General features: G+C 61.5%; 76 protein-coding genes, 1 tRNA gene, 1 rRNA gene and 4 pseudogenes. 49 read left to right on the top strand and 33 right to left on the bottom strand.

Going from position 1 to position 93,526, the window contains the following annotated elements; translation table 11 throughout:
- Both rrf and C7I85_RS24735 read left to right on the top strand, forming a co-directional pair.
- Positions 1–110 (top strand): 5S ribosomal RNA (gene rrf, locus C7I85_RS24740); the annotation flags it as partial.
- A 132-nt stretch (positions 111–242) separates the two neighbouring features.
- A tRNA-Met gene (locus C7I85_RS24735) sits at positions 243–319 on the top strand.
- A 700-nt stretch (positions 320–1,019) separates the two neighbouring features.
- On the opposite strand, the gene C7I85_RS24725 is transcribed toward C7I85_RS24735, so the two are convergent.
- Together C7I85_RS24725 and C7I85_RS32350 are read right to left on the bottom strand one after the other, a co-directional pair.
- Positions 1,020–1,721, bottom strand: coding sequence for a gamma-glutamyl-gamma-aminobutyrate hydrolase family protein (locus tag C7I85_RS24725; protein ID WP_106726674.1), 702 nt, complete (start codon positions 1,719–1,721; stop codon positions 1,020–1,022).
- A 358-nt stretch (positions 1,722–2,079) separates the two neighbouring features.
- A pseudogene (locus C7I85_RS32350) lies at positions 2,080–2,232 on the bottom strand (IS3 family transposase); the annotation flags it as partial.
- 60 nt (positions 2,233–2,292) lie between these two features.
- On the opposite strand from C7I85_RS32350, the gene C7I85_RS24715 reads away from it, so the two are divergent.
- Positions 2,293–2,508, top strand: a complete 216-nt coding sequence (locus tag C7I85_RS24715) for a hypothetical protein (RefSeq protein WP_106726673.1) — start codon at positions 2,293–2,295, stop codon at positions 2,506–2,508.
- A 40-nt stretch (positions 2,509–2,548) separates the two neighbouring features.
- Here the strand turns inward: C7I85_RS24715 and C7I85_RS30670 are convergent, their stop codons facing one another.
- Entirely contained in the window at positions 2,549–3,145 is a 597-nt protein-coding gene (locus C7I85_RS30670) for a hypothetical protein (protein ID WP_146148948.1), read from the bottom strand.
- 553 nt (positions 3,146–3,698) lie between these two features.
- Here C7I85_RS30670 and C7I85_RS24705 point away from each other — a divergent pair.
- From C7I85_RS24705 to C7I85_RS24680, 6 genes are all read left to right on the top strand, one after another.
- On the top strand, positions 3,699–4,682 hold the full coding sequence (locus C7I85_RS24705; RefSeq protein WP_428832896.1) for a helix-turn-helix domain-containing protein: 984 nt from the start codon (positions 3,699–3,701) through the stop codon (positions 4,680–4,682).
- Positions 4,683–4,985: 303 nt separating this feature from the next.
- The gene (locus C7I85_RS24700; protein ID WP_106726670.1) at positions 4,986–6,488 is read left to right on the top strand and encodes an ABC transporter substrate-binding protein; all 1,503 of its coding nucleotides are present in this window, start codon (positions 4,986–4,988) and stop codon (positions 6,486–6,488) included.
- A gap of 28 nt (positions 6,489–6,516) precedes the next feature.
- The gene (locus tag C7I85_RS24695; RefSeq protein ID WP_106726669.1) at positions 6,517–7,524 is read left to right on the top strand and encodes an ABC transporter permease; all 1,008 of its coding nucleotides are present in this window, start codon (positions 6,517–6,519) and stop codon (positions 7,522–7,524) included.
- Positions 7,521–8,402, top strand: coding sequence for an ABC transporter permease (locus C7I85_RS24690; protein WP_210203077.1), 882 nt, complete (start codon positions 7,521–7,523; stop codon positions 8,400–8,402). Before C7I85_RS24695 ends, C7I85_RS24690 begins: the two co-directional genes overlap by 4 nt.
- Positions 8,403–8,417: 15 nt before the next feature.
- Positions 8,418–10,178, top strand: coding sequence for an ABC transporter ATP-binding protein (locus tag C7I85_RS24685; protein ID WP_210203076.1), 1,761 nt, complete (start codon positions 8,418–8,420; stop codon positions 10,176–10,178).
- A 61-nt stretch (positions 10,179–10,239) separates the two neighbouring features.
- A complete protein-coding gene (locus tag C7I85_RS24680) occupies positions 10,240–10,683 on the top strand; it encodes a hypothetical protein (protein WP_106726668.1) in 444 nt (147 codons plus the stop codon).
- Between the two features lie 79 nt (positions 10,684–10,762).
- Here the strand turns inward: C7I85_RS24680 and C7I85_RS24675 are convergent, their stop codons facing one another.
- Together C7I85_RS24675 and C7I85_RS24670 are read right to left on the bottom strand one after the other, a co-directional pair.
- The gene (locus C7I85_RS24675; protein WP_181257359.1) at positions 10,763–12,109 is read right to left on the bottom strand and encodes an aspartate aminotransferase family protein; all 1,347 of its coding nucleotides are present in this window, start codon (positions 12,107–12,109) and stop codon (positions 10,763–10,765) included.
- A gap of 84 nt (positions 12,110–12,193) precedes the next feature.
- Complete coding sequence (locus C7I85_RS24670; RefSeq protein WP_181257357.1) at positions 12,194–12,553, bottom strand: nuclear transport factor 2 family protein; 360 nt, start codon at positions 12,551–12,553, stop codon at positions 12,194–12,196.
- A gap of 113 nt (positions 12,554–12,666) precedes the next feature.
- On the opposite strand from C7I85_RS24670, the gene C7I85_RS24665 reads away from it, so the two are divergent.
- The 15 genes from C7I85_RS24665 to C7I85_RS24595 all read left to right on the top strand — a co-directional run bounded on the left by C7I85_RS24665 (position 12,667) and on the right by C7I85_RS24595 (position 29,936).
- Positions 12,667–13,584: a LysR family transcriptional regulator gene (locus C7I85_RS24665; RefSeq protein WP_106726665.1), complete on the top strand. Its 918-nt coding sequence runs from the start codon at positions 12,667–12,669 to the stop codon at positions 13,582–13,584.
- Positions 13,585–13,847: 263 nt separating this feature from the next.
- Positions 13,848–15,509 carry an amidohydrolase gene (locus tag C7I85_RS24660; RefSeq protein ID WP_106726664.1) on the top strand — a complete coding sequence of 554 codons (1,662 nt, stop codon included), beginning with the start codon at positions 13,848–13,850 and terminating at the stop codon, positions 15,507–15,509.
- Positions 15,510–15,566: 57 nt separating this feature from the next.
- Entirely contained in the window at positions 15,567–16,742 is a 1,176-nt protein-coding gene (locus C7I85_RS24655; protein ID WP_106726663.1) for an ABC transporter substrate-binding protein, read from the top strand.
- A 68-nt stretch (positions 16,743–16,810) separates the two neighbouring features.
- Positions 16,811–17,680 carry a branched-chain amino acid ABC transporter permease gene (locus C7I85_RS24650; RefSeq protein WP_106726662.1) on the top strand — a complete coding sequence of 290 codons (870 nt, stop codon included), beginning with the start codon at positions 16,811–16,813 and terminating at the stop codon, positions 17,678–17,680.
- Complete coding sequence (locus tag C7I85_RS24645) at positions 17,667–19,385, top strand: ABC transporter permease subunit (protein ID WP_106726661.1); 1,719 nt, start codon at positions 17,667–17,669, stop codon at positions 19,383–19,385. The genes C7I85_RS24650 and C7I85_RS24645 overlap by 14 nt, the downstream gene beginning before the upstream one ends.
- A complete protein-coding gene (locus C7I85_RS24640; RefSeq protein WP_106726660.1) occupies positions 19,382–20,086 on the top strand; it encodes an ABC transporter ATP-binding protein in 705 nt (234 codons plus the stop codon). The genes C7I85_RS24645 and C7I85_RS24640 overlap by 4 nt, the downstream gene beginning before the upstream one ends.
- A 94-nt stretch (positions 20,087–20,180) precedes the next feature.
- Positions 20,181–21,167: a helix-turn-helix domain-containing protein gene (locus C7I85_RS24635; protein ID WP_106726659.1), complete on the top strand. Its 987-nt coding sequence runs from the start codon at positions 20,181–20,183 to the stop codon at positions 21,165–21,167.
- Between the two features lie 114 nt (positions 21,168–21,281).
- Positions 21,282–22,688: an aldehyde dehydrogenase family protein gene (locus tag C7I85_RS24630; RefSeq protein WP_106726658.1), complete on the top strand. Its 1,407-nt coding sequence runs from the start codon at positions 21,282–21,284 to the stop codon at positions 22,686–22,688.
- 2 nt (positions 22,689–22,690) lie between these two features.
- Positions 22,691–24,286 carry a GMC family oxidoreductase gene (locus C7I85_RS24625; RefSeq protein ID WP_106726657.1) on the top strand — a complete coding sequence of 532 codons (1,596 nt, stop codon included), beginning with the start codon at positions 22,691–22,693 and terminating at the stop codon, positions 24,284–24,286.
- Positions 24,287–24,347: 61 nt separating this feature from the next.
- The gene (locus tag C7I85_RS24620; RefSeq protein WP_106726656.1) at positions 24,348–25,601 is read left to right on the top strand and encodes an ABC transporter substrate-binding protein; all 1,254 of its coding nucleotides are present in this window, start codon (positions 24,348–24,350) and stop codon (positions 25,599–25,601) included.
- A 71-nt stretch (positions 25,602–25,672) separates the two neighbouring features.
- A complete protein-coding gene (locus C7I85_RS24615; protein WP_106726655.1) occupies positions 25,673–26,539 on the top strand; it encodes a branched-chain amino acid ABC transporter permease in 867 nt (288 codons plus the stop codon).
- Positions 26,536–27,567 carry a branched-chain amino acid ABC transporter permease gene (locus C7I85_RS24610; RefSeq protein WP_106726654.1) on the top strand — a complete coding sequence of 344 codons (1,032 nt, stop codon included), beginning with the start codon at positions 26,536–26,538 and terminating at the stop codon, positions 27,565–27,567. Before C7I85_RS24615 ends, C7I85_RS24610 begins: the two co-directional genes overlap by 4 nt.
- Positions 27,564–28,268, top strand: coding sequence for an ABC transporter ATP-binding protein (locus C7I85_RS24605; protein ID WP_106726653.1), 705 nt, complete (start codon positions 27,564–27,566; stop codon positions 28,266–28,268). Before C7I85_RS24610 ends, C7I85_RS24605 begins: the two co-directional genes overlap by 4 nt.
- 1 nt (position 28,269) lies before the next feature.
- Positions 28,270–28,986 carry an ABC transporter ATP-binding protein gene (locus C7I85_RS24600; protein WP_106726652.1) on the top strand — a complete coding sequence of 239 codons (717 nt, stop codon included), beginning with the start codon at positions 28,270–28,272 and terminating at the stop codon, positions 28,984–28,986.
- Between the two features lie 14 nt (positions 28,987–29,000).
- Complete coding sequence (locus tag C7I85_RS24595; protein WP_106726651.1) at positions 29,001–29,936, top strand: AraC family transcriptional regulator; 936 nt, start codon at positions 29,001–29,003, stop codon at positions 29,934–29,936.
- A gap of 43 nt (positions 29,937–29,979) precedes the next feature.
- On the opposite strand, the gene C7I85_RS24590 is transcribed toward C7I85_RS24595, so the two are convergent.
- From C7I85_RS24590 to C7I85_RS24565, 8 genes are all read right to left on the bottom strand, one after another.
- The gene (locus C7I85_RS24590; RefSeq protein WP_106726650.1) at positions 29,980–30,369 is read right to left on the bottom strand and encodes a nuclear transport factor 2 family protein; all 390 of its coding nucleotides are present in this window, start codon (positions 30,367–30,369) and stop codon (positions 29,980–29,982) included.
- Between the two features lie 11 nt (positions 30,370–30,380).
- On the bottom strand, positions 30,381–31,160 hold the full coding sequence (locus tag C7I85_RS24585; RefSeq protein ID WP_106726649.1) for a MoaF C-terminal domain-containing protein: 780 nt from the start codon (positions 31,158–31,160) through the stop codon (positions 30,381–30,383).
- Positions 31,161–31,174: 14 nt separating this feature from the next.
- Positions 31,175–31,963, bottom strand: a complete 789-nt coding sequence (locus C7I85_RS24580) for an SDR family NAD(P)-dependent oxidoreductase (protein WP_106726648.1) — start codon at positions 31,961–31,963, stop codon at positions 31,175–31,177.
- Positions 31,964–32,142: 179 nt separating this feature from the next.
- Entirely contained in the window at positions 32,143–32,268 is a 126-nt protein-coding gene (locus C7I85_RS32080) for a P1 family peptidase (protein WP_280954420.1), read from the bottom strand.
- Positions 32,269–32,401: 133 nt separating this feature from the next.
- Positions 32,402–32,842: a hypothetical protein gene (locus tag C7I85_RS24575; RefSeq protein WP_146148947.1), complete on the bottom strand. Its 441-nt coding sequence runs from the start codon at positions 32,840–32,842 to the stop codon at positions 32,402–32,404.
- On the bottom strand, positions 32,787–33,425 hold the full coding sequence (locus C7I85_RS32180; RefSeq protein ID WP_342587320.1) for a hypothetical protein: 639 nt from the start codon (positions 33,423–33,425) through the stop codon (positions 32,787–32,789). Before C7I85_RS32180 ends, C7I85_RS24575 begins: the two co-directional genes overlap by 56 nt.
- 13 nt (positions 33,426–33,438) lie before the next feature.
- Entirely contained in the window at positions 33,439–33,897 is a 459-nt protein-coding gene (locus C7I85_RS32175; RefSeq protein WP_342587319.1) for a recombinase family protein, read from the bottom strand.
- Between the two features lie 103 nt (positions 33,898–34,000).
- Complete coding sequence (locus tag C7I85_RS24565; RefSeq protein WP_146148946.1) at positions 34,001–39,454, bottom strand: autotransporter domain-containing protein; 5,454 nt, start codon at positions 39,452–39,454, stop codon at positions 34,001–34,003.
- Between the two features lie 339 nt (positions 39,455–39,793).
- On the opposite strand from C7I85_RS24565, the gene C7I85_RS24560 reads away from it, so the two are divergent.
- Together C7I85_RS24560 and C7I85_RS24555 are read left to right on the top strand one after the other, a co-directional pair.
- Positions 39,794–40,468, top strand: coding sequence for a LuxR C-terminal-related transcriptional regulator (locus C7I85_RS24560; RefSeq protein ID WP_106726645.1), 675 nt, complete (start codon positions 39,794–39,796; stop codon positions 40,466–40,468).
- Positions 40,469–40,539: 71 nt separating this feature from the next.
- On the top strand, positions 40,540–42,333 hold the full coding sequence (locus C7I85_RS24555) for a sensor histidine kinase (RefSeq protein ID WP_106726644.1): 1,794 nt from the start codon (positions 40,540–40,542) through the stop codon (positions 42,331–42,333).
- Between the two features lie 297 nt (positions 42,334–42,630).
- On the opposite strand, the gene C7I85_RS24550 is transcribed toward C7I85_RS24555, so the two are convergent.
- The 4 genes from C7I85_RS24550 to C7I85_RS24535 all read right to left on the bottom strand — a co-directional run bounded on the left by C7I85_RS24550 (position 42,631) and on the right by C7I85_RS24535 (position 46,999).
- The gene (locus C7I85_RS24550; protein ID WP_106726643.1) at positions 42,631–43,752 is read right to left on the bottom strand and encodes an alpha-hydroxy acid oxidase; all 1,122 of its coding nucleotides are present in this window, start codon (positions 43,750–43,752) and stop codon (positions 42,631–42,633) included.
- 32 nt (positions 43,753–43,784) lie between these two features.
- Complete coding sequence (locus C7I85_RS24545; RefSeq protein WP_106726642.1) at positions 43,785–44,135, bottom strand: RidA family protein; 351 nt, start codon at positions 44,133–44,135, stop codon at positions 43,785–43,787.
- Positions 44,136–44,234: 99 nt separating this feature from the next.
- On the bottom strand, positions 44,235–45,344 hold the full coding sequence (locus C7I85_RS24540) for an NAD(P)/FAD-dependent oxidoreductase (RefSeq protein WP_106726641.1): 1,110 nt from the start codon (positions 45,342–45,344) through the stop codon (positions 44,235–44,237).
- Between the two features lie 47 nt (positions 45,345–45,391).
- Complete coding sequence (locus tag C7I85_RS24535) at positions 45,392–46,999, bottom strand: ABC transporter substrate-binding protein (protein ID WP_106726640.1); 1,608 nt, start codon at positions 46,997–46,999, stop codon at positions 45,392–45,394.
- A 153-nt stretch (positions 47,000–47,152) separates the two neighbouring features.
- Between C7I85_RS24535 and C7I85_RS24530 the strand changes: the two genes are divergently transcribed.
- Entirely contained in the window at positions 47,153–48,064 is a 912-nt protein-coding gene (locus tag C7I85_RS24530; RefSeq protein ID WP_106726639.1) for a LysR substrate-binding domain-containing protein, read from the top strand.
- A 644-nt stretch (positions 48,065–48,708) separates the two neighbouring features.
- Here C7I85_RS24530 and C7I85_RS32345 read toward each other — a convergent pair.
- The 7 genes and pseudogenes from C7I85_RS32345 to C7I85_RS24495 form a co-directional block, all read right to left on the bottom strand.
- Positions 48,709–49,291: pseudogene (locus tag C7I85_RS32345) on the bottom strand (ISL3 family transposase); the annotation flags it as partial.
- A gap of 48 nt (positions 49,292–49,339) precedes the next feature.
- Positions 49,340–50,854 (bottom strand): serine hydrolase domain-containing protein, encoded by a 1,515-nt coding sequence (locus C7I85_RS24520; RefSeq protein ID WP_106726638.1) that lies wholly within the window; start codon positions 50,852–50,854, stop codon positions 49,340–49,342.
- Positions 50,855–50,869: 15 nt separating this feature from the next.
- Entirely contained in the window at positions 50,870–51,610 is a 741-nt protein-coding gene (locus C7I85_RS24515; RefSeq protein WP_106726637.1) for an ABC transporter ATP-binding protein, read from the bottom strand.
- Positions 51,607–52,437, bottom strand: coding sequence for an ABC transporter ATP-binding protein (locus C7I85_RS24510; protein ID WP_106726636.1), 831 nt, complete (start codon positions 52,435–52,437; stop codon positions 51,607–51,609). The genes C7I85_RS24515 and C7I85_RS24510 overlap by 4 nt, the downstream gene beginning before the upstream one ends.
- A gap of 9 nt (positions 52,438–52,446) precedes the next feature.
- Entirely contained in the window at positions 52,447–53,349 is a 903-nt protein-coding gene (nikC, locus tag C7I85_RS24505) for a nickel transporter permease (RefSeq protein WP_106726635.1), read from the bottom strand.
- Positions 53,346–54,359, bottom strand: a complete 1,014-nt coding sequence (locus tag C7I85_RS24500) for an ABC transporter permease (RefSeq protein WP_106726634.1) — start codon at positions 54,357–54,359, stop codon at positions 53,346–53,348. The genes nikC and C7I85_RS24500 overlap by 4 nt, the downstream gene beginning before the upstream one ends.
- Positions 54,356–55,954 (bottom strand): ABC transporter substrate-binding protein, encoded by a 1,599-nt coding sequence (locus C7I85_RS24495; RefSeq protein ID WP_106726633.1) that lies wholly within the window; start codon positions 55,952–55,954, stop codon positions 54,356–54,358. The genes C7I85_RS24500 and C7I85_RS24495 overlap by 4 nt, the downstream gene beginning before the upstream one ends.
- Before the next feature lie 316 nt (positions 55,955–56,270).
- Here C7I85_RS24495 and C7I85_RS24490 point away from each other — a divergent pair, with 316 nt between their 5' ends.
- Entirely contained in the window at positions 56,271–57,311 is a 1,041-nt protein-coding gene (locus tag C7I85_RS24490; protein ID WP_106726632.1) for a dipeptidase, read from the top strand.
- A gap of 755 nt (positions 57,312–58,066) precedes the next feature.
- Here C7I85_RS24490 and C7I85_RS24485 read toward each other — a convergent pair.
- Complete coding sequence (locus C7I85_RS24485) at positions 58,067–59,098, bottom strand: LacI family DNA-binding transcriptional regulator (RefSeq protein WP_106726631.1); 1,032 nt, start codon at positions 59,096–59,098, stop codon at positions 58,067–58,069.
- A 456-nt stretch (positions 59,099–59,554) separates the two neighbouring features.
- On the opposite strand from C7I85_RS24485, the gene C7I85_RS24480 reads away from it, so the two are divergent.
- The 6 genes and pseudogenes from C7I85_RS24480 to C7I85_RS32340 form a co-directional block, all read left to right on the top strand.
- On the top strand, positions 59,555–60,457 hold the full coding sequence (locus C7I85_RS24480) for a substrate-binding domain-containing protein (RefSeq protein WP_106726630.1): 903 nt from the start codon (positions 59,555–59,557) through the stop codon (positions 60,455–60,457).
- 134 nt (positions 60,458–60,591) lie between these two features.
- On the top strand, positions 60,592–62,106 hold the full coding sequence (locus C7I85_RS24475) for a sugar ABC transporter ATP-binding protein (protein WP_106726629.1): 1,515 nt from the start codon (positions 60,592–60,594) through the stop codon (positions 62,104–62,106).
- Entirely contained in the window at positions 62,103–63,071 is a 969-nt protein-coding gene (locus C7I85_RS24470) for an ABC transporter permease (RefSeq protein ID WP_106726628.1), read from the top strand. The genes C7I85_RS24475 and C7I85_RS24470 overlap by 4 nt, the downstream gene beginning before the upstream one ends.
- A 16-nt stretch (positions 63,072–63,087) precedes the next feature.
- Positions 63,088–64,038, top strand: a complete 951-nt coding sequence (locus C7I85_RS24465) for a tagatose kinase (protein WP_106726627.1) — start codon at positions 63,088–63,090, stop codon at positions 64,036–64,038.
- Positions 64,035–65,321, top strand: coding sequence for a D-tagatose-bisphosphate aldolase, class II, non-catalytic subunit (locus C7I85_RS24460; RefSeq protein ID WP_106726626.1), 1,287 nt, complete (start codon positions 64,035–64,037; stop codon positions 65,319–65,321). Before C7I85_RS24465 ends, C7I85_RS24460 begins: the two co-directional genes overlap by 4 nt.
- A 16-nt stretch (positions 65,322–65,337) precedes the next feature.
- Positions 65,338–65,480, top strand: a pseudogene (locus C7I85_RS32340) (DDE-type integrase/transposase/recombinase); the annotation flags it as partial.
- Between the two features lie 429 nt (positions 65,481–65,909).
- Here C7I85_RS32340 and C7I85_RS24450 read toward each other — a convergent pair.
- The 5 genes from C7I85_RS24450 to C7I85_RS24430 form a co-directional block, all read right to left on the bottom strand.
- A complete protein-coding gene (locus C7I85_RS24450; RefSeq protein WP_106726625.1) occupies positions 65,910–66,689 on the bottom strand; it encodes an ABC transporter ATP-binding protein in 780 nt (259 codons plus the stop codon).
- Position 66,690: 1 nt separating this feature from the next.
- Positions 66,691–67,536, bottom strand: a complete 846-nt coding sequence (locus tag C7I85_RS24445; RefSeq protein ID WP_106726624.1) for an ABC transporter permease — start codon at positions 67,534–67,536, stop codon at positions 66,691–66,693.
- Positions 67,533–68,879: a histidinol dehydrogenase gene (hisD, locus tag C7I85_RS24440; protein ID WP_106726623.1), complete on the bottom strand. Its 1,347-nt coding sequence runs from the start codon at positions 68,877–68,879 to the stop codon at positions 67,533–67,535. Before hisD ends, C7I85_RS24445 begins: the two co-directional genes overlap by 4 nt.
- A gap of 299 nt (positions 68,880–69,178) precedes the next feature.
- Positions 69,179–70,183: an ABC transporter substrate-binding protein gene (locus tag C7I85_RS24435; protein ID WP_106726622.1), complete on the bottom strand. Its 1,005-nt coding sequence runs from the start codon at positions 70,181–70,183 to the stop codon at positions 69,179–69,181.
- 19 nt (positions 70,184–70,202) lie between these two features.
- The gene (locus C7I85_RS24430) at positions 70,203–72,263 is read right to left on the bottom strand and encodes a N,N-dimethylformamidase beta subunit family domain-containing protein (protein WP_245445091.1); all 2,061 of its coding nucleotides are present in this window, start codon (positions 72,261–72,263) and stop codon (positions 70,203–70,205) included.
- A 141-nt stretch (positions 72,264–72,404) separates the two neighbouring features.
- Between C7I85_RS24430 and C7I85_RS24425 the strand changes: the two genes are divergently transcribed.
- Entirely contained in the window at positions 72,405–73,211 is an 807-nt protein-coding gene (locus C7I85_RS24425; protein ID WP_245445090.1) for a helix-turn-helix transcriptional regulator, read from the top strand.
- A 204-nt stretch (positions 73,212–73,415) separates the two neighbouring features.
- On the opposite strand, the pseudogene C7I85_RS32170 reads toward C7I85_RS24425, so the two are convergent.
- A pseudogene (locus tag C7I85_RS32170) lies at positions 73,416–75,298 on the bottom strand (ABC transporter ATP-binding protein).
- 272 nt (positions 75,299–75,570) lie between these two features.
- Entirely contained in the window at positions 75,571–76,524 is a 954-nt protein-coding gene (locus tag C7I85_RS24415; RefSeq protein ID WP_245445088.1) for a LysR substrate-binding domain-containing protein, read from the bottom strand.
- 125 nt (positions 76,525–76,649) lie between these two features.
- On the opposite strand from C7I85_RS24415, the gene C7I85_RS31760 reads away from it, so the two are divergent.
- From C7I85_RS31760 to C7I85_RS24385, 7 genes are read left to right on the top strand one after another with little or no spacing between them, the layout of a single operon-like run.
- The gene (locus C7I85_RS31760) at positions 76,650–76,802 is read left to right on the top strand and encodes a hypothetical protein (protein WP_245445087.1); all 153 of its coding nucleotides are present in this window, start codon (positions 76,650–76,652) and stop codon (positions 76,800–76,802) included.
- Positions 76,786–78,576: an ABC transporter substrate-binding protein gene (locus C7I85_RS24410; protein WP_245445086.1), complete on the top strand. Its 1,791-nt coding sequence runs from the start codon at positions 76,786–76,788 to the stop codon at positions 78,574–78,576. Before C7I85_RS31760 ends, C7I85_RS24410 begins: the two co-directional genes overlap by 17 nt.
- A gap of 13 nt (positions 78,577–78,589) precedes the next feature.
- A complete protein-coding gene (locus C7I85_RS24405) occupies positions 78,590–79,687 on the top strand; it encodes an ABC transporter permease (RefSeq protein WP_245445085.1) in 1,098 nt (365 codons plus the stop codon).
- The gene (locus tag C7I85_RS24400; RefSeq protein WP_106726619.1) at positions 79,684–80,556 is read left to right on the top strand and encodes an ABC transporter permease; all 873 of its coding nucleotides are present in this window, start codon (positions 79,684–79,686) and stop codon (positions 80,554–80,556) included. Before C7I85_RS24405 ends, C7I85_RS24400 begins: the two co-directional genes overlap by 4 nt.
- A gap of 18 nt (positions 80,557–80,574) precedes the next feature.
- A complete protein-coding gene (locus tag C7I85_RS24395; RefSeq protein ID WP_106726618.1) occupies positions 80,575–82,245 on the top strand; it encodes a serine hydrolase domain-containing protein in 1,671 nt (556 codons plus the stop codon).
- Positions 82,246–82,262: 17 nt separating this feature from the next.
- A complete protein-coding gene (locus tag C7I85_RS24390; protein ID WP_106726617.1) occupies positions 82,263–83,357 on the top strand; it encodes an aminotransferase class I/II-fold pyridoxal phosphate-dependent enzyme in 1,095 nt (364 codons plus the stop codon).
- 19 nt (positions 83,358–83,376) lie between these two features.
- Positions 83,377–84,174, top strand: coding sequence for a M55 family metallopeptidase (locus C7I85_RS24385; RefSeq protein WP_106726616.1), 798 nt, complete (start codon positions 83,377–83,379; stop codon positions 84,172–84,174).
- Positions 84,175–84,249: 75 nt separating this feature from the next.
- Here the strand turns inward: C7I85_RS24385 and C7I85_RS24380 are convergent, their stop codons facing one another.
- Positions 84,250–85,230, bottom strand: a complete 981-nt coding sequence (locus C7I85_RS24380; protein ID WP_106726615.1) for a LysR family transcriptional regulator — start codon at positions 85,228–85,230, stop codon at positions 84,250–84,252.
- A gap of 131 nt (positions 85,231–85,361) precedes the next feature.
- Between C7I85_RS24380 and C7I85_RS24375 the strand changes: the two genes are divergently transcribed.
- The 7 genes from C7I85_RS24375 (at position 85,362) to C7I85_RS24345 (ending at position 93,295) form a co-directional block, all read left to right on the top strand.
- The gene (locus C7I85_RS24375; protein WP_106726614.1) at positions 85,362–86,273 is read left to right on the top strand and encodes a serine hydrolase; all 912 of its coding nucleotides are present in this window, start codon (positions 85,362–85,364) and stop codon (positions 86,271–86,273) included.
- Between the two features lie 34 nt (positions 86,274–86,307).
- Entirely contained in the window at positions 86,308–87,909 is a 1,602-nt protein-coding gene (locus C7I85_RS24370) for an ABC transporter substrate-binding protein (protein ID WP_245445084.1), read from the top strand.
- Between the two features lie 104 nt (positions 87,910–88,013).
- Positions 88,014–88,946 (top strand): ABC transporter permease, encoded by a 933-nt coding sequence (locus C7I85_RS24365; RefSeq protein WP_106726613.1) that lies wholly within the window; start codon positions 88,014–88,016, stop codon positions 88,944–88,946.
- Positions 88,947–88,953: 7 nt separating this feature from the next.
- Positions 88,954–89,772, top strand: a complete 819-nt coding sequence (locus C7I85_RS24360; protein WP_106726612.1) for an ABC transporter permease — start codon at positions 88,954–88,956, stop codon at positions 89,770–89,772.
- Positions 89,772–90,752, top strand: coding sequence for an ABC transporter ATP-binding protein (locus C7I85_RS24355; RefSeq protein WP_106726611.1), 981 nt, complete (start codon positions 89,772–89,774; stop codon positions 90,750–90,752). The genes C7I85_RS24360 and C7I85_RS24355 overlap by 1 nt, the downstream gene beginning before the upstream one ends.
- Positions 90,745–91,749, top strand: a complete 1,005-nt coding sequence (locus C7I85_RS24350; RefSeq protein WP_106726610.1) for an ABC transporter ATP-binding protein — start codon at positions 90,745–90,747, stop codon at positions 91,747–91,749. Before C7I85_RS24355 ends, C7I85_RS24350 begins: the two co-directional genes overlap by 8 nt.
- Before the next feature lies 1 nt (position 91,750).
- On the top strand, positions 91,751–93,295 hold the full coding sequence (locus C7I85_RS24345; protein WP_106726609.1) for a L,D-transpeptidase family protein: 1,545 nt from the start codon (positions 91,751–91,753) through the stop codon (positions 93,293–93,295).
- Positions 93,296–93,526: the final 231 nt, after the last annotated feature.

Below are 93,526 nucleotides of genomic sequence, written 5' to 3'. Positions count from 1 at the left end.
TGGTTATGGCGGAGCGGCTGCACCCGATCCCATTCCGAACTCGGCCGTGAAACGCTCCAGCGCTGATGGTACTTCGTCTCAAGACGCGGGAGAGTAAGTCGCTGCCAGGTCTGCCAAATGCATGTCAAATCTTCTCCAAACGACAAAAGGCCCGTGAAAGCGGGCCGGCCGGCCGCACCCCCGCCATAAAACGGGAGCGGCCATTTGCTTTGGCAGCAACCGGCCAAGGTCCAGCAAGTTGACGCGGGGTGGAGCAGCCCGGTAGCTCGTCAGGCTCATAACCTGAAGGTCGTTGGTTCAAATCCAACCCCCGCAACCAAACATTACGCTACAGCACGCTGTACTAGCCAAAGCTGCGATCCAGTGCGCCGAAACCCTACGATCAACGACTTCTAAATCACCGTCAGAAAACGGAAAGTCCAAAATCGACAGGTGCAAAGCGGCCAGCTGCGGCCTCAGCGACCGCTTCCTCCAGACCGATAAGCAGCTGGATTATCAGGCCATGAAAGCGCCAGTGAAGCACGTTCTGCAGGCGCGGCACGCTCCCGCTTGCATGCTTATGGGCCGCGCGGGCAACAACCTTTAGCATCGCGCGGTGCCGTCCAATTCTGGTTCCGATGCGGTGGACGTCCCCCAACGGCCCAGATTTGGTGGAGGTGATAAACACCACTAGAGGCGTCAATGGTGGACGCAAGGACAATTGGCGTTCATCTGGCGAAGAACGTGGCCCAGGTTAAAGCGGTCAATGCCTCGGGAGCGGTCCTGTGACGTAAGAGGTTGCGACAGCACCTGCTCCATGCATTCTTTAGCCTGATGTCGAGCGCGAGATCAACAGCCTTGCAGCGGGCGAGCATTTGGATCGCGTTGGAACAACAGCCAGCCGATTGCCATTGAGCTCGTCGAATGGCAGCGTACCGAACGAGGATAGCTATCCGAGCAAAGCGCCGGGACCGATCGCAAGCTTTCTCAACAACGACCGCGGCCGGCCCAACGATGAGAGTCGCTCCTGCACTGCGTCGCTACGGCCGCAGACTTGCTGCTTCCACGAATGCGTCAAAGATACGAGAGCCGGGGTGGGCCTCGGCGTCGAGTAGTTCCGGATGCCACTGTAGCCCCATGGCAAACGATTGCGAAGGTACTTCGATCGCTTCGACAACTCCATCTGACCCGCGGGCGGTAACAACCACGTTGCTGGATATCTCTACGATTGCCTCCCGATGAAAGGTGTTTACGCCGAATGTCTCAGCGTTAAAAATGTCAGCCATCCTTGTGCCAGCTTGGATGTGGACGTCGTGGAGTAGATTGCCCCGATCATGGTTGATCGCACCTGGCCACGAGGAATGCACATCAGAAACCATCCGGCAGCCGTTTAGGCATGCGAGCATTTGCATGCCGTTGCAGATCCCGAGTACGGGTTTGTTGCGTGCAAGAAACCCCTCCATCAGCGCCAGCTCGACAGAAAGACGGTCAGATGGCCGATATTTTGACCGATCACCTTCGACGTACCAATCCTTAGGAAAGTTTATACGCCCACCGACGCTCAAGAACCCATCGAATTCCTCGACCACTTGATCGACCAGCTCAGGCACATAGGGGATACCGAATGGGAAAGCCCCGGCACGGCTTACAGCAGTGAAGTAGCTCTTTGAGGTATCGTATCGGCTACCATCGTCACTGGTGTTTTCATCCATGATTACGGCGATTGTGGACTTACGCTTCATAGTGTTCCTACCTGGTTTTCTGAATCTTCCAAGCGCAAGTGCGCGAGTGAGAGCAACACGATAAAAGTTTGGGGAAGCCAAGGATCCTCACACGAAAGTTCGTGTGGATTGACCTGGCCCATGTCATTCGTCTGTATGGGGGACCGGAGACTTTTCCGCTGTGAGCCGCGCTAATGTAGTAAAGTGCTGCTTTGATGGACCGCGCTTGCGGCATGGTTCCATGCTGGCCCATCCAATCATCTGTCTTGCCGCAAGGACGAGTTTGGTTTGCCACGGTCGAGACAACTGGCTGGATATGGCGAAGGACGTATCAAGTCCATGCAGCCGATCGCAACGCCCTTGACGTTGCCCCCAAGTTTTATCCAGTTTTGAGTTCGCTCCAGCGGTTTTGGGTTGCTGCATTTGGGGCGGTAGCGGCGGGTTGCGGTGCGGAGCCATTTCGGCTGCGCAGCACTGCATCACGTCGCGGGTTGATGGTCTGAGCGAACTCGGCGGGTGTCAGCCAGCCGACCGCTAGTCAGACCTGCGAGCCCTGAAAAGGTATCTTTGGCAAGTGCAATGAACTTTACAAGTGGTCCTCGAGGTATTCGTTCGTCAGAAGTTTGATGGTTATATCGGCATTCCTGTCAGGGATGAATCGGAAGCCGTCTTGCGGGCTTTCATCCGGCGTTTCATCGTCATCGTAACATGCGTGATTGAACCCACTGCCATCAGGTTTCCTGAAGATGCGATCTTCTCGTTCGGTTCCATCCTCGTTTGCCTGGCAAACCCTGATGATAGCATTTGATTTGACTGGCATCGCCCTGAGGTCCTTTTGAACAGGGACGCTACTGCCATCTCACACCAAGTTGAAGGGTCTTGAGTGGATCGACCACAAGAAGTTCGTCGAGCGGCTTGCCGTCTGGGCCGCGATCATCGATGAAGTCCAGGGGCTTAGAGAGAAATTTTCGGAACAGGTAGACAACGATCCAGCGCTGTATTGCGAGCGCAAGCTGATCATTGTCGTCGACCTCGCAGATTCTTCGCAGCATAGGCACTTCGCCAAGGTGAACTCCGGCCACTGGCCGATCAAAACAAACCGCGTTGACGATGTCATACATCCTCACGGCGATTCCGGATAAATCCGCCCTGGGTCTACCCCGAAGAATAACAATTCGCCCCGGCCTGTCCCTCTGCCAAACCCGGTAGTCATTAAGTTTTGAAGCTCTAAGGGCGAAAAAGGCGGGTCGCTTGTGCAACGTTTTCACCAACGAGGCCTGATCGCATTCTGCCGTGATCCGGCAGATCGTGTCGTTTGGTTGAAGCACAAGTGGTTGCGGGTCCCACAAGAACGGTGAACCAGGCTGACGCCGAACGTCGTTTACCCAAGTCCAGAGCTTCTTCAGGTCGGCTTGTGCATCCGGTCGCGAGAGAAACTCGGTCATGCGCTGCTTCAAGGATTTTGCGTTCTGATAGGGTGCCAACATGCCGTGAGAATACTCGTTGAATCGACAGGTGCAAAGCGGCCAGCTGTGGCTTCGGCGGCGACTTTCTCAGACCAACAAGCAGCTGCATCATCGGGCCATGAAAGCGCCAGCCTTTCTCTAGGATGGGTTGTCGAAGGCCGGGCACTTACCTGCATCATCTGCTAAGAGCTGGGAGGGGGAGAATGACCAGCATTCAATTTGTCAAACAGCGCCGAAGGATTTGCATATACGAAATGCAAATCAAGCGGGGTTATGATCGGCGGTGAGCACGCGCCCGAAGGCATTTTGCCTTGTCTGCGTGATGGCCCGAATGTTCGCTCTTACCTTCGCGAAATATCATATCCAGAAGAGCGATGCTGGCAGAGGCACTTCTGCCCTGGCCGGGTTGTCAATCGCGGTCCAGCTGGTGTCGGTGCGCCGAATGTTGATGAAGACCTCGCGCTTGTTGCACGGGCCAATATCTGTTACTTAACAAGCTAAATGATCTGTCCTGCATTGGTGTGAGGCAACGTTGGACCTGTTGAGCTCTGCGGATCTGCTCCACAAAGATCGGATACGGACACCATTCAGTCGCTGGGTTGATGATCTTCACTACACCTGTGGCAGCTTCCGCCCCAGCGCGATGGATACAAACCTCGACATTCGCGGCGAAGCCCGGCGGATCAACGCATGCGGCATGGAATTTTCCCATATCTCCAACGACCTCGATCGCGTCGAGCATGATTGGGACGATGTTCGGCGTGACGCGATCGAACAGCTTTTCCTGATCGTGCAACTCGAAGGCTCGTGCGGGGTGGAGCACAGCGGCCGGCAAAGCGCCTTGAACGTAGGTGATTGCATCCTGGTCGATTCCACCCAGCCCACGACATTCCATTTCGGCGGCAAGTTCAGCAATCATCTCTCCCTGAACCTACCGCGGCAGCCGATGTATTTTCACGGAGGCGACAAGCTCGACGTGGCGCGCACGCTTGACGCCGTCGACCCGATGGCTGTTACACTGCGGGCCCTGGTGGCCAAGGTTCTTGCAACACCTGAGAGCGATCTGCACGCCGCGAGCTTGCGCCAATTGATGCTCGACGCGACCCGGCAGGCCTTTGTGTCCAACGTGGAAAGCGTGCTTTCGTTCGACTCGCTAGGCGACCTGGCATCCGGACGACTGCAACTGGTCGACATTCTGATCGATCAGCACCTGACGGGTCCGTACCTTTCCGCGCAGTGGCTGGCGAAGCGAGTCGGGGTGTCTATTCGGATCCTGCAGCTGCATTTTCAGGGTCTAGGGACGACCTGCACCAACTTCATTCGCGACAAGCGTTTGCGTTTCGCACACGAGAAGATCAAGCAGCTTCGCTTCCAGCGCGGTACGCAGACCATCGCGGATGTCGCTTATTCGGCAGGCTTCAACGACCTGTCCTATTTCAATCGGTGTTTCAAAGAGCTGTTCGCCTGCGCGCCGAGCGATCTTCTTAAATCGACACCGAATAGAAGAACGCACTAGCGAACCGCCCACCTCACCGCGTTCACCAGGTTCACAAGAACGTCCGCCGTGGGGAGCTTCCGGTGAGCGTGCCATCACGCTCACTTTTCCGAGAGCCTTTCTGAGGTGACGGGTGGGGGCTCTAAGTGGCCTTCACGACAATGGTCTCCGACATCGATATTTCGTTCAAGCCCAAGTCGGGTTTCGTTTCGCTCCAAGACAGGCCTTCGCGGCAGGTGTTGTTTGTACGGGCACGGTCGCCAAACAAGAACACGCCCGAATGTCGAGGCAAGAGCGCAGGCCGGCATATCTGGGGGAGGAACCATGGCTATGATACCGATGAAATTCAATCGCGCTGTAACGGTCGCTCTGCTGGCCGCCACAACAGTCCTGACGACCCATACCCTCGCGCAAGCGCAAGAGCTTGTGCTTGGCGTCATCGGCAACAGCAAGGACATGGTGCAGCCATACTCACCGACAAGCTCAGCGTCCGCCGGCTCTCTCTACGATCAGCTTTATGACAGTCTGACTGCTTACGATTCCAAGGGCGCCGTGGTGATGGAACTCGCCGAGTCCATGACCCCGAACGCGACCATGGATGTTTGGACAGTCAAGCTTCGGCCCAACGTCGAGCGCCATGACGGCAAGCCGTTCACTGCCGACGATGTGATCGCCAGCGTCAAATACATGATGGATCCGGCAAACAATTTCGTCGTCTCCAGTCAGATCGATTTCGTCGATCCCACCAAACTGCATAAGATCGACGACCTAACGATAGAATTTACCCTCAAGCGCCCCTTCGGCCTGTTCGCCAATGCTTTTGCAGACAACGATTTCAGGATGCGCGCTATTGCTGATGATGGATCTGTAGTCGGCACCGGGCCGTTTAAGCTCGAGTCCTTTACGCCGGGACAGGAAGCTCGACTGACCCGCTTCGAAGATTATTGGGGTGAAAAGCCCGGCTTCGATAAGCTTCGCATCATTGGGTTCAGGGATCAACAAGCCGTCACCAATGCTCTGCGCGGTGGTCAAATCGACGTGGCGTATTCAGTGCCCTACACGGATGTACCGGCACTGACCAAGGATCCGAAGCTGAAGACGGTGATCAGCGGTACAGCGACCTACCCGATGCTGGCAGTGCGGGTGGACACTCCACCATTCAACGACAGTCGGGTACTTGAAGCGCTCAAGCTGGTGATCGACCGTCAGCAGATCGTCGACAACGCCTTTGGCGGTTATGCAAAGATCGCCAATGACTTCCTGGGCAACAACACCGCCTGTCCGGCGCCTGCGGAGCCACAGCGCGTGCAGGACATCGCCAAGGCGAAACAACTGCTGGCCGAGGCCGGGAAAACCAACCTCAAGCTCGAGCTGGTGACGGACGGTGCCTTCGCGGGCATGATGGAGATGGCACAGCTTTATGCGCAGCAGGCCGCGCAAGCGGGCATCGCCATCAAAGTGCGTCGCCTCGATCCGGCTTCCTTCCTCAACCGCTGGCGGGAATGGCCGTTTCTGATCAGCCTGACGAGCGGGCCCTACGAGACCGCGACGCTCGCGGCCCTGCTGCCGGGGCAGGGCGAGAATGCTACGCATTTCGACGACGCCGAATACAACGACCTTGCAAAGAAGCTGCAAAGCACAGGCGATCTGACCGAGCAGTGCAAGCTGATCACGCAGTTACAGGCGATCGAATACAAGCGCAGCGGCCACATCGTCGCCGCCTATCCGGAAAACATCACCGTCTATCGGGACACAGTCAGCGGATTGCAGCCGGACCTCTACGGCCGCACGCCGATCCACTACGCGGGCGTCACCGTCAGCAAGTAGCGGCGGAATTGCGAGGAAGTGCGGTGCGATGAGCGTCGACAGTCCGAACGACAGTGCGGTGATCGGGGTGCTCGCCTGGGCTTGGCCGCTGCTTGGCCGGCTGATGCAAGGGGTGCTAACCTTACTCGCGGTGTCCTTGCTGATCTTTCTGGCCGCGAGGGCGTTGCCCGGCGACGTCGCCAACATGATCCTGGGGCAAAGTGCAACGCAGGACCAACTGGCTGCGCTTCGCACTCAGCTTGGCCTCGACCAGCCGCTATGGTGGCAATACCTCACTTGGCTGGGCGGCATTCTGCATGGGGACTGGGGCGTTTCTCTCGCGAATGGGCAGCCGGTGGCGGAAATTCTTACGCTCGGGGTCCGCAACTCGGCGACCCTGAGCGGAGTGGCGCTGGCCGTCATGTTGCCGCTGTCTCTGCTTGTCGGGGTGATCGCCGCCCAGTTCCGCGATGGCTTCGTCGACAGGCTGTTTCTCGGCATGTCGATGGTCGCGAATGCCGTGCCGGATTTCGTCACCGGAACGGTACTGGTTGCGCTCTTCGCCACCACGGTGCTGCATGTGCTGCCAGCGGTTTCGTTCATCCCGCCGGGAGACTCGCCGTTTTCCTATCCCGATGCCTTGGTGCTTCCGGCCATCACGGTGATCATCCCTGGCGTGATGTATCTTGCCAGATTGGTTAGGGTCGCCGTTATCGACGTGATGGCGACCGAATACATCCAGACGGCCATCCTCAAGGGGATGTCCCCGAGCCGGATCCTGTTTCGTCATGCACTGCCGAACGCGGTGGCGCCAATCATCCCGGCCGCTAGCCTCGTGGCCGCCTTCACGGTCGGCGGCGTGGTCGTGGTGGAATACCTATTTGCCTATCCGGGCATCGGCAGTGCCCTGGTCGATGCCGTTACGAACCGGGATCTGCCGGTGATTCAAGCGAACGTTCTTGTGATCGCTTCGGCCTACTTCATCCTCAATCTTATCGCTGACGCACTCGCCCAAAGAGATGACGCGTCAACGCAGCAGGGACGGTCCCAGGCGTGAGCACAGACGTGGAACTGACAGTCGTATTGCGTCGGCGTTTCCGCCCACGGCCGGTCGGTTGGTGGCGTCTTTGGGCCTCCGTTCAAGTCCGTTGGGGCGTCGTGCTGCTGGTCGCCATGACGGCGCTGATCGCGATCGGCCCCTTGCTTGCGCCCTACGACCCGGCCGCGCCCGTGGGCAGGCCATATGTTTCGCCCTCGGCGGACGCTTGGTTGGGAACAGACAATCTCGGGCGCGATGTTCTATCCCGCGTGCTTTGCGGAGGCGTCTATCTCGCCTGGATGGCGCCCATTTCGGCTCTGCTCAGCGTCACGATAGGCACTGCGATCGCCCTCGTGGCCGCTTATCGAGGGGGCTGGGTCGATCTGGCCCTGATGCGGTCGCTGGACGTTCTGCTCGCCTTCCCGGGAGTTCTCCTGACGCTTCTGTGCGTGTCGGTGTTCGGGCCACAACCCCTCCTGCTGGTGGGCTTGATCGTCCTGACCCTGATGCCCGGGGTTGCCCGCGTGATCCGCGGCGCTGCCCTTCCGCTTCTCAATAGGGAATATGTGCTGTGGGCCAAGGCCGTCGGCACACCCGGACTAGTGATCATCCTGCGCGAACTGTTGCCTAATGTCTCTTCGCCGCTGCTGGTCGAACTGGGCCTGAGGCTGAGTTGGTCAGTCGGTATTCTCTCGTCCATGAGCTTCATCGGCTACGGCATCCAGCCGCCGGCCGCCGACTGGGGGCTGATGGTCAGCGAAAACGGCAGCGGCCTCGGTGCCCAGCCCTTTGCCGCGCTCGCCCCGATCGTCATGATCGTCTTCTACACCATCGGCGGCAGTCTGATCGCCGAAGGCGCCGCGCGCGTGATCGCCCGAACCGAGGGCAAGGCATGACCTTGGGCTTCAGGGTTGACCGTTGAACGCTCGGACGGAGCGCTGGTCATTGAAGATGTTTCGCTTGCGCTGCGTGTGGGTGAGGTGATGGGCATCGTCGGCGAGTCCGGCTCGGGCAAGTCGACGCTGGCGCTGGCGCTGCTTGGCTATGCGCGACGCGGCCTACGCATCGCGCACGGGTCGGTACGAGTGGCCGAAACCGATATGCTCCAGCTGGACAAGGCCGAGCTACGCGCGGCTCGGCGCGAAGTGGTTGCCTATGTCGCCCAGGATCCGGGTGCGGCGCTGAACCCGATGCTGTCGCTCGAAACTTTGCTGACCGAGGTACTTGCCGGCAACAGGACGGAGAAGAACGCCCGCGCGCGGGAGATATTGCGCAAGGTTGGCCTGCCCGACGATAACTCCTTCTTGCAACGCAAGCCGCGCCAATTGTCGGGCGGGCAGCAGCAGCGCATCGCCATTGCCATGGCCGTGATCGCTAAGCCTAGGCTGATCATCCTCGACGAGCCCACGACCGGGCTCGACGTCTCGACGCGCGCCCGGGTGCTGGATCTGATCCGGCAACTCTGCATCTCAGACAGTTTGACCGCAATCTACGTCAGCCACGACCTCGCCGTGATCGCCAATGTCGCCGACCATGTGACAGTCATGTATGGCGGTCAGGTGGTCGAACAGGGGTGCATGCAGGATGTCCTGTCGGCGCCGCGTCACCCCTACACGCGCGCTTTGTTCGATGCCGTTCCTTCCATCCAGGCGCGGCAGGCATTGCGGCCGATCCATGGGCGCGTGCCGGGGGTCGGCGAGGGGCCAAGCGGCTGCATTTTCTCGGATCGATGCGAGTATGTGGTCGAGGAATGCAGTGTCCGGCCGGCGTTGAATCTGGCAGGGAACACTTTGGTGCGCTGCGTCCGCCCCGAGCCGGTGCAGACATTTGGGGCGCGATCGGTCGCAGTCGGCCACCCGGCCTGTCGCCCGACCGAAACGCGCCCCATACTGGAGGCGAGAAGCATCGATGCCTTTTATGGCAACCGGCAGATCCTGTTCGACGTGGGCCTCAAGGTCGAGCCGGGCCGATGCCTGGCCGTCGTGGGTGAGTCGGGCAGCGGCAAGTCGACGTTGTCGCGATGCCTGATCGGATTGCACGGCAATGTCACTGGCCAGCTCACACTCGATGGCAGACCCTTGCCGCTGACTGTCGGCCTGCGTGACCAGAATGCCCGCCTGCGGCTGCAATACATCTTCCAGAATTCCAATGCCTCGCTCAACCCGCGACGCACCGTCGGGGCAAGTCTGGCCGCGGCGCTGGACATTGGCCGGGGGACAACGCCTAAACGGTCCGGGACCGTCGTTGCGAAGGCGCTCGAGCGGGTGGGCATCTCTCCGGATCTGGCCACGCGCTATCCGGCCGAACTCTCCGGCGGGCAGCGCCAGCGCGTCGCGATAGCACGCGCGCTGGTCGCTGAGCCTAGCGTACTGCTGTGCGACGAGGTGACCTCCTCGCTCGACGTGTCCGTCCAGGCCTCCGTGATCGAATTGCTTCGCAGCCTGCTCGATGATGGATTGGGCATGCTTTTTGTCACGCATGACCTGGCGGTTGTGCGCAATATCGCCGATTCGGTTGTGGTGCTGAGCGCCGGGCGTATCGTCGAATGCGGCGATATCGACACGGTTCTGAGTTCACCGCGCCACCCCTACACGCAATCGCTGCTCACAAACATGTTGCAGCTGCCGTCCGCTGACGCTGGCCAAGAGGCGTCGGTTGCCACGATGCTGTAATCAGCCGGCGATTCGCGATGAGATTTCCAGGACTTCCATTCATCAAGAGGAGGAGAAGAAGATGAGTCTTTTCAATGGACTGCTCAACGACACGCTACCACTGCTCCAGGTAGACTTCACAGCCGAAGGGGCGCTTGCGGATTTGGAGAATCCGCCGAATACTGGCGGATTCGAGCTAGTCGGCACCCTGGTTCAGCCTAAGTCGAAGATCCACATGACCCATATCTGGATCACGCCATTCGACCGCCATCTGCATTGGGTTTCCGAACACGTTCACGACTACGACGAAGTCTTGATCTGGACCGGCAGCGATCCCGACAATCCGCAGGATCTGGGCGCGGAACTCTATATCGACATCGAGGGCGAACGGCGCATCATCAACAAGTCTGGCTCGATCTACATTCCCGCCGGCGTCAGGCACTGCCCGCTCGGCTTCCACTACGTCAAGCGCCCTTTCATCTTCCATGCCCTGTCGCTGGACCCAACCTACAAGGCTAAGGTCTAAGCAAAGCGAAACCGGCGGGTGACCCGCCGGCGGCCCTTTTTAATCGCAGGGACGCAGACAGAGACTTTGGCGGGCCCTTTCAGTCGATCCGGCCGGTGTGGATATTGACCCTCGCCAGGGTATCCCCCACCGCATCGACAACGCGGCTCACCTCTCGTGGCGTGATGACCAACGGCGGTGTCAGCGCAATCGTTCCGCCGTGAATGCCGAGAATGACTCCATGCCTTGTCCGCACGAACCGGTCGATATCCTTCTTCAGGTTGGGAAAGCGGTCCAACAGGGGCTGCCGGGTCGTCTTGTCGGACACCAGCTCGACGCCGACCATCAGGCCACGGCCGCGAACGTCGCCCACGACCGGCAGGTTGAGCAATTCGCGCAGTTCTTCGAGGAATTGCGCGCCACGCAGGCGGGAGGCTTCGAGAAGGTTCTCCCTCTCGATGATGTCGATGTTGGCCGAGGCGACGGCGGAAGCCATCAGATGTCCGGCATAAGATCCGCCACCCGACGCGCCATCCAGTACGTCGGCCACGTCGCCGTCCAGCAGCAGGGCGCCGAGTGGCACGTAGCCGCTCGCAATACCCTTGGCGAGAACGATGATGTCCGGCGCCAGATGATAGTCGAGGGAGGTGTACCAGGCGCCGGCGCGGCCGAAAGCCGTCACCACCTCGTCCGCGACGAACAGGATTCCGTGCGATCTCAGCACCTCGACCATGCGGGGCCAATAATCGTCCGGTGCGGGGATCATCCCGGCCGGTCCCATAACCAGTTCGCCGAACATCGCCGCGATGTTCTCGGCGCCAACCCGTGCAATCGCCTGTTCGAGTTCGCGTACGCAGAAATCGGTCAGGTTCTCGCCGCCAAAAAGCTCGGCATGATAAGGCCAGGGCGGCGTCAGCATGATCGCCCCGTCGGGCACCTCGCCAATGCCGGGCCGCCCACCAGCGAGCTCGGCGCCGCCATAGGTGCGGCCATGGTACGAGCCGCGCAGCACCAGGATCTTGGTCCGTTGCGGTTGGCCGCGCCTGTAGTGAAAGAGCCGGACGAGTTGCAAGGCTTCGTCGTCGGCCTCCGAGCCGCTGCCCATCAGGCGCACCTTGGCAATGTTTTTCGGTGCCCGCTCGACGAGCTTCTCACAGAACTCGATCGTTGGAGGATTGGCGAAATCGTTCATGATCGTGAAATGGGCCAGGGCCGACATCTGCTCCGCCGCCACCTTCGCCAGTTCCTCACGTCCATGGCCAACCTGTGTCAGCCAGGCGCCGGCATGGGCGTCGATATATTCGCGCCCTTCGACGTCCCAGAGTGTCGATCCCTTGCCGCGAACCAGGACGAGGCGGTCTGGATCCGCGGCATCGCCGTGTGGATGTTGGACGACCCGTGCGTCCCGCCTTGCCCAGTCCGTTGCTGTACTGTTTGTAGCTGCCATGCACGGCTCCTTATGTGCGCAATGGAAATCCATGTCTGTCCGATCAAGGGACAGGCCCGTCTCTGCACCTGGGTCAATGCCGGCCTAGACGGTCGTAAAAAGCTTGCTGATGATGCTCCAGCGGCCTTCTTCCTCGACCAGATGCATGAAGTCGTTGAAGTTCAAGCCGGCCAACCCGGACATGACGACCGTAGCGCTGGCGACGGAGCCCTGTACGGTCAGGTCTTCGACATGGGCCTCGTAGCCTTCGTTCGACACACCGCGCGACACCATACGATCAATGTCGGCGAGATAGAGTTCCGGCGTTCCCACGATGGCGTTGTCGAGCAGAAAGCCCGTCATGATCGCGCTGGGATGAAAGCACCCTGCCAACTTGGCGCGATCCAGGTCGCGCGACCCGTCGATATAGGCCTGCAGCACGGCTTGCGGGGAGGTGTTTTGCATGGTCGCTCCGATGCTGGCCATCCGGCGGATGGTCCGTCACTGAACCATATGTTTGATTTGGAAGGGATAAAAGCCGTCGCGCACCTTACTTATTGTTCTACTAAAGCGAACGCATGACCGACATCCGCAACATCAACCTCAACCGGCTCTCGATATTCGTTTGCGTGATCGAGGCTGGCTCGCTGTCGGAGGCCGCACAGCGCACGGGACTGGCCAAATCTGCGATCAGCACGCATCTGTCGCGGCTCGAAGCTGAGGTCGGCACAACCCTTATACTGCGCAACCCGCGCCATCTCGGGCTGACGGCCGCCGGGCGCCAGTTCTTCGAGGCATGTACGGCGATACTGCGTCAGGTCGACGACGCCGTGACCGCCTTGGACCGTGAGAACTTCGACATTCGTGGCGTGTTGCGGGTGACCACGTCTGCGGACTTCGGAGCAAGCGTGGTGACGCCAATCCTGGTCTCCCTGATCAACCAGTTTCCTGGGCTGAAGGTCGACTTGATTGCCTCTGATCAAATTGTCGATCTCGTCGGCGAAGGTATCGATGTGGCCATTAGATTGGGATGGCCGCGCGACAGCAGCCATACTGCGGCGCTGCTTGGCTCCTTTTCGCAGTGGCTAGTCGCACCGCCGTCCTGGTCCGATCGCCTGGCACGCGTCAAGAAACCCCAGAATTTGGCGGATTGGCCCTTCATTGAACTGTCTATTCTTAGGCAGCCTGACAGTTGGTCTTTCACCAGTTTCGACAACAATGTTCAGCAGGTGCGTTTCGACTACCGTCTGTCGATATCAACAACAAGCGCGGTCCGTGCAGCAGTCATGGCGGATGGAGGACTTGCAGTGCTCCCCGACTATCAAGTTGCCGAAGATGTCGCGTTAGGGCGCGTCGTGCGTGTCCTTCCGGATTGGACTTTGCCGACCGGTGGCATTTTCGCGGTGTTCCCGCAAAAGCGGCACAGATCCCGCAAAGTCGAGCTATTTCTGGATGTAATCAGGACTAAACTTCGACACTTACGGAACGGGGTCTAACGCTAAACCGGGGTCAGCAGAACCAAGCGCTTCGAAGCCAGCAAGCTCTGCGATCATCGATAAGACGCGCTGGCTGCAAGATTGCGGAATTTCCCTGGACTGGCCCGCGAGTGTCTCCTACGGGCCGCCGGGAGCCCCACGATCTGGCGGGACGCCAGCAGCCGCATATATTTAACGTGTGAAATACATTGACTCGGCCATCGGGGTCATGCATCCTCGGCGCATAGCTGTCGGCTCAAATAAAGAGCCGAGGGGAGGGTCACATGAATTCCGCAGACCGGGGCGCCGATACGGTTCTCGTCAATGGGCGCATCTACACCATGGACCCCGAAAGGCGCTGGGCGGAGGCTGTGGCCATCGCCGATGGCCGGATCCTTGCGGTTGGCAATGAAGGCGATGTCCGTCGCCATGCCGGCGCGAATACCCTGGTCGTCGATCTCGAAGGCCGCATGGCGATGCCCGGCTTCGTTGATGTGCACAACCACATCCTCATGGGCGGGCAGGCCGAGCTCTTCGAGCGGCGTTTTCCCGGATCTGCGACGCTTGACGAGATTCTCGGCCATGTACGGGCCGCGGCGGCGGACGCCCAGCCGGGGCAGTGGATTTTCGGCAGCCAGTGGGGCGCCGACATGCTCACGGAGCTCAACACCGAGGCGGCGCTTGCCCGTTTGGACGAGGCGAGCCAAGGTCATCCAGTGCTGCTGCGCGACGAGACGGCCCACAACCGCTGGATCAACAGCGAGGCGATGCGGCTTTCCGGCATTCGCCAGGATAGCCGCGATCCGACGGAAGGTTCCTTTGGGCGCGATCCGAAGACTGGCCGGCTTACGGGCATCCTGATCGAGTCGGCTGCCGGCATCGTCGAGCGAGTAGCGGCCGAAGACTTCACCGACGAAATGGCGGAAGCTGCGGTCGCCCAGGCCGTCCGAAGCAACAGTGCCTATGGCATCACTGCTTTCCAGGACGCGGCGTCCGTGCTGCCGGTCATGGCCGCTCTTGCCAGCCTCGACCGCAAGGGAGAGCTGACCGCCCGGGCGGTGACCTCGATTCCGTTGGTGGAACCGAGCTTCATGTTCGGCCTGTCGGGCGCCGAGCTTTTGGCGCGGCGCGAGGAATTCCGCAGCGAGCGCGTCCACCCGAATTTTACGAAGATCTTCCTCGATGGCGTGCCGGGCGCGAAGACCGCAGCCTTCCACGAGCCCTATGTGGAAGACGCGGTGCATGGGCCGGCGTATCGCGGCCACACGCTCGTCTCCCTGCCCGAGCTCGTGCGCTACATCGACATGTCCGAAAAGCTCGGCATGGGGCTGAAGATTCACTGCACTGGCGACGCTTCCGTCACGCAGATGCTGGATGCGGTCGAGGCGGTCCGTCACTTCAACGGCCCTGCGCGCGTGCTGCATCACATCGCGCATGCAAGCTACATCCGCGATGAGGACATTCCGCGTTTTGCAAAGCTCGGTGTCGCGGCCGACCTCTGTCCGATGATCTGGTATCCGACCACTTTCCTTGAGGGACACAAGGAGGCGATGGGCGTGGAGCGGGCCGAAAAGTTCTGGCCGGTCGCCGATCTCATCAACGCCGGAACGCTCATGGCCGGTGGGTCCGACTGGCCGGTCTCGCCGATACCGGATCCCTGGAACGGCATCGAAGGGCTCGTCACCAGGCGCAATCCGTCGGGCGCGTTCGCGGGCCGTGCGCTCTGGCCGGAACAGGCGATCGATCTCGAAACGGCGATCGCGATCTACACGATCAACTCCGCCCGCGCGGTCGGGCTGGATCACCAAACCGGCTCGATCGAAGCCGGCAAGTCCGCGGACATCATCGTTCTCGATCAGAATGCATTCGACGTTCCGACAGACCGGATCGCCGAGACGAAGGTACTGACGACCTATTTCGAAGGGCGCGTCGTGTACCAGCGATAGACCCGGGGGCGCAGAGGAAGCGCCCGCAAAATCATAACTCTAAGAAGGGGATTTAGAATGAAGCGCCTTTCCACATTGGCACTCATTGCGGGTGCGGCATGTCTCGATTTCGGCGTGGCCGGCACGGCCCTCGCCGCTCCGTCATGCGACGGAGCGATCCAGCTCGGGTCCGTTTCCACCATCACCGGCCCGGTCGATTTCTCGGATGGCCCCAAGGGCGCCAAGGCCGTGTTCGACCAGATCAACGAGGCCGGCGGCATCAATGGTTGCAAGATCGAATACACGATGGCCGACGACAAGGGCGATCCGCAGGTCGCTGCGCAGGCTGCTCGCGATCTCATCGACAATAAGAATGTCGTGGCTCTCGGCGGCGGCGCCAGCCTCTTGGACTGCGCCGTTAATGCAGGCACCTACAAGCGCAACGATGTGATGTCGGTGCAGGGCGTGGGTGTCGATCCGATGTGCTTCAATGCTCCCACCATCGCGCCCGTCAACGTCGGGCCGTATACGCTGACGACCGCCATGCTCGACTACGCGAGCAAGGAGCTGAAGGATGAGAAGCTGTGCACCTTCTTCATCGTGCTAGGCGGCACGCAAGAGGCCTATGCCCAGGCCGTCAAGCGCTGGGAAGAGATGAGTGGCAAGAAGATCCACCTCGTCGACATGACCCTGCCGCTGCAGGGTGACCTGACGCCCTACCTGATCAAGGCACGTGATGCTGGTTGCGACGCAGTGCTGACCAACCAGGTCGAGCCGGGCGTTGTGCAGATGATCAACACCGCCGATGCACAGAAGATCGAAGGCATCGATTGGGTGTTCCTCGCCTCCGGCTACACCGAAGGTGTCGCCAAGGCGCTGCCGAACACCAAGCAGCCGGTCTATCTCGGCACCGAATGGGAGCCCTATACCGAGACCAACGAGGCCAATGCCGACTGGATGGCCACGATGGAGAAGGCAGGCTTGCCGAAGACTGCCTTCTCGCAGGGCGGATACCTCGCCGCCAAGGTTCTCGCCGATATGATCGCTTCCATGGATGGGCCGGTGACGCGCGAGAGGCTGGGCGCCAAGCTGCTCGAGGGCAAGCCGATGAAGTACTCGATCGCCGGCAGCGAATATGTCTTTGGCGATGCCGCCAAGCATGCTCCGATGCAGGCGACCAAGGTGATGGCGCTTTCCGAAGGAAAGTGGGTGCCCAAGAGCTCCGGCTGGTACGTGCTTCCGGCTGCGAATTGATAGCGCCGCGCCGCCGTCCCAATGGCGGCGGTGCGACCTTGCATGCACGGGCTTGAAGGAGCCTATCGATGAATTCTCTGCTGACATCGGCGGTAGCCGGCCTTTCGGCCGGCGGAGCCTATGCCATCCTCGGCGTCTGCGCGATCTTTAACTACAGGCTCGTCGCAGTCGTCAACTTCACCGGCGCCGCGATCGGGGCCGCCGGCACCTTCGTGATGGTGGCGCTTTACGAAGCCGGCTTTCCGCTTGCCGTCGACGTCGTGGCGGGCGTCGCCGCCGGGGCGCTGGCCGCGACCCTGATCGGTCTGGTGATGACCACCTGGTTTGCGGGAAGCAGCGCCTCCACCAAGGCGGCTGTCACCGCGGCTCTTCTGGTCGGCATCATCGCCGTCGGCCTGCGCCTGACGGGCGGCCAGCATCCGCACAATTTTCCCGAGATCGTCGCGGGTTCCGCCTTCCGGCTTGCCGGCGTCGAGGTGACGCGGGCATCCGTGCTGACGATTGCAATCTCCGTCCTGTTCACGGTCCTGACGGAAATGTTTTTGGCGCGGACCAGGATGGGGCTGCAGTTGCGCGCTCTGTCGCAACGGCCCATGGCGGCCGAGCTCATCGGCATCCGGGTCAAGCTTCTGGCCCTGTGCGTCTGGGCGGTGATGGGTGCGGTCACATCCTTTGCGCTGATGGTCATCGCTCCGCTGCGTTCGCCGGATTTCATGTCGATCAGCCTTCTCGTCGTGCCGGCGCTCGCCGCCGCCCTGATCGGCGCCTTCACCAGCTTCCGCGCCGCGCTTGTCGGTGGCCTGATGATCGGCGTCATCGAAGGGCTTGCGAGCGGTCTCGACGCGTTCAGCCAGTACCGGGGAGCGATCCCCTTCGTCGTCATTCTCGCGGTCCTCTTGTGGTCGCAAAGAGGAGCCCGCTGGGATGAAGCACGCTAGCATCAAGGCGGCGCTGAGAACGGCCGTATGGCTTGCAGTCCTGGCGGCGGCAGCTGCGCTGTTTTTGCCGAAATACTGGTTGTTTCTGATCACAGCCGTGTTCATCGTCGGCGTGGCGCTGCAGAGCCTCGGCATCGTGACGGGCCGAACAGGCATGATCTCCCTCTGCCAGATGTCGTTTGCGGGCGTGGGTGCCTGGGTGACGGGTTATCTCAACCTCTACGAAGTGCCCGGCGGCCTCGTCGTCTGGGTTCTACTCGGTGGCCTGGCCGCAGTGCCCGTGGGCATCGTCATCGGGCTTCCGGCACTACGGCTGCGCGGCATTAATCTCGCGATCGTCACGCTGGGCTTTGCCGCGGCTTTCGACACGATCCTAGCCACGATCACCTATCCCGGCCAGACCACCTTCACGCAGGTGGTGCGACCGGCACTGTTCGAGAGCGACAAGGGCTATTTCCTGTTCATCATGCTCGTCTATGGCCTCATCGCCGTCGCGCTCGAATTCCTGAGCAGGTCGCGGCTCGGTGCCTCCTGGCTGGCGGTCCGCCACTCCGAGCGTGCCGCTGCCGCGCAGGGCATCAGCATCCCGATGGCGAAGCTCAGCGCCTTTGCGATCAGCGCCTTCATCTCCGGTATTTCGGGCGGCCTGCTGGCCGGCTATCTCGGCACGCTGGTCGCCGAAAACTTCAACATGATGCAGTCGCTCGCGCTGTTTGCGGTGGCGACGATGGTCGGCGCCCATTTCACGCTCGGCGCGATTGCCGGCGGCCTGATGATCACGCTCTTTCCCGAACTCTTGCGGCGCATCGGCCTGCCGCAGGACGTGGGCAATGTCTTCTTCGCGCTTGGTGCGGTGCAGGCCCTGAGCACGGGCGAGACGATCAGCGAAACCTGGGCGCGTCTTGGCTCAAAGCTCATGCCCGCAAGGCTGAAAGGGCAGAAGCGGAGCACGGCAACGACGACGTTGGCCGCGCCCGCAGTTCATGCCAAGGGAACGGCGCTGGAGGTCAGCGGCCTTACCGTTCGCTACGCCAATGTGGTCGCGCTCGACAAGGTCGAGCTTTCGGTGCCGTCGCGCACTGTGGTCGGCCTCATCGGCCCCAATGGCGCAGGCAAGTCCACGACCATCGACGCCATAACCGGCTTCCTGCCGCGCTATGAAGGTTCGGTCAGGCTCGACGGTCGCCCGCTCGAAGGGCTTTCCGCCACCGCACGGGCAAGGGCGGGCGTGCGCCGCAGCTGGCAGACCACCCGTATCGCGCCGGAGCTGAGGGTCGGCGAATATATCCGCCTCGCTGCCGGGGGGATAAAACCGGGTGAGATCGAGGCTGTCCTCGAATGGTTCGATTGCCCGTCCCCCGAGACGCTGATCGCGACCGTGGATGCCGGCACCCGTAGGCTCATCGACGTGGCTGGCGTGGTTGCTTCAAGGCCACCGGTGCTTCTGCTCGACGAGCCGGCAGCAGGCCAATCCTATGCCGAAGCGCTGAAGCTGGGCGAGAGGATCGCGGCGATCCCTGAAAAATTCGGCAGTGCCGTCCTGCTGATCGAGCACGACATGGATCTCGTTCGCCGCGCCTGCTCGGCAATCACGGTCTTCGATTTCGGGCGCAAGATCGCGCATGGCGCACCAGATGCCGTGCTTGGCTCGGTCATTGTCCAGAAAGCCTATATGGGCGTCGAACTGGAGGAGCAGGCCGCATGACGTTGCTCGAAGTCAAAGGCCTCATTGTCAATCGCAGCGGCGTCCCCGTGGTGCGGGGCATCGACCTCGTCGCACGCAGCGGCGAGATCAGCGTGGTTCTGGGTTCCAACGGCGCGGGCAAGACGACGACGCTCGAGGGACTATCCGGCATCATTCCGGCTTCGGGAGAGATCGTGCTCGACAACGCGAGCATTGCCGGCGCTAGCGCCGGCAAGCGGGCACGCGCGGGGCTCCGCCATGTCGAGCAGGGGCGCACCGTGTTTCCCGAGATGACGACCGAGGAAAATTTGAAGGTGGCGCTCCATCCCGACGCTAGTCTTGGCGAGGCCTATGAACTGTTCCCCGAGCTGGTCCAGCGCCGGGACGTCAAGGCCGGCATGCTTTCGGGTGGCGAGCAGCAGATGCTGGTCATTGCGCGTGCGCTGGTGGGGCGTCCGAAGGTCATCATGGTCGACGAGATGTCGTCCGGCCTTGCGCCTGTCGTCGTCAATCGCTTGATGAGTGGCGTGCGCAAGCTGGCGGACGGCGGCATGGCGGTCGTCCTGGTCGAACAGTTTGCGACGCTCGCTTTGGGCATCGGCGACCGCGCCTATGTGCTGCGCCGCGGGCAGGTCGTCTATGACGGCGGATGCGCTGAACTGGCGCGCGACCCGAAGCGCCTTCACCACCTATACCTCGGAGATTCAGTGCAGGCTGGGTGAGCATCGTTCCGGTGCTTCGCTATATCTTGGTGAGGCCGGGCCAGGAGAACGGGAGAAAATCCCGGAAGGGATCTGACACTGTTGGGAGGCAGAGTTGGAACTGTTGCAGCATCAGAACCTCGTGCATCGCAATTGGCCCACCGTGACCTATGACGAATGGGCCGACGACCTCCGCAGCATCTGCGGCAATTTCAATCCGCATATGGTGAAGCGCGACGACTTCGTGCTCGGCAAGGCAAGCCGCATCGATGTCTGCGGCATGGAGTTCGCCCATGTCTCGAACGATCTCGACTATGTGAGCCGGGACTGGGACGACATTCGCCGCGACAACAGGGAACACCTGTTCCTGATCCTGCAGCTCGAAGGCATCTGCGGCGTCGAGCATTCCGGCCAGCAGAATGTGCTGGATGTGGGCGACTGCATCCTCGTCGACTCCACGCGGCCCACCACCTTCTATTTCGGCGGACAGTTCAGCAACCACCTGTCGCTTCACCTGCCGCGCCAACTGATGTACTCGGAGAGCAAGATCGACTTCGACGTTGCGAGGAAGCTGGCCGCCGGCGACCCGATGGCGCTGATGCTCAGGGCACTGATCGCCAAGATCATGACCACCCCGGAGAGCAATGCGGCTTCGCATCATTTGCGGGAACTGGTGTTCAATGCGACCCGCCAGGCCTTCATGTCGACGGGGCGGGACACTCCGTGCCTTCATTCGATGCATGACAGTGCCACCAAACGGCTGCAGATGGTGGACATGCTGATCGATCGCCATCTGACAGAGAGCGAACTCAGCGCCAAGTGGCTGGCGACGCAGCTCGGCATATCGATCCGCACGCTCCAGCAGGATTTCCAGGGCATGGGCGTGACCTGCACGACCGTCATCCGCGACAAGCGGCTGCGCCTTGCCAAGGAAAGGATCGAACAGCTCAAGGAACAGCGCTCCACGAGGACGATCGCGGAAGTCGCCTATTCGACGGGCTTCAACGACATTTCCTATTTCAATCGCAGCTTCAAGGAGCTGTTCGATTGCGCCCCGACCGACATTCTTCGGAGCGGCGAAGGGGTGCGCAAATCCGCCTGAACGAAGGGCAGGGCGTCGCTGCGTTCCTGTCCAAGACGGAGCGCGCTTCTCTCCAAGACACGGGACGCACGGGCCACGCATAGTCCTTCCCGAAAGTTACGGGAGGATCATATCGTGAAGCAGTATACCCTGCTCATCGGGGGCGAGCGTGTTGCCGTGTCCAGCCATGCGCCGGTCAGCAATCCGTCGAACGGCGACATCGTCGGTTACATGCCGCTTGCGAGTGAGGCCGAACTGGACCGTGCCGTCGATGCGGCGGCGGAAGCCTTCGCCGGTTGGTCGCGCATGCCGGATGAGAAGCGCGCCCAAGCTTGCCGTGCGCTTGCCGAGAAGATCTCCGAACATGCCGAGGAACTGGCCCAGCTTCTGACTCGCGAGCAGGGCAAGCCGCTTAGCGGGCTTGGGTCGCGCTTCGAGATCGGCGGAGCCTTGGCCTGGACGCGTCACACGGCGGAACTCTCGCTTCCGGTCGAGATCCTGCAGGACGACAATGAGGGGCGGGTCGATCTCTACCGCAAGCCCATCGGCGTCGTCGGCTCGATCACACCATGGAACTGGCCGGTGATGATCGCCTGCTGGCACATCATCCCGGCCATTCGTGCCGGCAACACGATCGTCATCAAGCCGTCGCCGATGACGCCGCTTTCGACCATCCGCCTTGTGGAGATCATGAACGAAATACTGCCGGCGGGCGTGGTAAATGTGGTGACCGGCGAAAACAGCATTGGCGCGGCTCTTTCGGCGCACCCTGGCATCGCCAAGATGATTTTCACCGGCTCGACTGAGACCGGCAAAAAGGTGATGGCTTCGGCGGTCGCGACGCTGAAGCGGCTGACCCTCGAGCTCGGTGGCAACGACGCCGGCATCGTGCTGCCCGATGTCGATCCGGCCCGTATCGCCGAAGGCCTGTTCTGGGGCGCCTTCATCAACAACGGCCAGACCTGCGCAGCGCTGAAGCGGCTCTATGTGCACGACAGCATCTATGACGATGTCTGCAACGCGCTGGTCGACTATGCGGGCAAGATCGCCATCGGCGACGGCCTCGACGAAACGAACATTCTCGGCCCGATCCAGAACGAGATGCAGTTCAACAAGGTACGCGAGCTCGTCGAGGACGCGCGGGCGAAAGGCGGTCGCATCCTCACCGGGGGCGAGCCGATGGACCGGCCTGGCTATTTCTATCCGATCACGCTCATAGCCGACGTGGACCATGGCTTCCGCATTGTGGACGAGGAGCAGTTCGGCCCGGCGCTGCCGATCATCCGCTACACAGACATCGACGAGGTGATCGCCCGCGCGAACGACAATCCCGCTGGGCTAGGCGGCTCGGTTTGGTCGTCCGATCCGGAAAAGGCCAAGCACTACGCGCTGCAACTCGAATGCGGCTCGGTCTGGATCAACAAGCACGGAGCCATCCAGCCGAACGCGCCCTTCGGCGGCGTCAAACAGTCCGGCATCGGCGTGGAATTCGGCGCCGAAGGGCTGAAGGAGTTCACGACCATCCAGACGGTTCTGAGCTAGTCATGGCCGAGTTCGACTACATCATCGTGGGTGGCGGCTCGTCGGGATGCGTGGTGGCCAAGGGCCTCTCGGAGAACCCGGCGAACCGTGTCCTGCTCATTGAATCCGGTCGACGCGACAGCGATCCCTGGATTCACATACCGGCGACCTTCTTCAAGGTTCTGAGCAAGGGACGGGACATTCATCCCTACGCCTCCAATCCTCAGAAGGGGCTCAATGGACGGCCGAGCGTAACCCCGCAGGGCAACGTGCTCGGGGGCGGCAGCTCGGTCAATGCGATGATCTACATTCGCGGTCACCGGAACGACTATGACACCTGGGCGCAGATGGGGTGCCGCGGCTGGTCCTATGCGGACGTGCTGCCGGCCTTCCGGTCGCTGGAGGACAATGAGAGCCTCGATGGCGACTTTCACGGGCAGAGCGGCGATCTGCACGTCTCCAACCCGCGCCACCGGCATCCGCTGAGCGAAGCCTTCATTCAGGCAGCGACTGAGATCGGCATTCCGCGCAATCCCGATTTCAACGGGGCCGACCAGGCTGGCGTCGGCTTTTATCAGAGCACCACCTATCGCGGGCGACGGTGGAGTTCGGCGCAGGCCTTCCTGCGGGACGCGGAAAAGCGCCCGAACGTCACTGTTCTGACGGAGCGCAAGGTGGCGCGCGTCCTGTTCGAGGGACGTCGCGCCACGGGTGTCGAGCTTACTGATGGCACGGTCTTCCGCGCCGTGCGCGAGGTCGTGCTGACGGCGGGAGCGATCGCCACGCCGCAGATCCTGCAGCGTTCGGGCATCGGTGACGGTGCACACCTTTCCTCACTTGGCATCGAGGTCGTGGCGGATCTGCCGGGCGTCGGCGCCAACTATCAGGACCATCTCGAGGTGCCGGTGCAGGGGGAGACGCGTGAACCGATCTCGATCCTTGGGCACGACAAGGGTCTGCGCGCGGTGGGCCACATGGCCCGTTATCTTGTTTCCCATCGAGGCCTCCTCGCATCGAATGTGGTCGAATGCGGCGGCTTCGTCGATACGGCGGGCACCGGCCAGCCGGACGTGCAGTTCCATGTTCTGCCGGTGCTGATAGGCTTCCTCGACCGCGAGCCGGAGCCGGGCCACGGCCTCAGCATTGGCCCCTGCTATCTGCGCCCGCGCTCGCGCGGGACGATCCGCCTGAAGACGGCCAACCCGAACGACAAGCCGGAGTTCGACGCCAATCTCCTGTCGGACCCTGCCGACATCGAAACCCTGGTGCGCGGCGTCGAGACGGCCATCCGCATTCTTGAAGCGCCGGCGCTGGCAAAGCTTGTCAAGCGCCGCGTTCTGCCCAGGCCGGGCATTGAGAAGGATCCTGTCGCGCTACGCGACTATATCCGGCAAACGGCCAAGACCGTCTTTCATCCCGCCGGAACGGCGCGAATGGGGCACGAGGACGATCGGCTGGCGGTCGTCGGCAATGATCTCAAGGTTCGCGGTGTGGAGGGGCTGCGCGTTTGCGATGCCTCGGTCATGCCGACGCTGGTCTCGGGCAACACCAACGCGCCCGTGATGATGATCGCGGCGCGCTGCGCTGCCTTCATGACCGGCAAGGAGCGTGCGGCTTGAAGCATGGCACGCGGCGAGGAGGCCGTGAAAGCCTGCAAACGAAAACTGGAGGAGGAAACCAATGAAGATATCGATTAGGGGGCTGGCGGTCGGCCTGGCCTTGACGTTGTGCTCGGCGTTCAGCGCGCATGCGGCCGCATCCTGCGGTGATGGCAGCGGACAGGCGGCGACCGGCGAGCCGATCATCATCGGCGCGATCACCGGCAAGACAGGCCCGGACGACTTCTCGAATTCAACCAAGGCCGCCAAGGCCTATTTCGACTGCCTGAACGCCAATGGCGGCATCAAGGGACGCCCCGTCAAATATCTCGTCGAGGACGATCAGTGGAATCCTGAAACGGCAGCCCAGCTTGCCGCCAAGCTGGTGGACGACCAGAAGGCCGTGCTGATGGTCGGCAACTCCAGCTATGTCGAATGCGGCGCCAATGCCGAATTCTACAAGAAGGCCGGCATCCTGGTGGTCGCCGGCGTCGGCGTGCCGCGCGAGTGCTTCTTTGCCGACAACTACGCACCCACCAATGCGGGTCCGCGCGTCTCCATGCTGGGTGCTATGGGCTATGCGCTGGACAAGCTCAACGCCAAGTCGGTGGTCTGCATCGGTCCCAACATCCCGAATGTTGGCACCTGGTCTTGCGATGGCGTGATGCTGTTGGCCAAGGAAAAGGGATTTGCGGCCGAGACGATCCTGATGGATCCGGGTTCGGCGGACGCCACCTCGATCATCCTCCAGGCGGCCGCGAGCAAGCCTGACGTGATCGTGCTCGGCATGTCCAAGGGCGTTGCTGTGCCGCTGCTCACGGCGGCCGAGGAACAGGGCCTCAACCAAACGACCACCTTCCTCAGCGCGGCTTCGGCATATGACCTTTCGGTCCCCTCGACCATCGGCTCCGGCTGGGACGGCAAGTTCTATGTCAACATGGAATTCAACGACCTCGAGGCCACCACGGAAGACAATCAGAACTGGCTGGCCGTAATGGACGAATACGGCCAGAAGTCGGATCCGCGCGATACTTTCGCCCAGGCCGGCTACCTTGCCGCGCGCATCACCGAAAAGGCGCTGATGACGCTCGATCCTGCCAACATCACGCGCGAAACTGCGGCCGAGGCTGTTCGCAAGGTGAAGGATTTCAAGAGCGATATCTTCTGCGCGCCCTGGTATTTCGGCGAAGGCCAAGCCCGGCACAATGCCAATTCCACCACGCGCATGGCCGTCAGCGAAAGCGGCAAGTGGAAGGTGGTGTCCGACTGCGCGCCGTCGCCCGATCCGGAACTGAAAGACATCCGCGCCTACGAAAAGTCTGCCGGATTGAACTGATTTCCGTTCATCCGTCCTACCCCGCGGCCTGAAGAGGGCCGCGGGGCTGTCCGACCCGAAAGGATCGACACGTGAATATTTTGCCCTTCATCATTTCCGGCTTGGGGATCGGTGCCGTCTATGCCCTTTCGGGCGTGGGGCTCGTCATTCTCTTCCGTGCTACGGGCGTGCTGAATTTTGCTTTCGGCGCGTTTGGAGCCATGGGCGCGCATGTCGCCTGGCAGGCGCTCGAGTGGAAGATGCCGCTATTCGTCGCCATTCTCGCGGCGGTGGCGGTTTCGACCGCAATCAGCTTCATCTACGGCCGGGTCTTTGCGCCCCTGCTTTCGCAACGTGACACGGTGGTGCGGGCGGTGGGAACGCTGGCGCCGGCGCTTGTCCTGATCGCGGCGATGGGGATGATCTGGGGCGAGCTGCCAAGGCGGCTGCAGTTTCCCACCGACCAGATGTTCCTTTCCATTTTCGATGTGCGCCTGACCTATACGCGCATCATCGCCATTTTCCTGGCTGTGCTGATGGTCGGCGCCATCACGCTGCTGCTCAACCGCACTCGCCTTGGCCTCGACATGCGCGCGCTTGCCAATGATCGCGACCTGAGCGCGATCCTCGGCGTGCGCATTCTTTACACCGAGACGGCGGCTTGGGTGATTACCGGCGTGTTTTCCGGTTTTGCCGGCCTACTGTTGGCCGACCTCGTGCGCCTGCAGGGCACCTTCCTGACCCTGCTGGTCATCCCGGCCATTGCCGCGGCAATCCTCGGTCAGCTGCGTTCCCTTTGGGTGACGGCGATGGCCGGCCTGCTCGTGGGGATTGCCGAGGCGGTGCTTACGCCGATCGCTTGGATTTCGCCCTACCGGGCGGCAGCTCCGTTCATCATCGCGCTCGTCGCGGTCACGATTTTGGGGGGCACGGCCAAGGCCGCGCTGAAAGACCGATGAGCGCTTCTGAACAGACCGCGCAGGCGCTACCGGCTCGCGCCCCCGCGTCGAAGACGCTGAAGCAGCTTCTCCACGTGCCGCTGACGATGGCGGTGTTTGCGCTTGTCGTGGCAAGTCTTGCCAACTCGTTCTGGCTGTCAGCTGCGACGTCCACCGTGGCGCTGTCGCTGTCGGTCGCGGGCCTTGCAATTCTCTATGGCCAGCTGGGGCTCGTTTCGCTCTGCCAATTCGCGCTTGTTGGCGTAGGCGGCTGGGTGACGCTGCGGATCGGACATGCATTCCACCCGCCCTTCGAGGTCAGCATGCTTGCGGGCGGCATCGTCGCCTCGTTCGTTGGCCTCGTCTTCGGCATTCCTGCCCTACGCCTGCGCGGGCTTTATCTGGCTCTGGTGACCCTCATGCTTGCCGGTGCGTTCCAGATCGTCATCAGCGCCTGGGGCTTTCCCGATGGCGGGCCAGGCTTTTTGGGCCGTGCCGACGGTTCGGGCCGTGCAATGCTTCCGCGGCCAGATCTCGCCGATGGGGCGGTTGCTTATTTCCTCTATGTCTGCGCTGTGACGGGGATCGGGCTGCTGGTCGCTCAATGGCACAAGCTGTCGCGGCCGGGACGCGCCTGGACCTTGATCCGCAAGGGCGAAACGGTTGCGGTGGCCAGTGGTGTTGATGTCCTGACCTACAAAGCCTGGGCCTTCGCGCTGAGCGGCTTCCTAGCCGGCATCGCAGGCGCCTTGCTTGCCGGCAATGTCGGCCAGCTCGATGGCCGCGCCTTTGGGGCCTTCGAGAGCCTGAACCTGTTTGCGCTCGCCATCGTGGGCGGCGTGTTCAACTGGTACGGTGCGCTGATCGCCGGCCTTCTGCTGCGCGCGATTCCGGCGCTGCTGACCGATCTGGGGATGGACGGTTACATGACCATCGGCATTTTTGGCGTTGCGCTGTTCCACGCGCTTGCGACGGCCCCCTCCGGCATCGCCGGCCAGATCGCCGCGCTTGCCAGCCGGCTGCGCCGGGCAGCGGGGAGGGAGCAATGATCGTCATCGAAGATGTGATGGTGCAGTTCGGCGGCGTAAGGCCGATCAACGGCCTGACCGCAACGCTGACCGCGCCGGTTGCGGGGCTCATCGGCCCCAACGGGGCCGGCAAGACGACCTTGCTCAACGTGCTGTCGGGTTTCGTGACGCCGGTGCGCGGCAATGTCATGCTTGGTGGACAGCCGTTGCTCGCCATGACGCCCCTGCAGCGCGTGCGGCACGGCCTGCGCCGTTCCTTTCAGACGGAGCAGGTGGTCGAGGACCTGACGGTCCGCGGCAATCTTAAGGCGATCGCCGATCACGTCGTGGCAGCACCCGACAGGCACGAGGCCATAGACGAGGCGCTGACTTTCGTCGGTCTGGGGGCGCTTGGCGACCGGCTCGGCCAATCGCTAAACCTCTTCGAGCGGCGCCTTGTCGAGCTCGGCAAATGCATCATCGGCAAACCAAAGCTGATACTGCTCGACGAGCCGGCAGCGGGCTTGACCGAGGAGGAGGGGAACACGCTGCGAGAACTCATCCTGCGCGTTCCGGCCGAGTTTGGCGCGCAAGTGCTGGTGATCGACCACGATGTCGAGCTGATCCGGGCGATGTGCAAGGAGACCATAGTGCTCGACTACGGCAAGCTGCTGGCCATCGGCCCGACGGGAACCGTGCTCGCCCACCCCGACGTTCGCCGCGCCTATCTGGGAGAACTCTGAGATGACTGCGTCCTCGGTGGTTGTCGAGAACCTCGTCGTCGAACGCGGCGGCAAGCGGGTGATCCATGGCGTCTCGTTTACGATACGCGCGGGGGAAATCAGCACGCTGCTCGGCGCCAATGGCGCAGGTAAATCCAGCACCGTGATGGCGCTGGCGGGCGCATTGCCTGTCGCGGGCGGTTCGGTGCGCCTTGACGGCGTGCCACTGACAGGGCTTGCGGCCGACCGTATCCGGCGCGCCGGCATTGCGCTCGTCCCGGAAGGTCATCGGGTGCTGGGGCAACTCACAGCGGAAGAGAATGTACTCGTTGCGGCGCTGGACGGCTCACCCGCTGCCCGAAAAGAGGGGCTCGAAAGCGTCTATCGCATTTTCCCGGAGTTGGCCGAGCGGAGGCGGCAGCTGGCTTCCGATCTTTCCGGCGGCCAGAAGCAGATGGTCGCGATGGCGCAGGCCTTCATCGCCCGCCCGCGTTTCATGATCGTGGACGAGCTTTCGTTGGGGTTAGCACCCACGGTCGTCAAGCGGCTGGCGGAAGCGCTCAAGATCGCCACAGGCAACGGCATCGGCGTGCTTCTGATCGAGCAATTCGCCAACCTGGCGCTGGACCTTGCGCGTGATGCGATGGTGCTGGAGCGCGGCAAGCTGGTCTACGACGGCTCCTCCGAGACCCTCAAGGCCAGGCCGGAAATCCTGCACGGCGCCTATCTCGCCAGCTAAGGGAGGGGGAAATCATGGCAGCTCATTCAGCGGTAGAGGCCGCAAAGGGGCGCGACTTTGCCGGTGTCGCACGCTCGCTCTTCGGCAACGTTCGTCTCGATTTCGAAAACGGCGACGAGGAGAAAAGCCGGCTGAAGTCGGCCATGCTGGGCAATTGCCGGTTGACGCGGCTCGGGGCAGACGTGCATACCGTGTTCGGCGACCGCGTGGCCTTCGGCTCCGACAGTCCCGACGCGATCAAGCTCATCATCCAGACCCATGGGCGCTCTTCCCTGCATCAGAACGGCCGCAATGCCGCTGTGGGTGGCGAGGGGGCGGTCATATACGATCCCATGCGGCCCTATGTGCTGACCAACAGGACGCCGGTTCGCCTGCTTCTCTTGCAATTGCCTCGCCGCGCTTTGCCTTCCTCTGCCGTTGCGCGCCTGGCCGAGCCCTTTGTTGCACCGCCGGGCCATGCCGGGATGCAGCGCATCCTGCTCTCGCTGATGGATTCCACCATCCGGGAAATCGACCAACTTGACGAGACGGCGTGCGCCAGCGTGGGCCAGACGATGGTCGAGCTGGTCCGGACGATGATTGGCGGCGATTATCATCACGAGCGCGCGAGTGTTCATTCGCTCGACCTGCTTCGACGGCGGATAAAGGATTTTATTGCCGACAATATCGCACGGCCTGACCTCGGCGCGGCTCTTATCGCGCGGCGCCTGGGCTGCTCCGTCCGTTATGTCTATCGTGCCTTCGAGGCCGAGGGGATGACGCCGGGCGACCATATCTGGAATCTCAGGCTGGAAGCGGCTGCATCCCGCCTGCGCGAGACGCAGCGCCGACCTGGCGACATATCGGAAATCGCTTTCGGCCTGGGATTTTCCTCGAGCGCGCATTTTTCGCGCGCGTTTCGCGGGCGCTATTCGCTTTCGCCGTCCGAGTGGCGAAAGATGGCCGGTTGACTGGATGGTAAATGGGCGGCCCGAAAGAGCCGCCCTTTCTCGTTCAGCGCATGGCCTCCGACACCCGCAGCGTGTCGGTGAATTGTTCGAAGCGGCGGATCTTGTCGCCGGCCACGCCCCACACATGCACGACGCGGGCCCTGAACGGCTTGCCGGTCTTCTTGTGCGTTGCGGTGTAGTCGCCGATCGCGATCACGTCGTCGCCCGCGTCGAGCAGGCGCTCCAGCGTAAAAGTGTAGCCGTCGAACTGTTCGCCGAGGGCCACGAAGACGTTCTTGAAGATTTCCTGTGGGCCGACATAGGTGCCGGCGCAGGGAAACCCGTCCATCTCGGTCCAGCGGCAATCGGCGGCGATGTCGGCGAGCATGCCGTCCATGTCACGGCGGTCGTTGGCGTCGTAATGCCCCTTCACGATTTCATAGGCTGTGCGCATCGTCAGGCCTCTCACACCGGTTCCTGGCCGGGGAGGTAGTAGGTCGTGGAGACCTTGCGGATGAAGGCGCCGGCCGGGCTGTTCTGGATCCGGCCGTCGCCGGTGATGCCGAGGAACTTGCCGGTCGAACGCATGTCCTTGAAATTGTAAAAGAAGGTTGAGGCGACCGCGATCTTGAACTCGCGGAAGGTGAAGATGTACTGGTCCTCGTCGAATTTGTAGGTCGTGGCCAGGTCCACGTCGCCGTGCCCCCGCTGCACGCCCACCAGATTCTGCCAGGCATAGCGCTGCGACGACAGATAGGTGTGCTCGTAGACGTGGTTGGGGCTGTAGGTGAAGTGTGCCCTCAGGCCGATGAGGTCGCGGGTTTCGTGCGGGACCATGCCGGTGGCCGGGCCACCTTCGAGAATGCCAGGGCGGAAGATCTGCGCCACCTGCGGCTCGCCCACGCTTTCCTCCTTCTCGCGCACCAGCGAGTAGATCGAAAGGGCGCGCTTGCTCCTGAGGTTGAGGACCAGCGTTTCGGCTTCCTTGGGCCGGCCGGCGAAGATGATCTCGACGAAATAGGTATCGGGCGCAACTTCGATCACCTCGCAGGTGTCGCTGGCGCCGCCCGTGCCATCCGACCAAGTCACCGAACCGTCAGCGAAGCTGAGGTCGAGCTGGCGCCGGTCGTCGAACGTCACGCTGTGCTTCTGGCCTGCCAGCGCCTTGGTCGCCGGCAGGCGGTTGGTGTCGATGCCATAGGCAAACTGGTCGTAGGTCTTCCAGTCCTTGGGGTTCTGGTTCATCGGTTTCCTCCTGATTATTCCGCGAAAGCGAGCGTCGGCAGATCGACGGTGCCGGCGCCGCCGTCGACCGTCAGCACGGCCCCGTTGATCATCGAAGCCTCGTCGGACGCGAGGAAGCAGACGGCGTTTGCCACGTCCTCGGCGGATGCGGGGCGGCCGAGCGGCACATCCTTCGTCACCAGCGCGTAGGCCTCCTCGACGTTCTTCAGCTTGAACTTCTCGACCAGCACTTCCATCTGCTCGTCGGCCATGGCGGTGGTCACCCAGCCGGGGCAGACTGTGTTGGTGCGCACGCCGAGGCGTCCGTAGTCGCGGGCCAGCGATTTCGCCAGGCCGATGCAGCCATGCTTCATGGTGACGTAACCAGCCGCGTCGGGGCCGGCGAAGAGGCCGGCGATCGAGGCGAGCACGACGATATTGCCCTTGCTCTTGATGAGGTGAGGAAGCGACTCGCGGGCGCTTACGAAAGCGGTGTTCAGATTGAGCCTGACGGCCAGATCCCACGTCTCGTCGGACATGCTGATCGTTGGGCCGACGCCGTGGCCGCCGGCATTGGCGATAAGGATGTCGAGGCCACCGAAAGTCTCCGCCGTCTTCTGGATGGCGGCCTTCATCGAGGCCGTGTCGGCGGCATCGGCAGCGATGATCGTGGCTCCGATTTCATCGGCCACGGCGCGGAGCGGTTCGGGACGGCGGCCGACGAGTGCGACGTCGCCCCCTTCGGCCCGGATGCGGCGTGCTACCGCCGCTCCGATGCCCGTTCCCCCGCCCGTGACCAGGGCGGTCTTGTCCTTGAAGCGCATAACGTCTCCTCTCCATTTCGAGGCGGCATCTTGGCCGAAGTGGGCGAAGCCGTCATGCCTGCCTCTGCATTCAGTTTTGACTGAGAGTGTACGAACGGTGGGGCCGCACGCCAATAAGTTCACCCGCCCATATTGGCGCATGACATCGAGAGGCAGCTCGTGCCTTATCGCCTCGATCTTCAGTCGGGCGTGCCGCCCATGTCTTCTGCGGCGAGCATGGCGTTGACCACGGCTTCCTTCACGCTGTCCACCACAGTCATGTAGACGGGGTCCAACAAGCCGTTGGAGCGGCAATCAACAGTCAACTTGAGGTGGAACGCTGCCGCCAGATGCGGGCAGTAAAGTGTGCGGTGACTTTGCCTATATTGTGAAAGTCTTAGCTTTTGGGGAGCGCACTTGTTCTACGGCCCCCAATTCGAGCAGTCCATAATCCCGCTGTTATTGCGATGGTACCTTGGTTTCAGCTTGCGTTGCCGGGAAGCGCTGCCAGAGATATCGGAACATCTCGACATCAAGCGCTCTGCGAGGCGGCTGGCTTTGATAATCAGCACCAGCGTCGCGACGTTGCAGATCGTACCGAGTGCGCTCGACGGGCAGCAGCGTCTGACAACATTGACGCCGCTTGCCTGCGCATTGACCAAAGCCATCTGGCAGCACGCCGAGCAGCTCGACACTGTTGCCCTGGATCCGCTGATCAAAAGTTGGATCGAAGCGGAAATCGACGCCCGCCGCTGGTTCGAGCGAAACCTGGAGCGACTTCTCATTAAACAGCAATCTGTAATAAATGTCGGCATCGGTAGTTGCGAGCCCCCGCAACCAAAGTTCAAAACACTCCTGCGAGCCCAGCTCCGGGAGTGTTTTTGTTTGGCGGCTGCCCATCCGCCCAGTTCAGGATCGTGCCGAGTTCCCCGTACAGCGTCGCCTCGATCTCGCCCTTGTGCGGGCCTGGGGAGAGCACGATCTTCGCGATCAGGCTGCGCAAAGCCTGCGCTGCTGCCTGGCGGTCGTCCGGACAGTTGAGCGCCGCGGACAACTGCTCGACTTTCTTGGCATAGACTTTCGAAATACTTGGAAAAAGGTCAGGCATGTCTTGTGGGGTAGCGGCCAGCAGCTCGGTGAGCTTGACCTGGCGCGCCTCGAGCTCATCCAGCGCCGCCTTCATGCTGGCCTGGAACATGCCGGCCTTGATCGCCTCGATGAGGCTGCGGATCTGCTTGTCGATCCTGGTAAGCTCGGATCGCCAGGCGTCGGCATTGGCGCGGCGTGCGCGATTGAGCCGGTTGCTCTCCTCGGCGTAGGCGCGCATCGCCGCCGCCGCGGCCTCCGGTGCCATCAGCCGGCGCCGGAGGCCGGCCAGCACCCGCATCTTGCCGGCGGGACCGGCTATGCCTTGGTCGTTGAGCCGCTTGGCGATGGCGCGCGGGCCGAGACCGGCGGCGAAGTCGGCAAAGACGCGGCGGATGACGGCGGCTTGGTCAGCGTCGATGGTGCGCTCGCCGTTGAGGGCGGCGCCGCCGGCATCGTGCCGCCTGACGACGCGGTAGCCGTAGCACAGCCCGCCGCCGGATTTGCCGGCCTCGACACGGCCGCGCAGGCCGCGCCGCGTCTTCAGCGCCAGGTCTTTCAGGAACAGCGCGTTCATCGTGCCCTTGAGCCCGACATGCAGTTCGGAGATCGCCCCCTCGGCCAAAGTGACGATCGCGACGCCGCAAAACTTGAGCTGCTTGTAAAGCGTGGCGACGTCGGCCTGGTCGCGCGACAGGCGGTCGAGCTGCCTCGGCCAGCACGATCTCGAATCGCCCGCCTTGCGCGTCGCGCAGCAGCTGCTGGATGCCGGGCCTGAGCACCAGGCTGGCGCCGGAGACGCCGGCATCGTGATGGCTGCCGGCGACCGCCCAGTCCTCGCGCGCCGCGTGTTCGCGGCAGAGTCGCATCTCGCTACGCCCCTCGGCACGGCTGACGCGGAACTGCTGACGACGAGGTTGCTGACCAACCCCTTGTAAGTCGCTTCATCGAGCAGTTTCGAGATCTTCTTATTCAGAAACTGAGTTTGAAGTCACCCCGAATGCTGTTGTCGGCGATACCTGAGCCTAATTGGCCGCTATAGGAGACACCGAGAACAGCGTTGGGGGAGACGGCCAGATCGAGGCCGGCGTTGATAACGGCTGCATCCCTGACGATTGGCGCACCTGCGATGGAGAAGTCCGAGCTGCCGGCAAGGGCCATTGCTGAGACTGGCTTGATACCGCCGAAGGCATGCCGCCAGCCGAGCGATCCGGATGCGGTGGCTTTCAAGCCGCCGAGCATGATGTCGCTTGAGAGGTTCAGGCCCAGTGTCGAAAACGTGGTATCGGTGTTGCCGCTGTTGGCAGTCAACGCAGCGACGCCTCCCTTTTCCGCGAAACCGTCCGTATGCAGGTTCACGTAAGCCAGATTGGCGAAGGGCTCGAAGGTGACGGCGCCCGCGTTGATGCCATAGCCGAGTTCGCCGAACAGCTGTGTAGTGCCGGCGTTATAGTCGCCGCTGAGACTGTCGGAGAAGCCAGGGAAGGCGACGCCGCGGCTGGTCGAGATGTCATGCCACGTATAAGCCGCTCCCGACCGGAAGGCGAAATTGCCCCATTGGCTGCCGGCGTAGAGACCGAGCGAGTAGTTGTCGCTCGATCCCGACGACATGCGGTCATTCACGTTGAAGCTGGAGCGGCTGTAGCCGCCAAGGACGCCAACTCGCCAGCTGTCGAGCAACTGGCTATCAACGCCCATCAGGAGACCACCAATGGAACGGTGGATACTGGCCGCATTGCCGTCGCCGTTTATGTCGCCCCATGAGCCAAAGCCTCTGGCCCAGGTGACGGCCTGACCGCTGTCGCAGCCAAAATCTGCACGTCCGCCATTGGGCTCGATGACTGAAAGCGAGGTCGTGCCCCCGGAGGCTGAGCAGGCACCGGAGCGCAAGCGGTCAAGGGCCGCATCGCGCACGAAACGGCTGTCCTCGATCAACGCCGTGTTCCCCGAGGCATGGACTTCGCCCGAGAGCTGATCGAACGCAACGCGCGCCGTCCTCGTATCTAGACCAACAACAGCATCCCAGACCGGATTGCCGATCATCAGCGCAGTGATGGCGTTGGCGACGTTGGTCTGGTTTGGCGTCGTCGCGACGTCGGCAAAATTGACGTTGTTGCGGGTGACAACCAGGTACACGTCGTTGGAATCGTAGCTCAGCGTCGGCGTCAGGAAGGCCAGGTTCGAGGTAACACCGTCGAACCTCCCGGAGACGCCGCCTTGCGCACTGAGAATGGTGGCGGTGGACCTTGGATTGTAGCTTCCCTGTCCAGCCATGACCGCGACGGTGCCGCCGTTGATCGTAGCCGTACCGGCGGCATCGATCCGCGAGGCTTGCCCGGCAGTGTTTATGGCCACCTGATAGGTTGAGCCTTGGGCGAACACCATATTGCCGGCAACGCTCATCGTGCCGACGCTGCCATTGTCGGACGGCGCGATGGTTGCTCCATTGGCAATGGTGAGCAATCCTACCGAACCCGTGCCGAAGAACACGCCGCCATTGACGATGACCGCACCAGTGATGCTTCCGTTGTTGGTTGTTATTCCGGCGCTTTGGGTCAGGCTCCCGTCGATCGTGCCAAGATTGCTGACGGTGCCGGAGGTATTGAAATTGCCGTTCCAGGTAGCGCCAAGGCTATTGACAATAGTGCCGCTGTTGGACGCGACATTGGAGTTCTGGGTTTTGTTGTTGGTGTAGAAGCCGGCGTTGTCGAGATCATCGATGACGGTGCCGTTATTGGTGACGACGCCGTTGGCGGTATTGGTAATGCTGCCTGCGGTCAGTGAGCCGCCCTCATCAATCGTGACTGTTCCGCTGTTGGTGAGGTTGCCGGCCAACTTGTAGTCGCCCGTTGCCTGGACCGCCAGAGTTGCGCCATTGGCGTTGTTGAACGTGTCGCTGCTGGTCACCGTGCCGCCGACATTGAAGGTCGCGCCAGCGTTGTTGACGATGGCTCCGTTGAGCGCGCCGCCATTGGCGTTCACCGAGCCGCTGTTGGCGAGGCCGCCAGCAATGCTGCCGCCGGTCTGCGTGAGGGTGGCATTGGCTGCGTTGGCCACTCCGCCGCCGACTGCGCCGGCATTGTTGAAGGTCGCGTTGTTGACGACATTGCCCGCAACACCGCCAGTCGAAGCGATGGCGAGCGTACCCGCGTTGACGGTGGTCAGGCCGGTGTAGCTGTTGTTGATGGTCAGGGTCGCCGTGCCCGCGCCGTTCTGCTCGACGGAGCCTCTACCGGAGATCACTCCGCCGAATACGACATCATCGCTACGGTTGAACGCCAGTGTGCCGTCATTGGTCACATTGCCGAGGATCGAGCCGGTTGTACCGCCATCGCCGAGTTGCAGCGTGCCGGAGGAGATTGTTGTACCACCAGTGTAGGTGTTGTTTGCCGAAAGGATCAGCGTACCAGCACCGGCTTTGGTCAAGCTGATTCCGTCCCAGCTCGTTGCCGCATTGGCGGCTTCATTACCGAGTACCGTGCCGACGTTGAAACTGTCGGAGGCGTTGGTCAGGGTGAATGTGCCGTGACCGAGGTTGTTGTTTGCGGTCCAGCTCAGACCATAGCTCGCCAAATACTGGGTGCCATCCGTTGACTTGCCGGTATTGACGGTCATGTAATCAACCGTCCCGGCGAAGCCGCCGACTGTGACCGACGAAAAACTACCGCTGACGCCGCTTGTGGTGCTGACCAGCGTCTGGGGGAGTTGGCTCGAGCTGCTGATGCCAGCAATGTTCAGGGTTCCGCCCAGCGACGCGCTATCCGCCGTGATGGCCGGACTCTTCGAGCCTACGATGATGTCCAGCGTCGAGCCGGTAAATTGCTCATAGCGGCCGGAAACTGAAAGCTGCGCGTCGGCGGCGACGCTGGTTGTTCCCCCGACGGAGACACTGCCATTGATCGTCAACGCCGTTCCCGCGCTCGGCACGACGAAGCCACCCGAGCTGACGTGGACGAAACCGCCGGTTGATGCGGTCGTGATTGTCCCTGAGCCGCTTAGCGTGCCCCCGGCGTTGACGAGGACGGCGTTCGTGCCATCAATCGTGCCATCCACTACCAGCGTGCCGCTGTTAATGATGGTGTTTCCGGTATAGGTATTGTTAGTGCCGGAGATAGTCAGCGTGTCTGCGCTGGAGTTGCCGTTCAGGGTGAGGTAGAGGTCGCCCTGAAGGCTGCCAGCATAGGTGGTGTCGCCGAACTGATTAACGACCAGTGTATTTGCCCCGGTCTGATTGCTGATGATAGCGCTGCTGTCGCCGGAGAGTGCACCGACCTTCTGCGCTGCATTGAGATAAAGCGCACCGCCATTGATGATGTTCAAGGCACCGTAAGCGCCTATGGGCGACGCTCCCCCTAGCGCGCTTGCCGCGTTCGCGCGCACGATCGCGTCGTTGATGGTGGTGCCGCCCGTGTAGGTGTTCGTACCAGCAAGGGTTTCCGTCCCGCCTGTCAGCGTCAGCCCCCCGGTTCCGGAGATCTCACCCGAAAACAAACCGGTGGCATTGGTCAGCGTTAGCATCTGACCGCCGAGCACGACGCTGCCAGCACCGGAGAGCGACTGAATGCTCGCGCCGCTCGTGGATGCGCTGATGTCGAATTTTGCGTTATTGGCGACCGCTACGACAGAAGACGACGAAATCGAGCCGGTCCCGGAGAGTGCCAGCGTAGCTCCAGCACTGATCGCCGTCATGTCCGTGTAGCTATTCGTGCCCGACAGCGTCTGTGTACCGCCGGCCAGCAACAAGCTGCCCGTCCCAGCAATCGCGCCTGAAAACGTGCCGCTGGCATTGGTCAGGACCAGCGTCTTGCCCCCGAGCCAAACATTGCCTCCCCCGGAGAGCGACTGAATGCCCGCACCGCTCGTGGTCGCGCTGATGTCAAAACGCCCATTGTCGGCAATCGACACGCCCGAGGACGAGGCGACCGAGCCCAATCCGGACAAAGCCAGGGTACCCGCATTGATCGTCGTGCCGCCCGTGTAGCCATTCGCACCAATCAGGGTGAGCGTGCCACCGCCTGTCTTGGCCATGCCTCCGCCGCCAGTTAGCGAGTTGGCGAAGGTAACGTCATTGCCATTGGTATCGAATACACCACCTCCCACACCGATTGGATTCAGGCGGCCGGAAATATCGGTAGCATTACCTGTAGCCCACTGCAGGCCGCCACCGTTCAATGTAATGTAGCCCGAACCAAAAGAGCCGATCGACGCAAAATTAAGAAGGCCGCCCGAGATCGTCCAAGGGGTGACTTCGGAGGTCGTTCCCGTCAGCGTCCAGTTACTCATCCCGGATTTCTGGAAGGCAGTGAAATTCTGATATTGATTGCCGATGGCGGAAACATTGAAGGTCGTCGCGCCGCTCCCGCCCGGTTGCGTCGTATCACCGCCAAGGATCAAGGAATTGGCGGTCCCTCCGCCCGTTGCGCCAACCACATTGCCGGCGATGACCGAACCAGCTCGCAATTCCAGCGAATTAATCCCGCCTGTAAAGGTAACCGCGTTACCGTTGACACCACTGACACCGGGACTGTTAACAGGGTAAGCGGTACCGCCTTTGATCGTGCCGCTATTGATAATGGTGAGACCACTACCAATGATGCCGGCTCCCCCATTGCCGCCAACAGCAAAGGTGGTTCCTCCGTTGCCGCCTGCAATCGTCCCTGTGTTGACGATGGCAAGGGCATTGCCAATTACGCCTGCGCCGCCACCACCGGCGCCACCCCACATGTCACTCGAGCCACCGCTGCCGCCGTATACCGTGCCGCCATTGGTAAGAGTTACGCCGGGTTGGAGAACGACAATTCCGGCGCCGCCGCCACCGCCACCGCCGCCGGCCCAACCCATGTTTTGGCTGCCACCAGCCGCGCCGCCGGCTCCTGTCCCACCGGTGCCAGGGTACCCTCCATTGCCCGAGCCGCCATGCCCCCCGCTTCCGCCACGAACGTAAGCGTCTTTCGCGATGACAAGGCTTCCTATAGCTGAACTATTCAGCCCGTTGCCCCCGGCACCTCCACCTCCACCTCCGCCGTACATGCCGCCATTGCCACCATTGCCACCAGATAGATTGCTGTTGATGGTCGTGTTGCTATTCGCATTGCTGTAGCCACCGCCGCCGCCACCGCCGCTAACGAGGCCGCCACTGCTGTCGCGGCCATTGCCACCGTTTGGAGAAGCCGCCGTGCCCGCAGCGCCGCCGGAGCCGGGATTGCTTTCGCCATCAGCACCCGCTTGGCTAACGGCCCCTCCGCTGCCGCCTGTGCTGTTCCCTGTGGCTGTATACTGACCACCCGTACCGCCCGTTGCTGATTGCGCCAATGCGGGACCGCTTGTTACAGTCGCCAGCAGCCCGACCAATGCGGTTGTGCACAGCAGTGCTCGATGGCGGGAAGGAAAAGAAAAGGATGCACTGGCGAGTTGATGAAACTTCATGAGACGACTACTTTCTTCCAGCCGAAGCCAGTCTGCTTTTCAAGAAAATGCTGGGAATAGGGGGCGCGGCCACGCAAGCTATTTTGTTGGGGTTTTTAAGCAGGAGACGAAGCCAGCCGTCTATCACTGAAATCAGGTATTCTAGCTGTGACATACGCGAAAACGGATTCGCTGAAGGAGCGGAACAAGTTTTCCGTAATCTATCCCTGATCAGGTAAGTCTTATCGATATGAACATTTTTTATTCAGAGGCGCTCGATACCTGATTTCAGGGATATTCAAGCGTGACCTCAGACTATAGGTAAGATGGGGATTGTTTGGCTTCGAAGGAGGTAGGCGGATGTCCGCGCAAACGCCCCCCGCCGACCTTATTTTGCCGACACCAGTCCTGCTGATCGAAGACGACACGCGCGTCCAGCAACGATTGGAACGGTTACTGCTGGAATTGGGCTATCAGTCAGATGCACTGGTGTTCGCTGGCACACTGGTGCAGGCTCGGACGTGCATGGCTGAGCAACCGGTCGCGCTCGCCCTGGTGGATCTGCGGCTGCCGGACGGTAGCGGTATTGATCTGATCGCAGAACTGCGGGCACGCGATCCCGGAGTGAACATAGTCGTCGTCTCCGCCTGGAGCACGCGCGAAGAGATTCTGGCGTCTCTGCGTGCCGGCGCGACCGGCTATGTGCTGAAGGAGCGCGACGACCTTGAGGTCACGCTGGCCCTGCGAAGCGTGCTGCGCGGCGGTGCGCCGATCGATCCGTTCGTGGCGAGGCAGATTATCAAGGAGTTGCCGGTAGAAACCGCGGAGCACACCGGTGACGCGGGATTGAGTCGGCGCGAGAGCGAGATTCTCGGCTTGGTCGCCGAGGGGTTGGGCAATCGCGACATCGCGGAGCGCTTGTATCTGTCTCGCTATACGGTCGAGTGTCACATCAAGCATATCTATCGAAAGCTTGCCGTCTCCTCGCGCACCCAGGCCGCCCATGCGGCGCGCCAGCGGGGCTTGCTGGATTGAGGTGGCTTGCATTTTTACTGCTGTGGGTATGTGCGGCACCGGCCTGGGCGCAGTCGGCTGTTCCTGCGTGCATGATGCAGATATTGAATGTTCAGGCTGGCAAGGCGGATGACGATAGTGCTAGGCCAACACCCTCGCAATGGCAGACCGTCACCCTTCCCGACGAGTGGAATCGGCGCCACCCCGACTATGACGGCGGCAGCATCTGGTATCGCATCGACTGGCAGTGCGACCGCTCCGGTCCAATGGGTGGGCAGATTGCGCTGTTGGTGCAGTCGGTGGTTATGGCCGGAGAGATCTTCGTCAACGAGCATCTGCTATTCAGCGATGAGCACCTGACCGAGCCGCTGTCGCGCAGCTGGAACATGCCACGGCGCTGGGTGCTGCCGGACGTCTGGCTGCATAGTGGGTTGAATACGCTATTTGTGCGCGTCGTCGGTACGGGCGGCGGACAACCCGTCGGACTGGGGCCGGTTTTCCTCGGCGATCCCCAGCAGATTCAGCAGCGGTACGACGATCTTAGATGGCACTACCGCACTCTGTTCGAGATCAACCTCATTGTCTCGGGCGTGATCGGCGTCCTGTTCTTCTGCATATGGATCATCCGCCGCGACCAGAGCTTCTACGGCTGGTACGCGCTGTCATCGCTGTTCTGGGTGGCGTTCATCGCCAACATCCTTGTCACCAGCCCATGGCCATTCCCGAACTCGCTCATGGTGGCAAGAGCCAACACCATGGCGCTCCTTTTGTCCGTCGCCTGCTTTTGCCTATTCACCTGGCGCTTTGGTGGACAGGTTGTACCCCGTATTGAACGCGCCCTTTGGATTGTGACGATCACCTTGCTGGCCATGCTTGTTCTGGCTCCTGACGCTTGGACAGGAAAGATCCAGCGGACTGGGTTCCTCGTCGCATCCGTCACCTTCCAAATCAACTGCCTGCACTTCCTCATCCATGCCTGGCGCTCGCGCCAGACGGAACACGCGCTATTGGCGGTCTGCCTCTTGGTTGTCCCCATTGCCGGTCTTCACGACGCGCTCGTGATAACGAATTTGATCCAGTCAAAGCCGATCTTTCCTTATGCCAATGTCGCGATCACCCTATCTCTGTCTGCAATCATAGGGTTGCGCCATGCTCGCAATCTGCGACGCATTGAGCACTTCAATGAAGAACTGGCCGATGGCGTTGAACGAGCGCGCAGTGAGCTCGCTAAGACCCTGGATCGCGAGTACGCACTGGCGCTCGCCAACACGCGTCTGAACGACCGCTTGCAGGTCGCTCACGATCTCCATGACGGGCTGGGCGGCTCACTTGTCCACATGATGGCGTCTGTTGAGCAGGGGGCCGGGCCGCTACAAAGGCCCCAGGTATTGTCCATGCTGAAGTTCATCCGCGACGACCTGCGCCACACGATCGACAGCAACTCATCGGCTGGCGTCACGGTGCCAGCGACCCCGCAGGAGTGGATCGCACCGCTGCGCCATCGGTTTACGACCCTGTTCGACGAACTGGATATCGCGTCGGAGTGGCAATTCCCTCCGACATGGCGTGAGATGCCGAACGCTCTTCAATATCTGGCCATGACACGATTAGTCGAGGAAGCGCTGACAAATGTGATCAAGCACAGCCGCGCTCGCCACGTACGGCTACGACTCGATCAGCCGGAGGCCGCCGCCTTGCTCCTGCGAATTGAAGATGACGGCGTTGGTTTCGATGTCGCGGCGGTACGGCAAGCCGACATCAGCATCGGGATGCGGTCTATGTCCGTGCGGATAGCGCGCGTGGGCGGCACATTGGACGTCACGTCTCGGCCTGGAGAAACTGTGTTGGCGGCTCAGTTGAAGCTCGAAGAATCGAGCCCGGTGTGAAGTCGGGGTGTTCACGGATGGACCTGTGTGTCGAGCTGCCATCAGAAAGTTCCAAACAAAGAGTGTGTCATACGTTCATGATGAGCGGTTAGCTTACGGCCCATTTGAAGTTCGCAGGCGTTACAATTGTCACGCTGGGCAATTCGTCACCTTGAACTTCATCTTGCCGATGCGATGGCGGCGGGCAGCATTGTGTTTGAAAGGCATGAAGGTGACGAACCGTATAGTTCAATCACCGCCCGACTACACCATCACCGCTAAACGATCCGTGCACCAACGCCCCGTTGCAACAAAACCTTAGTCGCCGAAGGAGTGCGGGCGCATCGATTGCATCAATACGTTGCGGTTCAGTTCCTTCACCGACGAGCAACCGAGATGGCCGAGCGTGGTCCAGAACTCGCGCTTGAGCAGCTCGAGCGTGCGGCGCACGCCATATTCGCCGTCGGCCGCCAGACCGAGCGCGATCAACCTGCCAAGCGCAACAGCATCCGCCCCAAGCGCGATGGCGGTCGCGATGTCGCTGCCGCGGCGAATGCCGGAATCGAAGATGATCGGCACATCCGGCCCCGCCGCCTCGCGCACCACCGGCAGCATGTCGAGCGCAGCGGGTTCGCGATCGAGGGTACGGCCGCCGTAGTTGGACACATAGAGGCCCGCCGCGCCGGCATCGAGCGCAGCCTTGGCGTCGCGCGCACTGTTTACGCCCTTGACGATGCAGGGCAGCGGTGCGCGGGCGATGGTGCGGGCAGCCTGCTGCCAGTTCCACCGCGGCTGGGTGAAGTCTAACAGTTCGGCAAGTGCTGCCGGGTCGGACTTGCCCGGCCCGAAATTCGACGGGCCGCTTTCGCCGCGAATGGAAAAGCGATCTTCCATCATGCGCTCGCGCCATTGCCGGATCGGCGAGTAGCTGACGCAGATATATTTGTAGCCGGCTTCCTTGGCGCGCTCCATCATGTCCACCACCGCGCCCTCGTCGCCGACGAAGGTCATCTGGAAGACGGATGCCACCGAAGACGCGGCGCCGACCTCCTCCAGGGAATGGGCGGCCGCGACCGGGACCATCTGCTGGATGCCCACGGCTTCCGCGGCCCGGCCTATGGCCAGATGCCCTTCGGGATGGAACACGGCCTCGCCGCCGCCGAAAGGCGCGATGAAGGCGGGGAAGCTCAGGTCGAGGCCCAGCATGCGGGTCGACGTATCCGGATTGCTGATCCCGGCGAACAGCGGCGCCACGAAGCGATGGCGGTCGAAGGCGGCCGTGTTGTCGCGTAGCGTGATCTCATCGCCGGTCCCGCACCACAGGTAGTTCCAGTCGACCTCCGACAGCCTGCGCTGCGCATCGCGATGGATGCCACGCAGCGTGGTGTATTTTTCATCGACCGCATAGCGATCGTCGATGCGCGGAGCTTGCTTGTCCATGACTGGCCTTCCTGCGGTTTACGGGAGATTGGTTACGCCTTGGCGGCGATGATCACCACTTCGATCAGCCGACGGGGATCGCCGAGATCGACGCCGCCGATCGTAGCACGGGACGGCAGGTCGTCGCCGTCGATCCATCCCAGCCACGCCTCGTTCATCTCTTCCTTGCGCGTCATGTCGCTGAGGTAGATGCGCGCCGAAAGGATGCGGGACTTGTCGGAACCGAGTTCGGCAAGCAGCTTGTCGAGCTTGGCGCAGACCTGCTGTGTCTGCTCCTTCATGCCGAGCGAAATGTCGTCGGCGGCATGCCCGCCCACATAGAGCACGCCATTGTGCTCAACCGCGCCATGCATGATCCGGTGCTTGCGGTGACGTTTGATCATCTTCAGTCCTTTGCTTGTGTAATTTTAAGACAGCCTGCCCTCTGCCGAACCGCATGAGCGGTCCGGCCTATGCGGCTTCTGCGCTGTGGAAGTTGCGTTCTAGGCTCGGCCTTCCGGGGCGAAGGCATCGAGCGCGACCGGGGCCGCACCATCGGCCACCAGTTCGGCCAGGCATTTTCCGGCGAAAGGCCCGATGGTGAGGCCGGCCGCCCCGAGGCCGTTGCCGACCGTGAGACCGGCAATGCCCGGCACACGTCCGAGTATCGGCTTGATGTCGCGGCTTGCCGGCCGGAAGCCGATGCGCGTCTCGATGTGGGTGGCGCTGGCGAGGCCCGGCGCCAGCGCGAGACCAGCGCTCAGCACCTCATGTTCGCCGGCGGCCGTGACGCGATAGTCGAAGCCGGCGCCGTTCTCTCGCGTTGCGCCGATGACGACCCGGGAGTCATCGAAGGCCAGCATATAGTGGCTGCTCATGGGCAGCAGGCACGGCCACTTGCCGGTGGCGACGCCGGGCAGACGCAGATGGACGATCTGGCCCTTCTGCGGCGCGACCGGATGGGAAAGACCCAGCGGGTTCAATATCTGCGCGGCCCATGCACCTGCCGTGACGATGATCTCGTCGGCCTCGATCCGCGCGCCGTTGCTGTCGATGCAGACGGCGCGGCCGTCGTCCAGTTGCAGGGTGACGTGGTCGTTGCGCGCCTTCGCGCCCATCGCGACCGCAGCGCGAACCATGGCGGCGGAGAGGAGGCGCGCATCGACGCGCGCGCCGCCGGGGATATAGACCGCCTCCATGCCTTCGCGCAGGGGCGGGAACAGTTCGCGTGCTTCAGCCGGCGAAATGCGGCGCACGTCACCGGCTTCCGGCGCATTCTTGATCCGGCGATGGATACGCGCCTCGGCCTCGTCCAGCGTGCCTTTTTCCTCGGCCACCACCAGAGCGCCGACCTTGCCGTAGCCGACATTGGTTTCGCCGAGTGCCGTCAAGCCCGAGATCAGCTCGGCATAGTAGCGCGCGCCGGTCGCGTAGAGCCCATACCAGTCTGGTTGCTCGACGGCGGTTGCCCAAGGGGAGACGATGCCCGCGCCGGCAAGAGTGGCCTTGCCCTGATGTTCCTCGTCGACGATCTCGACGTCGACGCCTTTCCGGGCGAGGTGGTAGGCGGCGCTGGCTCCGAGGATGCCGGCGCCGATAATCAAGACACGCATGAGCTTGCTTTCATTCCGATAGTTTCAGTTCCGGCCGGAGGCCGGGATCAGTCCTCGACGGTGACGCCCGAAAGCCGGCTCGTCCCGAAGATCGCTTCGTAATAGCCCTTCACCTTCTTGTTGACCGCGGTGATCGTGTCTGCGCCACCAAGGATCACGGCAGGTACATCGTCGTGGAACAGCTGCTGCGCCTGCTTGTAGAGCCTCTCGCGTTCGGCCTGATCGGTGATGGCGCCAGCCTTGTTCATGATGTCGATGAACTCGGCATTGCACCAGGAACCGATGTTGGAGGGGCTCGGCTTGCCGGCGGAATCGCAGCTGAAGTAGTTGTTCGGGATCTGGCTGGGATCGGGGAAGTCGTAGATGCCGCCGAACATGCCGACCTTCGCCTCTCCGGAGCGGGCGCGGGCGATATATTCGCTCCATTCATAGGTGACGATGTCGGCCTTGACGCCGATCGCTGCCCAGTCCGCCTGGATCATCTCGGCCGCGCGGCTGCCATGAGGCATGTAAGGACGCGAGACGGGAACCGCCCAGAGCTCGGTGGAGAAGCCATCCGGATAGCCGGCTTCCTTCAACAGTTCCTTGGCCTTTTCGGGATCGTAGTCGTAGGGGCCGATCTGCTCGTCGAAGCCCCACAGCGCCGGCGGCACGAGCGAGCCCGTCGCCTTGCCCATGCCGTCATAGACGACGTCGACCAGCGGCTTGATGTTGATGGCGTGCGCCAGCGCTTCGCGCACTTTCTTGTTGCGGAATATCTCTTCCTTGAAGTTGAAGGTGATGAAGCCGGTCGAGGCCACCGGCGTGCGGACCAGTTCCAGGTTGTCGCTGTTCTGGATCCGCTCGCGGTCGGCAAGATTGGGATAGAGCGCGATCTGGCACTCATCGGCCATGGCACGCTGCAGGCGCACCGAGGCGTCCGGGCTGATCGCCATGATGACCGAGTCGACCTTGGGCGTGCGGGCTTCATCGCCGATGGCCGCGCCCCAGGTTTCGGCGAAGGGCACAAGACGCACGGCGGAATCGGGCTGATAGTCCTGCAACGCGAACGGCCCAGTGCCGATCGGCTGTCGGTCCAGAAGCTCGGGCGTGCCGGCCTTCTGCAGCACGTCCGCATATTCGGCCGAGGTGATGGCGAGCGACTGGTGCGCCATGATGCCGAGGAACGGCGCCAGCGGCGTCTTCAGCGTAAATGCCACTGTCTGGTCATCGATCTTCTTCACGCTTTCCAGCGCATCCGCCAGCTTGGTGGTGAAGGTGATGTAGTTGCCGCCGTTGACCTCGGCATAGGGATGCTTCGGATCGAGCATGCGCTCGAAGGTGAACACCACGTCATCGGCGTTGAAATCGCGCGTCGGCTTGAAGCTGTCGTTAGACTGCCACTTCACGCCCTGGCGCAGCTTGAACGTATAGGTGCGCGCGTCCTCCGAGATCGTCCAGCTCTCCGCCAGCGCCGGCACGATCTCCGAGGAGCCCGCCTTTACCGATATCAGATTGTCGTAGATCTGGCCGAGCACGAACAGGGTGGTGCCATTGCTGGAGAGTTCGGGATTGAAGGTCTCCGGCGAACCTTCGATGCAGACCGAAAGATCGGCGGCATAAACCGGTGTCGTCGCCAGCAGTGCTGCGATTCCCAGGCCCAGGATTGATTTCATGTGACTACACTCCCCCTGTCCTTACCGGCTACCCTTCAGGCCGACCAGGACGCTGACTGACTTGCCGTAGGGAAAGGCTTGACAACATGAAAGTCAAATTACTTGTTCTCCAAGCTTTATAACCGAATCTCATGATGGGCGAGGAATTCCGCGATGAACATACGCCAGCTCGAAGCTTTCCACGCCACCATGGAGACGGGCTCGGTCACACGCGCCGGCGAGAAGCTGGGGATATCGCAACCGGCCGTCAGCAAGCTTCTGCGTGCCTTCGCCGACACCTGCGGTTTCCAATTGTTCGTCCGCAGTGGCTCCCGGCTGGTACCCACGCTCGAAGCGCGGCTGCTTGCCGTCGAGGTGGAGCGTATGTTTTCCGGCACCGAGCGCATCGCGCGGCTGGCCAACGCGGTGCGCAACCGTGAATGGGGCGAGGTGAGCGTGGCAGCACCGGCCGCGCTCGCGACACGCTATCTGGCCCATGCGCTGGCCCCCTTCCTGGCCGATCAGCCGGACCTCCACTTCACCTTGCAGAGCCGTACCTCGCCGCGTATCACCGAGCTGGTCGCCGCCCAGCAGATCGACATCGGGCTCAGCGTGCTGCCCTTCGATCATCCCCACGTCGATGCCGAGATCATCATGCGCTTCGTCATGGTGTGTGTTCTTCCCGCCAGGCATCCGCTGGCCGACAAGCAGGTGATCGAGATTGACGAGCTGCGCAACGAACCTTTCATCTCGCTGGCCCGGGACGATTGCTCGCTGATGAGCATCGACCGCGCCTTCCAGGTGAAGGGCGTTCAAAAGCGCAACCGCATCGAGGTGCCGCTTTCGGAGACGGCCTGCGGCTTCGTTGCTAACGGGGCCGGCGTTTCGATCGCACCGCCATTCGTCGGCCTCGACTATTCCGACCAGATCGTCCGCAGGGCGCTGATGCCGGAGATCACCATGGATGTCTGGCTGTTGACGCCAAACACGCGCCCGCCATCGCTTGCGGCGCAGAAGCTCGCCGATTTCATTCGCGTGGCTGTGGCGCCATACGACCAACGCGAAGGCGCGAAGGTTTTTTCCTAGAAGGGATCTGTCCGTTTGGCCGCAGGACGTGCATGGCTTCCTTGCGGCGAGATACGGTTCTTCTCTATTCGGCGTGTTGAGGTCAAGCGCTTTCAAGCTTTCCGCTACACGGGTATTTGACGTCTTTCGCGGGCCCTTGCTTCTCTTCGGGATCGGCTGCTTGGCCTTCCCATGATGGGATCAGTAGAATGAGGCGGCCCAATCTGTCGCGCGTCCTGATCGCAATATGGCGACCGATACAAGAACCCGAGCGAACTCACCTCATCCATCGTCGCGCGAAGGACGCCATTCCACCGGCATCTGCGGCGGAAAGCGTTGGTTCTTATAGCTGATCTGGGGCGTACTCACCCCGGCCCTTTATCCGCCAACCGTTAAGCCGCAGACAACGTGACAGCGCCATCAAGCCATTCATCCACGGCAAGTCTGTGGTCCGGTGCGAGCCAGCAATCCTGGCAAACTTGGAGCACCGATCAAACTGCTATCTGAAGCAAATGTCGGTATCGGTGGTTGCGAGCCCCCGCAACCAAATCAAAATCGCCCCGCGAGAGCAGTCTCGCGGGGTTTTTTGCTTTAAGAGCAACGTTTAAGGGCACGTTGTGTTTCGGCTTGGAATATTGGCTTTGACGCAGATTTGATGCAGCTTCTCATGTCGCTCCGATCAGGCGGGCTTGACGAAGATCGAGCTTTCCGCGCCCCATATCGGGCGCTTCACCAGCTTGAGCTTGGTGATCTGCCCCTCGGTTTGCCCGTTGGACCACGGTGAGATGATCGCTGCCCGGACTGCCTGTATGTCTTTCGCAACGCCATTGCCAAAGGAGGAAACCAGACTGTCACGCGCGCGATCGATCCACAATGCGAGCACATTTTCCGCCTTGAGCCGGATCATAAGATGATATCGCGAGCCGCAACGAGCAAGGGAACACCGCTTTCGATGGCGGCGATGGTGACGGTCTCGGATTTCGTCAGGTTGTCTCTGCCGATTATCAAAAGGCGAGCGACCGTTCGGGCGGAGCGAATGCGGTTCAACGATTCCGCATCCGCCTTGTCGGCCCGTTTCCGTCGTGTGGCCCATTCGCTCACGAGCCGGCGCGAACCACGAAAGCCCAGTGTTCTCAGCCGCCGCCATGGCTCAGTGCCGTTCCGCTTGCCGGCAGCCCATTGCCCGTCAAGCCATTCGAGATAGGGCTCGAACGAACTTTCTGTTGACCGAAAGACGTCGTTGCGTTGAACCGCAACCTCCCGGCAGCGCGCCGCTCGTTCCAGCATTAAAGATGATTACGCCTTGCGAACGTACTCGATCATCCGGCTACGGCTGAGCACGAGTTCCAGCCTGTCGTCGGCGAGACGACTGAGGCAGATGCGCTTGGTCCATGGACCGTCGTGCAGGATGAAGAGGTAACGACCACCGCCGATGTCCTGCAGCGGCATTGCATGGCGTGTCGGGCCGATGCCCATGACCACGCAGCCGCCTTGGATTTCGAGATGGGCGCCGTAAAGCGGCGTTTCCCAGCTTCCGTCGAGTTCGGTGCCGGCGGGCTGCGGCGTCACTGGCAGGAGGCGGCGTGGAGCATGGCCGATCTCGCCTTCAAGCGCCTCGCCAGTCCAGCGCAGCCGCATGGGCGAGGAGGCCGAGCGCGAGGAGAACCAGCCCTCGCCATCGTCATAGAGCGTGTCCTCGGCATCGAGGCAATTGGCAATGCCATTGCGCATTTCCAGCCACAGCGCGCCCTCGTCGGCCACATAGAGCCCATCAGGAATCGTGCAGCCGGTACGCGGGAGTTGTTCGCCGGTCAGCGCGGCCATGGCGCTAAGCGCGATCTTGTAGCCGTTCGTGTCTTCACGGTTGGAAACGACGACGCAACCGGTCTTCTCGACGGGATCGAGCAAGAAATAGCTCTTGTAACCGGGATGCGAGCCCCCATGGCCGACGAATTTGCGCGCGCCCAGCGAGGACCAGCGCAGGCCGAGCCCGTAGCCGCTCGGCCGCCCGTTAGCCAGCGGGCGGGTGCCCGAAAGTTTTTGCAGGAGGCCGGAGAATTTGGCTTCGCCGCTCACCAGTGCCTGCGCCCAGCGCGCTAGTGCCCGGCCGCTGCCGGCAAGGCTGCCGGAGGCAGAGATATGCAGGCCGGCCGCGCTGAGCTGCCACCTTTCCCGTGCTTTCCAGTAACCGGGAACGAGGCCCGGAACGGGGTCGTTCCAGACGTCGGGGGCCTTCAGGAAGATGTCGAGCGGGCCGGCGATCTCGCGCTGGATGAATTCGTCGAAGGTAAAGCCCTTGCGTTCCAACGCAGCCTCGACCAGCCGGTAGCCGGAGTTGGAATAGGAGACCTCGGTGCCGGCATCGAAATTCAGCCGCGTCACGGTCGCCAGGAATTCCAGCAGCCGGGAGGCTTCCGTCTCGGTGTAGACGGAAAGGCCGAGCAGCGTCAGGCATTCGCGCACGTCGGGCAGGCCGCCGCTCATGTCGAGCGCGCGCCCGACGGTGACGTCGGCGACTGGCTTTTGCAGTTCCGGCAGATGGGCGCCGAGGCGGTCGTCCAGACTGATGATATTGCAATGGTGCAGCACCATGGACGCGAAGGCATGCTTGGTGACCGAGGCATAGCGCACCACGCTGTCAGCCGTGAAGGGCGCAAGCGTCGCCAGGCTCTCCACGCCGCCGGCATGGGCGAAGCGGATGCCGTTCGCGTCGAAGCCGATGATCGCGCCGCCCGGCTCGTCTGCAGGCCATTGATCGGCGAAATCGCGAGCGAGGAGAGACGCGGCCTGCCAGCCAGCTTCAAGCGACATGGTTGTATTCTCCGATCAGGCCGGGTCTTCGAGATTGACGCTGAGTGCGCGCAACTCCGAAGCATGGGGGTGCTTGGTCCGTCCGGCGCGCAGGTCTTCGGCGGAAAGCTGCTCGACCATCTCACCGCCGAGCATCACGCCCACTTCGGGGCACAGATGCGCGATTACCGCCAGGTTGTGGCTGACCAGCACATAGGTCAGGTTCCTGGCTGCGCGCAGGTCGGCCAGCAGGTTGAGGATTTCCGCCTGCACCGAAACGTCGAGCGCACTGGTAGGCTCATCGAGCAGCAGCACCTGCGGCTCCGCGATCAGCGCGCGCGCGATCGCGACGCGCTGACGCTGGCCGCCGGAGAGCTGGTGCGGAAAGCGGAAGCGCACAGCCTTGGGCAGCGCGACATCGGCCAGCGCCTGCTCGATGCGGTCCTCGATGTCCCCGATGCCGTGCACCAGAAGCAGCTCGCTCAGGATGCGGTCGATGGTCTGGCGCGGATGCAACGACCCGAACGGGTCCTGGAACACCATCTGTACCTGTCGGAAGAAAGACGCTGGCAGCTTGCGCGGCACGTCCTGCCCGCCGAATCCGATGCGGCCGGTCCAGCTGTTGTTCAGCCCGGCCATCGCCCGCAGGATGGTGGATTTGCCCGAGCCGCTTTCGCCAACGATGCCGAAGCTTCCGCCCTTGGGCACGCTGAAGGAAACACCCTTGACGACTTCGCGGTCGCCAAAGCTGATGCGCAGCTTGTCTACCTCGATCATGGGTTCAGCCATCCTGCATCGCGGTTGAGAACCGGCAGCCGATCTCTCGGATGCGTGAGCGAGGGGATGCAGTCGAGCAGCCCGCGCGTATAGGCATGCTTGGCGTGCATTAACTCGGATGCCTTGAGCTCTTCCATCACCCGGCCGGAATACATCACCATGACGCGGTCGCAGAAATGCGACACCAGCGGCAGGTCGTGGCTGATGAGGATCAGCCCCATACCGCGGCGCGAGACGAGGTCCTCGATGAGCCGCAGGATCTCGGCCTGAACGGTCGCGTCGAGCGCGCTGGTCGGCTCGTCGGCGATCAGCAGTTCCGGGTCCGGCGCGAGCATCATAGCGATCATGACGCGCTGGCCCATGCCGCCTGACACCTCGTGCGGATAGGACTTCGCCACCGTGCGCGGGTTGCGGATCATGACCTGGTCCAGCAAATCGATCGCCGCTTCTTCGGCCTGCTTGCGGGAACCGCGCTTGTGGGTCCGCCAAGCCTCGGCAACCTGGCTGCCGATGGTCTTGACCGGGTTCAGCGAATATTTCGGGTCTTGCAGGATGAAGCCGGCCCGCTTGCCGCGGATCTGGCGCATGCCGCGTTCGCTGGCGCTCAGTACGTCGATGCCGTCGAAGGTCAGCGTATCGGCTGTGATTTTGGCGTTGGATGGCAGCAGCTTCATCAGCGCGCGCGCCGTCAGCGACTTGCCCGAGCCACTCTCGCCCACGATGCCGAGCTTCTCCTTGCCAAGCTGCAGGGAGATGCCGCGCACGGCCTCGAACCGGCTGGTGCGCGTCTCGAAAGCGACACGGAGGTTTTTGATATCGACCAGCATCGCCTTATCCTAGTTCTGCTTCGGATCGAGCACGTCGCGCAGACCGTCACCGAGGAAGTTGAAGGCGAGCGAGACGAGGAAGATCGCAATTCCCGGAATGGTGGCGACCCACCATTGCTCGAAGATGAAGCGCTTTGCGGTCGCAATCATCGCGCCCCATTCGGGCGAAGGCGGCTGCGCGCCCATGCCGAGGAAACCGAGGCTCGCCGCGGTGATGATGATGGAGCTCATGTCGAGCGTAATGCGCACGATGAGGCTTGGCACGCAGAGCGGCGCGATGTGGCGGGCGATGATGCGCCACGGCGAAGCGCCGGTAAGACGGCAGGCTGCAATAAAGTCGCTTCTGCGGATGGTCATCGTTTCGGCGCGCGCCAGGCGTGCATAGGGCGGCCATGCGGTCAGCGCGATGGCAAGCACTGCGCTTTCCACGCCGGGCTTCAATGCGGCGACGAAGGCCAGCGCGAGGATGAGGCGCGGGAAGGCAAGGAACACGTCCGTTACGCGCATCAGCGCACTATCGACGACCCCGCCGAAATAACCCGCCACGCAGCCCACGGCCAGCCCGATCGGCGCGACGAGAACGACCACCGCAATCACCATGCCGAGCGTGACCCGCCCGCCATAGAGAATGCGCGAGAGGATGTCGCGGCCAAGCTCGTCCGTACCGAACCAGTGTTCGGCGGTGGGGCGGGCAAGACGGTTGCTGAGTTCCTGATAGCCCGGATCATAGGGCGCGAGCAGTGGCGCCAGCAGCGACAGGACGACGAATGCCACGATGATGAACAGGCCGATCATCGCTAGCGGGTTGGACGTCAGGTTGAGCCAGACGCGGTAGCGACGGCCCCAGGCCGCCTGCGACCGGGACGTCGGGGTCTCATCCAGCGCCCAGTTGTGGAAGGATGCGGGTATCATCGAACGCGAGGATCCAGAACTTTGTAGAGGATGTCGGCAAGCAGGTTGAGGCCGACATAGATGACGCCGATCAGCAGAGTTGCGCCGACCACCGGGTTCATGTCCGCATTCATCAGCGAGACAGTCAGATATTGCCCGAGCCCCGGCCAGGCGAACACGGTCTCGGTGACGACCGCACCTTCCAGCAGACCGGCATAGGTGAGCGCCAGCACTGTCACGAGCTGAACCGCTACCGTCGGGAAGGCGTGCTTCCAGATGACAGCCGCCGCCGAAAGGCCCTTGGCGCGTGCGGTGATGACGAACTCGCCCTTCAACGCATCGAGCATGAAGGCGCGCGTCATGCGGGTGATGTAGGCCATGCTGAAATAGGCCAGAATGACTACCGGCTGCACCATATGCGCCAGCGCGTCCCGGAAGGCATCCCAGTCTCCGGCGATAATGGAATCGACGGTGAGCAGGCCGGTGACATGCGGCACCATACCCTCGAAGATGATGTCCTGCCGGCCCGGTCCCGGCGCAATGCCCAGCGCCGCGTAAAAAACCAGCAGCGAGATCAGCGCAAGCACGAAAACCGGCACCGAATGGCCGGCTAGGCAGACGACGCGGATGATCTGGTCCGTCAGTCTGCCTTGGCGCACCGCTGCCCAGACGCCAAGCGGAATGCCGATGACCGCGGCGATAAGCAATGCAGCAGTGGCCAGCTCAAGCGTCGCGGGGAAATAGCGCGCGATGTCCTCGGTGACCGGATTGCGGGTCAGGATTGACTTGCCGAAATCGCCGTGGACGATCTGGGACAGATAATGCAGGAACTGGAAGACCAGCGGCTGGTCCAGCCCCATTTCCATCCGCACGCGGTTGATGACCGCTTCGGGGGCGTTGTCGCCTACCGCCGCGATCACCGGATCGACCGGCATTACCCGGCCGATCATGAAGGTGACGATCGCAAGTCCGAGCAGCGTCAGGAGAACGCTGCTCAGGATGCCCGTCAGATTTTTCAATCCTTTGCTCAAGCCTTCGCAATCCCTGCATAGGAATGGGAATCGGACAGCGTGCCCAGATGCATGCCCGTCACATCCTTGCGGCAGGCTGCGATCTCGCTCTTCTGCAGCATGACGATGAAGGGGCTGTTCTGCATGAATTCGCGCTGCAGATCCTGGTAGAGTTTGATGCGCGTTGCCTGATCGCGCTCGTCACGCGCGGCCACTGCCTTCTTGGCGAACTCCTCGTTCAAGTAGGACGAGCGCCAGGCGAACGGCTTGTTCTTGGCGTTGTCGGAATTGTCGGTGTTGTTGCAGAACACGTCGACATTGGTGTTCGGGTCAAAGTAGTCCGAACCCCAGGCAGAAAGCGCGATTTGGTGCTCGCGGGCGCGCATCTTGGTCAGAACCTGGCGGTTCTCGGCAGCCTGGAGCTGCACGCGGATGCCGATCTCGCGCAGATTGGCCTGGATGGCCTGCGCGATGTCGGGGTAGGGCTGAGCCGAATAATGGTCCATGACGATGTCAAAGCCGTCGGCAAGGCCAGCCTCGGCCATCAGCGCCTTGGCCTTCTCGATGTCTTTGTGGAACGGCGTGTCGTTGACCGCGCCGGCGAAACCGTTCGGAACGATGGTCTGGTGGATCTCATGGGTCAGGGGAACGATGTTTTCCTGGATGCCCTTGTAGTCCACGGCCCACTTGATGGCTTCCCAGACCTGTGGCTTGGCGAGGTTTTCGTTCTTCTGGTTGAGCGACATCAGAACGAGGCCCGCCACGCCCTTGCGGATCACATTGTAGTTCTCGTCGCCCTGCAGCACGCGAAGCTGCTCGGTGGTGAGGTTGCGCGCGATGTCGGCGTCGCCCTTCTGCAGCATCAGGAGCTGCGAGGACGGGTCGACCACATGGCGTAGGATGATGCGCTTGACGTTGCCCTTGTAGGCGCCGTTCGGGTTGACCGAGAGCATGATGCTTTCGCTTGGCTTCCACGACATGAGCACCCATTCGCCGGAGCCGGCGCTGTTCTTCTGCAGCCAGCCGTTGCCGAGGTCGTCGCCCGAGGCGTTTTCCAGTACCACTTTCTTCTCGACGATGCTGCCGACGCTGGACGACAGGCAGTAGAGCAGGAAGGCCAGCGACGTCGGCGTCTCGACGGTCAGCGTCAGCGTGCTGGCGTCCACCGCAACGATCGACTTCTCGACGTTTTCGGGCGTGAAGCCGAACTGGTTGATGATAAAGGCCGCGCCCTTGTCCATCTTGATGGCGCGCTGGAGCGAGAAGGCGGCATCTTCAGCCGTTACCGGCGAGCCGCTGGCGAACTTGGCTTCCGGGTTGATCTTGAAGGTGAAGACCTTGCTTTCGGCATCGGCTTCCCAGGAAATGGCAACGCCGCCTTCGATCTTCTCCGGGTCGTCGAAGGCCGGATGCACGAGACGCTGGTAGATGTTGGAGCAGATTTCGCTGCCGACGGCCTCGAAGCTTTCATGCGGGTCGAGGCTCGTCATGTTGTCGAGCTGCTGGGCGACGACGAGGATGTCCTGACGGCCGGCGGCAAAGGTGGGGATGATGCTCGCGTAGGAAAGGAACGGCACTGCCGCGCTTCCGACCAAAAAACCACGCCTCGAAATCATTCGCTGTTCCTTCCCAACTTACTGGTGGAGAAATTTTGCCCAAAGGCTGCCAGACCGCTTTGCCTAGACGCTAATGCGGACATTTTGTGGCGCGACTTATCACGATCGGTAATGAACGGGCCAATGCAGATTTTGGCCAGTGACCATGCATTATTTGCATATGAATGTCCGCGACGGCCGTTTTGTGCCGCATGCATGATCGGAATGGAAAGTAGCCGAAATCGAATTTGCTATTTGCGAGCAGGCAGTTCACTACGACAGCTCCGCAAACGGACTCATCCTCCCCCTCCCATCATCTGCAGAAGGTTCGCAGCCGATGACGACAGATTCGATCATCCCCGTCTTCGATGGCCATAATGACGCACTGCTGCGTCTTCACCTGTCTTCCGAGCCGGAGCCGGAAAAGCGCTTCATCAAGGGCGAGACTGTCGGGCACATCGATCTTCCGCGGGCTCGCAAGGGCGGCCTAGCTGGCGGATTGTGCGCCATCTATGTGCCCTCGCCGTCGCGCGAGCTGGACGCAAATGGCGACTATCCAACGCCGAGCCACGCAGATGCACTGGCCACCACGCTGGCGATGGCGTCACTTCTGGCGCGCATCGCGCGCAAATCGGAAGGGTCTTTGCGCATCTGCCGCACGGCAGATGACATCCGGGCTGCAATGCAGGCCGGCGTCTTCGCCTCCGTCTTCCATATCGAAGGCGCGGAGGCGATCGGCTCCGATCTCGACGAGCTTTATGTGCTGCATCAGGCAGGCCTGCGCACGTTGGGACCAGTCTGGAGCCGCCCCAACATCTTCGCCTATGGCGTGCCGTTCCGCTTCCCCAGCTCTCCCGATATCGGCGGCGGCCTCACCGATCGCGGCAAAGCGCTCATCCGCGCCTGCAACGAGCTGAAGATCATGGTCGACCTGTCGCATATGAATGAGCAGGGTTTTTGGGACATCGCCGCTATTTCCGACGCGCCGCTGGTGGCTTCGCATTCCAATGTGCACGCGCTGTGCCCGCACAGCCGCAATATCACCGACAAGCAGCTCGACGCCATCCGCGACACGGGCGGGCTGGTTGGTCTGAATTTCGGCGTGTCATTCTTCCGCGAGGATGGGCTGAAGAACCCCGATACCGCGCTTGAAGGGTTGGTGCGGCATGTCGACTATATCGTCGACCGCATCGGCATCGATCACGTAGCACTTGGCTCGGACTTCGATGGCACGACCATTCCCGCCGCGATGCGCGACGCCGGCGATTTGCAGCTCCTGGTCGCAGCGCTGCGCAACGCTAGCTACGACGATGCAGCGCTACGCAAAATCTGCCACGAAAACTGGATCAGCGTCCTGGAGCGCAGCTGGGCCAACTGATCAAGCGAGGGAACCATCAGCGTAGCTCTCTGCGAGAGCTACGCTTGTGAACCCCTGATAAACGGGTCAAGAACTGCCGCAAATCGCACACTGGCTGGAGCGGGTGACGTAGAGTGTCTATCGCCGACCCTTGACAACGCTCACCGATACAAACGCCACCGCTTTCCTGCAGATGTGAGTTCTCAACGAAGTGCGACTTTGCAGCCGGGGCGGTAGCCGGTTCACCGCCGAGCGGCCAGCAGCTTCTGCCGAAACACTCACGCCCGTGTTCTGAAACCGACACATTTGCGCGGGGTCGAGTTGTGGTGGCGCGTCGCCGCTTGAGATCGTGATCGTCGACCGACAACGGTCCGCGTCCCGCGAAGCCGCCTGCGGGCCCGGAGATTGGTGTTTCGACCCGGCCTTTCTGCCAGGGTGCCTGGGGCTCATAAAACCAGGTCTGAACGCCGAGGCCGGCCTGTGGATATGTCTAGTCCGGAACTCGGTGCCGCGGTCGAAGGTGAGAAGCGTGGGCGCAAGCTGGTATGCGGACGGAATTCATGAATATTCCAGAGTGCTCAGAGCACGCATGCTTCCCCTCACCAATCCGCATCACCACACAAACTGAGGAAGATCCTTTAAATGTGAATGGGGATATCGTTTTGTTCGAGCTGGCTGATCGAGCGCACGGCGGGCGCCTTCGGTCGGGGGCACTCCGCCACTATTTCTCCATTCCGCTGCCGGACGATTTGGGCTGTGTTTCAGTTGCGTTCTTCTCACGCCGAGCCGCGCATGATCAGCTTGGCATCAAGCCGCCTGATGTCGGATCGGCTCGCAGATGCCTTCGGCTTTTGGCCGATCCTGGCCAGAAGCATGTCGAACCCCACCGAGGCAATACCCTGATAGTCCTGAGCGACTGTCGTCAGCGGTGGGCAGGTGAAGCGGCTCAACGGGTGGTCGTCATGACCCGCCACTCGGAGGGAACTCTCAGGATCGATCCCGACTTTTAGGCGCCGGCCGAACGCAGCGGCGATGACGCCGAAGGCAAGGCGATCGTTGGCGCAGAGCACCGTGCGTGTCGGAAACCCGCCTTCATCGAGTATGCGATTGGCCTCCACGAAGCCCAGTTCCTCGAAGCTCCAGCTTGTTGAGCGCGCGGGCAGAACGATGGGTTCGACGCCGCGCTGTTCCATCGTGCGGATATAGGTATCACGCCGTTCGACGGCGTTTTGGTTCACAGACGGCATCTCCAGGAAGCACGGATTCTCTCCGGTGCGAAGCAGATAGTCCACCATGTGGGAAATGCTCTGCGCATTGTCGGTTCCGACGAAGGGTGTCCCGTCGTCGATACGGCTATCGAAGAAGACGAGTGGGATCTGCTCCCGGAGGCTGTCGATGAGCTTCAGGTCGGAATCGAAACCGAGCGGGGCGATGATCGCCCCAGAAAGCTTGAGCGACTGGAGGGTTCTGATCGCATTCGCCTCCAGCTCGCGGTCGCCGTGGGAACTCAGCACGATCACCCAATAGCCCTCGCGTAGGCAGCGCATCTCGATCTGGCGAACCACCTCCGCATAGAAGGGGTCCGAGATGTGGGGCACGATCACGCCGATGTTCTTCGGCTTCTTGCGGTTCAGATTAATGGCGAAAATGTTGGGCCGGTAGTCGAAATCCTTCAGGGCCTTCTCGATCCGGTCGCGCGTCGACTTCTTCACGCTTTCCGGTTCGTTGAAGTATTTCGAGACGGTTGGACGAGACACGCCACAAGCTGTGGCGAACTCTTCCATGGTGCGGATCTTACGTTCACTCATAGGTCTATTCCGTCATGTGCGTCAGGCGGAATCAGCCTCATTCCCTCTTCCAACCCGTATAGGCCGGTTTTACGCACGTAAACAAACTAAGTTCGCACGACATGTGCCGGCCCAAATTCGGGGCTAGGGCCGACCCGACAAGCGATTAAGGGGCAAGAAACCGCCCGAAAGGGCTGCGCAAGCGGCCATTCCCGCGAAAACTTTCCGTTGCCCAACCTGTGGACTCCATATGCCAAAATTTTACGCGCGAAAACTTTTTAATTGACACATGATGCATATTTTTGCATCACGCAATCGTGGAGGGCTGGCTCGCTCGAGGCGCAATCGGATTTGCGAGGCAAATTCGGGTGCCGCACGACAGGACCCGGAACTGCCCATTTTCCGGCCTTGCTAATTCCGGATTCACGGAAGGCTTGAAGCGATAGGGGGAGGTCGGCCCCAATCCAGGAGGAAAGCATGTCACGCAATCTCGTTTCCAAGTTTCTGCTCGCCGCGGCCGCGACCGCCATGCTGGCAGCCGCCGCATCGGCCGAGGGCATTGGCGCTTCGCTGCTGACCCAGCAGCATCCGTTCTACATTTCGCTCGCCGACGCGATGAAGGCCGAGGCGAAGGCTGAAAACCTTCCGCTCGAGATCTCCATCGCCAACCAGGATCTCAGCAAGCAGCTCGCCGACGTCGAGGACTTCATCACCAAGGGCGTCGATGTCCTGATCATCTCGCCGGTGGACAGCCAGGGCGTGCGCGCGGCAATCGCCAAGGCGCAGAAGGCGGGCATCAAGGTCATCACCGTCGACGTTCTGGCCAACGGCATCGAGGTCACCTCGCATATCGGCACCGACAACTTCACCGGCGGGGTGAAGGCTGCCGAACTGATGGCCAAGCTCACCGGTGGCAAGGGCAATGTCGCCGTCATCGACTATCCAACCGTGCAGTCGGTGGTGGATCGCGTCGAAGGCTTCAAGAAGGGTCTCGAAGGTCATCCGGACCTGAAGATCGTTGCCGTCCAGCCGGGCATCACCCGTCCCGAGGCGCTTTCGGCCGCGCAGAACATCCTGCAGGCCAACCCGGATGTCGTCGGCATCTTCGGCTTCGGCGATGATGCGGCTCTTGCCGCCGCCTCGGCCGTCAAGTCGGCCAAGCTCGACAGCCAGGTCAAGGTGATCGGCTTTGACGGCATGGAGGAAGCGCGCAACGCCGTGAAAAACGACCCGATCATGGCTGGCGTCATCGCGCAGTATCCTGACCAGATGGGCAAGGTTGCGGTCGAGACCGCTGGCAAGGTCCTCAAGGGCGAGGAAGTGCCAGCTAAGCAGCCTATCGTTCCGGGCGTCGTCACCAAGGAAGGTGAAGAAAAGTAAACCTGACGGCGACGGCGCGCTCGGCTGCGCCGCCCGTTTTCGCTCCGCGCCTTCTCATCCTCCCGGGCGCGGAGCAACCCTCACAGTGGTCGCGGCCGATCTCCGGACGGCATCCGGAGGCCGGGAATGGGAAAATGTCGTATTCGTCTGGCGAATTCGTTCTGCAAATAAAGGACGTTGCGAAGTCCTTCGGCCCGGTGGTTGCGCTCAAGCGCATGAGCCTCAATGTTCGCCCCGGACGCGTACACACGCTTCTCGGCGAAAATGGCGCCGGTAAATCTACGCTGATGAAGATCCTTGCCGGGCTGTTCAGCCCGACGTCAGGGTCGATCCTCCTGCGCGGGCAGCCCTATGCACCTCGCAATCCCCGGGAAGCCAAGGCGCGCGGGTTGGCAATCGTGTTCCAGGAGCTCAGTCTTTGCCGCAATCTTTCGGTGGCGGAGAACGTCCTTGCCACTCACGAGCCCGGCAGGTTTGGCTTCATCGACGACCGCGCACTGAACGCGCGTGCCGCTGAAATCGTGGGCGAACTTGGCTTGCCCATCTATGTGCGCGCGCAGGTCGGCGATCTCTCGATCGCCCAGCGCCAGCTGGTCGAAATCGCCAAGGGTCTCAGCCATCCCGCCGATGTCGTCATCCTGGACGAGCCCACTTCCTCGCTGTCGGACAGTGAGGCGGAGATTCTTTTTGGCATCGTCGAGCGTCTGAAGAGGCGCGGAACGGCGGTGATCTACATCTCGCACCGCATGGAAGAAATCATGCGGCTTTCCGACGACATCACGATCATGCGTGACGGCGAATATGTTGCCACCACGCGCAAGGAAGACACCAGCATCGACAAGCTGATCGCGCTGATGGTGGGCCGCGAGATGAAGGACATCTATCCGCCGCGCGAAGCCGCACGCCCGGGGCCGCAAGTCGCCCCGCTGCTCGTCACCGAAAAGCTGTCTTGTCCCGGCAAGTTCCACGACGTCTCGATCGATGTGCGGCCGGGAGAAATCGTCGGCCTGTTCGGTCTCGTCGGTTCGGGCCGGTCCGATGTCATGAAGGCCCTGTTCGGCCTGCTCCCGGCAGAGGGCAGCATCCGCCTCGGCGGTGAGACGATCAGCCTGCGCGGACCTTCCGACGCAATCCGGCACGGCATCGGCTTCGTCACCGAAAATCGCAAGGAAGAGGGCCTCGTCCTCGCACACAGCGTCGAACGCAACATCAACATGGTTGCGCTCGGACAGTTCGCTGGCGGGCTCGGCCTTGTGAATTCGTCGCGCGAGCGCAGCGCTGCCAAGGCCGAAGTGCTACGCCTTGCCATCAAGACGGCCAATCTCGACACGGCCGCCGGCAACCTCAGCGGCGGCAACCAGCAGAAAATCGTCATCGCCAAATGGCTGCAGACGCGTCCGCGCCTGCTCATCCTCGATGAACCGACGAGAGGCGTCGACGTCGGCGCCAAGTTCGAAATCTACCGCATCGTCCGCCAGCTTGCCGCGGAGGGTACGGCAATCCTCATGGTTTCCTCCGAACTACCGGAAGTGTTGGGCCTCAGCGACCGTGTCGTGGTGATGCACGAAAAGCGTGTCACCGCGAACCTCGAGGCCGAGGGTCTGGCCCCGGAAACCGTCATGACCCATGCAGCGGGAATGAAACAATGACCATCAGTGCTGAAACCAGACAAGGACCGCTCTCTTCGCCCCTGGTCCGGCAATATGGCGGCATCGTCATCTCGCTCGTGGTGCTTTGCGTCGTCTTTTCGGTGCTGAGCCCCCGCTTCATGGCCTTCAATAACTTCATGAACATCATGCAGCAGGTGGCGGTGATCGCCGTTGCCGCTTTCGGCATGACCTACGTCATCCTGCTCGGCGAGATTGACCTTTCCGTCGGTTCCATCATCGCGGTCGCCGGCATGGCCGGGGCACAATGCTTTGCCATGGGCTTCGGCTTCGTTCCGACAATCCTGCTGACGCTTGCCGCGGGCGGTATCTTGGGTGCGCTGAACGGCGTGCTGTCCGCCAAACTGTTGCTCCCATCATTCATCGTCACGGTTGCGACCATGGGCATCTATCGCGGTGTGGTGAGCCTGCCGACCAACGGCGCGCCGGCCATGATCGAGAACGAGACCTGGACCGCGATTGGCACGGAAAGCTGGCTCGGCATTCCGATCATCATCTGGATCGTAGCCGTCCTCTTTGTCGTAAACCAGATCGTCCTGTCGAAGACCGTGTTCGGGCGCCGCGCTTATCTGGTCGGCGGCAACCGCGAGGCGGCGGTCTATTCGGGCATCCGCGTAGACCGGCTTAAAATCCTGATCTTCAGCATCTCCGGCGTCATGGCGGCGGTCAGTGGCATCCTCCAGTCCTCTCGCCTTTCCTCTGCCCAGACCAATGCGGGCATGGGCTATGAGCTTGACGCCATCGCGGCCGTGGTGCTCGGCGGCACCTCGCTTGCCGGCGGTGTCGGCACGATGGTCGGCACGTTACTCGGGGCGCTCATCATTGGCGTCATCAACAACGGCATGAACATGCTGTCGGTGCCGTATTTCTACCAGCTCATCGTCAAGGGCGTGGTGATCCTTCTGGCCGTCTGGCTCGACGTCCGCAGCAAATCCTCCCGCATCTAAACGCCTGAGACTAGCAATGAAGAAGATCATCACGATTGGCGAGATCGTCGTCGAGATTATGGCTGCTGATTTTGGTTTCGGTTTCCGTGAAGCCATCACACTGGTCGGACCGTTCGCATCCGGCGCGCCTGCCATCTTCATCGACCAGGTCGCGAAGCTCGGCCAGCCTTGCGGCATGATCAGCTGCGTCGGCGAAGACGATTTCGGCCAGCTCAATATCGAGCGTTTGGGCCGCGATGGTGTCGACGTTTCGGCGATCGATATCCATCCCACCTTGCCGACGGGCAGCGCGTTCGTTCGCTACCGGCCGGACGGCAACCGCGATTTCATCTTCAACATCAAGCACAGCGCATGCGGTGCAATCGGGTTGACCGCATCGGGCGAAGCCTTGATCGACAGCGCCGATCATCTGCATGTCATGGGTTCGTCGCTGTTTTCCGACGGTATCGTCGGGCTTATCCGCACGGCGATCGACCGCGTCAAGGCGAAGGGCGGCACCGTCTCCTTCGATCCCAATATCCGCAAGGAAATGCTCGACCTGCCTGGCATGCGCGAGGCGCTCGTCCACGTGCTCGAGCACGCCGATCTTTTCCTGCCCAGCGGATCGGAGATCTTCCTCTTTGCCAAGGCAACGGAGGAGGGCGCCGCCATCGCTGAAATCCTCGACCGCGGCGTGAAGGCGGTCGTTGTTAAACGCGGCGCCGGCGGCGCGAGCTTTCATTCCGCATCGGCGGACATTCTGGTTCCGGCATTCGAGGTGACGGAAATCGACCCAACGGGCGCCGGAGACTCCTTCGGTGCCGCCTTCTTGACGTGCTGGCTGCGCGACATGGCGCCGGACGCGGCGTTGCGGATCGCCAATGCCAGCGGCGCGCGTGCCGTCTTGGCCAAGGGGCCGATGGAGGGCACGTCGACCATGTCCGAGATCCAGGCCTTCATTTCCTCAAACGCAGGAGTCTCCGCGTGAGCGCGCGCTTGCTTGTCGAACTTCCCCGACGCTATGCGAATGGTGTCCGGCAGGGCATCACCTCCGTTTGCTCCGCTCATCCGCTCGTCATCGAGGCTGCGCTGCTGCAGGGGCTCGCCGACGGCACCGAGGTGCTGATCGAGGCGACTTGCAATCAGGTCAACCAGGAGGGCGGCTATACGGGTATGACGCCCGCCGACTTCCGCACCTTCGTGGAAGCGATTGCCAACCGGGTCGGCTTCGACAAGGGCCGCATCATTCTTGGCGGCGACCATCTTGGTCCCAACCCGTGGAAGCATCTGCCGGCTAAAGAGGCGCTTGTGCGCGCCGAAGTGATGATCGACGCCTATGTGCGGGCCGGCTTCACCAAGATCCATCTCGACACCAGCATGGGCTGTGCCGGCGAAGCCGTGGCACTTCCCGACGCTGTGACGGCCGCGCGCGCGGCGGGTCTGGCCAAGGTGTCGGAGGCTGCCGCAGCGCAAACCGGTTTCGACGCGCCGGTCTATATCATCGGCACCGAGGTACCGATCCCTGGCGGGGCGATGGAGGAGCTGGATCATCTGCAGGTGACAAGCCCGGAGGCGGCGCTGGAAACCGTCGAGGTTCATCGCAGGTCCTTTGCCAGACTTGGCCTTGAAGCCGCATTCGAGCGTGCCATAGGCGTCGTCGTGCAGCCGGGCGTCGAGTTCGGCAACCACAACGTCATCGTCTATGACCGCGGCGAGGCGAAGGCCCTCAGCGCCGTCCTTTCAAAGATGCCGCAATTCATCTTCGAAGCGCATTCGACCGACTACCAGCCGCAGAGCGCGCTGAGAAACCTCGTCGAGGACGGTTTCGCCATCCTGAAAGTCGGGCCGGGGCTGACCTTCGCGCTCCGCGAAGCGCTCTACGGGCTGGACAATATTGCGGCGGTTTTTGCCGATGTCCCGCAGGACAAAACGCTCCGCGCGACGATGGAGAAGGTGCTCGTCGGCGAGCCGAAGGACTGGGCGAAATACTACCACGGCGACGAAGGCGAACTCAGACTGCAACGCCATTTCAGCTACAGCGATCGCATTCGCTACTACTGGCCTCACAAGGAGGCCGCCGCCGCGGTCGACCAGCTTCTCACGCGCCTCGAGGGCAAGGAGATCCCCGAGACGCTGGTCAGCCAGTATCTGGCATCGCTGTACCCCGATGTCGCTGCAGGCAAACTTTCCGCCAAGCCGCACGACCTGCTGGTAGCATCCGTGCAGCAGGTGTTGAATACATACGGACGAGCGGTCCATCCAAGCAGGTGATCGAGCGGACGCCAGCGACGAGGTGGCCGTCTTGATCGGCGGGAAGCAACATTGGCTATAGCGCGCCGTCGATCGGGACTGCTTGAAGAGATCGTCCGGACCCGCCGCAACACCAAGGCGGCCAAACGCTTGCTGATCCGAGTGATGAAAAAACGGGGATGCCTGCGCTGAAGACAGGCACAAACCCTTGGTGGAGCACCACATGGCCGACCCTTAGGCACCTGAACCAGAACCGAGCGCCACCGAAGCTGAGGCACCTGAAACGAAGAAGAGGGCCCCGTGATCGCGGAAGACAAAGGCTGAGCCCGGTCCGCTCGCAAGAGTGGCGTCAAGCTGGAATCTCGGAGGGCTGAAACTCCGACGGCGGCAGTTCGGAGCGGTAGCAAGGTTTATTCCGACACGGAGCGATCAGAAGCTAGGCGAAATTGCGCGGACGATCGGACGCGGCGCGTTCAAGCGGAACCGACCGTGAGCGGCGGCGATTCGAAGACTGCGTCAAACGGGCCAGACATATGACTGCACCGTCCGATGGCGATTCACGCAGCTATATCTTGCCAACAGGGCCGTTCCACATATGCCACAGAGCCCTCAGTAGACGTCTTGGCCCGATGTTTCCTGGCGGATGGATCTCAGCACGCGCGCCTGGAGTTCCCGCAACTCAGGATCGTGTCCTTCGTCGCCAGTGCGCGGCCGCGCGAACGACACCGGGATAGTTTCCTTGACGCGCCCCGGGTTGAGGCCCATGACGAAAATGCGGTCTGACAGGTAGACCGCTTCGCTCACATCGTGGGTCACGAATATCACGGTCAGCTTGTGCTCCTGCCAGATTTGCATCAGCAATTCCTGCATCTGGCCGCGCGTCAGCGCGTCGAGCGCGCCGAACGGCTCGTCCATCAGTAGGATCTTGGGGCGGTATGAGAGGGCGCGCGCGATCGCCACGCGCTGCTTCATGCCGCCAGAGAGCTGGCTTGGAAAACTGTCGGCGAAGCGCGAGAGCTTGACCAGGTCCAGGTGGTGGCGGGCGATGTCGGCGATTTCCTTTGGGTCGTAGCGCGTCTCGCGCAGCGCGAACTCGACGTTCTGCTGCGCCGTCAACCAGGGCAGCAGCGTGTAGGACTGGAACACCACGCCGCGGTCTATGCCAGGGCCGGAGATGGGTGCGCCATCGACGAGGACATCGCCATTGTCGCTCTCCTGTAGCCCGGCGATGATGGCAAGTAGCGTGCTCTTGCCGCAGCCCGAGGCGCCCACCAACGACACGAACTCGTTGTCGGCAACCTCCAGGTTGATGTCGGAAAGCACCTTAACCGCGCGGTTGCGGAACGACTTGTTCAGGCCCGAAATGCTGAGTTTGGGATGCGGTGTCATCTCAGGTCCTCTTCTCGTACTTGAAGAAATGCCTGCCGAGGAGGCGCATGATCTGGTCCGTGGCGAGGCCGAGCACGCCCAAGACGAGGATGTAGCCGATGGCCATGTCGGTCTGCAGGTAGCGCTGAGCGACAGTGATGCGATAGCCCAGGCCCGAATTGGCGGCGACGAGCTCGGCCAGCGTCACCCAGGTCCAGGCCCAGCCGAGCGAGATGCGCAGCGTATCCCAGATCTGCGGCATGGCCGAGGGCACCACGATGCGCATCAGTACGCGCAGGTCGCTCATGCCGAGCGTCCGCCCGAAGCCGACGAAGTCAGCGGGAACGCGCTTGATGTTGTCCTTGAACATCAATGCCTGCTGGAAATAGGTGCCGATCCAGATGATCAGAAACTTCTGCACGTCGCTGGTGCCGCTCCAGAGGATTGACAGCGGTACGAAGGCCACGACTGGCATGTAGCGAACGAAGTCAAGGACAGGCTCGATTGCCGCCTCCCAGAAGCGGTAGGCGCCGATCAGGATCGCCGTGGCGATCGCCATCACCGAGGCGATGAGGAAGCCGATGCTGATGCGGTAGACGCTGATCGCGACGTCATTGCCCAGGGTGCCGTCCTGCGCAAGCTTGATCAGTTTGGTCACCACGGCGAGCGGGGAGGGCAGGAAAATCGGCTGTACCAGGCCGAGCCTGGCGACGATCGTCCAGGCCACCAGCAACAGCAGGAAAGCACAAATTGCGATGCCGACATAGGTCGGGGTCGGAAACTCCGTGTTCATGGAGAGCAGGGATTTGCGGCGGCGCCGATCGGACTTCTTTCGCAAAGTCTCACTTTTCGCGGTCGTATAGCTCATGTCTTTGTCACCGATTTGCAGCCCGAGGCGCGGGAGAGGATCTCTTCCCGGATTTCCGATACGGCGTTCTCGTGCGCCCGGAAGCCTTCATAATGCGCGAAGGCCCGAGCGGCTGGCGCCAGCCATTCGTAAGCGGCCCGCGAGACATAGGCTATCGACGAACGTTTCAGGAAATCGAACACCGACAGCGGTGATGCGGTAGCAGCCCGACCGCCTGTCGGCAACACATGGCTCGGCCCCAGCACGAAATTCGCGATCGGGATAGCCGAGTGCGGGCCGAGCAGGATCTCGCCGGCGTTGCGGATCAGGGGTAGCAGGTCGAACGCAGCGGTCGAGAGGACAACGAGGTGCTCGGCCGCGTAGTCGTTGATGAAATCGAAAGCGGCTTCGATCGAGGGGGCGAGCACAATGCCGCCCTTGTTACCGCCGAGAACTGCGCGTGAGAAACCGGCGCGGTATTCGCCCATCTTCCCCCAAAGGCCGGGTATCGCCGCCGCCGCCGCGCGGGCGACATCTGGGTCCGCAGTCACTAGGAAGGCGGACGAATCCGGTCCGTGTTCGGATTCGACCAGGAGATCCAAAGCGGCCAGTTCCGCTGGCACCGTGTTGTCGGCGTAGACGATCAGCTCGCTCGGGCCGGCGGGGCTGCCGGGATCGATGCGGCTGGACAGCATCTGCCGCGCGGCGCTCAGCCAGGGACTGCCAGGTCCGACGATCTTGGCGCAGCTCGGCACGGTCTCTGTGCCAAAGGCTACCGCCGCCACCGCCTGCGCGCCGCCGCACAGATAGATATCATCGATGCCGATGAGCGAGGCTATGAAACGTGTCGCCGCGTCGGCGGTGCCGTCCGGTCCGGGTGGCGTCACAATGATGACGCGGCGGGCGCCGGCCACTTTTGCAGGAACGGCGGTCATGATGGCGCTGGAGGGGAAGAAGCCTTTGCCGCGGGGCACGTAGCAGGCGACGGAGTCGATCGGCGTCCAGCGATCACCGATCATGGCCCCTGGCGTCCGTTCGGACAGCCACAGTTCCTCGGGCATCTGCGCCTCATGGAACCGCCGGACCTGCTCGACCGAGAGCTTGATCGCCTCGACCAGCCGGACGTCCAGTTCCTTCTCGGCCGCGCCGATCGCTTCCGCCGAGACCTTCAGCGTATCGAGCGTCACGCCATCGAAGCGTTGAGCGCAATCGATGAGCGCAGCGTCACCCTGTTGGCGAACAGCGGCGATGATCGGCTCGACATCGCGCATATAGGTCGAGAGGTCGGCTTCGGTGCGCTCCAGCAGTGCCGCGCGTTGCGCCGGCGAAAGCTTCCTCAGATCGTGGAATGCAATTGAATCCATTGATGGCGTTCTCTTGTTTCTCGCTGCTCGCGCGAATCGCATCTCATCCAGCCGCTTCGCGGCCACCTTCTTCCCGTTAAGAGAGGAGCAAGGTGGCCAGCGCTGGTCGATTCCTCCTCCCCGTCTTGGGGAGAGGTCAGCCGAGCGACGCCGAGGCTCGTCGAGGGGGAATTGCGATTGCCCCGACGCGGGCAAGGAGTGGGCTGGCCCGGACCGCCACGAATCCTTCGGAGCCAGCGATCCAATTCCTGTTCGGGCACCGGATCGTCAGATGCCCTGGCGTGCCCAGCCGTCGGCGGTCACTTCACTGCCGACACGCTCGCGTCGACAGCGCTTTCGTAGGGGACGTCGTTCTCGATCATCTTGGCGGCGACGGCAGCCTTCAGGATGCTCGGATAGGTCTGCGACTTGAAGACGCCATTCAGCGCTTCTTGGCTCTCGGCGACCGAGTAGTAGGACACGCCGTCGAAAGCGCTCGCCAGTTCGGACGGCTCGGCGCCGACACCCTTGGCGATGATGGCGCGGCCTTCCTCGGTGTGGGTGCGGTAAAAGTCCAGCGCCTGGTCCCAACTCTTCAGCAGTGCGCGCACTTGGCCTGGCTTGTTCTTGAGTACGTCCTCCGGAATGGTCAGCATGTCGCTGATCAGGCCGGGGGCCTCGCCAGCCTCGGCAAGCACCTTGATGCTGTTGTCGGCGGCGAGAGCCGTCGAAATGTAGGGCTCGTAGGTGACTGCGGCGGCGACGGTGCCCGAGATGATGGCGGTGCCAGCAGTGGCGGCGGGCATCGGCAGTTCGCTGATGTCGTCGATGGTCATGCTGTTCTTCTGCAGGATGTAGTTCAGCAGCAGGTCGCTGGTGGCGCCCTTTTCAAAGGCCACCTGCTTCCCTTTGAGATCGGCCGGCGTCTTGATGTCGTCGCCCTTGATCAGGATCGCGTCGGCCTTGGTCGAGGCGTCCATTAGCAGAATTCCCTTGAGCGGGATGCCGGCTTGCACCTTAACCAGCAACTGCTGGATGGATTCATTGTCGCCATTGACCTGGCCCGACGCGATCGCCGCGCCCATGTCCTTGTCCTCGACGAAGTTAACCAGCTCAACGTCCTCGAGGCCATTGGCCTTGAAGAAGCCCTTCTCCTTGGCGATGTACCACATGCCGTAGCCGAGCCAGGGCTGGATCGCCAGCTTGAATACGCCGGGCTCTACGGCCGGATCCTCGGCGAAGGCTTGGCGAGGTGATATCAGCGCGCCGGCGAGAAGCGCGGCGACGGCGACTGCGCCGAATATGTGATTGCGAACTGTCATCATCGTTCTGTCTTTGCTCCCATTATGTCGGTTGTCTTGCATCGCGGCTCGTGCCCGTTGATGCTGCGCCTAGCCGGTTCAGCAGATTGAGCGTTATCCGGCCCACGTCGTTCATGCCCGATGCCGGCAGCGCGCCCAACCAGGCGACGGAACTGGCTGAAAAGATCATACCGCCCGAAGCCAGGGGACGCAGCGTCATCTCAGCGCAGCGGCGGCCTTCGCGCTGCAAGTCGCCGCCCTCATACCAGCGGGTGGCATCGTGGACGAAGCTGTCGGGAAAGCCGTCGGCGCGCGCGATCACCATCGTGTCGGGATGGGTGCCGAGATGCGCGTCGGTCGCGTCAACCTCGTAGCCGGCGGCGGCGCCCAGCACCATGCCGGTGTCTCCGAACGTTTCGTTGCCGACGCCCTCGAACAGCCAGGCGGTGGCCGGGTCACGACTTGCCGGCGTGCGAGTGAAGGGCCTGCCCCGGTCGAAACCCATCAACGAGATCGCCACGCCGGTCAGGCTGAATTCGCCGCGTCCGCTGGCGCGCAGATGCCCGCCCGGCTCGTTGGTGATGGCGAACGACTGTTCGGCGATCGGCCCGTCCCAGGTCCGGCCGGCTTCCAGCGGCGAACGGCGCAGCTCCATCAAATCACCCTTGAAGGCGACCTTGCCGGCGAAGCCGTTACCGCCGAGATAGGCGATGCTGCCGCCGGCAGCCGCGAAGCGCCGCAGCGCGTCCTCGATCTCCATCGACATGTATTCTGGATGGCTGCCTGTCATTACCGCGGCGTAGCCCTCGAGGCCGGCAAGCCCGCTCTCATGCAGCGCGTGGTCGGTCGTGAGGTCGAAGGCGATGCCGTTGGCGTGGCAGAAGCGCAGGAAATGCAGGTCGACAGGCAGATTGTGCGGGCCGCCGCACAGCGGGTAGTTGTAATCCGGTCGAAGCGTCGCCTTCGGCTTCCTGTAGGAGCAGATCGACACGCCGCTTGCGTCGCTGTGGTAGTCGTAGAGCGAGCGCAAATTGTTATCGATCGCGAATTGCTGACCACGGTCCTGGCATTTCCACTCGTAGAGATGTTCAGGCAGGAATTCGTCGGCATATGCGAGGTAGGTGGCGGTCGGCGCCAAGAACAGAAGCCGGTTGCGCCGCGCCGCCGCTACAACGAAGAAGACAATTTGCTCAGTGCCGCGCTCGTGCTCGACCTCGAAGGCGTAGACGCCGGAGGCGGCGTCACGCGCCAGGCTGGCGCGGAAGCACGCCGGCCAGCGCAGCGGACCCATGTCGTCGTCATGGCAATGGATCGCGTCGTAGTGGGAGGGAACAAGCCTCGGGTCGAAGCTCGATCCATTCCAACGCGACGAAGTTGTGCAGAATGTGGGCAGGTTGACCGCCTCGAGCTCGAGCGCCGCCGCGCCGGACGATATCAGCGGTGCGTCGGTCAAGCGCGTGGGGAACGTCCATGAGGCGACACCGGACGGCAAGTGTAGCGCGACCGAAGCGAACTTCGCGTTAAGCGTTGGCAGGTCATGCGCCAGACTGGCGCCGAAAAGAAGGTCCTGCCCCGGTGTTTTCCAGGCGGCGTCGAATTCGCGGTGCAGCTTAAAGGGGGCCAGCAGATCCTTGCTGGTGACGTCGAGTGCGACGCCCGTGCTGGTCGATCTGATATCGATGCGTAGCCAGTCGCGCGCGGGCAGCGGCTGGCCCGAAAGCAGCAGCCTGTCGCCCAGGCGGAACCGCAGACCGTCATCGGCCAGAGTCAGCGCGAAGCTGTCGGTCTCGACGATGGCGCGGTCTCCATGATTGCGGGTAAGGAAGACCTCGAACGATACGCCCTCGACGCGGTCGGTCCGTACCAACTGCGCCGTGCCGATCCGCAAAAAGGAGCCGAGGTCGAAGCTTTCGTGGCGGGGAGTGTCGCCAAGGCGTTCCACGGACCAGTGCATGGCCTGGGGCTTCGGCATGTCAAGACGAATCACGCGGACGGCATTGACGGTCACCGCCGTGGACAGGTGCAGGTCGATCGCGCTGCCAGCCGTCGCGTGCCATGGCGCCGCATAGCCGGCCACCGCCATGGCGTCATGGATCACGCTCATTTTCACAGTCGCGGACATCCTCACCGCGGCGGTCGTTGCTGGCCGCCGAAATTCCGGGCACTGTCTATACCCCTATTTTTTTGCATTGATGCAATAATGATGAGTTCAGAGGGGGTATATACCCCCAACGGGGTATTCTCGGTGATAAAGACGGTCTTCGACAGCTTAGCGCGGGCGATCGACAGGGTTGGAAGCGACGAATTCTACCCGACGATGGCCGAATATCTGCGTTCCTGCATGGACTACGACAATGTGATCGTCATTGTCTTCGTCGGCACCAACGTGCCTGACGTGCTCTACAGGAGCGTGCGGGGACCGGACGTGTTCCGCTACGTTGCTGAGCAATACCTGCCGGGTGCCTACCTTCTCGATCCGGTCTACCACTTTCACCTCAGGCGCGGCGAGCCCGGCCTCTACCGCCTGCTCGACATCGCGCCGGACCAGTTCCGCCGCAGCCGATACTTCAAATGGTACTACGGCCGCATCGGCATAACCGACGAGATTTCCGTGCTGCTGCCGATCGGTGACAACACGACGATCACCATCTCGCTCGGCAAGGACAGTTTCTCCGGACAACTTTTCTCATCGAAGGCGGAAGACCAGCTTCGGCGGCACGAGCCGGTCGTCATGTCGCTACTGCGCGCGCATTTCAGCGCCTCTGAGGTCCGCACGGCCAGCGAGCGCAGGCCGACGTCGGTCATCGATCATCTCATCGCCGCCATGAAGAGCCATCACAGTGTCGGGTTGAGCCGCCGCCAGGCCGAGGTAGCTCTGCTCATCCTGCAAGGGCACTCCTCGCCTTCGATCGGGCTTCATCTCGGTGTCAGCCCGCAGACGGTTAAGGTCTTTCGCAAGCAGCTCTATGCGCGGTGTGGGATTTCGTCCCAGGCGGAGCTTTTCGGACTGCTGATGCCGATTCTGGGCAGTGACGGCATGGCGCTCGACTGACATGGAGCTCAGGATCCGCTGTGCTTTGCGCTCAACCTGATAGGCTCGTCCAGCTCGTCGCCGATCTGACATCGACGGGTACGCTTAGCACGCGCGAAACGACATCGCGAGTGTTCTTTCGAGCCTTCTCAACTGTTGCACCCGTACCAGATATTGTCACAGTGCGCCTTTCATCCGGCGAAGTCTGGCCAGGTACGCTCCTGTTCAGATGAGAACCGGTGTCTGCCGCACGCAATGCGTCGAAGAGATTTCCTTCATCGGAAGATGGACCGGAATGAAATCGAGGCTTCGCACAGCGCTTGGAATTTCGTCCGACATTGGCTCGCGCCCAACCGGACGTTTCGTCGGATCGGCGACGGGAACCGTCGAGAGCAGCTTACGGGTGTAGGGATGCTGAGGGTTGCCAAAGACTGAACGACGGTCTCCGATTTCCACGATCTCGCCCAAATACATGACTGCAACACGGTGGGCGATGCGCTCCACGACGGCCATGTCATGGCTGATGAACAGAATGGCGATACCCGTTTCGCGTTGCAGGTCCATCAAGAGGTTGATGACCTGCGCCTGGATCGTGACGTCGAGCGAGGCGACCGCTTCGTCGGCGATGATCAGCCGGGGATCGAGCGCTAGCGCACGCGCTATACAGATACGTTGGCGCTGCCCTCCTGAAAAGGCGTGTGGATATCGCTCGAGATGCTCGGGCGGCAAGTCTACCTTGGCGAGCAACTCGGCCGCGCGAGCCCGCAGTTTGGCGCCTGAGCCGACACGATGGACACGCATCGGGTCAATTAGGGCCTGTGCAATTGTCATGCGCGGATTGAGTGATGAGAACGGATCTTGGAATACCATCTGCACTTCGCGTCGGAAGCGCGCGCGCGCTTGGCGCGGCGCGCCGATTATCTCGCTGCCATCGTAGAGGATTGAGCCAGAATCGGTCTGATCCAGTTGCATGATGCTGCGCGCAACCGTGGATTTGCCGCAGCCGGATTCTCCCACGAGCGCCAGCGTCTCGCCTGGGAAAATGTCGAAGGAGACGTTTTCGACCGCATGCACGCGGCCGGCGACACGCCCGAAAAGCCCACCCTTCAAATTGAAGCGTGTGACGAGATTGCGAACTTCCACCAACGGCTTCGTGCCGATCGCGTCTTCCGCCGAAGTCGTCATTGGGTAACCTCCGTCAGCTCTTGTTCCGCTTCGTAAATGACCAGAGGGAACTTTTCGGGAGCGTCCTTGTCGGCCATGCTGCCAAGACGCGGAACGGCTGAAATCAAAGCACGTGTGTAGCGGTGTTGGGGCGCGGCGAAGATTTGGTTTACGGGGCCAGTCTCGACGATCTGGCCCTTCAGCATGACGCAAACGCGATCTGCGATTTCCGCAACGACGCCCATATCGTGCGTGATAAACAGAACCGACATGCCGATTTCGCGTTGCAGCGCCCGCACGAGGTCGAGGATCTGTGCCTGGATGGTGACATCGAGGGCGGTGGTGGGTTCATCAAGGATCATAAGGGACGGTCGACAGGCAAGCGCCATGGCGATCATCACTCGCTGGCGCATGCCGCCTGAAAGCTGGTGCGCATATTGGTCTAGCCTGCGAGCAGCATCGGGAACACGCACGAGCTTCAGCACATCCAGGGCGATTTCCCTTGCCTCGCGAGGTGTCTTACCCTGATGACGGATTACAGCCTCGGCGATTTGATCTCCCACCGTGAAGACGGGATTGAGGCTCGACATCGGGTCCTGAAAAACGATGGAGAATTGAAATCCGCGAAGCGCCTCGATGCGCTTATCCGAAAGCTTGGTCAGGTCGGTTACGCTACCGTCCTTTAGACGCATCAAAATGCGGCCGCCAGTAATTCTGGCGCCGTCATATTCGGTGAGGCGCATCACCGTCATCGCCGTGACTGATTTCCCCGAGCCGGACTCGCCAACCAGTGCCAAGGTTTCACCGCGCTTGATCGTGAACGACACCCCGCGCACCGCACGTACTGGTCGAGTGGCTTGAAGCGCGAAGCTTACCTCCAGATTTTCGACCGATAGTATTACATCGTCAGAAAGCGTATCGGCACTGGCAAATGTCTTGGTCAAACGGGAGCCCCCGGCAGCGAGGTGGTTCAGGTCCAGGGGTATCGAACGCAATGAGATGACGGGCTGTCAATAGCGCGGCGTCGGTGGACACATACTGCCCGGCTCTCGGGGTGGGTGCGTCAGGCTATTTGCTTATTCAAGTAGGGAAGGCGATGGCTTGAAAAGACTGGCATCTCGCGAATTGGAAGCAATGTTATGCGATTTTTGCATCGCTCTCTCGGTTTTCGCATACCTTCTATCGGAGCTATTGCCGTCCATGGGCCGCGAGTCCCTCAGCGCATAGTCAAGGTAGAATCGATGATGCTCCGCCCCCGTTGCAATTCCGATTTCTGGGCTAGGTATTTCCAGAAGGCCTCTCCGTCGCGATTGCGTGTTCCTACCCGTCGAAAGATCCTGATCTCAATCTCCAGCGACATTTGCTGGCCGCCGATCTGAATGAGTTCGCCCTGGGCAATCGACTTCTGAACGCAAATCTGCGGCAGCCAGGCGATGCCGCGTCCCGCGACAGCCATCTGCTTGAGGCCTTCAGCGAGCGAGGATTGGTATACAGTGCTGAGATTGAGAGGATGTCGCCAGCGCGATTGGATGAGCGAGATCAACTTGCCGAGATACCCGTCGCTCCAGGAGTAGGAAAGGTAGGGAATCTTTGTGCCTTCCGGTGCGTCTATACTGAAATGCGGCTTCCCGGTCGGGTCGGTGCCAGACACCAATATCAGACGATCCTTGCCGATCTGGAGAGATTCGAAGGGCCCGGTCTCCAAAACTGGCGGACCGTCGGGGTGGTCGTAAATGATGGCGAAGTCACACTTGCCCGACGACAGATGCTCCACGCATTCAAGAAAGTCGGCCGTGTGCATGCTGCTCCGCACCGGAGCATTGGGCATGTCGGGTGCGCTGATCCAACTCGGAAAAAAGTAGATCGCAAGCGTATGCAGCGCGGCAAAGGTGAGAAGCTGCGAACTGGCTCCGGCGACATTGCGGCAGTCGGTTCGCAGCCGATACATGTCGCGCACCATCTCCTGGCAGCGCGGCACGAACATAATTCCCGCACTGGTGAGATGGATCGGATAGGTGCTGCGGTCGACAAGATCGGCGCCGACCCATGTTTCGAGGGATTTGATGCGACGGCTGAAGGCCGGCTGCGAGATGTTGCGAGCTGCCGCCGCGGTGGAGAAGTTCCGCGTAGCAACGATTTCCAGGAAGTCTTCGAGCCACGCCAGCTCCATTCCGACCTCATGCGTTCTTTGCATAACTGATCCTATCTACGCATTGGACAGCAATGCAAGTGTGCTCCTAGCCTCCATGGCAACGAAAAGAAGACTGTCCGCGTCCACCATAGGGGAAAACCTCCATGAAACGTGCTTTGGCTTTAGCCCTCAGTATAGGCCTTGGCATGGCGGCTGCGCCTGCCATCGCCGAAACCAAAAATCCCGGAACATTCGTCTTTCTGTGGACCGACGACGTCCAGTCGTTCGATCCCGCCTATATTGCAAACACCCCGTAGTTCCTACGGGGTGCTGAACGTCTATAGCCGGCTGCTGAACTATAATGGCTCGGAGATATCCGAGTTCGCGCCTGCGCTCTCCGCCGAGGTGCCGACTCTCGAAAACGGCCTTATCAAGCAGGGCGACGATGGCTCGATCAGCTATACCTTTCCGATCCGAAAGGGCGTCCACGCTCACAAGGTCGGCGTCAAGGGAGAAGACGGCAAGATCACCTGGCAATTCTACGACGGGCTGACCGACGATCAGAAAGCCAAGATCGAGCCCGGCTATGGCGAGATCACGCCGGAGGATGTGCGCTATTCGCTACTGCGCGCCATTCTCATGGGGCAGTCGTGGATGTCCAATGCGATCACGGAAGTGATGACTGCAGGAAAATACCCCGATGTTGCCAAGTGGGTCGAGACGGAGGGTAACGTCTCAAGCATCAACGATGCGAGCCCCGAGGCGCTCCGAAAGGTCTATGACCAACTTGCCTCGCAGATCACCATCGACGGTGACAATGTCACCTTGAAGCTGCCGAAGTCGTTCCCCGCGACGCTTGGCGTCCTCGCGCTTCCGTTCGGCGCATCGATTGTTGACAAGGAATGGGTTGCCTCCGTCGGGGGATGGGATGGAGATGGCGACACCTGGAAGAAGTACTATCGTCCCGAGCTTGGAGACGATCCGCTCTTTGCGCAGGAAAATGGCACTGGGTCCTTCATGCTCGATGAGTGGGACCGCACGGATCGACGCATCACGCTGAAGCGTTTCGAAAATTACTTCATGGGACCGGCTTCGCTTGAACGCGTAGTGATGCGCACCGTGCCGGAGTGGACCACGCGACGACTTCAGTTACTGTCCGGCGACGCCGATTTTGTCACCAGCCCAGTCGAATTCCTGGACGAACTCAGCAAGACCGAGGGAGTGAAGGTGATCGACGGTCTGCCGAAAGTTTTTGGCCGCGGTCTCTATTTCGCCTGGCCTCTGGACGACGCTGACAATCCCGCCATCGGCAGCGGCAAGCTGGATGGAAATGGCATTCCGCCTGATTTCTTCGCCGACATCGACGTCCGCAAAGGCTTCAATTATGCGCAAAACTACGATGCGCTGCTGAAGCAGGTCTTGCTTGGAAAGACGGTCCAATCTCGAGGCCCCACTGTGCGGGGCATCATGGGCTATCGACCCGAATCGCCGATCTATACCTACGATCCGAAGAAGGCAGCAGAGCACTTCAAGAAAGCGTTCGGAGGCAAACTTTGGGACACCGGCTTCACCTTCACGGCCTATGTGCAGGAAGGCACGCCGCAGGGCACGGCGGCGCTGTCGGCACTCCAGCAGGGCCTGCAACGCATCAACCCGAAGTTCAAGATGAAAATCCAGTCGCTGCCCTGGGCATCGATTTCGGACAAGCTGAACAATCGTGAAAAGCCTGCCTCGCCGCTTACCTATATGGGCTGGGGTCCGGACTACTCCGACCCAGGCGGCCCGCTCGGTGCGGCGACTTACTACCTCTCCCCAACCGGACTTGTCGGCGGCATGCTCGGCCAGGGATACCGCGACCTGATGGCGGAGAAGTTCAAGCCGCTGCTGGACGAAGCCTGGGCTTCAAGTGATCCGGCCGTCCGTGAGCCCATCTACGCCAAGCTGCAGGAAATGTCCTATGACAACGCCACCACCCAGTTCCTCTGGGAGGACTTTGGCTACATTGTCACCCGCAGCAACATAGATGGCTACGTGCACAACATGATCCTCTACGGTGCCTGGGACTTCTATCCCGTCACCAAGGCGAATTGAGCCACGTTGAAAAGTGCCGGGCGGCATCACTGCCCGGCAGATTTCTTCCACTCCTTACACAATGGGTTTTGGTGTGCTGAATTACGCCTTTCGGCGGTTGCTGATGCTGCCCGTCGTTCTCCTCGCCCTGTCCCTGATGCTCTTTACCTTGCAGATGTCGCTGTCGCCGACGCAGCGCCTCGCCGCCTACGCGCCGTCGCCCGATTTCCTTAAAGGCGGACAAGAGAGCATCCGCAGGATGATCGAACAGTACGGGCTGAACGATCCTTTCCACGTCCAATACGGCCGATGGATTGGCAACATTCTGACCGGTAATCTGGGCTGGTCGGAAACCGCACGCCAGCCTGTCGCCAACGCATTGGCCTCGTTGCTGCCGGCGACGCTCGAACTGGTGCTGCTGGCATTCATTCCGGGGTTCCTGCTCTCAATCTATTTGGGTTCTCGTGCCGGCATTTATCTCAACCGCTGGCCGGACCACATCATCCGCATCTTCACGATCCTGGGCTGGTCGTTCCCGGTCTATGTCTTCGGCTTGCTTATGCTGCTGATCTTCTATTCGGCGCTCGACTGGTTCCCACCGGGTCGTCTCAGCCAGTGGGCGCAGGCTGTGGTCACGTCGCCCGACTTCACCCGATATACTGGGGCCAATACGATCGACGCGCTGCTCAATGGCAATCTCGCGATCTTCGGGGATTCGCTTCGTCACCTCGCTGCCCCGGTCATTACGCTCACCTATGTCAATCTCGCCAGCATGACGCGTGTGATGCGCACTTCCATGCTCGAGACATTGCGCCAGGATTATGTTCGCACCGCGCGTGCCAAGGGCATGCCTCGGCGCGTGGTGGAACTGCGGCATGCACGCCGCAACGCCCTGCTTCCCGTCACCACGATCGCCGGCATGGAACTGGCCACGATGATGGGCGGCGTAGTCATCACCGAAACCATCTTCGACTATGCGGGCCTCGGCCAATTTGCTGCGAAGTCCGCCGCCAATCTGGATTTTCCCGCTGTGCTCGGCTTCGGCCTCTACTTCGCGATCGTGCTCGTCCTGATGAATCTCATTGTCGACCTGATCTATCCGCTGCTCGATCCGAGGGTGAAGACGAGATGAAGGTGCTTCGCTATCTGTTGCGCAATCCAATGTCGCTGCTCGGGGTCCTCATCCTCCTGGCTTTCGTGCTGGTGGCGATATTCGCGCCGGTACTTGCCCCGCCGCAGGAATTCCAGATGTCGGTTTACGACACGCCGCGCGCCGGCTTTCTTGCCACCCCGCAGCCGCCTTCAGGCGATGCCATCTTCGGAACGACCGAAGGCCAGTACGATATCTACTACGCCGTCGTCTGGGGTACCCGCACTGCATTCAAGATTGGCCTTGGGGTGGTTGCGATTTCTGTGCTGACCGGCACGATCGTAGGGTCGCTTGCTGCCTATTACGGTGGAGCTGTGGACGAGGTGCTGATGCGCATCGTCGACGTCTTCATGGCCGTACCGTTCCTGATCGCGGCCATGGTGTTAACGGCGTTGCTAGGCAAGGGGATAGGTCCGATCACCATCGCTCTGACCACCTCTGGCTGGATGGGCTATGCGCGTGTCGTGCGCAGCGAGATCCTGAGAATTCGTGAGATGGACTACGTGCATGCGTCGATGAGCTATGGCGCTAGCGACCTCCGGTTAATCGTGCTTCATATCCTGCCCAATGCCTTTTTTCCCGTTCTCGTGCTTGCCACCATGGCCACTGGCTCGATGGTGCTTTCGGCCTCAGCGCTCAGCTTCCTCGGGGTCGGCACCGAAGAGGGCTATGCCGATTGGGGGCAGTTCATCGCTTATTCGCGCAACTGGATCGTTGGCCAGCCCGGCAATCCGTTTCAATACTGGTATACGCTCGCCTTCCCGGGCGCTGCGATTTTCCTGTTCGTGCTGTCGTGGAATCTTGTCGGCGATACTTTGCGCGACATCCTCGACCCTCGCCACACAAACTGAAGTCCAAGGAGGATTGTTGTGCTTTCGCTTTCACATGAAGCCATTGAACTCTTCGAGGATCTCATTCGCCATGAGGTCGAAGACAAGGCTATTCCCTCTATTTCCTACGCGCTCGTAGGCAGGGATGGTCCACTGGCCCAGGGACATGTCCAACGCCACGACCGCCACTTCGACATGAAAGCGGATACCTGCTTCCGCATCGGCTCCATAACGAAGTCCTTCACGGCGGTGGCGATCATGCAACTGGCTGAAAGGGGGCTGGTCGACCTCGACGTGGACGTCTCAGAATACCTACCTGGCTTCCAGCCGCTCAATCCGTTTGCCGGCCGCGAAAGCGGTCCTTACGGTTCGCATATCAGTCTGCGCAAGCTGATGAGCCACACGGCCGGCATCGTGCGTGAGCCCAAGAGCGGGCATTATCTGGATGCACACAGGCCGCCTCTGGCCGACACCGTCGCTGAGCTTGCTACGTCTACGCTCAAGCAGGATCCCAGCGCGGGCGTTATGCACTATTCTAATGCGGGAATTGCCGTGGTTGGCATGGTGATCGAAAAGGTGACGCGCAAGAGCTACGCGGATTACATCACCGAGAACATCCTGAGGCCACTCAGAATGAATGACACGTCTTCCGGCATGGCGCCCGGTATTCGCGAGCGGCTGGCACCGGCAGACATGTGGACGCTGGACGGCGACGGTCCCGCGCCGGTTTTCAGCCTCGGCGGCTCTCCCGCGGGCAACATTTTTTCTACCACCGGCGACATGGCAAATTATGCGCAATGCCTGCTGAGAGGCGGGTTCGCTCCAGACGGCAATCCCATTATCAGTCCCGCATCGTTGCGCGAGATGTGGACCCCTATCGGCAAGCGGCCTGCCGGCCACGACAAGGCGTTGAACGGCTATGGCCTGTGCTTCGGCGTAGGCGATATGGACGGTTGGACATCCGTTGGGCACGGCGGTGCGGTTTATGGCTATGCATCGCAGATGCTGCTGCTACCAAGGGCCGGTTTTGGTGTTCTCGTCTTCGCAACGCTGGATTTTGCCAATCAGATTGCCTCTCGGCTTGCCGGAGATGGTCTGCGGCTTGCCCTCGCGGAACGAGGCATGGGCAAGTCGCCGCAGCGAACCCAGACCCCGCCGCCCATCACCGAGGATCAGTTCGTGACTTTACCTGGACATTATAGGCATGAGGAAAGTGGCGAGGTAGTTGAGCTCAAGAAGAAAGGCGGGAAACTCTACCTCATGGGTGAGGGCGTGCCCTTGCAGATTCGTCCCGTGTCTGGCAACGATTTCGTTATCGATGGGCGCATCTACGGTCGCGGGGCAGACTATCCGCACATGAACGTTTCCTTCCCGGCTGCCGACAAGCTCATCTGGAAGGGAGAGAATTGGTCGCGCGTCGATGCCTTGCCGGCCGAAACAATCCCCCCCGAAATAGCACCGCATCTCGGCGAATACGGACCAGATTTCAATATCACTTACCTGACCTACAGCCACGGCCAGCTCAAGTGTCTGATCGAGTACTTCTGCACGCACACATGCGAGCCGGTGGATGCCGGTCGCTTCCGCATGCGCGGCTTGCTTTATGAGGAGGAAATCCTCGAGCTCGACGCGCTCGACGAAAACGGGCGTCGCGGCATCCGGGTAGGACCGATGTTCCTTGAGCGCCGGCGGGCCGAGTCGGCTGCCTGAGAAAGAGAAAGCCGACCATGGTTACCCCGGTCTCAATGGAAACGCCGCTCGGCGCGCGCATGCGGATCAATGGCCGTGAGGTCGATTACTTCTGCGGCACCAGCTATTTCTGCCTGCATGGCCATCCGGAGGTGATTGAGGCCGCATGCGCGGCCACGCGCCAGTTCGGCCTTGGTCCCGGCACTCTGGCGCAAATGCAGGTCTATGCCGATCTGGAGCGCCGGCTTTGCGATTGGTTCGGGACCGAGCAGGTCGTGACCATGATATCGGGCTATTCTAGCCCGATGGCGATGCTGCAGGGGCTGCGCGACGATTTCGACCTGATCTTCATCGATGAGGCGACCCATTACAGCGCGCGCGATGCGATACCCACGCTCAACAAACCCGTCCATCGCTTCCGGCATCTTGATGCCGACAGCCTTGCCAGGCAACTCTTGCGCCACATGGCGCCGCAACTGCGTGCGGCAGTGGTGACCGACGGCGTTTTCCCGTCCACCGGCGGTCTTGCTCCCTTAGCAGACTACAGGAAAGCCATGGAATCCTATGAGGATTCCATACTGTGCGTTGATGACTCTCATGGGGTTGGCGTCCTCGGGGGGAGCGGACGGGGTTCGCTGCAGCATGCGCGCCTTGAGGGCGAGGGGAATTTTTTCGCTGGAACCCTCAGCAAAGCGTTCGGCGCGCTTGGTGGTATCGTTCCTGCAAATACATCGCTTGCCGACAGGATCAAGAGCAACGCCATGATCCTACGTGGTGCATCGCTGCCTCCACCAGGAGCGGCCGCAGCCGCGATCACCGCCATGCGGTTGCTTGAAACGACGCCACGGATGCGCACGGACCTCGAACGCAATGTGAAGCATATGCGCGGCGGCCTCCGCAGCCTGGGTTTCGAGATCGAGGATACTCCGGTTCCAATCGTCTTGGTGCGTGGAGACGTGGATCTTGAACGAGTTCATGCAGAACTCGACAAACGCGACATCGTGGTGAAGGTCACGCCCGCTTCTGGCTACTCGGATGCGCCCGACGTGCCTACCATGAGGCTTGCCGTGTTTTCACAGCACACGCCACAGCAGATCGACAGGCTGCTATCATCGATAGCCGAACTTCTATGAGATTGGGAAAGGCAAGGTTATGAAGGTATTTATCAGCGCCGATATTGAGGGCACGGCAGGCATCACCAATTGGGATGAGGCGCGCAAGGGGAATCCCGACTATGCCGAGTTCCGGGAATACATGACCGACGAATTGGTCGCGGCGTGCGAGGGCGCCAAGGCAGCCGGCGCCACCGAGGTGGTCGTCAAGGACGCCCACTCGACCGCCCGTAACCTGATACTTTCCAAGCTGCCGACCTATGTTCGGATCGTGCGCGGCTGGAGCGGACACCCGGACGCGATGATGTTCGGCATCGATGAAAGCTTCCATGCGGCACTCTATACGGGCTACCACAACAAGGCTGGCACCGACACCAACCCACTGGCACACACGCTGACCGGGACTGTCTCAAGGCTGCTTATCAACGGCGAGGTCGCATCTGAATACACGCTGAACGCACACTGCGCGGCCCGCTACGGCGTGCCCTCGGTTTTCCTTTCGGGTGACGCAGGTATGTGCGCGGAGGCTAAAGAACTGTTGCCGGATATCGCCACCGTCGCCACCAGTGAAGGTTTTGGCCCAGCCACGTCCTCATTGTCGCCGCAAGCTGCGGTAGGGGCCATTCGCGACGGGGTTGAGGCTGCCTTGTCACGGGATTTGTCGAAATGCTTGCCGAAGCTGGCTGAGAGTTTCGAACTTGTCGTTGAGTACACCAATCCCATCGAAGCGTATCGGGGAAGCTGGTATCCGGGCATCGAGCATCCTGCGCCGCGGACGCTTCGCTTCAAAGCCAACAACTTCTTCGACATCCAACGCGCCATAAGGTTCGTTGTTTGACGAGCAATATTTGCGTGAAACTCCAAAGGATACCACCTGCTGCCATCCCCGATCGATCCGCTTCCAAAAAAGTACTTACCAAACAGGCAGTTCTGGCTGTTCAGCGCGATCGTCCTCTTTGGGAAGTGCAAGCCCACGACGCAGAAAGAGGGCTTCCTTTTCCGCGCACACGGCTCGCAGCAGGTTCGTCAGGTGATCGGACGTTGCCACACTCGGACGGTTCAGCGGACGCAGCGCCGACACCACGAACTGCTGCCGTGGGCTGAAGCGTTTCAGTAAAACGGCGGCGCTTTCGTAGCTCAGCGCGGTGAGCGGATTGACGATGGACACCCCGAGGCCGCGGCTCACCAGTTCGCAAACGCTGCTTGCGGATTGTGAAGACAGCAGCAACCGCCGCTTGGTTCCCACCTGGTCGAATATGCGCTCGACTGCAAGGCGATAGGGATCGTTAGGCCCCAGGCTGATGAAGCTGGCGCCCTCGAAATCCTGCGGCTCCAGATGGTCGCGCGCGGCCAGCGCGTGTTGAGCCGGGACAACGGCGACCAAATCGTAGACACCCAGCACGATGACCTCCGCGTCACGCTGGGTGTAGATGTCCTCGATCAGCCCGAGGTCGAAATCGAAACCCGATATTGATGATTGGTTGCGGGGATCAACGGTGCTGATGTTCAAGGTCAGGCCCGGATGGGCAACCGCCAGACGAGCAACCGCTTCCGGCAGGATCGTTTGCGCAAAGGCGGGCAACGAGGCAACCGTCAGTACCTCTTCCGAGGCCTCGCGCAGCCGCTCGACAAAGCCATTGATCCGATCCAGGCCGATGAACGAGGCCTGTACCTCCTGATAGAGCTTGATCGCCCTTGCCGTGGGCACCAGCCGCTGGCGCTTGCGCTCGAACAGTGAAAAGCCGAGATGCGATTCCAGGCGGGCAAGCTCGCGCGTGATGGTCGGCTGGGACGAACCCAACGCAGCGGCGGCCGCTGTGACGGTGCCGAACTTCATCGTGGCGCGGAAAATCTCCACCTGCCGCAAATTGATATGATCTATGCGAGCTGCCATCGGATATCATCCGTACTGCGGTAATATAATACCTTATTATATCGAAAATGAATGATTTTGTATTCACTTTTCTATATCAAACCCAGCTATTCGATGCCTAAATCGGCGGGTCACGCCAATTGGGGGATGGAATGGCCGGCACCGCGCCAGCTTCGAAAATTCACCCTGCAGCCAGCGCACTTGCCGAGGCGCTCGAGGCCACGCGGGGAGCTCTCAACGAAGCCCAGGTATCAGTCGCAGCCTGCCTCTACGGCGCGCCGCTCCGAAATACGGATCCCGGTACGTTCATCCAACAGGCCTGGTGGGGGCATCGGGCCACGTCGCCCGTCTATCCGGCAAGCGTAGTGAAACTCTTCTTCCTCAATGCTCTTGCTGCCTTCCGTGAGGAAGGCCTGATTGACCATGAGCAGGAAGATGACCGCGCCGCGGCCGAAATGATCAGAACATCCTCGAACGAAGCCACGGTCTATCTGGTTGGTCGCCTGACCGGTGCCGACGACGGCCCGCCGCTGCACGGCCAGGCGCTGGAGGACTGGTGTGTCGCGCGCCAGCGGGTCCAGGATTGGTATCTCACGCAGAACCGTGAAGAATTTGCCGGCATCAACGTTCTGCACGGCACCTATCAGGACAGCCCCTATGGCCGTGCCTATCAGGCCCGTCGCAACGGCAACGGCAATTTACTGACGGCGCTCTCGGCCGCCGCACTGATGCACGATATCGCACGCGGAGCGCGACCCGGTTCGGCCTGGATGATGGACCTGCTTTCGCGCGATTTCCAGCGAGGAGTGCCGGAAGTCGATCCGGAAGGCGATCAGGTGCGCGACTTTCTGGTTGAGGGCCTCCCCGGCGACGTCAGGACGTGGTCGAAGGCCGGACATACCTCCTGGACGCGACACGACCTGGTCTATGGCGAGCGGCCGGATGGTCGAGCCTTCACGCTCTGCGTCATGTCCGAAGGCAAATGGCCGGCGAATGACAAGACCTTCCTGCCTGACTTCGCGCGGCGGTTCTACCGCCATGCCTTCGACGTCGGCGTCGAGTGAATTTTAACAACAACAATCCGAAGGGGAAAAATCGATGAGCTACCGACACAGATTGAAGACCCTGCTCGTTGCAGCTGCGATCGCCGTTGCCTCACCTATGGGTGCAAGTTGGGCACAAGGGCCAATTCCGGGCGGCACTCTGCATCTCGCCGCGCCCTACGGGGCCGCGCTGAAGAGCCTCGACCCACACGTCACCTACAACTCGCAAGACCTGGTGGTTTCCAAGGCGTTCCACCGGGCCCTCTACACCTGGGACTCGTCCAATAACGCTCCCGCGCTCGACCTTGCCGAACTGGTGAGCACTAGCGAGGACGGCAAAACCTATACCTACCGGCTGTTCGATAACATCTATTTCCACAACGGCCGCAAGCTGACGAGTGATGACGTCATCTGGTCCTACACCCGCATTATGGACCCGACCAAGGGCTATCCGGGTTCGGTACAGGTCAGCACGCTGGCCGGCGCGAAGGAATATGCCGAGGGCAAGGCCAAGGAGATCAGCGGCCTGAAGAAGATCGACGACCGCACCTTCTCGATGACCTTCAACGATTTCGTCGATCCCGGCATGATGTTCTTTGAGGCGATCACCGCCATCTTGCCGCGCGAAGAGGTGGAAAGCGGCAAATTTCTTACCCACCCAGTTGGCCTCGGGCCCTTCGCCTTCGTCGACCATGTCGAGGGTTCGCGCATTTCGGGCAAGAAGTTCGACAAGTACTACAAGCAGGGCAAGCCCTATGCAGACGCGGTCGATTTCACCATCTCGGGCGACTCCAGCGCGCTCGACATGGCCTTTCGCGCAGGCGAACTGGATGCCACGGTCCTATCGGAAAACGCCTATGTACTCTACAAGGCCGACCCCGAACTGTCGAAGGGACTGATCGAGATTTCGGAGCTTTTCACCCGCCACATGGGCTTCAACACCGAAAAGCCCCCGTTCAATGATGTGCGCGTGCGCCAGGCGATCAACTATGCGGTGGATCGTGATATCATCATCAAGAAGTTGCTGAAGGACAAGGCATACAAGGCGACCGGCTGGCTGCCGGCAACCTCACCCGCCTTCGATAAAGAGCGCCAGCCCTATCCATACGACCAGGCCAAAGCCAAGGCGCTACTGGCCGAAGCCGGCTATCCGAACGGCTTCGAGTTCACCGCCACCGTCACCGACGGCACTTCGAGCCTCGGCGTGCTGGAGGCGATGATGCCCTTCCTCAAGGAAGTAGGCATCACCGCTAACGCAAAGGTCGTGGATTCCAACACACTCGTCGACGAGATGGACCAGGGCCTTGCCGCCGCATGGTTCCGTTCCGCCGGCACTGGTCCGGACCCGATCAACGCCCTGCGCTGTTTCGACAGCCGCGTCAGCCGCCCGGCCTGCAACCGTAGTGCCTTCAAGGATACTGCCTATGACGCGATCCTCGACGAGGCTGCGGCCGAAAGGGATCCGTCAAAGCGTATTGATCTGATCAAGAAAGCCGACGGCTATATCTTCGAGCAGGCGCCGGTTTGGTTCAACAACTATAACAAGGCGGTGGTTGCCACGCAGCCCTGGATCCATGGCGTGGATGCCAATGTGACGGAAGCCGCAATCATCGAGGTGGATTCGCTCTGGCTGGACGACAACGCACCCGGCCGCTAGGCGGTCGCGGTCCATCCGGGTGGCAGCACGCTGCCCGGACAGTCCGATCCGCATTCGGTTTTGGCCGAGTTGCGCCTTGCCTCAGAATTGACCCAGGTTAAGCAATGTTTTTGCTGATTGGCAGGAGACTGCTGCAGTCCATGGTGACGGTGATCGCCGCCGTCACGCTGATCTTCCTGCTGTTCAGCGTAATCCCCGGGACGTTCGTTTCGTCGCTCGCGGGAGACAAGCGCGACATCGATCCGAAGGTACTCGAACGCATCGAGACGGAACTCGGCCTGAATGACCCGCTGCCGACGCGCTTTGCGAACTATATCGGCAATCTTGTGCGTGGTGACCTTGGCACCTCCTTCGCCACGCAGCGCCCCGTCACCGCCGTGCTTTCGGCGCGCATCTGGGCATCATTTAAACTTGCCTGCGCGGCGATCGGTTTTGCCGTGATCGTCGGCCTGCCGCTCGGTTTCGTCGCCGCCGTGAAGCAGGGCACTTGGATGGATACCACGGCAATGATGACCGCCGTTTCAGGCCTCTCCATTCCGGCCTTCTGGTTCGGCTTGCTTACGATGTATTTCATCTCGCTGAAACTTGGCTGGCTGCCCACCTTCGGCTACGGCAATGGCGGCTTCAGGCACCTCATCCTGCCGGCGCTCACGTTGGGTATCGCGCCGATGGCACTACTCGCCCGGACCAGCCGCGCCGCCGTGCTGGAAACCATGAACGCGGACTTCATCCGCACCGCCCGCTCCAAGGGCAATACCGAAACACGGATCGTCGTGCGCCACATGGCGCGCAACGCCTTCGTGCTGGTGCTCACCACCATCGGGCTCCAGTTCGGCTCGATGCTGGGCGGATCGGTGGTAATCGAAAATCTGTTTGCGTGGCCGGGCATCGGCGCGCTGCTCACGCAGTCTGTCTCTATGCGTGACATTCCGATGGTTCAGGGCTGCATCCTGCTGATCGTGCTCTTCTTCCTCGTGATCAACACGCTGGTCGACATCGCCTATCTGCTGATCGATCCGCGCATCCGGTATCGCTAGGGCTAACATGATATTCCGTTCCAATCTCATTGTCGGTTTGACGATCTTCGCGCTGGTGGTGTTGATAGCCGTATTCGCACCGCTGATCGCTCCCTACGATCCGATCTCCCATTCCAACTTGCTCTATGCGGAGGAAGCACCCGGCGCGCAGTTCTGGTTCGGGACGGACGAACAGGGGCGCGATATCTTCTCGCGCATCATGTACGGCGCGCGGATATCGCTGATGATTGGCCTTGCCGTGCAAACTATGAACACCTGTGTCGGCGTGCTGCTCGGTTTGTCGGCCGGCTATCTCGGCGGCTGGTGGGACGAATTCGTTCAGAGCCTGACCAACCTAATGCTGGCCATCCCCACCGTCGTCTTCGCGTTGGCGCTGATGGCGGTACTCGGGCCCGGCATCGTTAGCCTGCTCATCGCGCTCGGCCTCACCGACTGGGCCTATAGCTGCCGCATTTCACGCGCGCAGGTGCTGACGCACAAGTCGCAGAACTATGTGCAGGCCGCGCGGACGATGGGCTATGGCCGGCTCCACATCATGTTCCGCGAAATCCTGCCCAATATCGGCGGGCCGCTCATCGTCGTGGCGACAATGGGCATCGGCTCCGCGATCATGGCCGAAGCCGCGCTGTCATTCCTCGGCCTCGGAGTCGTGCCGCCGGCGCCGAGCTGGGGCGGTATGCTGGCGAGAGCCCGCGAACAGCTCATGGTCGCGCCCTGGGTGGCGTTATTCCCCGGACTGGCGCTTTTCATAACGGTTCTCGGTTTCAACATGCTGGGCGACGGTCTGCGCGACCTCCTCGATCCGCATGGGAAGGCGAAGCGCTGATGACGGCTCAAACCATCCTGCAGGTCGATAAGCTGTCGATTGCCCTGCGCCTCAAGGGACAGGGCTTTCCGGCCGTCAGCAATTTGAGCTTCTCGGTCGAGCGCGGCGAGGTTTTCGGTCTGGTGGGAGAGTCCGGCTGCGGCAAAAGCCTGTGCGCGCTCACCATAGCGGGCCTTCTGCGCGACCCCTTGCACGTGACGGGCGGCCGGATCGACTTCGACGGGCAGGACATCAACCGGCTCTCGAACCGCGACATGCGCCGGCTTCGCGGCAACCGCGTCGCCATGATCTTCCAGGAGCCGATGACCTCGCTGAACCCGCTGATGACCATCGGCGACCAGATCGGCGAGATGTTTGAGCTGCACGAGAACATGAGCCGCCGGCAGGCACGCCTCAAGGCCGTCGAGTCGCTCGAGCAGGTGCAGGTGCCGAGCCCCGAGCGTCGCATACGCGACTATCCGCACCAGCTTTCCGGCGGCATGCGTCAGCGCGTGATGATCGCCATCGCGCTCGCCTGTAATCCGGCGCTGCTGATCGCCGACGAACCGACGACCGCGCTGGATGTAACCATACAGGCGGAAATCGTCGAACTGATCCTCGACCTGTGCAAGGCGCGTGGAACGGCTGTGCTGATGATCTCGCACGACCTCGGTCTGGTTGCGCGCATCTGCAACCGGGTTGCGGTTATGTATGCTGGCAGCATCGTGGAAGAACGCGCGGCCAGCGAAGTCTTCGTTGACCCGCGCCATCCCTATACGCAGGGGCTGCTTGCCTCGCTGCCCCGTCTCGGCCGGCGCCTGCAGGAAGGACGCAAGCCCCTGATGGAAATCAAGGGCGTCGTGCCGGCCTTGACCGAGCGCGGCCCCGGCTGCGGCTTTGCTCCACGCTGCTCAAAAGCGACCGATATCTGCTGGGCCGACATGCCGGCCGCGACCGCCCTGAGCGGCAGCGGCAAGATAAGGTGTTACCATCATGGATGACCTTCTCTTCAAGGATGCCAGTGCCGCCGCGAATTTCGACGCGCTCGATGTGTGTGATCTCTGTGTCCATTATCCGGTGCGAGAAGGTTTTCGCAGGAGGCTGCTGAAAGCCGTCAATGGCGTCACGATCAACATTCGCGCCGGCGAATGCCTAGGACTGGTGGGCGAATCCGGCTGCGGCAAGTCCACTCTCGCGCAGGCCATTATGGGTCTGGTGCCCATCACGTCGGGCTCCATTCGGGTCGCCGGCCAGGACGTGACGGACGCGGTTCAGCGCGATCCGCTCAGCCAGGCCCGCAATGTGCAGATGGTGTTCCAGGACCCCTTTGCCTCGCTCAACCCACGGCAAACCGTCCGGCAGGCGCTGGCCGGGCCGCTGCGGCTGCACGGCATGACGAACCGCGACGAGATCGAGGCGCGTGTCGTCGACATGTTGGCGCGCGTCGGCATGAAGGCCGACGCCGCCGACCGCAGGCCGCACGAATTTTCCGGCGGTCAGCGCCAGCGCATCTGCATCGCGCGCGCGCTCATTATCCAGCCCAAGCTGTTGGTCTGCGACGAGCCTGTCTCGGCGCTGGACGTTTCGATCCGGGCCCAGATCATCAACCTCCTCCTTCAGCTCAAGGATGAGCTCGGCATCGCGCTTCTGATGATCTCGCACGACCTCGGCGTGGTCGAGCACATGAGCGACCGCATCGCCGTCATGTATCTAGGCCGCATCGTCGAGGAAGGCATATGGCACGACATCTTCACAGCGCCGGCCCACCCCTACACACAGGCGCTCATCGCCTCGATCCCCGATCCGATCGCGCCGGCGGAAACGCTGCGGCGCATGAAGGGAGAAGCGCCTTCAGCACTGCGGCCGCCACCCGGCTGCGCCTTCAATCCTCGTTGCCCGGTGGCTTTCGACGCCTGCCGCTTGGGCGACGTTCCCTATTTCACGCCGCTGGCGCAAGCGCACCGCGTCCGCTGTCATTTGCTAAGCCAAGGTCAATAAAATGAGCCAAAACCCCTTCATGGTCGGGACGTTGGAGCAGAACACGATTGTCGTTCGCGTCGGTCACGACCCTGACGCGCCGCACATCGGCACGCTCACTATCGACGACTGGACGGTGAAATGCGCCGTCGGACGCAACGGCCTCGCCGAGCCGCAACACAAGCGCGAAGGCGACGGCAAGACGCCCATCGGCCGCTATCCGCTTCGCTACGGCTTCTATGATCCGGGCGTCTTCGGCGATGAGCCGCGTGGCTTCGATTTTCCGTTCCTGCCGAAGCCGGCGAACTATCGCTGGATCGAGGACCGTGACAGCCCGTTCTACAACCAGCTTGTTTTCGAAACCGACGATACGCAGCCTTCGCGACGCGGGGAGCGACTCTTCGACCTGTTTATCCCCGTGGGCTGGAACGATTCCATTCCGGCTGCCGCTGGCGGCTCCGCCATCTTCATGCATGCCGCGCGCCCCGATTATTCAGGTACGGCTGGATGCGTGGTCGTAGCGCATGACGATCTACTCGAGATGGGCCGCAGGCTGCGCCCGGGCATGGTGATCGACATCGCCCTGCTCAACCAAGACGCCAGACCCCTCGCACCGCTGATCGCCGCCGCGCCGCAATCGATCGAAAGCGCGACGTTCCACGGGCTGCGGCCCGGCCCGAAGGTCATCGTCACCGGTGCCGTGCATGGCAACGAACCCGCCGGCCCCTATGCGATCTCGCGCCTGATCGCCGAGTTCCGAACCGGTGCATGGCAACTGGAGCGCGGCACGTTGACCTTCGTGCCGGTGGTCAACGGGCTCGCCTTCCGCCAGAACACGCGCGTGGGCGATCGCAACCTCAACCGCGACATGTTCGAAAGCGCCATCCCGCAGGACAATGAGGACCGCGTGGCCAATGTGCTCTGCCCGCTTTTGCGCGCGCATGACGTGCTGATCGACCTACATTCCTTCAGTGGCGAGGGCGAAGCCTTTGCCTTGATCGGACCGAAGAACAATACCGGCCCGCTGGAGCCCTTCGCGCATGCTGACGCTGAAGCTGCGCTTGTGAAAGCCATGAACCTGCCGCTGGTGGTTCATGGCTGGCTCGCCGGGCATGAAAAGGCCCTGCGGCAGAAGCGGGCGGCGGGCGTCGCCGGCCTGTCGTCGCTCCATGGCGTCGGTACGACCGAGTTCATGCGTTTTGCAGGCGGTTATGGCGTGACGGTGGAATGCGGCCAGCATCTCGCGCCGGATGCTCCGCAGGTGGGCTATGACTGCGTCATCAACGGGCTGGTGCATCTGGAAATGGTCGCCGCGCCGGTGCCCGAGATCAGGCTGCCGCGCGTGCTAGAGATCACCGACGTCATCTTGGCCGACCATGACGATGACCGGCTGGTTCGCCAGTTCGGTACTGGCGAAGCGATCAGCGAGGGTGATGTGATCGGCTATCGCGCGGACGGCGGAAAAATCGTCGCGCCTTATGACGGCGCCGTAATTTTCGCAGGCAAGACCACCAGGGTGAACACCGAACTCTGCTATCTGTGCAAGAACAGCTCACAGCTCGGATAGTGGGTTGTGTCGCAAATGCGAACTGGAGACGCCGGCGGTCCACCAGTCGCTGCTCATGCAGCGTGTAAGTTGACAGTATGTCAGATTAGTTCTGCTCGCCTATTCTAGCACTACTTTGGCAGATTCGGGCAAGTCTGGTTTGAGATGATTTGTGCTCTCTTTGTTGGGGGTGCATATGACAGATTGGGATACGGAGCTTTCTGCATTTTTACAGCCTTTTCTGGAGAAGCT

The sequence above is a fragment of the Pseudaminobacter soli (ex Li et al. 2025) genome (genome assembly GCF_003012705.1).
In the GTDB taxonomy this organism is placed as follows: Bacteria; Pseudomonadota; Alphaproteobacteria; order Rhizobiales; family Rhizobiaceae; genus Pseudaminobacter; species Pseudaminobacter soli.
Note: the sequence above shows the minus strand (reverse complement) of the source record. Positions and strands in the feature narration are given on the sequence as shown.

What these genes read in the sequence shown, in the direction of transcription:
- C7I85_RS24555 (WP_106726644.1), top strand. Translation starts at nt 40,540, where the DNA reads ATGATGCAGATATTGAATGTTCAGGCTGGCAAGGCGGATGACGATAGT.
- C7I85_RS24465 (WP_106726627.1), top strand. Translation starts at nt 63,088, where the DNA reads ATGAAGAAGATCATCACGATTGGCGAGATCGTCGTCGAGATTATGGCT.
- C7I85_RS24665 (WP_106726665.1), top strand. Translation starts at nt 12,667, where the DNA reads ATGACCGACATCCGCAACATCAACCTCAACCGGCTCTCGATATTCGTT.
- C7I85_RS24520 (WP_106726638.1), bottom strand. Translation starts at nt 50,854, where the DNA reads ATGTCGCTTGAAGCTGGCTGGCAGGCCGCGTCTCTCCTCGCTCGCGAT.
- C7I85_RS24485 (WP_106726631.1), bottom strand. Translation starts at nt 59,098, where the DNA reads ATGAGTGAACGTAAGATCCGCACCATGGAAGAGTTCGCCACAGCTTGT.
- C7I85_RS24390 (WP_106726617.1), top strand. Translation starts at nt 82,263, where the DNA reads ATGGTTACCCCGGTCTCAATGGAAACGCCGCTCGGCGCGCGCATGCGG.
- C7I85_RS24655 (WP_106726663.1), top strand. Translation starts at nt 15,567, where the DNA reads ATGAAGCGCCTTTCCACATTGGCACTCATTGCGGGTGCGGCATGTCTC.
- C7I85_RS24470 (WP_106726628.1), top strand. Translation starts at nt 62,103, where the DNA reads ATGACCATCAGTGCTGAAACCAGACAAGGACCGCTCTCTTCGCCCCTG.
- C7I85_RS24430 (WP_245445091.1), bottom strand. Translation starts at nt 72,263, where the DNA reads ATGAGCGTGATCCATGACGCCATGGCGGTGGCCGGCTATGCGGCGCCA.
- C7I85_RS24575 (WP_146148947.1), bottom strand. Translation starts at nt 32,842, where the DNA reads ATGGGCAGCCGCCAAACAAAAACACTCCCGGAGCTGGGCTCGCAGGAG.
- C7I85_RS24540 (WP_106726641.1), bottom strand. Translation starts at nt 45,344, where the DNA reads ATGCGTGTCTTGATTATCGGCGCCGGCATCCTCGGAGCCAGCGCCGCC.
- C7I85_RS24580 (WP_106726648.1), bottom strand. Translation starts at nt 31,963, where the DNA reads ATGCGCTTCAAGGACAAGACCGCCCTGGTCACGGGCGGGGGAACGGGC.
- C7I85_RS24680 (WP_106726668.1), top strand. Translation starts at nt 10,240, where the DNA reads ATGAGTCTTTTCAATGGACTGCTCAACGACACGCTACCACTGCTCCAG.
- C7I85_RS24600 (WP_106726652.1), top strand. Translation starts at nt 28,270, where the DNA reads ATGACTGCGTCCTCGGTGGTTGTCGAGAACCTCGTCGTCGAACGCGGC.
- C7I85_RS24650 (WP_106726662.1), top strand. Translation starts at nt 16,811, where the DNA reads ATGAATTCTCTGCTGACATCGGCGGTAGCCGGCCTTTCGGCCGGCGGA.
- C7I85_RS24610 (WP_106726654.1), top strand. Translation starts at nt 26,536, where the DNA reads ATGAGCGCTTCTGAACAGACCGCGCAGGCGCTACCGGCTCGCGCCCCC.
- C7I85_RS24345 (WP_106726609.1), top strand. Translation starts at nt 91,751, where the DNA reads ATGAGCCAAAACCCCTTCATGGTCGGGACGTTGGAGCAGAACACGATT.
- C7I85_RS24620 (WP_106726656.1), top strand. Translation starts at nt 24,348, where the DNA reads ATGAAGATATCGATTAGGGGGCTGGCGGTCGGCCTGGCCTTGACGTTG.
- C7I85_RS24385 (WP_106726616.1), top strand. Translation starts at nt 83,377, where the DNA reads ATGAAGGTATTTATCAGCGCCGATATTGAGGGCACGGCAGGCATCACC.
- C7I85_RS24475 (WP_106726629.1), top strand. Translation starts at nt 60,592, where the DNA reads ATGTCGTATTCGTCTGGCGAATTCGTTCTGCAAATAAAGGACGTTGCG.
- C7I85_RS24370 (WP_245445084.1), top strand. Translation starts at nt 86,308, where the DNA reads ATGAGCTACCGACACAGATTGAAGACCCTGCTCGTTGCAGCTGCGATC.
- C7I85_RS24365 (WP_106726613.1), top strand. Translation starts at nt 88,014, where the DNA reads ATGTTTTTGCTGATTGGCAGGAGACTGCTGCAGTCCATGGTGACGGTG.
- C7I85_RS24700 (WP_106726670.1), top strand. Translation starts at nt 4,986, where the DNA reads ATGGCTATGATACCGATGAAATTCAATCGCGCTGTAACGGTCGCTCTG.
- hisD (WP_106726623.1), bottom strand. Translation starts at nt 68,879, where the DNA reads ATGGATTCAATTGCATTCCACGATCTGAGGAAGCTTTCGCCGGCGCAA.
- C7I85_RS24490 (WP_106726632.1), top strand. Translation starts at nt 56,271, where the DNA reads ATGACGACAGATTCGATCATCCCCGTCTTCGATGGCCATAATGACGCA.
- C7I85_RS24670 (WP_181257357.1), bottom strand. Translation starts at nt 12,553, where the DNA reads ATGCAAAACACCTCCCCGCAAGCCGTGCTGCAGGCCTATATCGACGGG.
- C7I85_RS32175 (WP_342587319.1), bottom strand. Translation starts at nt 33,897, where the DNA reads ATGCGACTCTGCCGCGAACACGCGGCGCGCGAGGACTGGGCGGTCGCC.
- C7I85_RS24380 (WP_106726615.1), bottom strand. Translation starts at nt 85,230, where the DNA reads ATGGCAGCTCGCATAGATCATATCAATTTGCGGCAGGTGGAGATTTTC.
- C7I85_RS24545 (WP_106726642.1), bottom strand. Translation starts at nt 44,135, where the DNA reads ATGATCAAACGTCACCGCAAGCACCGGATCATGCATGGCGCGGTTGAG.
- C7I85_RS24645 (WP_106726661.1), top strand. Translation starts at nt 17,667, where the DNA reads ATGAAGCACGCTAGCATCAAGGCGGCGCTGAGAACGGCCGTATGGCTT.
- C7I85_RS24415 (WP_245445088.1), bottom strand. Translation starts at nt 76,524, where the DNA reads ATGGAGCTGGCGTGGCTCGAAGACTTCCTGGAAATCGTTGCTACGCGG.
- C7I85_RS24480 (WP_106726630.1), top strand. Translation starts at nt 59,555, where the DNA reads ATGTCACGCAATCTCGTTTCCAAGTTTCTGCTCGCCGCGGCCGCGACC.
- C7I85_RS24435 (WP_106726622.1), bottom strand. Translation starts at nt 70,183, where the DNA reads ATGATGACAGTTCGCAATCACATATTCGGCGCAGTCGCCGTCGCCGCG.
- C7I85_RS24695 (WP_106726669.1), top strand. Translation starts at nt 6,517, where the DNA reads ATGAGCGTCGACAGTCCGAACGACAGTGCGGTGATCGGGGTGCTCGCC.
- C7I85_RS24360 (WP_106726612.1), top strand. Translation starts at nt 88,954, where the DNA reads ATGATATTCCGTTCCAATCTCATTGTCGGTTTGACGATCTTCGCGCTG.
- C7I85_RS24350 (WP_106726610.1), top strand. Translation starts at nt 90,745, where the DNA reads ATGGATGACCTTCTCTTCAAGGATGCCAGTGCCGCCGCGAATTTCGAC.
- C7I85_RS24515 (WP_106726637.1), bottom strand. Translation starts at nt 51,610, where the DNA reads ATGATCGAGGTAGACAAGCTGCGCATCAGCTTTGGCGACCGCGAAGTC.
- C7I85_RS24640 (WP_106726660.1), top strand. Translation starts at nt 19,382, where the DNA reads ATGACGTTGCTCGAAGTCAAAGGCCTCATTGTCAATCGCAGCGGCGTC.
- C7I85_RS24585 (WP_106726649.1), bottom strand. Translation starts at nt 31,160, where the DNA reads ATGAACCAGAACCCCAAGGACTGGAAGACCTACGACCAGTTTGCCTAT.
- C7I85_RS24375 (WP_106726614.1), top strand. Translation starts at nt 85,362, where the DNA reads ATGGCCGGCACCGCGCCAGCTTCGAAAATTCACCCTGCAGCCAGCGCA.
- C7I85_RS24590 (WP_106726650.1), bottom strand. Translation starts at nt 30,369, where the DNA reads ATGCGCACAGCCTATGAAATCGTGAAGGGGCATTACGACGCCAACGAC.
- C7I85_RS24725 (WP_106726674.1), bottom strand. Translation starts at nt 1,721, where the DNA reads ATGAAGCGTAAGTCCACAATCGCCGTAATCATGGATGAAAACACCAGT.
- C7I85_RS24495 (WP_106726633.1), bottom strand. Translation starts at nt 55,954, where the DNA reads ATGATTTCGAGGCGTGGTTTTTTGGTCGGAAGCGCGGCAGTGCCGTTC.
- C7I85_RS24530 (WP_106726639.1), top strand. Translation starts at nt 47,153, where the DNA reads ATGAACATACGCCAGCTCGAAGCTTTCCACGCCACCATGGAGACGGGC.
- C7I85_RS24675 (WP_181257359.1), bottom strand. Translation starts at nt 12,109, where the DNA reads ATGGCAGCTACAAACAGTACAGCAACGGACTGGGCAAGGCGGGACGCA.
- C7I85_RS31760 (WP_245445087.1), top strand. Translation starts at nt 76,650, where the DNA reads ATGAAACGTGCTTTGGCTTTAGCCCTCAGTATAGGCCTTGGCATGGCG.
- C7I85_RS24400 (WP_106726619.1), top strand. Translation starts at nt 79,684, where the DNA reads ATGAAGGTGCTTCGCTATCTGTTGCGCAATCCAATGTCGCTGCTCGGG.
- C7I85_RS24550 (WP_106726643.1), bottom strand. Translation starts at nt 43,752, where the DNA reads ATGGACAAGCAAGCTCCGCGCATCGACGATCGCTATGCGGTCGATGAA.
- C7I85_RS24450 (WP_106726625.1), bottom strand. Translation starts at nt 66,689, where the DNA reads ATGACACCGCATCCCAAACTCAGCATTTCGGGCCTGAACAAGTCGTTC.
- C7I85_RS24445 (WP_106726624.1), bottom strand. Translation starts at nt 67,536, where the DNA reads ATGAGCTATACGACCGCGAAAAGTGAGACTTTGCGAAAGAAGTCCGAT.
- nikC (WP_106726635.1), bottom strand. Translation starts at nt 53,349, where the DNA reads ATGATACCCGCATCCTTCCACAACTGGGCGCTGGATGAGACCCCGACG.
- C7I85_RS24355 (WP_106726611.1), top strand. Translation starts at nt 89,772, where the DNA reads ATGACGGCTCAAACCATCCTGCAGGTCGATAAGCTGTCGATTGCCCTG.
- C7I85_RS24565 (WP_146148946.1), bottom strand. Translation starts at nt 39,454, where the DNA reads ATGAAGTTTCATCAACTCGCCAGTGCATCCTTTTCTTTTCCTTCCCGC.
- C7I85_RS24605 (WP_106726653.1), top strand. Translation starts at nt 27,564, where the DNA reads ATGATCGTCATCGAAGATGTGATGGTGCAGTTCGGCGGCGTAAGGCCG.
- C7I85_RS24595 (WP_106726651.1), top strand. Translation starts at nt 29,001, where the DNA reads ATGGCAGCTCATTCAGCGGTAGAGGCCGCAAAGGGGCGCGACTTTGCC.
- C7I85_RS24510 (WP_106726636.1), bottom strand. Translation starts at nt 52,437, where the DNA reads ATGCTGGTCGATATCAAAAACCTCCGTGTCGCTTTCGAGACGCGCACC.
- C7I85_RS24560 (WP_106726645.1), top strand. Translation starts at nt 39,794, where the DNA reads ATGTCCGCGCAAACGCCCCCCGCCGACCTTATTTTGCCGACACCAGTC.
- C7I85_RS30670 (WP_146148948.1), bottom strand. Translation starts at nt 3,145, where the DNA reads ATGACCGAGTTTCTCTCGCGACCGGATGCACAAGCCGACCTGAAGAAG.
- C7I85_RS24625 (WP_106726657.1), top strand. Translation starts at nt 22,691, where the DNA reads ATGGCCGAGTTCGACTACATCATCGTGGGTGGCGGCTCGTCGGGATGC.
- C7I85_RS24535 (WP_106726640.1), bottom strand. Translation starts at nt 46,999, where the DNA reads ATGAAATCAATCCTGGGCCTGGGAATCGCAGCACTGCTGGCGACGACA.
- C7I85_RS24660 (WP_106726664.1), top strand. Translation starts at nt 13,848, where the DNA reads ATGAATTCCGCAGACCGGGGCGCCGATACGGTTCTCGTCAATGGGCGC.